General features: G+C 71.1%; 89 protein-coding genes, 1 other RNA gene and 3 pseudogenes. 40 read left to right on the forward strand and 53 right to left on the reverse strand.

What is annotated here, in order from left to right; genetic code table 11:
- Positions 1-1,097, forward strand: a 1,097-nt coding sequence (sucB, locus tag ACFHVL_RS15275; RefSeq protein ID WP_416628507.1) for a 2-oxoglutarate dehydrogenase, E2 component, dihydrolipoamide succinyltransferase, incomplete at its 5' end; no start/stop codon positions are given.
- A 178-nt stretch (positions 1,098-1,275) separates the two neighbouring features.
- On the forward strand, positions 1,276-2,178 hold the full coding sequence (locus ACFHVL_RS15280) for a TIGR01777 family oxidoreductase (RefSeq protein ID WP_416628509.1): 903 nt from the start codon (positions 1,276-1,278) through the stop codon (positions 2,176-2,178).
- Here ACFHVL_RS15280 and ACFHVL_RS15285 read toward each other — a convergent pair.
- From ACFHVL_RS15285 to ACFHVL_RS15295, 3 genes are read right to left on the reverse strand one after another with little or no spacing between them, the layout of a single operon-like run.
- Positions 2,140-3,210 (reverse strand): LLM class flavin-dependent oxidoreductase, encoded by a 1,071-nt coding sequence (locus ACFHVL_RS15285; protein WP_416628511.1) that lies wholly within the window; start codon positions 3,208-3,210, stop codon positions 2,140-2,142. The genes ACFHVL_RS15280 and ACFHVL_RS15285 overlap by 39 nt on opposite strands.
- Before the next feature lie 16 nt (positions 3,211-3,226).
- Positions 3,227-3,619 (reverse strand): SCO5389 family protein, encoded by a 393-nt coding sequence (locus ACFHVL_RS15290; protein WP_416628512.1) that lies wholly within the window; start codon positions 3,617-3,619, stop codon positions 3,227-3,229.
- Between the two features lie 21 nt (positions 3,620-3,640).
- Positions 3,641-4,621 (reverse strand): ATP-binding protein, encoded by a 981-nt coding sequence (locus ACFHVL_RS15295; protein ID WP_416628513.1) that lies wholly within the window; start codon positions 4,619-4,621, stop codon positions 3,641-3,643.
- Positions 4,622-4,874: 253 nt separating this feature from the next.
- Here ACFHVL_RS15295 and ACFHVL_RS15300 point away from each other — a divergent pair, with 253 nt between their 5' ends.
- The 6 genes from ACFHVL_RS15300 (at position 4,875) to ACFHVL_RS15325 (ending at position 11,071) form a co-directional block, all read left to right on the forward strand.
- On the forward strand, positions 4,875-6,680 hold the full coding sequence (locus ACFHVL_RS15300; RefSeq protein WP_416628617.1) for a DUF2079 domain-containing protein: 1,806 nt from the start codon (positions 4,875-4,877) through the stop codon (positions 6,678-6,680).
- A 51-nt stretch (positions 6,681-6,731) separates the two neighbouring features.
- On the forward strand, positions 6,732-7,373 hold the full coding sequence (gene lipB / locus ACFHVL_RS15305) for a lipoyl(octanoyl) transferase LipB (RefSeq protein WP_416628514.1): 642 nt from the start codon (positions 6,732-6,734) through the stop codon (positions 7,371-7,373).
- 129 nt (positions 7,374-7,502) lie between these two features.
- Positions 7,503-8,444 (forward strand): lipoyl synthase, encoded by a 942-nt coding sequence (gene lipA, locus ACFHVL_RS15310; protein ID WP_416628516.1) that lies wholly within the window; start codon positions 7,503-7,505, stop codon positions 8,442-8,444.
- A 65-nt stretch (positions 8,445-8,509) separates the two neighbouring features.
- Positions 8,510-9,199 carry a DUF4191 domain-containing protein gene (locus ACFHVL_RS15315; protein WP_416628517.1) on the forward strand — a complete coding sequence of 230 codons (690 nt, stop codon included), beginning with the start codon at positions 8,510-8,512 and terminating at the stop codon, positions 9,197-9,199.
- Between the two features lie 22 nt (positions 9,200-9,221).
- Positions 9,222-9,449: a potassium transporter TrkA gene (locus ACFHVL_RS15320; protein WP_416628518.1), complete on the forward strand. Its 228-nt coding sequence runs from the start codon at positions 9,222-9,224 to the stop codon at positions 9,447-9,449.
- Positions 9,450-9,553: 104 nt separating this feature from the next.
- Positions 9,554-11,071 (forward strand): cation:proton antiporter, encoded by a 1,518-nt coding sequence (locus tag ACFHVL_RS15325; RefSeq protein WP_416628519.1) that lies wholly within the window; start codon positions 9,554-9,556, stop codon positions 11,069-11,071.
- Between the two features lie 25 nt (positions 11,072-11,096).
- On the opposite strand, the gene ACFHVL_RS15330 is transcribed toward ACFHVL_RS15325, so the two are convergent.
- Positions 11,097-11,444 (reverse strand): RDD family protein, encoded by a 348-nt coding sequence (locus ACFHVL_RS15330; RefSeq protein ID WP_416628520.1) that lies wholly within the window; start codon positions 11,442-11,444, stop codon positions 11,097-11,099.
- 250 nt (positions 11,445-11,694) lie between these two features.
- Between ACFHVL_RS15330 and glnA (ACFHVL_RS15335) the strand changes: the two genes are divergently transcribed.
- Entirely contained in the window at positions 11,695-13,119 is a 1,425-nt protein-coding gene (gene glnA, locus ACFHVL_RS15335) for a type I glutamate--ammonia ligase (RefSeq protein ID WP_416628521.1), read from the forward strand.
- Between the two features lie 90 nt (positions 13,120-13,209).
- Here glnA (ACFHVL_RS15335) and mptB read toward each other — a convergent pair whose 3' ends face one another.
- From mptB to ACFHVL_RS15350, 3 genes are read right to left on the reverse strand one after another with little or no spacing between them, the layout of a single operon-like run.
- Positions 13,210-14,817, reverse strand: coding sequence for a polyprenol phosphomannose-dependent alpha 1,6 mannosyltransferase MptB (mptB, locus tag ACFHVL_RS15340; RefSeq protein WP_416628522.1), 1,608 nt, complete (start codon positions 14,815-14,817; stop codon positions 13,210-13,212).
- Complete coding sequence (locus ACFHVL_RS15345) at positions 14,810-17,854, reverse strand: bifunctional [glutamine synthetase] adenylyltransferase/[glutamine synthetase]-adenylyl-L-tyrosine phosphorylase (protein WP_416628523.1); 3,045 nt, start codon at positions 17,852-17,854, stop codon at positions 14,810-14,812. Before ACFHVL_RS15345 ends, mptB begins: the two co-directional genes overlap by 8 nt.
- A gap of 7 nt (positions 17,855-17,861) precedes the next feature.
- Positions 17,862-18,623: a type 1 glutamine amidotransferase gene (locus ACFHVL_RS15350; RefSeq protein WP_416628524.1), complete on the reverse strand. Its 762-nt coding sequence runs from the start codon at positions 18,621-18,623 to the stop codon at positions 17,862-17,864.
- Positions 18,624-18,739: 116 nt separating this feature from the next.
- Between ACFHVL_RS15350 and ACFHVL_RS15355 the strand changes: the two are divergent.
- The 3 genes and pseudogenes from ACFHVL_RS15355 to ACFHVL_RS15365 form a co-directional block, all read left to right on the forward strand.
- A pseudogene (locus tag ACFHVL_RS15355) lies at positions 18,740-18,850 on the forward strand (LD-carboxypeptidase); the annotation flags it as partial.
- A 236-nt stretch (positions 18,851-19,086) separates the two neighbouring features.
- Complete coding sequence (locus tag ACFHVL_RS15360) at positions 19,087-19,593, forward strand: hypothetical protein (protein WP_416628526.1); 507 nt, start codon at positions 19,087-19,089, stop codon at positions 19,591-19,593.
- A pseudogene (locus ACFHVL_RS15365) lies at positions 19,590-20,371 on the forward strand (S66 peptidase family protein). Before ACFHVL_RS15360 ends, ACFHVL_RS15365 begins: the two are co-directional and overlap by 4 nt.
- Positions 20,372-20,388: 17 nt before the next feature.
- Here the strand turns inward: ACFHVL_RS15365 and ACFHVL_RS15370 are convergent.
- The gene (locus ACFHVL_RS15370) at positions 20,389-20,814 is read right to left on the reverse strand and encodes a DUF350 domain-containing protein (RefSeq protein ID WP_416628527.1); all 426 of its coding nucleotides are present in this window, start codon (positions 20,812-20,814) and stop codon (positions 20,389-20,391) included.
- A 76-nt stretch (positions 20,815-20,890) separates the two neighbouring features.
- The gene (glnA, locus tag ACFHVL_RS15375; protein ID WP_416628529.1) at positions 20,891-22,243 is read right to left on the reverse strand and encodes a type I glutamate--ammonia ligase; all 1,353 of its coding nucleotides are present in this window, start codon (positions 22,241-22,243) and stop codon (positions 20,891-20,893) included.
- 371 nt (positions 22,244-22,614) lie between these two features.
- Between glnA (ACFHVL_RS15375) and ACFHVL_RS15380 the strand changes: the two genes are divergently transcribed.
- Positions 22,615-24,411: an NAD+ synthase gene (locus ACFHVL_RS15380; protein WP_416628530.1), complete on the forward strand. Its 1,797-nt coding sequence runs from the start codon at positions 22,615-22,617 to the stop codon at positions 24,409-24,411.
- Between the two features lie 144 nt (positions 24,412-24,555).
- Positions 24,556-25,422 (forward strand): 3-methyl-2-oxobutanoate hydroxymethyltransferase, encoded by an 867-nt coding sequence (gene panB / locus ACFHVL_RS15385; RefSeq protein ID WP_416628531.1) that lies wholly within the window; start codon positions 24,556-24,558, stop codon positions 25,420-25,422.
- Positions 25,423-25,426: 4 nt separating this feature from the next.
- Here the strand turns inward: panB and npdG are convergent, their stop codons facing one another.
- The 3 genes from npdG to ACFHVL_RS15400 all read right to left on the reverse strand — a co-directional run bounded on the left by npdG (position 25,427) and on the right by ACFHVL_RS15400 (position 27,876).
- The gene (gene npdG / locus ACFHVL_RS15390; protein WP_416628533.1) at positions 25,427-26,122 is read right to left on the reverse strand and encodes an NADPH-dependent F420 reductase; all 696 of its coding nucleotides are present in this window, start codon (positions 26,120-26,122) and stop codon (positions 25,427-25,429) included.
- A 70-nt stretch (positions 26,123-26,192) separates the two neighbouring features.
- Positions 26,193-27,644 (reverse strand): RNB domain-containing ribonuclease, encoded by a 1,452-nt coding sequence (locus tag ACFHVL_RS15395; protein ID WP_416628534.1) that lies wholly within the window; start codon positions 27,642-27,644, stop codon positions 26,193-26,195.
- A gap of 94 nt (positions 27,645-27,738) precedes the next feature.
- Entirely contained in the window at positions 27,739-27,876 is a 138-nt protein-coding gene (locus ACFHVL_RS15400; RefSeq protein WP_416628536.1) for a hypothetical protein, read from the reverse strand.
- On the opposite strand from ACFHVL_RS15400, the gene ACFHVL_RS15405 reads away from it, so the two are divergent.
- The gene (locus ACFHVL_RS15405; protein ID WP_416628537.1) at positions 27,863-28,576 is read left to right on the forward strand and encodes a hypothetical protein; all 714 of its coding nucleotides are present in this window, start codon (positions 27,863-27,865) and stop codon (positions 28,574-28,576) included. The two genes, ACFHVL_RS15400 and ACFHVL_RS15405, sit on opposite strands and share 14 nt — an antisense overlap.
- Here the strand turns inward: ACFHVL_RS15405 and ACFHVL_RS15410 are convergent.
- Positions 28,573-28,776 carry an SPOR domain-containing protein gene (locus ACFHVL_RS15410; RefSeq protein ID WP_416628539.1) on the reverse strand — a complete coding sequence of 68 codons (204 nt, stop codon included), beginning with the start codon at positions 28,774-28,776 and terminating at the stop codon, positions 28,573-28,575. The two genes, ACFHVL_RS15405 and ACFHVL_RS15410, sit on opposite strands and share 4 nt — an antisense overlap.
- A gap of 373 nt (positions 28,777-29,149) precedes the next feature.
- Positions 29,150-29,899 (reverse strand): HAD family hydrolase, encoded by a 750-nt coding sequence (locus tag ACFHVL_RS15415; RefSeq protein ID WP_416628618.1) that lies wholly within the window; start codon positions 29,897-29,899, stop codon positions 29,150-29,152.
- Between the two features lie 192 nt (positions 29,900-30,091).
- On the opposite strand from ACFHVL_RS15415, the gene ACFHVL_RS15420 reads away from it, so the two are divergent.
- Positions 30,092-31,189, forward strand: coding sequence for a LacI family DNA-binding transcriptional regulator (locus ACFHVL_RS15420; RefSeq protein WP_416628540.1), 1,098 nt, complete (start codon positions 30,092-30,094; stop codon positions 31,187-31,189).
- Here the strand turns inward: ACFHVL_RS15420 and ACFHVL_RS15425 are convergent.
- The 5 genes from ACFHVL_RS15425 to ACFHVL_RS15445 all read right to left on the reverse strand — a co-directional run bounded on the left by ACFHVL_RS15425 (position 31,182) and on the right by ACFHVL_RS15445 (position 39,025).
- Positions 31,182-33,203: a beta-galactosidase gene (locus ACFHVL_RS15425; RefSeq protein WP_416628541.1), complete on the reverse strand. Its 2,022-nt coding sequence runs from the start codon at positions 33,201-33,203 to the stop codon at positions 31,182-31,184. The genes ACFHVL_RS15420 and ACFHVL_RS15425 overlap by 8 nt on opposite strands.
- Positions 33,204-33,300: 97 nt before the next feature.
- Positions 33,301-34,635: an ABC transporter substrate-binding protein gene (locus ACFHVL_RS15430; protein WP_416628542.1), complete on the reverse strand. Its 1,335-nt coding sequence runs from the start codon at positions 34,633-34,635 to the stop codon at positions 33,301-33,303.
- Positions 34,636-34,664: 29 nt separating this feature from the next.
- Entirely contained in the window at positions 34,665-35,567 is a 903-nt protein-coding gene (locus tag ACFHVL_RS15435; protein WP_416628544.1) for a carbohydrate ABC transporter permease, read from the reverse strand.
- On the reverse strand, positions 35,567-36,496 hold the full coding sequence (locus tag ACFHVL_RS15440; protein ID WP_416628546.1) for a carbohydrate ABC transporter permease: 930 nt from the start codon (positions 36,494-36,496) through the stop codon (positions 35,567-35,569). The genes ACFHVL_RS15435 and ACFHVL_RS15440 overlap by 1 nt, the downstream gene beginning before the upstream one ends.
- Before the next feature lie 96 nt (positions 36,497-36,592).
- The gene (locus ACFHVL_RS15445; RefSeq protein ID WP_416628547.1) at positions 36,593-39,025 is read right to left on the reverse strand and encodes an ATP-binding protein; all 2,433 of its coding nucleotides are present in this window, start codon (positions 39,023-39,025) and stop codon (positions 36,593-36,595) included.
- A 367-nt stretch (positions 39,026-39,392) separates the two neighbouring features.
- Between ACFHVL_RS15445 and ACFHVL_RS15450 the strand changes: the two genes are divergently transcribed.
- A complete protein-coding gene (locus ACFHVL_RS15450; RefSeq protein ID WP_416628549.1) occupies positions 39,393-41,243 on the forward strand; it encodes a heavy metal translocating P-type ATPase in 1,851 nt (616 codons plus the stop codon).
- Positions 41,244-41,407: 164 nt separating this feature from the next.
- Positions 41,408-41,656, forward strand: a pseudogene (locus ACFHVL_RS15455) (transcriptional regulator); the annotation flags it as partial.
- A 295-nt stretch (positions 41,657-41,951) separates the two neighbouring features.
- Here the strand turns inward: ACFHVL_RS15455 and ACFHVL_RS15460 are convergent.
- The 3 genes from ACFHVL_RS15460 to ACFHVL_RS15470 are packed head-to-tail and all read right to left on the reverse strand — an operon-like array spanning position 41,952 to position 42,557.
- On the reverse strand, positions 41,952-42,200 hold the full coding sequence (locus ACFHVL_RS15460) for a hypothetical protein (RefSeq protein WP_416628622.1): 249 nt from the start codon (positions 42,198-42,200) through the stop codon (positions 41,952-41,954).
- Complete coding sequence (locus ACFHVL_RS15465; protein WP_416628623.1) at positions 42,172-42,417, reverse strand: hypothetical protein; 246 nt, start codon at positions 42,415-42,417, stop codon at positions 42,172-42,174. Before ACFHVL_RS15465 ends, ACFHVL_RS15460 begins: the two co-directional genes overlap by 29 nt.
- Entirely contained in the window at positions 42,414-42,557 is a 144-nt protein-coding gene (locus ACFHVL_RS15470) for a hypothetical protein (RefSeq protein WP_416628625.1), read from the reverse strand. Before ACFHVL_RS15470 ends, ACFHVL_RS15465 begins: the two co-directional genes overlap by 4 nt.
- Positions 42,558-42,837: 280 nt before the next feature.
- Between ACFHVL_RS15470 and ACFHVL_RS15475 the strand changes: the two genes are divergently transcribed.
- The 4 genes from ACFHVL_RS15475 (at position 42,838) to ACFHVL_RS15490 (ending at position 45,117) form a co-directional block, all read left to right on the forward strand.
- Positions 42,838-43,719 carry a helix-turn-helix domain-containing protein gene (locus ACFHVL_RS15475; RefSeq protein WP_416628550.1) on the forward strand — a complete coding sequence of 294 codons (882 nt, stop codon included), beginning with the start codon at positions 42,838-42,840 and terminating at the stop codon, positions 43,717-43,719.
- Positions 43,716-43,916, forward strand: coding sequence for a DUF397 domain-containing protein (locus ACFHVL_RS15480; RefSeq protein WP_416628552.1), 201 nt, complete (start codon positions 43,716-43,718; stop codon positions 43,914-43,916). The genes ACFHVL_RS15475 and ACFHVL_RS15480 overlap by 4 nt, the downstream gene beginning before the upstream one ends.
- A gap of 140 nt (positions 43,917-44,056) precedes the next feature.
- Positions 44,057-44,254: a DUF397 domain-containing protein gene (locus ACFHVL_RS15485; protein ID WP_416628553.1), complete on the forward strand. Its 198-nt coding sequence runs from the start codon at positions 44,057-44,059 to the stop codon at positions 44,252-44,254.
- Positions 44,255-44,400: 146 nt separating this feature from the next.
- A complete protein-coding gene (locus ACFHVL_RS15490; RefSeq protein ID WP_416628555.1) occupies positions 44,401-45,117 on the forward strand; it encodes an HAD family hydrolase in 717 nt (238 codons plus the stop codon).
- On the opposite strand, the gene ACFHVL_RS15495 is transcribed toward ACFHVL_RS15490, so the two are convergent.
- Positions 45,068-45,508, reverse strand: coding sequence for a GNAT family N-acetyltransferase (locus ACFHVL_RS15495; protein ID WP_416628557.1), 441 nt, complete (start codon positions 45,506-45,508; stop codon positions 45,068-45,070). The two genes, ACFHVL_RS15490 and ACFHVL_RS15495, sit on opposite strands and share 50 nt — an antisense overlap.
- A gap of 63 nt (positions 45,509-45,571) precedes the next feature.
- Complete coding sequence (locus tag ACFHVL_RS15500) at positions 45,572-46,909, reverse strand: helix-turn-helix domain-containing protein (RefSeq protein WP_416628559.1); 1,338 nt, start codon at positions 46,907-46,909, stop codon at positions 45,572-45,574.
- Between the two features lie 179 nt (positions 46,910-47,088).
- On the opposite strand from ACFHVL_RS15500, the gene ACFHVL_RS15505 reads away from it, so the two are divergent.
- Positions 47,089-47,874: a DapH/DapD/GlmU-related protein gene (locus ACFHVL_RS15505; protein WP_416628561.1), complete on the forward strand. Its 786-nt coding sequence runs from the start codon at positions 47,089-47,091 to the stop codon at positions 47,872-47,874.
- Entirely contained in the window at positions 47,871-49,052 is a 1,182-nt protein-coding gene (locus ACFHVL_RS15510; RefSeq protein WP_416628562.1) for an acyl-CoA dehydrogenase family protein, read from the forward strand. Before ACFHVL_RS15505 ends, ACFHVL_RS15510 begins: the two co-directional genes overlap by 4 nt.
- Here ACFHVL_RS15510 and ACFHVL_RS15515 read toward each other — a convergent pair.
- On the reverse strand, positions 49,016-49,504 hold the full coding sequence (locus ACFHVL_RS15515) for an NUDIX domain-containing protein (protein WP_416628563.1): 489 nt from the start codon (positions 49,502-49,504) through the stop codon (positions 49,016-49,018). The genes ACFHVL_RS15510 and ACFHVL_RS15515 overlap by 37 nt on opposite strands.
- 160 nt (positions 49,505-49,664) lie before the next feature.
- On the opposite strand from ACFHVL_RS15515, the gene ACFHVL_RS15520 reads away from it, so the two are divergent.
- Together ACFHVL_RS15520 and ACFHVL_RS15525 are read left to right on the forward strand one after the other, a co-directional pair.
- Complete coding sequence (locus tag ACFHVL_RS15520; RefSeq protein ID WP_416628564.1) at positions 49,665-50,111, forward strand: DUF1801 domain-containing protein; 447 nt, start codon at positions 49,665-49,667, stop codon at positions 50,109-50,111.
- Positions 50,112-50,298: 187 nt separating this feature from the next.
- On the forward strand, positions 50,299-51,003 hold the full coding sequence (locus ACFHVL_RS15525) for a dienelactone hydrolase family protein (protein WP_416628565.1): 705 nt from the start codon (positions 50,299-50,301) through the stop codon (positions 51,001-51,003).
- Positions 51,004-51,044: 41 nt separating this feature from the next.
- Here ACFHVL_RS15525 and ACFHVL_RS15530 read toward each other — a convergent pair whose 3' ends face one another.
- From ACFHVL_RS15530 to ACFHVL_RS15585, 12 genes are all read right to left on the reverse strand, one after another.
- Positions 51,045-51,431, reverse strand: coding sequence for an NUDIX domain-containing protein (locus ACFHVL_RS15530; RefSeq protein ID WP_416628566.1), 387 nt, complete (start codon positions 51,429-51,431; stop codon positions 51,045-51,047).
- A 108-nt stretch (positions 51,432-51,539) separates the two neighbouring features.
- Positions 51,540-52,952, reverse strand: coding sequence for a cellulose binding domain-containing protein (locus tag ACFHVL_RS15535; RefSeq protein WP_416628567.1), 1,413 nt, complete (start codon positions 52,950-52,952; stop codon positions 51,540-51,542).
- Positions 52,953-53,394: 442 nt separating this feature from the next.
- On the reverse strand, positions 53,395-53,550 hold the full coding sequence (locus ACFHVL_RS15540; RefSeq protein ID WP_416556353.1) for a hypothetical protein: 156 nt from the start codon (positions 53,548-53,550) through the stop codon (positions 53,395-53,397).
- A gap of 176 nt (positions 53,551-53,726) precedes the next feature.
- Positions 53,727-54,986 (reverse strand): tyrosine-type recombinase/integrase, encoded by a 1,260-nt coding sequence (locus ACFHVL_RS15545; protein ID WP_416628568.1) that lies wholly within the window; start codon positions 54,984-54,986, stop codon positions 53,727-53,729.
- 2 nt (positions 54,987-54,988) lie between these two features.
- Positions 54,989-55,189: a helix-turn-helix domain-containing protein gene (locus ACFHVL_RS15550; RefSeq protein ID WP_416628569.1), complete on the reverse strand. Its 201-nt coding sequence runs from the start codon at positions 55,187-55,189 to the stop codon at positions 54,989-54,991.
- On the reverse strand, positions 55,189-56,955 hold the full coding sequence (locus ACFHVL_RS15555; protein ID WP_416628570.1) for a replication initiator: 1,767 nt from the start codon (positions 56,953-56,955) through the stop codon (positions 55,189-55,191). Before ACFHVL_RS15555 ends, ACFHVL_RS15550 begins: the two co-directional genes overlap by 1 nt.
- Positions 56,952-57,557 (reverse strand): DUF2637 domain-containing protein, encoded by a 606-nt coding sequence (locus tag ACFHVL_RS15560; RefSeq protein WP_416628571.1) that lies wholly within the window; start codon positions 57,555-57,557, stop codon positions 56,952-56,954. Before ACFHVL_RS15560 ends, ACFHVL_RS15555 begins: the two co-directional genes overlap by 4 nt.
- Positions 57,554-57,766 carry a hypothetical protein gene (locus tag ACFHVL_RS15565; RefSeq protein ID WP_416628573.1) on the reverse strand — a complete coding sequence of 71 codons (213 nt, stop codon included), beginning with the start codon at positions 57,764-57,766 and terminating at the stop codon, positions 57,554-57,556. The genes ACFHVL_RS15560 and ACFHVL_RS15565 overlap by 4 nt, the downstream gene beginning before the upstream one ends.
- A gap of 6 nt (positions 57,767-57,772) precedes the next feature.
- Complete coding sequence (locus ACFHVL_RS15570) at positions 57,773-58,048, reverse strand: hypothetical protein (protein WP_416628574.1); 276 nt, start codon at positions 58,046-58,048, stop codon at positions 57,773-57,775.
- Positions 58,045-59,709: an FtsK/SpoIIIE domain-containing protein gene (locus ACFHVL_RS15575; protein ID WP_416628575.1), complete on the reverse strand. Its 1,665-nt coding sequence runs from the start codon at positions 59,707-59,709 to the stop codon at positions 58,045-58,047. Before ACFHVL_RS15575 ends, ACFHVL_RS15570 begins: the two co-directional genes overlap by 4 nt.
- Positions 59,709-59,948, reverse strand: a complete 240-nt coding sequence (locus tag ACFHVL_RS15580; protein ID WP_416628577.1) for a hypothetical protein — start codon at positions 59,946-59,948, stop codon at positions 59,709-59,711. Before ACFHVL_RS15580 ends, ACFHVL_RS15575 begins: the two co-directional genes overlap by 1 nt.
- Before the next feature lie 101 nt (positions 59,949-60,049).
- On the reverse strand, positions 60,050-60,469 hold the full coding sequence (locus ACFHVL_RS15585; RefSeq protein WP_416628578.1) for a transcriptional regulator: 420 nt from the start codon (positions 60,467-60,469) through the stop codon (positions 60,050-60,052).
- A 138-nt stretch (positions 60,470-60,607) separates the two neighbouring features.
- Between ACFHVL_RS15585 and ACFHVL_RS15590 the strand changes: the two genes are divergently transcribed.
- The gene (locus ACFHVL_RS15590) at positions 60,608-61,450 is read left to right on the forward strand and encodes a GntR family transcriptional regulator (protein ID WP_416628579.1); all 843 of its coding nucleotides are present in this window, start codon (positions 60,608-60,610) and stop codon (positions 61,448-61,450) included.
- Entirely contained in the window at positions 61,447-62,133 is a 687-nt protein-coding gene (locus ACFHVL_RS15595; protein ID WP_416628580.1) for an HAD family hydrolase, read from the forward strand. The genes ACFHVL_RS15590 and ACFHVL_RS15595 overlap by 4 nt, the downstream gene beginning before the upstream one ends.
- A gap of 81 nt (positions 62,134-62,214) precedes the next feature.
- Here ACFHVL_RS15595 and ACFHVL_RS15600 read toward each other — a convergent pair whose 3' ends face one another.
- Positions 62,215-62,826, reverse strand: a complete 612-nt coding sequence (locus tag ACFHVL_RS15600; RefSeq protein ID WP_416628581.1) for an XRE family transcriptional regulator — start codon at positions 62,824-62,826, stop codon at positions 62,215-62,217.
- A gap of 427 nt (positions 62,827-63,253) precedes the next feature.
- On the opposite strand from ACFHVL_RS15600, the gene ACFHVL_RS15605 reads away from it, so the two are divergent.
- Positions 63,254-63,598, forward strand: a complete 345-nt coding sequence (locus tag ACFHVL_RS15605; protein WP_416628582.1) for a hypothetical protein — start codon at positions 63,254-63,256, stop codon at positions 63,596-63,598.
- A 272-nt stretch (positions 63,599-63,870) separates the two neighbouring features.
- Here ACFHVL_RS15605 and ACFHVL_RS15610 read toward each other — a convergent pair whose 3' ends face one another.
- From ACFHVL_RS15610 to ACFHVL_RS15620, 3 genes are all read right to left on the reverse strand, one after another.
- Positions 63,871-66,192: a tetratricopeptide repeat protein gene (locus ACFHVL_RS15610; protein WP_416628584.1), complete on the reverse strand. Its 2,322-nt coding sequence runs from the start codon at positions 66,190-66,192 to the stop codon at positions 63,871-63,873.
- 631 nt (positions 66,193-66,823) lie between these two features.
- An RNA gene (rnpB, locus tag ACFHVL_RS15615) (RNase P RNA component class A) lies at positions 66,824-67,241 on the reverse strand.
- A 33-nt stretch (positions 67,242-67,274) separates the two neighbouring features.
- Positions 67,275-67,883, reverse strand: a complete 609-nt coding sequence (locus ACFHVL_RS15620) for a histidine phosphatase family protein (RefSeq protein WP_416628586.1) — start codon at positions 67,881-67,883, stop codon at positions 67,275-67,277.
- Between the two features lie 100 nt (positions 67,884-67,983).
- Between ACFHVL_RS15620 and ACFHVL_RS15625 the strand changes: the two genes are divergently transcribed.
- Entirely contained in the window at positions 67,984-68,175 is a 192-nt protein-coding gene (locus ACFHVL_RS15625) for a hypothetical protein (RefSeq protein ID WP_416628588.1), read from the forward strand.
- A gap of 63 nt (positions 68,176-68,238) precedes the next feature.
- Entirely contained in the window at positions 68,239-69,021 is a 783-nt protein-coding gene (locus ACFHVL_RS15630) for a phosphotransferase (protein ID WP_416628589.1), read from the forward strand.
- A 133-nt stretch (positions 69,022-69,154) separates the two neighbouring features.
- Here the strand turns inward: ACFHVL_RS15630 and ACFHVL_RS15635 are convergent, their stop codons facing one another.
- The 6 genes from ACFHVL_RS15635 to ACFHVL_RS15660 all read right to left on the reverse strand — a co-directional run bounded on the left by ACFHVL_RS15635 (position 69,155) and on the right by ACFHVL_RS15660 (position 74,781).
- Positions 69,155-69,916, reverse strand: a complete 762-nt coding sequence (locus tag ACFHVL_RS15635) for a sulfite exporter TauE/SafE family protein (RefSeq protein ID WP_416628590.1) — start codon at positions 69,914-69,916, stop codon at positions 69,155-69,157.
- Between the two features lie 113 nt (positions 69,917-70,029).
- A complete protein-coding gene (locus ACFHVL_RS15640; RefSeq protein WP_416628591.1) occupies positions 70,030-71,235 on the reverse strand; it encodes a bifunctional RNase H/acid phosphatase in 1,206 nt (401 codons plus the stop codon).
- The gene (locus ACFHVL_RS15645) at positions 71,232-71,972 is read right to left on the reverse strand and encodes a zinc ribbon domain-containing protein (RefSeq protein WP_416628592.1); all 741 of its coding nucleotides are present in this window, start codon (positions 71,970-71,972) and stop codon (positions 71,232-71,234) included. Before ACFHVL_RS15645 ends, ACFHVL_RS15640 begins: the two co-directional genes overlap by 4 nt.
- The gene (locus ACFHVL_RS15650; protein WP_416628594.1) at positions 71,969-72,919 is read right to left on the reverse strand and encodes a Nif3-like dinuclear metal center hexameric protein; all 951 of its coding nucleotides are present in this window, start codon (positions 72,917-72,919) and stop codon (positions 71,969-71,971) included. The genes ACFHVL_RS15645 and ACFHVL_RS15650 overlap by 4 nt, the downstream gene beginning before the upstream one ends.
- Before the next feature lie 43 nt (positions 72,920-72,962).
- Positions 72,963-73,517, reverse strand: a complete 555-nt coding sequence (locus ACFHVL_RS15655) for a flavoprotein (RefSeq protein ID WP_416628596.1) — start codon at positions 73,515-73,517, stop codon at positions 72,963-72,965.
- A 31-nt stretch (positions 73,518-73,548) separates the two neighbouring features.
- Positions 73,549-74,781: a helix-turn-helix domain-containing protein gene (locus ACFHVL_RS15660; RefSeq protein WP_416628598.1), complete on the reverse strand. Its 1,233-nt coding sequence runs from the start codon at positions 74,779-74,781 to the stop codon at positions 73,549-73,551.
- Positions 74,782-75,067: 286 nt separating this feature from the next.
- Here ACFHVL_RS15660 and ACFHVL_RS15665 point away from each other — a divergent pair, with 286 nt between their 5' ends.
- Positions 75,068-75,913 carry a bifunctional DNA primase/polymerase gene (locus ACFHVL_RS15665; protein ID WP_416628599.1) on the forward strand — a complete coding sequence of 282 codons (846 nt, stop codon included), beginning with the start codon at positions 75,068-75,070 and terminating at the stop codon, positions 75,911-75,913.
- A gap of 419 nt (positions 75,914-76,332) precedes the next feature.
- On the forward strand, positions 76,333-76,584 hold the full coding sequence (locus ACFHVL_RS15670) for a DUF3040 domain-containing protein (protein WP_416628600.1): 252 nt from the start codon (positions 76,333-76,335) through the stop codon (positions 76,582-76,584).
- A gap of 1 nt (position 76,585) precedes the next feature.
- On the opposite strand, the gene ACFHVL_RS15675 is transcribed toward ACFHVL_RS15670, so the two are convergent.
- The 5 genes from ACFHVL_RS15675 to ACFHVL_RS15695 all read right to left on the reverse strand — a co-directional run bounded on the left by ACFHVL_RS15675 (position 76,586) and on the right by ACFHVL_RS15695 (position 85,401).
- Positions 76,586-77,515: a hypothetical protein gene (locus ACFHVL_RS15675; RefSeq protein WP_416628601.1), complete on the reverse strand. Its 930-nt coding sequence runs from the start codon at positions 77,513-77,515 to the stop codon at positions 76,586-76,588.
- The gene (locus tag ACFHVL_RS15680) at positions 77,512-80,715 is read right to left on the reverse strand and encodes a DEAD/DEAH box helicase (protein WP_416628603.1); all 3,204 of its coding nucleotides are present in this window, start codon (positions 80,713-80,715) and stop codon (positions 77,512-77,514) included. The genes ACFHVL_RS15675 and ACFHVL_RS15680 overlap by 4 nt, the downstream gene beginning before the upstream one ends.
- Before the next feature lie 105 nt (positions 80,716-80,820).
- Entirely contained in the window at positions 80,821-82,602 is a 1,782-nt protein-coding gene (locus ACFHVL_RS15685) for an ABC transporter ATP-binding protein (protein WP_416628604.1), read from the reverse strand.
- Entirely contained in the window at positions 82,599-84,344 is a 1,746-nt protein-coding gene (locus ACFHVL_RS15690) for an ABC transporter ATP-binding protein (RefSeq protein WP_416628619.1), read from the reverse strand. The genes ACFHVL_RS15685 and ACFHVL_RS15690 overlap by 4 nt, the downstream gene beginning before the upstream one ends.
- A 58-nt stretch (positions 84,345-84,402) precedes the next feature.
- The gene (locus tag ACFHVL_RS15695) at positions 84,403-85,401 is read right to left on the reverse strand and encodes a pyridoxamine 5'-phosphate oxidase family protein (RefSeq protein WP_416628605.1); all 999 of its coding nucleotides are present in this window, start codon (positions 85,399-85,401) and stop codon (positions 84,403-84,405) included.
- Between the two features lie 185 nt (positions 85,402-85,586).
- Here ACFHVL_RS15695 and ACFHVL_RS15700 point away from each other — a divergent pair, with 185 nt between their 5' ends.
- The 5 genes from ACFHVL_RS15700 (at position 85,587) to ACFHVL_RS15720 (ending at position 87,821) form a co-directional block, all read left to right on the forward strand.
- The gene (locus ACFHVL_RS15700) at positions 85,587-85,775 is read left to right on the forward strand and encodes a DUF6403 family protein (RefSeq protein ID WP_416628621.1); all 189 of its coding nucleotides are present in this window, start codon (positions 85,587-85,589) and stop codon (positions 85,773-85,775) included.
- Positions 85,772-86,176, forward strand: a complete 405-nt coding sequence (locus tag ACFHVL_RS15705) for a hypothetical protein (RefSeq protein ID WP_416628607.1) — start codon at positions 85,772-85,774, stop codon at positions 86,174-86,176. The genes ACFHVL_RS15700 and ACFHVL_RS15705 overlap by 4 nt, the downstream gene beginning before the upstream one ends.
- Before the next feature lie 131 nt (positions 86,177-86,307).
- Positions 86,308-86,466: a hypothetical protein gene (locus ACFHVL_RS15710; protein ID WP_416628608.1), complete on the forward strand. Its 159-nt coding sequence runs from the start codon at positions 86,308-86,310 to the stop codon at positions 86,464-86,466.
- Positions 86,418-87,089: a hypothetical protein gene (locus ACFHVL_RS15715; RefSeq protein ID WP_416628609.1), complete on the forward strand. Its 672-nt coding sequence runs from the start codon at positions 86,418-86,420 to the stop codon at positions 87,087-87,089. The genes ACFHVL_RS15710 and ACFHVL_RS15715 overlap by 49 nt, the downstream gene beginning before the upstream one ends.
- 69 nt (positions 87,090-87,158) lie before the next feature.
- Entirely contained in the window at positions 87,159-87,821 is a 663-nt protein-coding gene (locus ACFHVL_RS15720) for an acVLRF1 family peptidyl-tRNA hydrolase (protein ID WP_416628610.1), read from the forward strand.
- Between the two features lie 10 nt (positions 87,822-87,831).
- Here ACFHVL_RS15720 and ACFHVL_RS15725 read toward each other — a convergent pair whose 3' ends face one another.
- Entirely contained in the window at positions 87,832-89,097 is a 1,266-nt protein-coding gene (locus ACFHVL_RS15725; protein WP_416628612.1) for a hypothetical protein, read from the reverse strand.
- Positions 89,098-89,256: 159 nt separating this feature from the next.
- Between ACFHVL_RS15725 and ACFHVL_RS15730 the strand changes: the two genes are divergently transcribed.
- Both ACFHVL_RS15730 and ACFHVL_RS15735 read left to right on the forward strand, forming a co-directional pair.
- Positions 89,257-90,456, forward strand: coding sequence for a sensor histidine kinase (locus tag ACFHVL_RS15730; protein WP_416628614.1), 1,200 nt, complete (start codon positions 89,257-89,259; stop codon positions 90,454-90,456).
- Entirely contained in the window at positions 90,444-90,665 is a 222-nt protein-coding gene (locus ACFHVL_RS15735) for a hypothetical protein (protein ID WP_416628616.1), read from the forward strand. The genes ACFHVL_RS15730 and ACFHVL_RS15735 overlap by 13 nt, the downstream gene beginning before the upstream one ends.
- Positions 90,666-90,684: the final 19 nt, after the last annotated feature.

Consider the following 90,684-nt stretch of genomic DNA (forward strand, 5'->3'; position numbering starts at 1 on the left):
CGGCGCAGCCCGAGCCAGCCGCGGCCCCGGAGCAGCCCGAGCCAGCCGCGGCCCCGGCCGGTGCCTCGTACGCCAGCCCGGCCCCGGCCACCGAGACCGCCGCCGCGCCGGCCCAGGCGGAGCGTGCGGCGCAGCCCGCCGCCGCCACGGCGGCCAGCGCGAACGGCGACGGCGGCTACGTCACCCCGCTGGTGCGCAAACTCGCCGCCGAGCAGGGCGTCAGCCTGAGCGAGGTGCGGGGTACCGGCGTCGGCGGCCGGATCCGCAAGCAGGACGTACTGTCCGTGGCCGAAGCCGCCCGGGCCGCCGCCGAGCGGGCCAAGTCGGCACCGACCGCCGCCGCGCCAGCGGCGAAACCGCAGCCGAGCCCGCTGCGGGGGCGTACCGAGAAGATGACCCGGACCCGGACCGTCATCGCCAAGCGGATGTTCGAGTCGTTGCAGAGCTCGGCCCAGCTGACCACGGTGGTCGAGGTCGACGTGACCAAGATCGCCCGGTTGCGGGCCAAGGTGAAGGGCGACTTCCTGGCCAAGCACGGCGTCAAGCTGTCGTTCCTGCCGTTCTTCGCGCTGGCCGCGGTGGAGGCGCTGCGCACCTACCCAGTGGTCAACGCCTCGATCGACATGCAGGGCGGCACCATCACCTACCCCGACGGCGAACACCTCGGCATCGCGGTGGACACCGACCGGGGCCTGCTGGTCCCGGTGATCAGCGACGCCGGTGACCTCAACCTGGGCGGGCTGGCCCGACGGATCGCCGACGTGGCGGAGCGGACCCGGACCAACAAGATCGGTCCGGACGAGCTCTCCGGCGCGACCTTCACGCTGACCAACACCGGCAGCCGGGGCGCGCTGTTCGACACGCCGATCGTCCCCTCGCCGCAGGCGGCGATCCTGGGCACCGGCGCGGTGGTCAAACGGGCCGCGGTGGTAACCGATCCCGAGCTGGGTGAGGTGATCGCACCTCGGTCGATGGTCTTCCTGGCGCTGTCCTACGATCACCGGCTGGTCGACGGTGCCGATGCCGCCCGGTTCCTCACCGCGGTGAAGGACCGGCTGGAGGCCGGCGCGTTCGAGGGCGAGCTCGGCCTGTCCTGATCCGGTGACCGACACCGACGGCGCGAAGGGCGCCGGCCGTTCATCCGGCCGGCGCCCTTCGCCTGCGCCCACCGGAACGTACTCCGGCGTCCACCCAGGCTCGGGCACCGACGCCGATCGGTGAACCGGATCGGGACTCCCCGCATCTGCCGGCGCGCCCGTCGGCGAAGATGTCGGTATGCGCATCCTTCTGGCCGGCGCGTCCGGCTTCCTCGGCACCCGGCTCGTGGCCCGACTCCGCGCTGACGGGCACGACACCGTCCGACTGGTCCGACGACCGGCGCCGGGCCCGGGCGAGTTCACCTGGTCGCCGTCGGCCGGGCAGCTCGATCCGGCGGTACTCGCCGGCGTCTCGGCAGTGATCAATCTCGCCGGCGCCGGGGTGGGCGACAAGCGCTGGACCGACAGCTACAAGGCGCTGATCCGGTCCAGCCGGGTGGACAGCACCAGCACCCTCGCCACCGCGATCGCGGCACTGCCGGCCGCCGACCGGCCGTCGGTGCTGCTCAACTCCTCCGCCGTCGGCTGGTACGGCGACACCGGTGACCAGCCTGTCGAGGAGAACGCCCCGGCCGGCGAGGGGTTCCTGTCCGACGTCGCCCGGGTCTGGGAGGCCGCGACCGGTCCGGCCGAGGACGCCGGGGTACGGGTGGTCCGGCTGCGCACCGGTCTGCCGTTGCACCGCGACGGGGGCCTGCTCAAGCCGCAGTTGCTGCCGTTCCGGCTGGGGCTGGGCGGCAAGCTCGGCAGCGGTCGGCAGTGGGTGCCGTGGATCGCTCTGGCGGACTGGCTGGCCGCGGTGTCGTTCCTGCTGGAACGCGAGGACATCGCCGGGCCGGTCAACGTGGTGGGGCCGACGCCGGTGACCAACGCGGCGTTCGGCAAGGCGCTCGGGGCGGCGGTGCACCGGCCGGCCATCATGCCGATCCCGGCGCTCGCGCTGCAGGTGGCGCTCGGCGAGTTCGCCGTCGAGGCGCTACGCAGCGCCCGGGTGCTGCCCGGGGTGCTCAACCAGGCCGGGTTCGACTTCCAGTACCCGGATCTACCGCAAGCGCTGCAGGCCGCCCTGCACGACAGCTGAGCCGCTGCCGGGCAACTGGCCGCCGGTCTGGTGGGTGCCGGCCAACGCGGGGAGCAGCTCCGCGCCGACGGCCGCGATCTGCTCGTCGACGGCTGCCGGGCCGACGCCTTCGACCATCAACAACTGCCGGTGCACCCCGGTGACGGCGGCGCTCGCCGCCAGGTGCGCCGCGCACTCCTGCGCGCTGCCCAGTGGATGTGATCGCAGCAGGTGCTCGACGTACGCGGCGAGGTCTCGGTGCACCGGGGGCGTGCCGTCGATGCGGACGTACTCCCTGGTGGTGGCGAGCCAGGGTGGCAGCGTCCGACGCAGCTGACGCAGCGCGGCGGCCCGGTCGTCGGCGAGTCCGATCAGGTGGACCGAGGCGTGCGGTACCGCCGCCGGGTCGTGGCCGTGCTCCGCCGCGATGTCGGCGTAGCGCGCCAGCATGGCAGCCTTCGCCGCGTCGTCGTCGTGCACGCCGAGCAGCAGCGGCAGCGCTCGGCTGGCGGCCAGGGCGACAGTGGCCGGCGACGTCGCCGCCGCCCAGATCGGGATCGGCCGGGCCGGCCTGGGCACCACCGGCACGTCCTGGAAGGTGAAGAACTCGCCGTCGGCGTCGACCGTCGCGGCACCGGAGAGCCAGCGGCGCAGCAGATCGAGTGCTTCGGCGAAGCCCTGCTGGTAGCGGTCCAGGCCGGTGCCGAAGACCGTCAGGTCGACCCAGGGGCCCCCGCGGGCGACGCCGAGCCGGAAGCGCCCGCCGGAGACGGTGTCCAGCAGGATCGTCTCCTCGGCCAACGCGACCGGGTGCCGGTTGGACAGCACGGCAGCGGCGGTCCCGACGGCGATCCGGCTGGTCGCACCGAGCAGGTAGCCGGCCAGGGTGGTGGCCGACGGGCACTGCCCGTACGAGATGAAGTGGTGTTCGGCCAGCCACACGCCGCCGAGGCCGGCTGCCTCGGCGGCGCGGGCATACCCGACGGTGGCCGGCAGTCCGTGCGCCGCCAGCAGGAACAGATCCACTTCCGGCTGGTCACGGTCGCCGGCCACCGCCGGTACGGTCGGATCAGCAGTCACGCAGCTCGGGCGACTGGTTGCGCAGCTGGGCGACCGGGGAGATGAACCGTTGGTAGGTCTCGCCGCCGACGGCGGCGAGCTTGAAGGCGGCTACCCGGTGGCAGTTCTGGAAGGCCAGCTTCACGCCGAAGTGACGCTCCAGGCCGCCCCGGATCGCGTCGCTGGCCAGGGCCCGCAGTAGTTGGCCGCGCTCGGCCTCGCTCGGCGGCGGCACCGCGTGGTCGGCGAACTCGGCCGTGGTGCCCTGGGCCTGGGCGGCCACCTCGGACACCACCGACCAGGCGTACGGCAGGGACTGGCGTACGCAGTCGACGAACTCGGCGTCGTCGACCTGGCCGGCTTCGGCCCGCTCCAGCAGAGCGGCGGGTACGTCGAGGGACATGCTTTCTCCTCACGCAGATGGTCAGCGAACCAGGAGATCTGGTCCGAGGACGAACTCCGGATCGACCTGGTCGGCGAGGTTCTCACCGACCCGGTCGTTGGCCCAGGCGGCGGCGTTGCGTAGGTGGAACTCCACCGCCTGCCGGGTGTAGCTGGCCCAGTCCTGCACACAAGCATCGACGGTTGTACGCATCGTGTCCAGTGCGTCACGATTAGCTGGCTCCATCGCGGTGATCGGTTGGTGCTGGCCCCGTTCGGCCGCCTTGACGAAGCCAGAGCGACCGATCCAGGTCAACAGGTCGTCGCCGACGTGTTCGCGCAGGAAGTCCACGTCGGACTCATCGTCGATCTTGTTGCCGACCACGTGCACCCGCACCCCGTGGTCCCGGGCGTACCCGACGTACTGCCGGTAGACGCCGACGCTGCGTACCGTCGGCTCGCAGACCAGGAAGGTCGCGTCGAAGCGGGTGAACAACCCGGAGGCGAACGAGTCGGCGCCGGCGGTCATGTCGACGACGACGTATTCACCGGGGCCGTCGACGAGGTGGTTCAGCAGCAACTCCACCGCGCCGACCTTGGAGTGGTAGCAGGCGACACCGAGGTCGTCGGTGGCGAACGGGCCGGTGACCGCCAACCGGATGCCGGCGACCTCGCGGACCAACGCGTCGTAGACCGGGTTGGCACCGGCCACGGTGAGCAGCCGGGAACCGCGACCCGGCGGCGTCGTCTTGACCATCACGGCGGCCGAACTGATCCGCGGGTTGTCACCGCGCAGATACTCCTTGATGTCGACCATGTGGTCGCCGAGCGCCGGCAGCAGGACCGCCTCGTCGTCACTGGCACCGAGGGCGGCGGCGAGGTGCTGGTTGATGTCGGCGTCGATGGCCAGCAACGGGGCCGGGCGGGCGTCGGGGCCGGTGGTCGTGGCCGCCAGGTGGCGGGCGAACAGCGCGGCGAGGGTGGTCTTGCCACTGCCGCCCTTGCCGACAAAACAGATCTTCACCGCAGGTCTCCCCAAACAACTCAACAGGTACGGTTACATTGGAAGTCATTTCCAATAACTTCGTCAAGCTTAGGTACGTCACGGGCGTGTCGGGCGAAATTGGTAATCTCCGCCGGTGCCAGCCGCCGTGTCCCCACTGCCCGACGCCGACGCCCACCCCGACGACGAGTCGTCCGGCGACGGCGCGCCCACCCGGGCCGACCAGGGGCAGCCGGCCGCGGTCCGCCGCCGCGGGCGACGCGCCGACCTCACCGTGGCCACGGTCGCGCTGGCCCTCGCCGGTTGGGTCACCAGCGGCCTGTGGGTCGGCCCGAACAGCCGGGCGATCACCGTCAACTCCAGCGACCAGGCGCTGTTCGAGTGGCTGCTGTCCTACGGCGCGTACGCGCTGACCCACGGCGAGAACCCGCTGTTCACGTACCTGCTCAACGCGCCGGACGGGGTCAACCTCGCGGTCAACACCTCGATCACCGTCTACGCGGTGATCTTCGCACCGCTGACGTTCCTGATCGGACCGCCGGCCACCTTCCTGGTGATCCTCACACTCAACCTGGCCGGCACCGGCTTCGCCTGGTACTGGCTGCTGTCCCGGCTGCGCCCGGGTACCCCCGGCGGCACCGGCTCGGTCGGCGAACCGTTCGTGTCGTCCCGGCTCGCCGCCGCCGTCGGCGGACTGTTCTGCGGCTTCGCGCCGGCCATGGTCTCGCACGCCAACGCCCACCTCAACTGGACCGCCGGCTGGCTGGTGCCGGTTGTCGTCTGGTGGGTGCTGGCACTGCGCGGACGACCCGGGGCACGACCGCTGGCCGCCGGCGGCTGGGCCCGCAACGGACTGATCCTCGGCGCGCTCGTCGCCGGCTCCTTCTCCATCGCCGCCGAGGGCCTGTTCTTCACCGCCCTAGCCTGCGGAGTCTTCCTCGGCGTCTGGGCGGCGGACCGCAGCCGCCGCGCCGAGGTACGCGACGCGCTCCCCCGGCTGCTGCGCGGCCTGGCGGTCACCGCCGCGGTGGCCACCACGTTGCTGGCGTACCCGCTGTGGTTGCACTTCTTCGGGCCGCAGGTGTTCCACGGCACCGGGTTCGACGCTCGGGTGCACAGCGAGGACCTCCTCGCCTACGGCGCGTTCCCGCAGCGGTCGCTGGCCGGCGTCGCCGGGCTCGGCACCGGGCTGGCACCGAACGAGACCGAGGAGAACAGCTTCTTCGGCGTACCGCTGCTGGTGTTGACCCTCGCCTGTCTGGTGCTGCTCTGGCGCGCGGCGTCGCCCGGTCGGCGGGCCACCCTGCGGGCGCTCGCCGTCACCGGAGCCGTGTTCACCGTGCTCTCCTGGGGGCCGCGGCTGAAGTTCGACGGCACCATCACCGACATCGGGCTGCCGTACGCCCCACTGGCCGGTGCCCCGATCTTCAACGCCGCGCTACCGGCACGGCTGGCGATGGTCGTCACCCCGATCATCGGCATCCTGCTCGCCCTCGCCGTCGACCACCTGCTCCGCAGCGCGGCACCCCGCCGGATGCTGTGGGCGGGTGCGTTCGCCGTGGCGCTGCTGCCGCTGATCCCGGTCAGCCTGCTCACCGTCGAACGGGAGCCGATCCCCACCTTCATCACCTCCGGTGCCTGGCGCGAGCACGTCAGCCAGGGCGGGGTGCTCGCCCCGGTGCCGTTCACCCTCGACGTGCTACCCGACGGGCAGCGCTGGCAGGCCCACGCCTTCGCCCACCGGCAGGGCGAGTTCGCCATCCCGTCCGGCTTCTTCCTCGGCCCGGGCGGTCCGGACGGTCGGGGCCGGATCGGACCGGTCCCGCGCGCCACCGACGGGCTGCTGCACGAGGTGGCCCGGACCGGGGTGGTGCCACCGATCGACGACACCGACCGGGCGGCCGCCCGCGCCGACCTGAACCACTGGGGTGCCGAGGCCGTCGTGCTGGCCGACCAGGTGCACGGGGCCAAGTTCCCGGTCGACGCCGAGGCGCTGCTGACGGCCACCACCGAACTGCTCGGACCGCCGCAGCGGGTCGTCGACGTCTGGCTCTGGCCCGCCCCGGCCGGCGGCTGGTGATCGCCGCCACGGATCGGCCGGACCGGCCGGTGACGCATTACCCTGGTCGGTGTGACCAGCACCGTTTCGCGTCTGCGTAGTGTCCGCGCCGGAGTCGTCGAGTACCAGAGCGCCTGGCAGGAGCAGCGTCGGCTGCACGCCGCCGTCGTGGCCGGCGAGGAGCCGGACACGGTGCTGCTGCTGGAACACCCGGCGGTCTACACCGCCGGCAAACGTACCGAGGCGTGGGACCGCCCGATGGACGGCACCCCGGTGGTCGATGTCGACCGGGGCGGCAAGATCACCTGGCACGGCCCCGGGCAGCTGGTCGGCTATCCGATCGTGCGCCTGCCCGAGCCGATCGACGTGGTCGCCTACGTACGCCGGGTCGAACAGCTGCTGATCGACGTGTGTGCCGAGCTCGGGTTGGCCACCACCCGGCTGCAGGGGCCGAACCACAGTGGAGTGTGGGTGCCCGAGGACGACCGTGGCCCGGCCCGAAAGGTGGCGGCGATCGGCATCCGGGTGGCCCGGGGGGTCACCCAGCACGGCTTCGCCATCAACTGCGACCCCGACCTGACGGCGTACGACCGGATCGTGCCCTGCGGCCTGCGCGACGTCGGGGTGACGTCCCTCGCCGCCGAGCTGGGCCGGCCGGTCACCGTCGCCGAGGTGCTGCCCGTCGTCGAGCGGCACCTGCCGACGCTCGGCTGACGGCGCCGATCTGTGGGCCGCGCAGGCCGATGTGTCGCGCGGGCCGGGTGAGCGAACTCACCCGGCCCGGCCCCGTGGGTGGGTCGGCTGATCCCCCGGCGGGACACCGGTCGGCGTAGGCTGACAAGGGTGACTATTGCTCCCGAGGGACGACGCCTACTGCGCCTGGAGGCCCGAAACGCCGAGACCCCGATCGAGCGGAAACCCCCGTGGATCAAGGTCAAGGCCAAAATGGGGCCGGAGTTCACCCAGTTGCGTGGGTTGGTGCAGCGCGAAGGGCTGCACACCGTCTGTCAGGAGGCCGGCTGCCCCAACATCTACGAATGTTGGGAAGACCGCGAGGCCACCTTCCTGATCGGCGGCGACCAGTGCACCCGGCGCTGTGACTTCTGCCAGATCGACACCGGCCGGCCCGCCGAGTTCGACGCCGACGAGCCCCGCCGCGTCGGCGAGTCGGTCGCCACCATGGGGTTGCGGTACGCGACCGTCACCGGCGTCGCCCGTGACGACCTGCCCGACGGCGGTGCCTGGCTGTACGCCGAGACCGTCCGGCAGATCCACGCGCTGCAGCCCGGCTGCGGGGTGGAGCTGCTGATCCCGGACTTCAACGGCGACGCCGGCCAGCTCGGTGCGGTCTTCGCCGCCCGGCCAGAGGTGCTCGCCCACAACGTCGAGACGGTGCCCCGGATCTTCAAGCGGATCCGGCCCGCCTTCCGGTACGACCGCTCGCTCGGCGTACTCACCCGGGCCCGGGCCGACGGCCTGGTCACCAAGTCCAACCTCATCCTCGGCCTCGGCGAGGAACGCGCCGAGGTGTCGCAGGCGTTGCGGGACCTGCACGACGCCGGCTGTGAGCTGATCACCATCACCCAGTACCTGCGGCCGACCCCACGCCACCACCCGGTGGAACGGTGGGTCAAGCCGGAGGAGTTCGTCGAGTTGCGCGACGAGGCCGAGCAGATCGGATTCGCCGGAGTGATGAGCGGCCCGCTGGTGCGTTCGTCGTACCGCGCCGGGCGCCTCTACCAGCAGGCGTTGCGACACCGCGAGGCCGCGCCGGCCGTCGGCTGAGCCCCGCGCCGGCGGTCGGTCACCTGCGGGCTGCGGGCTCGCCTGCGGCAACTAGACTGCCTCGCATGGCGAAACCCCAGGAGAAGGTGTCGTTCGGCCAGCGGCTGAAGCAGATCGGCATGGTGTTCTCGTTCACCGCCAAGCGCGACAAGTGGTTCGTGCCGCTGGCGGTGGCCGCCGTCGTGCTTCCGCTGGCGATCACCGTGCCGGTCGTCATGGCCTGGGGTTGGTTGTGGCTGCCGATCGGCATCCTGCTGGCGCTGCTGGCGGTGCTGATCGTGCTCAACCTGCGATCGAACACGGCGATGATGAACGTCGCCGAGGGGCAGCCCGGTGCGGCGGCCTCGCTGCTGGAGAACATGCGCGGTGACTGGCGGGTCACGCCGGCGGTCAGCTCCACCACCCAGATGGACATGATCCACCTGGTGATCGGCCGCCCCGGGGTGATCCTGCTCGCCGAGGGCAACCCGCAGCGGGTACGCAGCCTGCTCGGTCAGGAGAAGCGCCGGCTGGCGAAGGTCATCGGCACCGCCCCGCTGTACGACTACGTGATCGGCACCGACGAAGGCGAGTTGTCCATCCGCAAGATGCGGATGACCCTGACCCGGCTGCCGCGCAATCTCACCGGCAAGGACGTCAACGCGTTGGACAGGCGACTGACCGCGCTGACCGCACGGCCGCAACTGCCCAAGGGCGCCATCCCGAAGAACATGCGCCCGGCCAAGGGCGCCTTCCGGCAGTCCCGCGGGCGCTGATCACCGACTCAGGGGAGGGCCGATGGGCCAGGGTGTGCACATGCAGGAGCTACCGGGCATCGGCAAGCGTTACGACGTCGATCTGGGCTCGCCCAGTCAGCGGGTGTCCGTGGTGGTACGCCGGGACGGCATCCGTGACCTGTACGTCTTCACCAGCCGCTCGGACGAGCCGACAGCGGTGCTGGAGCTGACCGAGGAGCAGTCCCGCAAGCTGGGGGCACTACTCGCCGGCACCTTCTTCGAAGCGTGAGCCGGGTCCGCGCCGGGCATCCCCGACGTCCGTGACGAGCGTGAGCCGCACCGCAGTCCCGACCGGGGCTGTCGGCGTAGCGCCGCCGCCTGGTTGGATACGGCATGCACGCTGACCTGATCGGTCTGGGCGCCCTGGTGCTCGTCGCCGGGCTGCTCGCTCGTGGCGGACGCCGGCTCGGCCTGCCCACTGTCCCGTTCTTCATGCTCACCGGCATCCTGCTGGGGCCGGCGACCCCGGGTCCGGTGCTGGTCGAACACCCCGAGGACCTCGCCATCCTGGCCGCGCTCGGGCTGGTGCTGCTGCTGTTCAGCCTCGGGGTGGAATTCCCGGTCGAGCAGGTGCTGGCCAGCGGACGCCGGCTGTTCATCGCCGCCGGCAGCTACATCGCGATGAACGTCAGCGCCGGCCTGGGACTCGGCTTCGCCCTCGGCTGGGGCACACCAGAGGCGCTGGTGATCGGCGGCGCGTTGGGCATCTCCTCGTCGGCGATCGCCACCAAGCTGCTGATCGAGTTGCGCCGGCTGACCAACGCCGAGACGCCGGTGATCCTGGGCATCATCGTGATCGAGGATCTGTTCCTCGCCTTCTACCTGGCGATGCTCACCCCGGTCCTGTCGCCGTCCGGCTCGGCCGGGCAACTGGTGCTGGACATCGCGATCAGTTTCGGCTTCCTGTTGCTGCTGTTCGCCGTGGCCCGCTTCGGTGCCCGCGCGGTCGGCCGGCTGATCGGCAGCCACGAGGACGAGATCCTGGTGATCCTGGTCGTCGGGCTGGTGCTGCTGGTCGCCGGGATCTCCGCCGACGTCGGGGTCTCCGACGCCATCGGCGCGCTGATGATCGGTCTGGTGATCTCGCGGACCACGGTCCGGGAGCGGGTCGAACGGCTGACCATGCCGTTGCGGGACCTGTTCGCCGCCGTCTTCTTCGTCGCGTTCGGGCTCAGCATCGACGTCGGCGAACTCGGTGCGGTGGCGGTCCCGGTCCTGATGGCGGTGTTGCTCACGTTGACGGTGAACGTCGCGGCCGGGCTGGTGACGGCGGCGTTGTTCGGGTTCAACCACCGGGGCGCGGCCAATGTCGGGCTCACGGTGCTGGGCCGGGGCGAGTTCTCGCTGATCCTGGCCACGCTGGCGTTGGCCGCAGGTCTGGACGCCCGGATCGGACCGTTTGTCGCCCTGTACGTCCTGATCCTCGCGGTACTCAGCCCGATGTTGGCGACGCATTCGCGCTATCTGGCCCGGGTCATCCCGGACTGGCTGCTGCGGTCCCGCTGGCGGTACGTGCGGGAGGAGACGATGAGTACCGCCTGCACCCACCTCGCGCTGGTGACCGTGACCGAGACGGACACCCGCGAGTGTGCGTACTGCGCCGAGACCGGCGACGACTGGGTGGAGTTGCGGATGTGTCTGACCTGCGGGGCGGTGCGCTGCTGTGACGACTCGGTGAACAAGCACGCGACGGCGCACTTCGCCGAGACCGGGCATCCGCTGATGCGTTCGCTGCAGCCGGGTGAGGACTGGTGGTACTGCTTCGAGGACCGGACTCTGGTCCGACAGCCGATGGGCAGCCACCCGACCGGGGGCACACCGACGGACAGCAAACCGACGTCGGCGACGTGAGGCGGGCCGGCCGTGCGCAGCCCGGTCAGCTGTTCGGGACGGGCAGGACGATCGATCCGGCGACGCGGTCGTGTGCGCCGCGCCGCCGCTCGTCCATCAGGAGCGGCGGAACCACGAGGGCGAGCAGCAGTCCGCGGAGAAACGCGCGGAAAACGCCGATCCGACCGCCATCGGCCGCCGAGACGCACCGGATCCGAGTCAGCCACATTCCCGGGGTTTGGGCGAACAGACCGATGAAGAACGCGTACTCGAGGATCAGCACGACGACCGGCGGCCAGCCGGACCGGACCGGATCGGCGAAGAAACCCGCGATGAGCACGCAAAGTAACCAGTCAATCACGATGGCAGCGGTTCGGCGGAGGAGGCTGGGCACCTCGGCACCCGACCAACCGGAGCCCTGGGGCGTCCCGTTTGCGCCTGCTGCCACACCCGCACCTCTCCCGATACCCACGAACGGCCAGAGTAGCCCGAGCCATCTGCCGTATCCTGCGGGGGACGATTGGTCGGGATCACGCTCCGCACGGGACGTAACACGGCAGAAACATTAGAGACACCGTGGGGCAACCCCCCGGCCATAGCGTCGCGACCAGCATAGCCATCAGTGCGACGTGCCAGGAGGACGTGTGTTCGCCAATCCCGAGGAACTACTGCGGTACCTCAAAGACGAGGGCGTGAAATTCGTCGACGTACGCTTCTGTGACCTGCCCGGCGTGATGCAGCACTTCAACCTGCCGGTTGAGTCCGTCGATGAGGACATTTTCACCACCGGCCTCGCCTTCGACGGGTCTTCGATCCGTGGTTTCCAGGCGATCCACGAGTCGGACATGCTGCTGTTGCCGGATGTCGCCACCGCTTTCATCGACCCGTTCCGGATCGAGAAGACGCTGGCGCTCAACTTCTTCATCCACGACCCGTTCACCCGCGAGGCCTACTCCCGGGATCCCCGCAACGTGGCCAAGAAGGCCGAGGCGTACCTGGCGGCCAGTGGTATCGCCGACACCGCCTACTTCGGCCCCGAGGCGGAGTTCTACATCTTCGACTCGATCCGCCACGAGACCGCGGCGAACCAGGCCTTCTACTACATCGACTCGATCGAGGGCGCCTGGAACACCGGTCGCGAGGAAGAGGGCGGCAACCGCGGTTACAAGACCGCGTACAAGGGTGGCTACTTCCCGGTGCCGCCGGTCGACCACTACGCCGACCTGCGCGACCAGATCGTACGCAAGCTGATCGACACCGGCTTCACCGTTGAGCGCTCGCACCACGAGGTCGGCACCGCCGGCCAGGCCGAGATCAACTACAAGTTCTCCACCCTGCTGCACGCGGGTGACCAGCTGCAGCTGTTCAAGTACATCGTGAAGAACACCGCCTGGTCCGCCGGCAAGACCGCGACCTTCATGCCGAAGCCGCTGTTCGGCGACAACGGCTCCGGCATGCACACCCACCAGAGCCTCTGGCTCAACGGTGAGCCGCTGTTCTACGACGAGACCGGCTACGCCGGGCTGTCGGACATGGCCCGCTGGTACATCGGCGGTCTGCTGCACCACGCGCCGTCGCTGCTGGCCTTCACCAACCCGACGGTGAACTCCTACCGCCGGCTCGTGGCAGGCTTCGAGGCACCGGTCAACCTGGTGTACTCGCAGCGCAACCGGTCCGCCTGCACGCGTATCCCGGTCACCGGCAGCAACGCCAAGGCCAAGCGGGTCGAGTTCCGGGTGCCAGACCCGTCGGCCAACGTCTACCTGGCCTTCTCGGCCATGTTGATGGCCGGCCTGGACGGCATCAAGAGCAAGATCGAGCCGCCGACGCCGATCGACAAGGACCTGTACGACCTGCCGCCGGAGGAGTGGGGCGACGTCAAGCAGGTGCCGGGCTCGCTGCCGGCGGTGCTCGACTCGTTGGAGGCCGACCACGACTTCCTGCTGGAGGGCGGCGTTTTCACGCCGGACCTCATCTCCACCTGGGTCGACTGGAAGCGGGCCAACGAGGTCGACCCGGTCCGTCTGCGGCCGACCCCGCACGAGTTCGCGATGTACTACGACTGCTGATCCACCCAACGGCGGCGGGGCCGGGTGCGAGCGTGACGCTCGCACCCGGCCCCGCCGCCGTTCCCGGCGACCTTCCCGGCGATCTTGCACTTATCGACGGACAATGCCGACAAATCTTCTCGATAACCGCAAGATCGCCGGGAGGATCGTCGGGGATCGGGTGGCGGTGCGGACGACGAGGACGGCGATCAGACCGCACATGGCGAACGTGCCGGGTGCCTTGGTCATCGCAGCGATCCCCGAGCCGTCCGGCAGGACGAGGAAACAGCAGACCGCAACCGGCAGCAGAAACCATTGGGTGCGGTACGCGGCCGCCGCCAGCAACGCCAACGGCCACACCAGATACCACGGGTAGAAGACCGGCGCCGCCACCAACGTCGCGGCGAGGGCGGTCCCCGCTCCGTACACCGCCAGTCCGCAGTCCTGGGTCGACGTCGCGCCGGACGACTCCGGCACCGGGACCGCCCGCCCATCGTTGCTGCGCCAGGCCGCGAGCGGGCCACCGCCCCGCCACACCCACCACCACGACACCACCAGGAATCCGGCGAGCAGCGCCAACGCCACGACCCGGGCCACCCCGACCGCCGACAGCTGCACACCGACCGCCCGACCGAGGTACTCGGCCAACAGCCCGACGGCGGTCGGTGGGGACGTCCACTGCCGGGAGTCGCCACTGCGGGCCAGCCCGGCCACCCAACCCAGCCCCAGCCCCGACCCGGCCGAGGCCGCCGCGACCGCCGCCGCCGCGCCGAGCAGCACCGGCGCACCAGCCCGGACCAGTGCCGCCGGGCGGCGCGGACCGCTGACCGCGAGCACCGCCGCGAACGGCAGCACCACCAACGCCGTCGCCTTCACCCCCACCGCCAGACCGAGCAGCAGACCACCGGCGAACCGGGTGAACAGCGGCCCACCTGCGAACCGGGTGAACAGCGGCCCGCCGCCGAACCGGCCGGGCGGTGCCGCACCGGAGACCGGGGCCGCGCCCGCGACGATCGTCCACAGCCCGGCCACCAGCAGGCCGACCATCAGCGCGTCGTTGTGCCCGCCGGAGACCAGGTGCACCAGCACCACCGGGCAGGCCAGCGTCAGCCACAGCGCCCGGCCGGCCGGCAGCCCGCACCGCCGGGCCAACCCCGGCAGGGTGAGGGCGATCAGCAGCAACCCGGCCACGGCGAACAGCCGCAGCACCAGCACCGTGCCGGTCAGGCCGGCGCCGACGGTGACGGCGAGCCCGGCGAGCCACACGAAGACCGGACCGTACGGGGCCGGGCTGTCTCGCCACAGCGGGGCGACCGCGTCGATCCAGGGGCAGCCCTGGCCCGCGACACCGCCGTACGGATCCCCGCCGGCACGGTAGACCCAGCCCTGGCAGGCGTACGAGTAGATGTCCCGGCTGGCCAGCGGTGGCGCCACCAGCAGCGGCAGCGCCCACAGCCCGACGGTGACCAGCGCCCACCGTACCGACGGCACCCCGTGCCGCGCCGACCACCACGCCCAGACCAGCGCCGCCGTGCCGGCCAGCCAGGCGAGCACGCTCAACGCGCCCCGTCCGCTGGTGAACACGGCCCAGCCGGCCGCTGGCGGGTCGGGCAGCGCGCCGCCGAGGAACCCGGCGATCGCGAGTGCGACCGCGCCGGACAGTCCGGTCCAGCGGATCAGGTGGTGTCGCGCGCCGGTGGTCCCGGTGCGCTCAGGCACCGAGGACCCGCTCCGCCGCGGCTCGGCAGCGACGCGCGGTCCGCAGGTAGTAGTCGAGGAACTCGCCGGCGTCGTCACCGCCGAGCAGCCGCACGACGCCGGCGAGTTCGGTGCCGTGCCGGGGCAGCTGGTCGCTGGCCCGGCCACGGACCAGCATCAACGCGTTGCGTACCCGGGAGGCGAGGGTCCAGCCGGCCCGCAGCGCGGTGGCGTCGGCCGGGCCGATCAGCCCGGCGTCGCGGGCCGCCGCCAACGCGGCCAGGGTACGGGTGTCCCGCAGCGCCGGCACCGTGTGCGCGTGCCGCAGCTGGGTCAGCTGCACCGCCCACTCCACGTCGGCGAGACCGCCCCGGCCCAGCTTGGTGTGGGTGGCGGGGTCCGCTCCCCGAGGCAGCCGCTCGCTCTCCACCCTGACCTTGATCCGGCGGATCTCGACGATCTGGTCGCGGCTCAGCCCGCCGGCCGGGTAGCGGACCGGATCGGCGACCGCGACGAACTCCTCCCCCAGCGACCGGTCGCCGCAGACGAACCGGGCCCGCAGCAGGGCCTGCGCCTCCCACACCTTGGACCAGCGGGCGTAGTACTGCGCGTACGCGGCGAGGCTGCGTACCAGCGGTCCCTGCCGTCCTTCCGGCCGCAGGTCCGCGTCCACCCCGAGCGGCGGGTCCGGAGCGGGCATCCCGAGCAGCCGGCGCAGCTCCTCGGCGATCAGCCGGGCGGCGGCGCTGGCCTCGGAGTCGGCCAGCCCGGCCGGCGGGTCGTAGACGAACAGCACGTCCGCGTCGGACGAGTAGCCCATCTCGTATCCGCCGAGGCGGCCCATGCCGATGATGGCGAACCGTAGGCCGGTCGGCGGCGCCACGGTGGCGACGGCGACCCGCAAGGCGGCGGCCAGGGTCGCGTCGGTGACCGCCGACAGACCCGCGCCGACCCCGGTGACGTCCAGCCGACCCACCGTGTCGGCTGCCGGGGCCAGGGCACCTGCCCGGCTGAGCGCGTCGGCGCAGGCCAACCGGAGCAGCTCCCGGCGTCGCAGCGCCCGCACCGCCCGGACGGCCTGGGCCGCCTGCGCCGCCTCGGGCCGCTCGGCGCCGCCGGTGCCGAGGTGCCGGGCGGCGGCGGCATCGAAGCCGGCGGACAACACGGCCGCGTCCCGCGGGGCCAGCTCCGCGTCGGCGGCGAGCATCCGCAACGCCTCCGGCTCGCGGGCGAGCAGGTCGGCGGCGTAGCGGGACAACCCGAGGGTACGGGCGAGCCGGCCGGCGACCGGACCTTCGTCGCGCAACAGCCGCAGATACCAGGGGGTGCTGCCGAGCTTGTCGGACACCTGCCGGTAGCTGAGCAGACCCCGATCGGGTTCGGGGGCGTCGGCGAACTCCTGCAGCAGCACCGGCAGCAGGGTGCGTTGGATCGCGGCGGTCCGTGACACCCCGCCGGTGAGCGCCTCGAGATGCCGCAGCGCCCCGCCCGGGTCGGCGAACCCGAGCACTTCGAGGCGGCGGCGGGCGGCCTGCGGGGTCATCCGCAGCGATTCGGCCGGCACCCGGGCCACCGATTCGAGCAGCGGCCGGTAGAGCAGTTTGGCGTGCAGGCGGCGTACCTCGGTGGCGTGGCTGACCCACTCGGCCCGGAACGTCTCGACGGCGCTGGCGCTGGGCGTCGCGGTGTAGCCCAGGGCGTGGGCCAGCCAGCGCAGCGCGACCGGGTCGGCCGGCACCGTATGGGTGCGGCGCAGCCCTTGCAGTTGCAGCCGGTGCTCGACGCCGCGCAGGAAGCGGTAGCCGCGCAGCAGGGCTTCGCCGTCGGCCCGGCCGACGTAGCCGCCGGCGACCAACGCGCGCAGCGCCGGCAGGGTGCCGGGGGTACGCAGCGTCTCGTCGACCCGACCGTGCACCAGCTGCAGCAACTGGACGGCGAACTCGATGTCGCGCAGCCCGCCGGGGCCGCGTTTGATTTCGCGCTCCAGCTCCCGGGGTGGGACGTTCTCGATGATCCGGCGGCGCATGGCCCGGACGTCCTCGACCGCCTCGGGGCGCTCGGCGGCGTGCCACACCAGCGGGGAGAGCAGCTGCAGCCACTCGTGGGCCAGGTCGCGGTCACCGGCCGCCGGGCGGGCCTTGAGCAACGCCTGGAACTCCCAGGTGCGCGCCCAGCGCTGGTAGTAGGCGAGGTGGCTGCCCAGGGTACGGACCAGGGGTCCACGGCTGCCTTCGGGCCGCAGGGCGGCGTCCACCGGCCAGGCCACCAGGCCACAGATGTGGATCAGCCGGGTGGCCACCGTGGTGGCGGCAGTCAGGTCGGCGTCATCGGCGGCGACGAAGATGACGTCCACATCGGAGACGTAGTTGAGCTCGTCGCCACCGCATTTGCCCATCGCGACCACTGCCAGCCGGGGCGGGGGCGTGCCGTCGGGCAGTTCGGCGACCGCGATGTCGTAGGCGGCGCCGAGCGTGGCGTCGGCCAGGGCGGACAGCGCCGCCATCGTCTGCTCCAGGCATCGGCCCCCGGTCAGGTCTGCGGCGGCGATCCGCAGCAGGGCCAGCCGGTACGCCCGGCGCAGCGCGGCGATCGCCGGCCCGCCAGCGCGCACCTCGGGCGTCGCCGATCCCGGGTCGAGGCTGCCGTCGGCGGTGGGGGCGACCCCGTTCCGGCCGGTAGCGAGCACCTGCCACTGGTCGGGGTTGGCGACCAGATGGTCACCGAGGCTCGACGAGGCACCGAGGACGGCGACCAGCCGGCGGCGCAGCCCGGCGTCGGCGTACACGGCGTCGATCACCGGCGGACCGGTGTCGGCGCGGTCTCGCCGCTGCGCCTCGGCGAGCCGGTGCAGTTGCCGCAGCGCCAGGTCGGGATCGGCGGCCCGGGACAGCGCGGTCAGCAGCTCGGCGGCCGGTTCGTCGACCGGCTGCTGTGCCTGCGCGTCCCACAGCCCGAGCCCGTCCGGGCCGAGCAGCTCGGCGGCCCGGACGGTGTCCGTGCCGCTGACGTCGAAGCCGTAGCGGGCGAGGCGACCGGTGGCGCTGGTCGGTCTGGTCATCGGAGGCCTAACCGCCGAGCAGGGGGAGGGTCCGGCGGAAGTCGTCCGAGCCGGGCAGTTGGCCGAGGGCGAGGGCGGCGAACCGGGCGGCGAACGGCTGCCAAACGTCCTCGATTTCGCCGAGCACCTCGACGCAGGCGTCGACGACGACGTCGGCCGGCAGTCGCAGCTCGGCCAGGATGGTGCTTCCGGCCGCCCAGGTGCTGATCATGTCGCGGTCGCATTCGATGTGGAACTGCAGCCCCCAGGCCCGGTCCCCGAGCCGGAACGCCTGGTGCGGGTAGTGGGTCGAGGCCGCCAGCAGCACGGCACCGTGCGGCAACTCGGTGATCTCGTCGACGTGCCACTGCAGCACGTCCGGGGCGAGCGGCACGTAGCGGAACAGCGGGTCGGTGCCGGCGGCGTCCCGCTTGCCGACCAGGGCCGGGCCGATCTCGGGTCCGGCGGCGCTGCGTTCGACGGTGCCGGCGTGGGCGGTGGCGAGCAGTTGGGCACCCAGCCCGATGGCGAGGGTCGGAATCCGCTGCCGGACTGCCTTGCGCAGCAGCCCTTCGACAGCAGGCAACCAGCCAGCGCCCGGTTCTGGCCCAACGGCGGACGGACGGCCACCGAGGACGATCACCGCGGCGTGTCCGCCCGGGTCGGCGGGCACTGGGTCGTCTGCGTACGGGCGGTGCACCTGGGTCGGCAGGCCGGCCTCGGCGAGCCACTCCCCCAGCCGTCGCAGGTCGTCGGTCGGGTCGTTCTCGATCACCAGAGCGCTGCCCACGTGTCGAGGCTATCCAATCGGTCGCGGCGGTGACCGTAGGTGGTGCCTGCGTGCTCACGGTTGCGTACTCGTAAAATCTGCTCGCTCGGACCGGAACCTCCCATGATCTCGCGTCGGTGGTAGACCTGCTGGACATGGCGGCAGTACGCCGGGATCCGCTGGTGGTGTACGGCTACCGCGACATCACCGCGCTGCACCTGGCGCTGTGGCGGGGTGTCCGGTTGGCGACGGTAGGAGATCGGTGACGGTGCTGGAGGATTGGCACCTGCGCGGCCGCCGCGACGAGGCATAGCCGCCGACGCGCGGATACCGACGCGGTGGACTCGGCGGGCCCGCGCAGGGCCGCCTCGAGCTGGCCGGATTCCCAGTTCGTTGACAGCTTCGGCAGGGGTTGCGTTCAGTGCGGCCGGGCACCATCGGTCAGGTCACCGCACCACATCGAGACGACATTCGGAGGTTCGACTTGTCTAGAAGGCTCACGAAAAGGCGGGCGCTCGCGGGTCTGGCTGCGGCGGGTGTGCTCACCGTCGGGATCGCGGCGCCGACCATCGCCTCCGCTCAGGAGGGCGCCGAACCGAGCGCTAGCGCCAGTGCCGACGAATCGACCGGCGCTGAGCGTCAGGCGGCGAAGATGACCGAAATGGCCGAGGCGCTGGCCGCGGAACTCGGCGTCTCCGCCGACGACGTCACCGCTGCCCTGGAGAACATCCGTGAGGAGAGGGCCGGTGACCGGCCTGAACGCGGAGAGCGGCCGGAGGGGACGGCTGGCCGGCAGGCGGCACTGCAGAAGCGGCTCGACGCCGCAGTCGCCGACGGAAAGCTCACCCAGGCCGAGGCCGACGCGGTGCTCAAGGCGTACGACGAAGGGGTGCTCGCCGGCTCCGGACGCGGCGGCGGTCCGGGCCGTGGCGGCCTGATGGGCGGTGCGGACGACAAGCCGGAAGCTGCCCAGTCGCCGGACGGCACCTGACCCCCCGGAAGGTCCTGGCGCCGGAGCGCCCCTCGTGGGTTGCTCCGGTGCCAGGATCGTCTTCGCGCCGGCCGCGTCGCCCGGCCGCTGACATGGCCGTGCTGGCCGGCTGGGGGCTGCGGCCCCGGTTGGGCCGGCACGCACTGGGCCGGCACGGCTACCTGGCCGGCACCGACCGGCAGCGGGCCACCGATCTCGCCGAGGCGTTCGCCGACCCGGCGGTACGCGGCATTGTCTGCGCCCGGGGCGGCTACGGCACCCAGCGGGTGGTGGACCTGCTGGACATGGCGGCAGTACGCCGGGATCCGAAGGTGATGTGCGGCTACTCCGACATCACCGCGCTGCACCTGGCGCTGTGGCGAGGTGCCTGGTTGGCGACCGTACACGGGCCGACGGCACCCTGCTCGGCGGCAACCTGACCGTGCTCGCGGCCTCGGTGGGCACCGCCGACCTGCCGGACCTGACCGGAGCGATCCTGCTGATCGAGGAGATCGGTGAGCCGCCGTACCGGGTGGACCGGCTGCTCACCGAATTGCGCCGGGCCGGCGTGCTGGAGCACCTGGCCGGGGTCGCAGTCGGCCAGTTCACCGACTGCGCCGACTGGCACGGGGTGGACGTCGCCGCTGTACTCGCCGACCGGCTGGGGGACCTCGGCGTACCGGTGCTGGGCGGGCTGCCGCTCGGGCACGGCAGGTCGCCACGCAGCGTCGGCCTGGGTGTGCCGGCCGCGTTGGACCCGGCGGCCGGCACTCTGACGGTGTGGCCGGCGGTGCGCTGACCGCCGGCCGCACCGGCTCAGGAGATGCAGGCGCAGACGATCAGGGCGGCACCGAAGTGCGACGCGGCGCTGACCCGGGCGGCGGGGTGCGGCTCGTCGGAGCAGATCACCGCGCCGAGCCGGCCGGGGGTCAACCAGTCGAGAACCGCGAAGGCCAACGCCATGATGCCGAGCCCGATAATTCCGAAGAGGATCGTCGAGGCGAGTCCTTTGGAGAACGACGGGTAGCTCGTCAGGATCGCGGTGAAGACGATGCCGGCGACGCCGAGCTGGTTGGCGGCGAGTAGCAGCGCCGCGTTGCCGTTGCGCTGCACCCAGATCAGCTCACGCAGCTTTCCAGGGGTGAGCCAGTCGACCACCATGAAGCCGGCCGCCATCAGAGCGACGCCGACCGCTCCGAAGATGATGCTCTGCCAAGCTCCGGTGAGCAGATCCTCCAGCACGCACGTTCCTCCCGATCGGGTCGCCGCGGGGGCGGCGAGCGTCGGAAGGGACGATAGCGTGGCGGAGCCAGCCCGATCAGAGCGCGCCGAGGTAGCGGCGACGTTCGTACGGGGTGACCTCGCGGCGGTACTGCTCCCATTCGGAGCGCTTGTTGCGCAGGAAGAAGTCGAAGACGTGCTCGCCGAGCACCTCGGCGATCAGCTCCGAACTCGCCATCACCTCGATGGCCTCGGAGAGGTTCTCCGGCAACGATTCGTACCCCATCGCCTTGCGTTCGGCGGAGGACAACGCCGAGACGTCGTCCTCGGAACCGGGCGGTAGCTCGTAGCCCTCCTCGATGCCCTTGAGTCCGGCGCCGAGCATCACCGCGAAGGCCAGGTACGGGTTGGTCGCCGAGTCCAGCGAGCGGACCTCGACGCGGGCCGAGTTCGGCTTGCCGTACGCGGGGACCCGCACCAGCGCGGACCGGTTGAGGTGGCCCCAGCACACGTACGCCGGGGATTCGGTGATCCGGTCCGGCAGCGCCTGCGGGAACAGCCGCTTGTAGGAGTTGACCCACTGGTTGGTCACCGCGGTGTACTCGCGGGCGTGCACCAGCAGCCCGGCGATGAAGGCCTTGGCGACCTTGGAGATCTTCATCGGGTCGCTGGCGTCGTGGAAGGCGTTGCGTTCGCCCTCGAACAGCGACAGGTGGGTGTGCATGCCGCTGCCGGGCTGGTCGGTGAAGGGCTTGGGCATGAAGGTCGCGGCGACGCCGTGCGACAGGGCGACCTCCTTGACCACGTGCCGGAAGGTCATGATGTTGTCGGCGGTGGTCAGCGCGTCGGCGTAGCGCAGGTCGATCTCCTGCTGGCCGGGGGCCACCTCGTGGTGGCTGAACTCGACCGAGATGCCGATACGTTCCAGGGCGAGGACCGCCTGGCGGCGGAAGTCGCGGGCCACCGCGTGGGTGGTGTGATCGAAGTAGCCGCCGGAGTCGACCGGCGCCGGGGTGGAGCCGTCGGTGGGGCTGCTTTCCAGGAGGAAAAACTCGATCTCGGGGTGGGTGTAGAAGGTGAAGCCTTTTTCCGCCGCGCGCGACAGCGCGCGGCGCAGCACGTGCCGCGGGTCGGCCCAGGACGGGGTGCCGTCGGGGAGCAGGATGTCGCAGAACATCCGGGCGCTTTCCCCGCTGACGCCGCCCTCGAAAGGAAACACCTGGAATGTGGTGGGATCGGGCATAGCCACCATATCGGATTCGAAGACCCGGGCGAAGCCCTCGATCGCCGATCCGTCGAAGCCGATGCCTTCTTCGAATGCTGCCTCAAGCTCAGCCGGCGCGACCGAGACGCTCTTGAGCGTGCCGAGCACGTCGGTGAACCACAACCGAACGAAACGGATGTCGCGCTCCTCCAAGGTGCGGAGCACGAACTCCTGCTGACGGTCCACGTCTACCCCTCGTGACACTGGTCTGCCCGGACCGGTTCCATTCTCCGCGCTGGTGCCCTCCAACGCAGGACCAGGTGCTGTCGGCTCCCACCTGAGCTGCCCAGTCTTTCCCGACCTCGTTACACCGACGTTACGGGACCGCTCCGGTCACCCACCTCGCGGGGCCAGGGCGCAACCCACCCTCTTCCGGCGCGCTAGCACCAAGCGGCATGAAAGGGGACAATAATGCATCGTGACCGGGTCGCACCAGCAGTTGGCCGTACGGTGATCAGCTGGTCAGCAGTGACCCGGCCGAGCTGTGACCCCACCGCGTAAGTGACTCCGGTCGCGTACCGCGATTGGTCGCGACCCGGCTCGGGCAAGATAGGCCAATGCCAACGCTGCGCATCGCTCTCGCCCAGGTCAATCCCATCGTTGGCGACCTGCCGGGCAACGCCCGGATGGTTCGTGACTTCACCCGCGCCGCGGTGGACGCCGGCGGCCAACTGATCGTCTTCCCGGAGATGATGCTGACCGGCTATCCGGTGGAGGACCTGGTGTTCCGGGAGTCCTTCGTCGTAGCCGCCCGCGCCGGGATACGCCGGCTCGCCGCCGAGCTGGCCGCCGACGGTTTCGGTGAGGTGCCGGTGCTGGTCGGCTACCTCGACGCGGACGGACCGGCCGCGATCAGCTCCGAAGCCGACCCGGGCCGCGGGCCGCGCAACGCCCTGGCGGTGCTGCACGGCGGTGCCGTGGTGGCCACGTACTTCAAGCACCACCTGCCCAACTACGGCGTCTTCGACGAGGACCGCTACTTCGTGCCGGGCACCGCGCTGACCGTCGTCCGGGTCGGCGGGGTGGACGTTGCGTTGACCATCTGTGAGGACATGTGGCAGGCCGGCGGCCCGTTCACCGCCGCCCGCCGGGCCGGCGTCGGCCTGGTCGTCACGGTCAACGGGTCGCCGTACGAGCTGGACAAGGACGACGCCCGGCTGCCGCTGGTCCGCCGCCGGGCCGCCGAGGCTGGCGCCACCGTGGCGTACGTCAATCTGGTCGGCGGCCAGGACGAGCTGGTCTTCGACGGCGACTCGATGATCGTCGCCGCCGACGGCACGCTGTTGGCCCGCGCGCCGCAGTTCGTCGAGCATCTGCTGCTGCACGACCTGGAGCTGCCCGCCGCCGACTCGCCGGTCCAGGACGTCACGGCCGGCCCGCAGGCCACCGCCGGCACCGACGTCACCGACGAGATGGGCGTCGACCGGGTGGTGGTGAGCGATTCGCCGTCGGCCGCCCCGGCCGATGCGCTGGCCACCGGCGGGCTCGCCGAGCCGCTGAGCACCGAGGCGGAGATCTGGTCCGCGCTGGTGCTGGGGCTCCGCGACTACGTACGCAAGAACGGCTTCTCCTCGGTGGTGCTGGGTCTGTCCGGTGGCATCGACTCGTCGGTCGTCGCGGCGATCGCGGTCGACGCGCTCGGCGCCGACCAGGTCGTCGGGGTCTCCCTGCCCAGCCAGTTCTCCTCCGAGCATTCCCGGTCCGACGCCGCCGAGTTGGCCAAGCGGACCGGGTTGGACTACCGGGTGGAACCGATCCAGCCGATGGTCGACCCGTTCCTGGCCAACATCTCGCTCTCCGGGTTGGCGGTGGAGAATCTGCAGGCCCGGGTGCGTGGGGTGATCCTGATGGCGTTGTCCAACCAGGAGGGCCATCTGGTGCTGACCACCGGCAACAAGAGCGAACTCGCGGTCGGTTACTCCACCCTGTACGGCGACTCGGTCGGCGGTTTCAACCCGATCAAGGACGTGTGGAAGTCGTTGGCCTGGCGACTCGCCGAGTGGCGCAACTCCGACGCGGCCCGGCGCGGCGAGGAGCCACCGATCCCGGAGAACTCGATTGCCAAACCGCCGAGCGCGGAGCTACGCCCGGGACAGTTGGACACCGACTCGCTGCCCGACTACGCGATCCTCGACGAGGTGCTCACCGGATACATCGACGGCGACGCCGGCCGTGACGACCTGATCGCCGCCGGGCACGAGCCCGAACTCGTCGACCGGGTGCTGCGAATGGTCGACCTCGCCGAGTACAAGCGGCGCCAGTCCGCGCCCGGCACCAAGATCTCCATCAAGGCGTTCGGTCGGGACCGGCGGCTGCCGATCACCAACCGGTGGCGCGAGCCCGGCGACCGATGACCGGTCGGCGCGATCCCGGCAGCCGCCATGGGCGAGGTGTGAATTCCTGCACTGAAGCCTCTCCGCGGCGGTGCCGCCGATGGCACCATCGGTGACGTACCCCGGGGACCGCGACCGCGGCCTCGAGGGTGAGAGGAGACGACGATGTCCCAGTCGATGCCGGGTGCCGACCACGCCCAGCCCGCCGAGTCGGTCGCGTTGTACGGCGGACCGGTGAGTCGCCGGGTCCGCACCCGCGACCTGATCGCCGCCAAGGAACGCGGCGAACGGTGGGCGATGCTCACCTCGTACGACCAGTACACCGCCGCGATCTTCGACCAGGCAGGGATCCCGGTGCTGCTGGTCGGCGACTCGGCGGCGAACAACGTCTTCGGACACGAGACGACCGTGCCGATCACCGTCGACGAGTTGCTGCCGCTGGTGCGGGCCGTGGTGCGGGCCACCCGGGGCGCGCTGGTCGTCGCGGACCTGCCGTTCGGCTCGTACGAGGAAGGGCCGACCCAGGCCCTGCGGACCGCGGTGCGGTTCATGAAGGAAGGCGGCTGCGGCGCGGTCAAGCTGGAGGGCGGCCGGCGGGTCGCCGACCAGATCGCCGCGCTGACCGGTGCCGGCATCCCGGTGATGGCGCACATCGGGTTCACTCCGCAGCGGGAGCACACCATCGGCGGCTACCGGGTGCAGGGCCGGGGCGACGCCGCCGACGAGGTGCTCGCCGACGCGCACGCGGTCACCGAGGCGGGCGCGTTCGCGGTGGTGCTGGAGATGGTGCCGGGGGTGGTCGCCAAGCGGATCACCCATGACCTGCCGGTGCCGACCGTCGGGATCGGCGCCGGACCGGAGACCGACGCGCAGGTGCTGGTCTGGCAGGACATGGCCGGGATGCGGTCCGGCCCGATGCAGCGTTTCGTCAAGACGTACGCCGACCTGGCCGGGGTGCTCGCCGACGCGACCCGCCGGTACGCCGACGACGTCCGCGACGGCCGGTTCCCGTCGACCGAGCACACCTTCTGAGCCGTCACACCTCGGTGACCCGTACCCCGGAGTGCGTCTTGTACCGCCGGTTGATCGCGATCAGGTTGGCGGTGAACGCCTCCACCTGATGCGCGTTGCGCAGCCGGCCGGCGTAGATGCCGCGCATTCCGGAGATCCGGGCGGCCAGGGCGGCCACCACCGTGGCGGCGTCGCGGTCCTCGGCGCAGATCAGCACGTCCAGGTCGATCCGCTCGATCGCCGGGTCGGCCAGCAACGGCGCGCTGACGTGGTTGAACGCCGCGCAGACCCGGGATTCGGGTAGCAGCGCGGCGGCCTGCTGCGCGGCGCTGCCCTGCGCCACCGGCAACGCGTACGGGCCCTGCTTGTCGAAGCCGATCGGGTTGACGCAGTCGACCACGATCTTGCCGGTGAGGGGGGCGCGCAGGGCGGCGACGGTCGCCTCGTGCCCCTCCCAGGGCACCGCGACGATCACCACGTCGGAGCCGGCGGCCACCTCGTCGTTGGCACCACCGCTGATCCCGCCGGCGGGTACCCCGGGCAGGGCGGCGATCTCGGCGGCGGCGGTGGCCGCGCGGGTCCCGTCGCGCGAGCCGATGCGTACCGGCTGGCCGGCGAGGGCGAACCGGTACGCCAGGCCCCGCCCCTGGTCGCCGGTGCCACCGATGATGCCGACCGTCAGGCCGGTGACGTCGGGCAGTGTGCTGGCGTCGTATCCCATCGGTTCATCCTCGCCTACGCGCGGGCGGTACGGGCCGGTCCGTGACGCGGACCACCACATTCACCAGCGACTACTGCTCCTGGCCCGGGTCGGTCGCCGGGTAGCGGAACAGCACCCGGCGGCTCGCCGGGTCGGCGGTGACCAGTCGGACCCGGACCCGTTCCCCGACCGGCGGTGCCCCGGAGCACCGGGCGATCACCGCCGGGTCGTCGAGCGCGACGGTGCCCCGTGGCGCCCGTTTCGCGGTGCCCGGGTCTGCGTCGAGCACGGCGACGTCGAACTCCTCGCCGACCCGGTCACGCAGCAGCACCGCCTCGGTCAGGTCGATCGCGGATCGCCTCGCCGCCGAGGCGATCCGGTCGGTGCCGGCCATCACCTCGGGCAGCCGGGGCAGCGCCTGAGCCACCGATGCCGGCACCGCGTGCCCGGCCACCGCCGCCAGGCAGACCTCGGTCGCGTACCGGTCGGCCAACCGCCGCAGCGGCGCGGTGACATGGGCGTACGGCGCGCCGACGCCGCCGTGTCCGGACTCGGCGGGTGCCGCGCCGGAGAAGGCGGTGTAGCGGGCACCGCGCAGCAGTTCGGCGGCGTGGTCGAGGAACGCCGCGCCGCGCGGTTGCGCCGCGTCGACCCCGCCGGTGACGTCGCCGACGGCCGCGCCCGGCGGCCACCAGATCCCGAGGGCGTGCGCGGCCGAGCGCAGCCGGGCCACCGCCGATGGTTGCGGCGCCGGCATGGTACGCAGCAGGCCGACGCCGGTGCGGAGCATGATGTCGGCGGCGGCCATCCCGGTGAGCAGCGAGATCTGCGCGTTGTGTTCCTCGATCGGCAGCTGTGGACGCAGGATCAGCCGCCAGCCGCCGTCGTGCGGCTCGACGTCCTGTTCCGGCAGCGGCAGGGCGACCGCACCGCGACCGGCTGCCCGGCCGGCCAGCAGCGCGCCGATCTCCGGCAGCAGCGCGATCGGTTCGGCGAGTTCGGCGAGCCGCCCGGCGGTCAACGCGGCGTGCGCCGTCGGATAGTCGAGTTGGGCGCGGCTGCGGACACGGGCGCGCTGCAGTCGGGTATCGGTGAGCGCGCCGTCGGCGGCCAGGTCGAGAGTCCACACGACGGCGGGCCGTACGGCGTCGGGCAGCAGGCTCGCCGCGCCTTCGCTCAGGCTACGCGGGTGCAGCGGGATGTTGCCGTCGGGCAGGTAGATGGTCTGACCACGGCGCCACGTCTCGGCGTGCAGCGGGCCGTCGTCGGGGACGAACCGGGCCACGTCTGCGATGGCGTACCGCACCTGGTAGCCGCCGCCGGATCGGCGGGTCAGGCACATCGCCTGGTCCAGGTCACGCGACCCGGGCGGGTCGAGAGTCACGAACGGGACGTCGGTGAGGTCGGTGTCCGGCAGCGGGCCGCCGGACACGGCGTCGTCCGCCACGCGCTGCGCCGCGGGCGGGAACCGGGTGGGCAGTTCCAGGTCGCGGCGCAGCGCGCCGAAGTCGATACGGGGCGCTTTCAGGCGTGGGACCGGCACAGACCATTCCTAGCAGCTTGCGGCCAGGGACCGCCCAACCCACCTCGGCGGTACGCCGGCGGCCGCCCCGATCGGCGTCGGTTTCCGGGCCGGGTCAGCGGCCGGCCTTGCGGGCGGTCTGCGTACCCGCCTTCTTGGTGGTCTTCTTCGCGGTCGTCTTGCTGGCCGCCGCCTTCTTGCCGGTGCCCCGCTGCGCGGGCGTCGTGTTCTTCGGTGAGGTGGCCTTCAACATCCGACCGCCCGTACGTTTCACCGCCGATGCGATCTTCTTGTCGGCCCGCCCGGTGGTGCCCTTCGCCGGGGTGGACTTCGCCGAGTTCTTCGCGGCGGCCGTCCGCTTGCCGGCTGTGCTTGTCGCGGTGGTCTTCCTGGCCGTCGTGGACTTCGTCGTGGACTTCGCGGTGGTCCGTTTGGTGGCCGGCGCCGTGGCGGTCGCCTTCTTCGCTGGTGCGGTCTTACGGGCCGTCGTGGTCTTGCGGGCCGGACTGGTCTTCTTCGCCGCCGCCGTCGTGGTCTTGCGGGCCGAACTGGTCTTTTTCCCGACGGTCGACTTCTTGGTCGCGGTCGACTTCTTCGCGGCGGCCGTGTTCTTCGCCGCCGAGGTCGTCTTCTTCGTGGCCGGGCTGGCCTTCTTCGCGGCGCTGGCCTTCTTCGCGACGCTGGCCTTCTTCGTGGCCGGGCTGGCCTTCTTCGCGGCGGCCGTGTTCTTCGCCGCCGTGGTCGAGGTGCGTTTAGCCGCGCCGGTCGACCGCGCGGATGTCGCTCTCGACGAAGTGCCGGTGCTCGACGCCCGCCGGGTGGCAGGGCGGGTCGTGGCGCTTGTGCCAACAACCATGTCTTTCTCCTCCTTGCGGACTTTCCGTGGATTTGTCTCCTTCGGAGACAGCGGAGTCTCCGGGATCCAGCTCAAGGTGCGGGCCGGACCGGCCTAGCTCTCCTCCCCAGTCCAGCGGGCGTCCTCGGCTTTCCACTCCTCGTTGCGCTCCGACACCCGCTGCAGCGCCTGCTCAGCTTCGGCCTTCGAGTTGTAGGGACCGAGCCGGTACTTGGCGGCACACAGGTCCGCCCCGGACTCCACGCGCTGATGGCGAAGGCACCAGAAGTACCCGCCATCAGGTCCGCTGTCGCTCATGAGAACACTGTGCACGGAAAATTACCCAAGCGCCACCGTTTCGCCCAAAAAGATTGCAAGACTTCCACAATAGAGTTGTTCCGTTGTAGCAGGTCAAAGTTCTCATCCAGAAGGACACACGAAGCAAAAGGCTTATCCCGCAATGGATTTACCACGGTAAAGGCCCGCCATCACCGGCCCACACCGCCGTTGAGCAGCAGGAACAAACTTTGAAGACGACACACCGCAGTGCCGCGTGTCGAGGTCGACGCCATCGGCCCGGACAGCGGTAGGCCACCGAGGTGGCCGGCGGGATCCCGGTCCCCTCGCCCGTACCGGCGCACACCGGTCGGTCGCTGATCGGAACCCTCCCGGCCGTGGAGACCGCCGTCGACTACATCGACCGTTCGAGCAGCCGGCGCAGCCCGTGTCCGTCGTCGACAGTCGCGTCCGGCGTTCCGTCCGGTAGCCCCGGCTCCCGGTCGGTGCGCGCAGAGACCATCAGTACGGCCGCACCGGCACCGGCCCGTCGGGCACACGGGATGTCCCGAGCCCGACTGTCACCGACGAACCAGCACTGACCGACCGGCACCCCGACCGCCTCGGCCGCCAGCCAGGCCACCTCCGGATTGGGTTTACGCACGCCGGCCTCGTCGCTGTAGATCTGCACGGCGAACCGGTCACCGAGACCCACCTCGGCGAGAAAGTCACGGTGCGCGGCGCCGCACAGTGTGTTGCTGACGATCGCCAACGGCAGTCCGGCGTCGGCGGCTGTGGTCAGCGCCTCGGGGACGCCGGGGCGTACCGCCCAGTCCGGTCGCCGGGTCCACTCGTAACTCAGCGAGGTCGCCTCGGCCAGCACCGCGTCACGGGCGGCCTCCGGCCAGTCCCTGGTGATGAACTCCTGCCAGACCTGCAGGTGGCTGTACTCCCGGGGGCGAGGCTGCTCGCCGACGCGGTCACGCCAGGCGGCGTACTCGCGCTGTCCGTCGGTCAGCGCCCGGGTGATCCGTTCGGCGGGCAACGCCCCGCCGGTCAGGTCCCGTAGCCGGCCGACCAGCCTGGTCAGCTGTGATGACAGGGAGGGGGCGTCGACGAGGACGCCGCCGAAGTCGAGCAGCAACGCGCGGGGTGCGGACAACAGCATGCCGCCATCATCGCCGCCCCGGCCGGTCCGGGTCGAGTGTGGAAGTCCATCGCGGATGTTTACGTAAACATGATTGGCGCTGATAGTGTCGTTCCGGCTACCGGCGCGGCCAGCCCCAGGCGAGACCATCGCCTGGCCGGACCATCGACACCACCGCGTGGCCGGACCATCAGGAAGGAGCCGACGCCGATGAGCCCGATCCGGCCCGAGCCGGCCCGAGACGCGACGGAGCCGCTGCAGGCGGCCGAGCCGGCGGTGCCCGGGTCCGACCGCCCCCGGGCGCACCGCCGCCGGGTCTCGATGGCCGACGTGGCCAGGTTGGCCGGCGTCTCCGCACAGACGGTGTCCCGGGTCTCCACCGGTCATCCCGGTGTCGTCGCCACCACCCGCGACCAGGTGATCGCCGCGATGCGGGAGCTCGGCTACCGGCCCAACAGCGCCGCCCGCGCCCTGAAGTACGGCGAGTTCCGCACCATCGGCGTCATCACCTTCACGCTGTCCACCACCGGCAACAGCCGTACCGTCGAGGCGATCGCCACCCACGCGGCCCGCGAGGGCTACGTGATCACGCTGATCCCGGTCGCCGCCCCCACCCACGACCGGGTGCTCGGCGCCTTCACCCGGCTGGGCGAACTGGCGGTCGACGCCGTCATCGTGATCATGGAAGTGCATCTGCTGGACGCCAGCACCGTGCTGCTGCCACCCGACGTGCACGTGGTGGTGGTCGACTCCGACGCCGGCGAGCGATACCGCGTCGTCGACACCAACCAGGCCGACGGCACCCGGCAGGCCGTACGGCACCTGCTCGACCTGGGCCACCGTACGGTGTGGCACGTCGCCGGGCCGCAGGAGTCCTACGCCGGCGAACGGCGCTCCGCCGCCTGGCGGGCCGCGTTGGTCGACGCCGGTCGGGAGGTGCCGCCGCTGCGCCGGGGCGACTGGTCGGCCGAGGCCGGCCATCGGATCGGCCTCGACCTGGCCGACGAGCCAGACTGCACCGCGGTGTTCGTCGCCAACGACCAGATGGCGCTCGGGGTGCTGCGGGCCATGCACGAACGGGGCAGGGTGGTGCCCCGCGACATCAGCGTCGTCGGCTTCGACGACATCGCCGAGGCCGGCTCCTTCATCCCGCCGCTGACCACCGTCCACCAGGACTTCGCCGAGGTCGGCCGCCGCTGCGTCGAAGCGGCGCTGCAGCAGGTCCGCACCGGCACCGCACAGACCGGCACCACCCTGGTGCCGACCCGGCTGGTGGTACGCGACAGCACCGCCCCGCCGGTCAGGTAGCCGCAGCGGGCACGACCCGGACCGTCACCGCACGGGCCGGCAACGACTGCGCCGAGCCGATCAGCGGCGTGCCGGGCACCTCGGCCAGCGACACCTCGTCGTCGGTCCGGTTGATCAGGAACCAGTGCTCGTCACGGACGGCCAACTCGACCCGACCGCGCAGCGGCTCAGGTAGTTCGCTGGTCACCCCGGCCGCCTCGGCGAACCGCGCCAGCACATCGACCAGCCCGGTCGGGCCGAGCCGGGTCGAGACGTACCCGGCCGAACCGGCACCGACGGTCCGGCGGGTGATCGCCGGGCGGCCGGCGTACTCACCGGCGCGGTAGGTGGCCAGCACGGTGACGTCCGGGTCGGTCACCGTGATCCGGTCGGTCCACAGCTCACCGGTGGCACCGGAGTCCAGCAGCACCCGTTCCCCGTCGGGCAGCGGGCCGAACTCCTCGATCCGGATGCCGAGCAGGTCCCGCAACGCACCCGGGTAGCCGCCCAGCCAGATGTGGTCGTGCTGGTCGACGATCCCGGAGAAGTAGGTGGCGACCAGGTGCCCGCCGCCGGCGACGTAGGCGCGCAGCCGGTCGGCGAGCGCCGCCGGCACCAGGTGCAGGATCGGGGCGACCACCAGGTCGTAGCCGGCCAGGTCGGTGCCGACCGGCACCACGTCCACCCGGATGCCGAGCGCGAGGAACGCCGAGTACCAGTCGAGCGCCTCCTGCCGGTAGCGTAGCCGCGACGTCGGGTGGGAGTCCTGCTCGCAGGCCCACCACGACTCCCAGTCGAACAGGATCGCCGCCCGCGCCGGGGTACGCGCGGTGCCGGCGACACCGGCCAGGTCGGTCAGCGTCGCCCCGAGCGCGGCGACGGAGCGGAACAGGTCGCTGTCGGAGCCGGCGTGCGGCAGCATCGCCGAGTGGTACTTCTCCGCACCGGCGGCGGACTGGCGCCACTGGAAGAAGCACACCGCGTCAGCACCGTGCGCGACGTGGGTCAACGAGTCGCGCGCCAGTTCACCGGCGCGCTTGGCCAGGTTGATCGGCTGCCAGTTGACCGCGCTGGTGGAGTGTTCCATCAGGAACCAGGGGCGCCCGCCGGCCAGGTTGCCGGTCAGGTTCGCGGAGAACGACAGTTCGTCGAGCGCCTGCGGGCCCGGGTGCACGTAGTGGTCGTTGGCGACGAAGTCCACCTCGGCCGCCCAGTCGGCGTAGTTCATCGCGGCGCTCTCCCCCATCACCATGAAGTTGGTGGTGACCGGCACATCCGGGGTCGCCTCGCGCAGGATGTCGCGTTCGGCCCGCAGGTAGTCGCGCAGCGCGTCGGAGGAGAACCGTTTGAAGTCCAGCTGCTGGGTCGGGTTCGGGTACGACGCGGCCTGCCTGGGCGGCAGTACCTGGGCGAAGTCGGTGTACCGCTGGGACCAGAACGCGGTGCCCCAGGCATGGTTGAGCATGTCGACGTCGCCGTAGCGGGCCCGCAGCCAGGCCCGGAACGCCTCGGCGGCGTCGTCGGAGAAGTCGTACACGTTGTGGCAGCCGAGTTCGTTGGAGACGTGCCAGGCGGTCAACGCCGGGTGGTCGCGGTAGCGGTCCGCGATCGCCCGGACCAGGCGCAACGCGTACCCGCGGAAGACCGGCGAGGTGGGCCGCCAGTGCTGCCGGCCGCCGGGCCAGAGGGTCGCGCCGTGCCGGTCGACCGGCAGGATCTCCGGGTGTGCGGTGGTCAGCCACGGCGGCGGTGACGCGGTCGCGGTGGCCAGGTCGACGGCGATCCCGTTGCGGTGCAGCAGGTCCATGATGTCGTCGAGCCAGTCGAAGTCGAACTCGCCGGGGCCGGGCTGCAGTCGTGCCCAGGAGAAGATGGCCAGCGAGACGATGTTCACCCCGGCGGCGCGCATCGCCGCCACGTCGTCGTCCCAGACCTGCCGGGGCCACTGCTCGGGGTTGTAGTCGGCACCGAAGCCGATCCGGGGACCGGCGTTGCCCGGCCAGCGCAACCAGCGGTAGTCGACGCCGAATGCCACTTCTGTTTCTCCTCGAGTGTCAGGGTGTCAGGCAAAGGGTGGAACACCCGGCGGCCCGGTTCCGCCGACATCGGCGGAACCGGGTCGTCGTGTGTCGTCAGCTGACGGTGAAACCCTGGTCGGTGCCGTACGTGGCGCAGGTGTCCCGCCATGAGGCCAGCGCGTCGGCCAGCGGCGTGTCCGACACGTACGCCTGCCCGACGGTGTCGTTGAACACGCTGTTGGCGTACACCTGGAACGGCAGGTAGGACCAGCCGTCGACGACGTTGCCGGCCGATTCGGCGAAGATCTGGTTGGCCTGCTGCCCGGCGAAGTACGGGAACTCGGTGGCCAGGAACTCCGGGGACTGCAGTTCGGCGGTGGTGGCCGGGAAGGCGCCGCCGTCGACCCGGATCTTGACGCCGTCACCGGCGTTGGCGTAGCTCATGAACCCGTACGCCAGCGCCTTGTTGGCGGCCTTCGCCGGGATGGCCAGCGAACTGCCGCCGTTCTCCGCGCTGGCGTTGCTGCCGGCCTCCCACTGCGGCAGCGGGGCGACCTGCCATTTGCCGGTGCCGTCGGCGACCCCGGACATCAGGTTGGCCGGCATCCAGGCGCCGGTGGCGAGGCTGGCGATGGTGCCGTTGGCCAGGCCCTGGTACCACTGGTCACTCCAGGAGCTGACCGGGGCCAGCAGGTCCTCGCTGATCAGCTGCTGCCAGGTGTCGGCGAAGCGGGCCGAGCCGTCGTCGGTGAAGTCGATCGCCACCGAGGTGCCGTCGACCTGGAACGGCTGGCCGCCGGACTGCCAAATGAGGCTGGTGGTGAAGCCGGCGTCACCGACGTCGTTGGTGATGTACACCTGCGGGTCGGCCGCGTGCAGCGTGCGGGCGGCCTCGACGTACTCGTCCCAGGTGGCCGGCACCTCGACGCCGTGGCGGTCGAAGACCTCCTTGTTGTAGAACAGCGCCATCGGGCCGGAGTCCATCGGCAGGCCGTGGATGCCGCCGCCGGTGTTCACCGACGACCACGGGCCGGGGGTGAAGGTGTCGGCGAGGTCGGCGGCGCCGTACCCGGTCAGGTCGGCGACCGACTCGGCGAGGGCGAACTGCGGCAGCGCGTAGTACTCGATCTGTGCGACGTCTGGCAGACCGTCGCCGGCGGCGATGGCGTTCTGCAGGGCGGTGTACTGGTCGTTGCCGGTGCCGGCGTTGACCAGGTTCACCTTGACGTTCGGGTAGGCGGCCTCGAAGGCGGTGACGACCTCGGTCAGCGTCGGTTCCCACGCCCAGACGGTCAGTTCGCCGCCGGCGTCTAGGGCGGCCTGCACGTCGGCGGCGGAACCCTGCTCGCCGCCGGCCGCCGAGTCGGAGTCGTCGCCGGAGCCACAACCGGTCAGGGCGAGGGCGGCTGCCGCAGCGACAGCGACGGCCCGCAGTGGGGTGCCTTTCATGATGTCCCTTTCACAGGTGATGGGTGCGGTTACTCCTTGACGCTGCCGGCGGCCAGACCCGACTGCCAGTAGCGCTGCAGGAGCAGGAATGCCGCCAGCAGCGGCAGGATGGTCAGTAGCGACCCGGTGATGACGAGGTGGAACACCGGCTGGCCGCCGGCCGTCGCGGCCTGGGCGTTCCAGGCGTTGAGGCCCAGCGTCAGCGGGTACCAGTCCGGGTCCTTGAGCATGATCAGCGGCAGGAAGTAGTTGTTCCAGGTGGCGACCATGCTGAACAGCAGCACCGTGACGATGCCGGGGGCGAGCAGCGGCAGGCAGATCTGGAACAGGGTGCGGAACTCCCCCGCGCCGTCGCAGCGGGCGGCTTCCAGCAACTCGTCCGGGATCGCCTCGGCGGCGAAGGTCCACATCAGGTAGAGCCCGAACGGGGTGATCAGCGACGGAATGATCACCGCCCACGGGGTGTTGGTCAGGCCGAGCTGGCTGAACATCAGGAAGGTCGGCACGGCCAGCGCGGTGCCGGGCACGGCGACCGCGCCGATGACGATCGCGAAGACCGCCTTGCGGCCGACGAAGTCGAACTTGGCCAGCCCGTACCCGCCGAGGGTGGCGAGCAGGGTGGCGCCGCCGGCACCGGCCACCACGTACAGCAGGGTGTTGCCGAGCCAACGAAGGAAGATCCCGCCGTCGTAGGTGAGCGTGTCGACGACGTTGTCCCACAGGGCGAAGTCGTCGGCGAACCACAGACCGAACGAGGAGAACAGGCCCTGCTGCGACTTGGTGGCGTTGATCAGCAGCCACGCGAGCGGGATCAGGCTGTAGATCAGCACGATGCCGGTCAGCGTGGTCAGGGCGAGACTACGACGGGGCCGGCGGATCTGGTTGCCGGCCGACCGACGGGCCCGGTTGGTGCTCGACGCGGTGTCGGACATCAGCGTCCTTCCCGCATGCCGCGCAGTTGGACGACGTACGCGATCGCCATGGTGATCAGGCCCATCACGATGGCCACCGTGGCCGAGTAGTTGTACTGCTGGCCGGAGAAGCTCAGCGAGTACGCGTACAGGTTGGGGGTGAAGTACGTGGTGATCGCGTTCGGTGCCAGGTGCTGCAGGATGCTCGGTTCGTTGAACAGCTGGAAGCTGCCGATGATCGAGAAGATGGTGGCGATGACCAGGGCGCCCCGGATGGCCGGCAGTTTGATCGACCGGATGACCCGCACCTGGCCGGCGCCGTCGACCTCGGCGGCCTCGTAGAGCGAGGTGGGCACGACCCGTAGCGCCGAGTAGAAGATGACCATGTTGTAGCCGACGAACTCCCAGGTCACGATGTTGCCGATGGACAGCAGCACCAGGTCGGGGCTGAGCGGGTCGGGCAGCGACACCCCGAACGCGTCGTTGATGTTGCCGACCAGGCCGAACCGGTTGCCGTACATGAAGCCCCACATCAGGGTGGCGACGACGGCCGGGACGGCGTACGGCAGGAAGATGGCGACCCGGAAGAAGCTGCGGCCGTGCAGCCGGCCGCTGTCGATGGCCAGCGCGACCAGCAGCGCGATGAACAGCATGATCGGCACCTGGACGGCGAGGAAGGTCGCCACCCGACCGAAGGCGGACCAGAACTGGGCGTCGCCCAGCGCCCGCTGGTAGTTGTCCAGCCCGACGAAGGAGTTGCCGCCGATGAGCTGCCGCCGGTAGAGACTGAGATAGATCGAGTATCCGATCGGCGCGATGAACACGACCGCGAAGACCAGCATGAACGGCCCGACGAACTGCCACCCGGTCAGCGATCTGCGCCCGGTAGCCCGGCGGGCTCGCCGACGGGCCGTGGTGACCGTCGGGGGCGGTGTCTGAGGTGCTGCCATGCGTTCGGCCTCTGGTCGGGAACTGAATGTTTGCGCAAACATCGAGGGTCTGATGCTCGCACCGAGCCTCACCGCCGTCAACCCCGCAGCTGAACCTCAACCAGCTCGGCCAGCCTCATCGACCCGCAGCTGTGCCAGCCTGGCCCGGATCGGCTCCACGTCCGGATGCCGAAGGCTGTCCAGGATGTCGACCGCCGCCTGCCAGCAGGTCCGCGCACCGGCCAGGTCGCCGACGGCCCGAGCGACCTCGCCGAGGTCCTGCAGCACCAGCGCCTGCAGATGCCGGTCACCGAAATCCCGGAACAGGTCCAACGCCTGCTGGTAGCAGGCGGCGGCCTCGTCGAGGTCACCGAGATGCTGATACCCGTACCCCAGGCTGTGCCAGGTGGTCGCCTGCCCCGATCGGTCACCGAGCTCCCGCAACAGCTCCAACGAACGACCGCACCAGGAAAGTGTCTCGTCGTACTCGCCGAGCTGGGCATACTGCCAGCCCACCACGTTGAGCGCCTTGCCCTGCCCGGCCAGGTCCCCCGCCTCGGCATACAGGTCATACGCCGACCGCCCGTGCTCCAACGCGTCCCGGTGCCGACCCTGCCGCTCCCGCAGCAGCGACAGGTTGAGCTCGGTGAGCCCTTCGCGGGCCCGGTCGCCCCGGTCACGCTCCAGCTCCAGCGCCAGACCGAGCTGCGTCTCGGCGTCGGTGTACCGGTTCGTGCGGGTGCACGCGCGGGCGATGGCGCGATGCGCGACCGCCTCGGCGGCCGGGTCGCCGAGGCGCCGGGCCAGTTCGAGTGCCGTCCGTTGCATCGCGAGCAGGTCCGGCCAGTACCCCTGCCGGTCGAGATAGGTGTACATCACCTGGGAAAGGTGCAGCGCCGTGGCGTCCAGCCCGGCGGCGACCGCGCCCTCGAACACCGCCACCAGCACCGGATGTTCGACGTTGAACCAGGCCAAGGCCGCCTCGGCGGTGCCGAGGGACTCGGCGACGACACCGGGTGCGGCCGGCGCGGGCGCGGCCGGCTGCGGATGCGGCTCCAGCAGGAGGTTCCCCTGGTACGCGGTGTGCGTGTAGTGGTCGGCCAGCCGGTGCACCGCGGCATCGAACGCCTCGCCGGTCTCCTGGCGCCGAGCCTGTTCCGCCGCGTACACCCGCAGCAGGTCGTGCAGCCCGTAGCGGCCGCCCGGATGCTCGGCGAGCAGATGCGAGCGGACCAGTTCGGCAAGCACCGGCCGCAGCCGCGCCGCCGGCAGACCGGCCAGGCTCGCCGCCGCCGGGGCCGAGACCGTCGGGCCCGGGTGGATTCCGAGCAGCCGGAACAGCTGCGCGGCCGCCGGACTCAACGCCCGGTACGACCAGGAGAAGACCGACCGTACGCCGAGCTGCGGATCGTCGGCCGCCAACGCGTCGAGCCGCTCGTGGGCGGTACGCAGTTCGGCCGCGAGCGCCGCCAGCGGCATCCGCGGCGAAGTCGTAGCCCGGGCGGCGACCACCGCCAGCGCCAGCGGAAGCCCCGCGCACCGCAGGGCGATCTCGTCGATGGCCGCTGGTTCCGCCCGGCAGCGCCCCTCGCCGATCCGGTGCCGCAGCAGCTCGGTCGCCTCGCCCGACGGCAGCAGACCGAGGGTGACCAGGTGCGCGCCGTGCGCCGCGACCAGCCCGGTCAGCTGGTTGCGGCTGGTCACCACCACCAGGCACTGTGGCGCGCCGGGCAGCAACGCCCGCACGTGCGGACTGTCCCGGGCGTTGTCCAGCACGATGAGCATCCGCCGGTCGGCGAGCATCGTCCGCAGCAGCGCGGTCTGCGCGTCCAACTCGGCCGGCAACCGGGCCGGTGGGGAACCGAGCGCGTCGAGCAGCAACCGCAGCGCGGTCGCCGGCTCGGTCACCGCACCGTCCGGGTCGAAACCGCGCAGGTTGACGTAGAGCTGCCCGTCGGGGAAACGGTCGGCCGCCCGGTGCGCCCAGTGCACCGCGAGGGTGGTCTTGCCGACCCCGGCCGTGCCGGTGACCGCCACCACCCGCACGGCCCCGGTGTGCGGGAGGCCGCCCGGGTCGACGACCCGATCCAGTTGGGCAAGCTCCGCCCGCCGACCGCTGAAGTTCCCCAGGGCCGGTGGCAACTGCCGGGGTATCACCCGATGCTCGACGACCGGCGCGGCCGTAGTACCGGCGGCGGCCCCGCCACCCGACGCCCGCTGCTCGTCGACCCGGTCACGGGCGCTGGCCAGCATGCCCCGTTCGATCGGGCTGGCGCCCAGCAGGCCGACCAGCACGTCGAAACGGTCGGTCGGCGGCAACGTCTTGCCGGTCAGATACTCGGCCACCGCCGTGTGCGACCAACCGGCGCGGGCGGCCAGCAACCGGTAGGACAAGACCCGGTGGCCTTCGCGGCGGGCGTGCCGGCGTCGCAAGGCGCGCAGCAGACTGGCAAGTTCGTCGACGGTACGCACGTCACCGGCGTCGCGTAGCAGCCGGTCGGGGGGTCGCGCCTCCACACCATGCACCATCGCGACCCGCACCAGCCTCACCGGCCATCCGTCACAGCGGATGCCTCGGGTGACCCCGCTCCACAGCGGATGTTAGTCGATGTACGGCGTTGTACGGAGATGAACGAGATCACCACCACACCGCGGGTCCAGGCAGCATCCTGGTGTCTGGCCAGGGTCCGCACCGTGCAGAAGGGAATACACCATGTCACAGTCGTCCGCTCCAGCACGGAAGGACTGACCCATGTACTGGTCCAGGCATTCGAACAGGTGACCCGGCGGTTGCGGACACTGGCTACGGTCGGGCGGCGGGTGACCGGACGGGGCCCCGGTCACCCGTCCCTGACCGTCCATCCGGTTCGTTGACAAACTGGATAGGCAGCCTCCGACAGCACAGGTGGAACCGACGATGGGCCGACGGTGGGCACAGTGGCGCCAGTGGACACCACTGGCCGCGCTGACCGTCGCGGTGCTCGCTGGCGGCGGGCTGTGGGTCGCTGGCGCACAGACCGCGGCTGACTGGGTGTGGGCGGCAGCGACGGTGGCCGCCCTGCTGCCGGCACTGCGCTGGATGGGTCACTCGCTGCGACAGCGCCGCGTCGGCGTGGACGTGATCGCCGTACTGGCGCTGATCGGCGCGCTGGTGGCCGGCGAGTACCTCGCCGGCGCGGTGGTGGCGCTGATGCTGGCCACCGGTCACACCCTGGAGACGTACGCACAGCGACGCGCCACCCGCGACCTGCAAGCGCTGGTCGCGCACGCACCACGTACCGCCCGGCGACGCGCCGACGACGGCACCATCGACCCGGTCGACGTGGACGAGATCGCCCCCGGCGACCGGCTACTCGTCGGACCCGGTGACGTCGTGCCGGTCGACGGCGTCGCCGAGGATCCGGCCACGCTCGACGAATCGGTGGTCACCGGGGAGTCGCAGCCGGTCGACCGGGCCGCCGGCGACCGGATCGCCAGCGGCGTGGTCAACGCGGGGGCGGCGTTCGGGCTGCGGGCGGCGGTGACGGCGCAGCAGAGCACGTACGCCAGCATCGTGCGGCTGGCCGCGCAGGCCGGTGCCGGCAAGGCCCCGACGGTACGCCTCGCCGACCGGTACGCCGCCGCGTTCGTGCCGTTCACCCTCGCGCTGGCCGGCGTCGGTTGGATCGTCTCCGATGAGTTCGTCCGGGCGGTCGCCGTGCTGGTCGTCGCCACCCCGTGCCCGCTGCTGCTGGCCACCCCGATCGCAATCGTCGCCGGGCTGTCCCGCGCCGCCCGCGCCGGGGTGCTGATCCGCGAGGGCAGCGCGTTGGAGCAGCTCGGTCTGGCTCGCACGCTGCTGGTCGACAAGACCGGCACGCTGACCACCGGCCGGTCCGAGATCACCGGCATCGCCACCGCCGACGGCCAGTACCCGGACGAACTGCTACGGCTCGCCGCATCGGTCGAGCAACTCTCCCCGCACATACTGGCCGGTGCGATCGTCCGGGCGGCGCACGACCGTGGCCTGCGGCTGACCGGCCCGACAGAAGTAACCGAGGAGCCCGGCCGAGCGGTGACCGGCCGGGTCGACGGCCGGGTCGTCCGGGTCGGCCAGCCCGACGCCGAGTTGCCGGACTGGGCGATGCGCGAGCGGGACCGCGCCGAGGCGGACGGACTGTCGACGGTCTGGGTGAGCGTGGACCGCGTACCGGCGGGTGTGATCCTGCTGCGCGATCCGGTGCGGCCCGACGCGGCCGCCACGGTGCGGCGGCTGCGGCAGGCCGGCTTCACCCGGCTGGTGATGCTCACCGGCGACCGGCGCGAGGTCGCCGACCAGGTCGCCGACCAGGTCGGCGTCGACGACATCGTGGCGCGCTGCTCACCACAGGAGAAGACCGCCCGGGTACGCGAGGAGTCCGGCCGCGCTATCACGGTGATGGTCGGCGACGGTGTCAACGACGCCCCGGCGCTGGCCGCCGCCGACGTCGGGGTGGCGATCGGGGCCGCCGGGGCGGGCGCGGCGGCGGGCGTCGCCGACGCGGTGCTCACCGTCGACCGGCTGGACCGGCTCGCCGACGCCGTCGACATCGCCCACCGGTCGCGGCGGATCGCGGTGCAGAGCGCCTCGGTCGGGATGGGGTTGGCGCTGGTCGCGATGGTCGCCGCCGCGTTCGGTCTGCTGCCGCCGGTGGCCGGTGCGTTCACTCAGGAGGGTATCGACGTCGCGGTGATCGTCAACGCGCTGCGCGCCCTGCGCCCCGGCCGCCGCCGGGCCGGCCCATCGTGACCCGACACGCCGTGACCGGAGTCGGGCGGTGACCCGGGTCAGGCCGCCAGCAGATCCGACAGCGCCGCCGTGTGCGGCACATGATGGAGCAGCCGGGGCCGCCGGTCGCCACCGAGCTGGATCCGGGCGAGTCGGCGTTCGCCTGGCCGGACAACCTCGTGCGGATGACGTTCCTCGACCCGGCCGGCGGCACCTTCTTCGTCGACTGGCGACGGGGTGCCGAGACGTGCGTGGCGAATCTGCGGCTCGCGCTCGGTCACGACCCGCACGACCGGCGGGCCCGAGAACTGGTCGATGAGGTGGGCGCGGCCAGCCCGGAGTTCCGCCGGCTGTGGCAGCGCAACGACGTACGGGGCAAGACCCACGAGGCGAAGACGTTCCGGCACAGCGTGGTGGGCGAGTTGACGTTGACGTACCACGCCTTCGATGTCCGTGGAGCAACTGGTCAGCAGCTGATCGTGTACCGGGCCGAGCTCCCTCCCGTCGTCCACCCGAACGCGGTCGCCTGGGAGGGACACTGTTTCGAGTGTGATCCCGTTGGGGGATCAAAATCCCCCAACGGGATCACGCTAAAACAGAAGTCGGTTCCTGGCCGGCCGCCGTCAGAGGACCACAAGTCCCAGTTTCACCCGTACTCCGGCCGCGCCGACGGAACGGGTGGGCCGACCGGCCCGACCCACCCGCCGCTGCCACCGACGTCGCTGATGCTCACCGCTGTCTCCGACGGATCTGCCTTAGCCCGTCGCGTTGCACGAAGATCTCCCTCCGTTCGACGGCCGCGCCGCCGCGGTCCAGCACGTAGCCGCCCAACCAGACCCAGCCGACGTAGGTCCACCGTGTGTCGGCGGCGACGACCCGGAACCGGAAACCCCGGTCACCGGCGAACTGCACGCTGGCGGCGGCCCCGATCATCAGCACGTCACCCGGCTCAGGTGCCGGGGTCGATGTCGAGTTCACCGACGTACGGCAGCCGGGCCTGGTCGCTCTGCCAGTCCCGCAGCGCCTGCTTGAGCAGCGACAGTTCGTCGGCCATCCGGGCGATGCTCTGGTCGCGGCGACGCAGCTCTGCGGCGACCTGCTCGGCGCTCAGCGTCACCGGCGCGACGTCCCCCTCGTACGTCTCGCCGTTGACGCTGACCATCGGCGGCCGGTGCCGGCCGGACGACCTGGTCACAGCATCTCTCCGTCCGGCGGCGGCGGGCCGGGCCAGGTCAACCGGCCGCACCACGGACACCATCTGACTTTCACTTTGAAGGCGAACAGTCCGGCCAGGAATCCCAGCAGGACCGCGCCGACCAGCGCACCGATTTCCACGAGGACCTTCCCCCTCTTCAGGTCGGGACGCCGGCCGGCCTCCTTGCCGCGACGCCGGCCGGCGCCCAGGTGGGTGGGGATGTGCGTCCCTCCAGCCCTGCTCGGATCTCCAGAGCACTGGCTGCAGGTCGGTAGATCGACACTCCATGATGCGACCATCTAGTGTCATACTGCCTCAGCATCGATCGCATATGCAAGACTTGCTTTCGAGAGTCTTGAGGATGCCCTGATGTTGTCCCGCCGACACGGGACCCGCACACTGAGAGGGAGTGAGGGGAGCATGGACGTGGCCACGCGCAAGCATTTGCCGACTGTTCGCCTGCGCCGCCTGGCATACCAGCTGCGCGGGATGCGCAGCGACGCAGGACTCACCCGCGAGGACGCCGCCGAGAAGACCCACATGAACAGCGCGACCCTGTGGCGGATCGAAACCGGCAAGGTCCGGCCACAGAAGCGGACCGTCCTCGCCCTGCTCGACCTCTACGGCATCAGCGACGAGCAACAGCGCACAGAGATGCTGGACCTACTCAAGGACTCCACCCAGCTTGGCTGGCTCCAGGCGTACGAAGAGGTCCTGTCGGACGAGTACAGCGCCTACATCAGCTTCGAAGCCGAGGCTCGCAGCGTCCGCAACTACGAGCCGCTGTTCGTGCCGGGCCTGCTCCAGACCGAGGAGTACGCCCGAGCCGTGACCGCAGGCGTACTGCCCGAGTGCAGCGAATCCGACGTGGCGCACCGCGTCGAGGCCCGGATGAAACGCCAGGAGTCGATCACAAAGGACACGCCGCTGAAGCTCTGGGCGATCATCGACGAAGGCGTGATCCACCGCCAGGTCGGCGGCGTCGACGTCATACGCGGCCAGCTACGCCACCTCGCTGACATGGCCAAGCAACCCCACATCACCCTCCAGGTTCTGCCGTACGAGGTTGGCGCACACGCTGGCATGCACGGCGCGTTCGCCCTGATGGACTTCCCCGACCCGTACGACCCGGAGCTCGTCTACATCGAGAACCGGGTCAACGCGATGTTCCTGGAGAGTCCGTCCGAGATCGCCAGCTACAGCTCGCTGTTCGAGTACCTTCGCGCAGCGGCGGTCGACCCGGCAGGGTCGGTCAGGATGATCAAGAAGTCCATCGACCGCATGGACGAGAAGGGAAGATGACGATGAAGAACCGGCAACTGGAGAACGCCGAGTGGCGCACGAGCAGCCGCTCCGGCGGCAACGGCAACTGCGTCGAGGTCGCCGACAACCTGGCGGCCGTCGTCGCGGTCCGGGACAGCAAGGACCGTTCCGGCCCCGTGCTCGCGTTCTCCCCTACCGCTTGGGCGGCCTTCACCACGTCGCTCCGGAGCGAGTGAGACCAGCCCGAATTGCGGATGTGTGACCGCGCCAGGTATCCGGCGCGGTCACGCCAACGCCAGCCATGGGCCACTGCCCCGTACGCCACAGCGACCTTTGCCGCCGTCAAAGTTTGCCGCAGATTCGAAGGAGGGGCGCGATGGATCTCACCCGCGCCGTGTGGCTCAAGAGCAGCCGCAGCGACTCGAACAGCCAGTGCGTCGAGGTCGCCCGCAACCTGCCGGGAGCCGTCGCCGCCCGCGACAGCAAGGACCCCACCGGCCCGGCGCTGACCTTCGCCCCCTCCGCCTGGACCACTTTCACCACCGCGCTCAAGTCGTCCCAGCTCTCCGCGTGACCGCCAGCGGCGTGGGTGTCTTTCACCACGTCGCTGGCGGAAGTTTCGAACCAGAGGTAGCGGAACAGTGACCGCATTGCGATGCGTTGCGGTCACGCCAGCTGGTTCGACAGCAAGTTGACCGCCATCGCCAGCGAGCGCACCTCGTGAACACCGGACTTGCCGCCGTCATCGGCCGTGCCCGGTTCCTGCTGGTCGACTTCGACGGCCCCGTCTGCAAGGTCTTCGCCAACCACCCCGCGCCCCAGGTCGCCGCCACCCTGCGCCGATTGCTCGTTGACCAGGGCGTCACCGTCCCTCCCGACCTGCTCGATGAACCCGATCCGCTCGCCGTGCTCCGCTGGTCAGCCACCTTGAACCGGCCAGCCATCGTGCGCCAAGTCGACGACGCCCTACGCACCGCCGAACTGGACGCCGTCACCGTCGCCGAACCCACCCCGTACGCGCGAGAAGTCATCGTGGCCGCCCACCACGCCCAGCGCGGCATCACGATCGTGTCCAACAACAGCGCCGACGCCGTCAACCGGTACCTGATCGCGCAACAGCTGGACGCCTACATCAACCCCGTCATCGGCCGACCCCACGCCGACCCCGCCGGAATGAAACCGAACCCCGCCCCGGTGATCGCCGCCATCTGCGAACTGCGCGCCCACCCCGAGGACTGCGTGCTCATTGGCGACTCACCTACCGATATCGAAGCCGCCCAGGCGGTCGGCGTACCCGCCATCGGCTACGCCAACAAACCCCGCAAATACCACAGCCTCAGCAGATCAGACGCCATCATCAGCAGCATGGCCGAAGTCGTCGCCGCCCTCAGCGATCGCCGGGTGCAAGGCGGTAGACCCGCGAGTCACGGAGACTGAAGCCGAGTCGTTCGTAGAGCCGGTTCGCGGCAGCACGAGACGGGCGCGACGTGAGGTCAACGGTCCGAGCGCCAGCCTCCCGAGCCAGCCTGACGGCCTCCTGGGTTAGCGCCGCCCCGACCCCGAGGCCGCGCGCCGACTCGTCGACCACCACATCCTCGATCCACGCCCGCCTACCGGTCGGGATCGGAAACATCACCAGGGTCAGCGCGCCGACGATCTCGCCCTCGCGGCGAGCGATGAGCAAAGTGCTTGCGTCCGACGCCACCAACTCGTCCAGCGCCGTCAGATCGAGTGGCTTGGCGGAACGGGAGAGCTGCGGGAGGAGCCGGCCGAACGCTTTCACGACCTCGTCGGTGGCGACTCGGACGGCTTCGATCTCGACGCTCATGCTCGCGACTCTAGCGGCCGGACACGCCACGCGAGCGAGTACGTGGCCGGCAGGTCAAGCCACCTATCCAGCAGCGCCGATACGGGTGGCGAACTCTCTGATGCCCGGCAGGGTGTTGCGTGTGTCGGTGGTGAGCAGGTCGTGGGTGAGGCTCTGTGCCCAAGGCCGGTAGCGGACCTCCTGCGGAGTGTCGGCTTCCGCCGCGAGGAGTGCCTGGTACGCGGCTGCGGGTCGACCTCGGCCTTGCAGGGCGAGTGCGGCGTCCTGCCAGTAGCGGGCGCGGCGCTCCAGCGAGGTGATGTGGGCGGGGTTGACATGCCTGGCGTACTCGACGGCGGTGCCGTAGTCACCGAGCACCCGCGCGACGCTGATCTTGTATACGGCAAGGTCGAGCGAGCTGATAGGGCTACCTTCGGCGGTCCCTGCCCGGCCAAGGGCGTCGTCCGCTTCCGCCAGCAGATTCCACGCGGCCTCACGGTCTTCCCGCATGGCGGCGGTGTAGGCGGCAACGGCAAGGAGCTGCCCGTACATGGCGGCGTGGCGGCCGTCGGTCAGACCGGTGTCAGTGTCGAGTTGTTGAGCGGCGTTCAGGACAAGGCGTTGGGCACCGTCGCGGTGGCGGCTGCGGCGGAGCACCGTCGCGGCGAGTCGCGTTGCTTCCGCGATGACCAGCGGATCTCCGCTGGCGCGCGCCGCCTGCACCGCTCGATCCGACGTGGACCCAGCCATGCCGTCATCGTGCAACTTGATCAGCAGCTGTGTGGCGACGCCGTAGGCCTGGGCTACCCAGCTCGATGCCTGCGCGGCCTGGCCGACTGGGGCCTGGTCGCGTACCGCCGTGGCTTGGGCGAGCAGGCGCGGCAACCGTCGGGCGAGTTGGCTGTAGCGGCAGGCCCGGAAATCCGCTGCCGCGGCGGCAAGCTGTGCACGGAGCTGGTGTTCGAGGATCGCTGGAGCGGTGACCCGCCCGAAGATCACGTCTTCGACGGTGGCGGTGACAGCGAGGGCCGACGTCGGCAGCAGGGCGGCACCTGTACTCAGGCCGAGCGTGCCTGCGAACAAGTCACGTCGACGCATTGAATCACCACCACCGTCGTCGGGGTCCTCGACCACACTAACTGCGCCGCTCCCTGTTGGCGCGGATGACGCGGCCAGCCCGAACAGACGCGGCGGAATTCCGTACACCTGTGCCAGCCGGCGCAGTTCGGCGACGCTCCACTCTCTCCTCCGGCCGTTCTCCCAACGTGACATGGTGGCTGCGGAGCAGCCTGCGCGCCGCCCAGCTTCCTCAAGGGTGAGCCCGGCCGCTGTCCGTGCGATGCGCAGCAGCTTGCCCACGTCGCCAGCTGCGATGGCAGCGTCGGCTGTCGGCATCGCTGTCCAGGCCGGCTCGGTCGGCACAGCTGCCTCCTCGCACCGATGAAGTTATTCGAGCGTGACCGATGCTTCGCGGATCACGCAAGACGGTTGCAACTAATGCGTCACGGTCTCGGACTACGCGCTTCCTCCCGATGCACTGGGACACACGACCCGTCCTGTTCGGGCGATGGTCAAACCCGCTACCTGCAGGAGTGAAGCTGATGCATGCAATTTCCACAATCGGAGCGACCGCCACCGCGACAGACCTGATTCGAGCTGGGCTCTTGGAGGTCGGTGACGGCTGCCAGATCCACCCGACCGCAGTGTTCCTGCCGGCTGACCTGCTCGGCACGCTGCGCCCTATCGTTCTCGGTGCCAGGGTCACGATTGGCGCGTTCGCCGTGGTCCACGGCGGCACCCGCGTTGGCGCCGACGCCCGCCTCGGCCATAGGGCGATCGTCGGCGAGCCGGAGCACGGCTACGCGATGCGGCAGGTCTATCGGGGATCCGGCGGCACTACCGAGATCAGCTCCGGGGTGGTCCTGCGAGCCGGTGCGATCCTCTACGCGGGTGTCCGGGTCGGAGAGGGCAGCACCATCGGCCACCACGCCCTGCTCCGCACCAACGTTGTCGTCGGCTCCGGCAGCCAGCTGGCGGCCAACCTGACCGTCGAGCGCGGTGCCCGGATCGGCGACAGAGTGCGCTGCTCGCCGGGCTCGCATCTGACGGCCGACACGGTCGTTGCCGACCGCGTGTTCATCGGCGCGGGCGTACGCACGATCAACGACAAGCGGCTGACCTGGCGCGACCCGGACAACGAGCAGCCGCTCGACCCGCCAGTGTTCGAGTACGGGTGCAAGGTCGGCTCTGGGGTATGCGTAATGGCGGGAATCACCATCGGCGCTCACGCGCTCATCGGCAGCGGCTCGGTGGTCACCCGCGACGTATCGGCCAACACCATCGCGTACGGCGTCCCCGCCCGATCGCGCGGACAGGTGACACCATGACTCCGGCTCTGGCCTGGCTGGAGCCACTGCGCTGCAGCATTCCGGAGATCGACGGGAAGGCCTGGGACGACCTCGAAGTCCTCTCCGACGTACTCGCCCGGCGGGTGCCCGCCGCGCCGCCCTCCGGCGACCCGGCCCGCGCCCAGTGGCTGCTGGACCTTCGTCGCGACCTGGCCTGCGACGATCGCCAGGATCCCCCTGCTCCCGGCGGGCTGGTGCGGCAGGCACTCGCGCAGTTCTGCGCCGGCTCGTACGACCTGGATCTGCGCGATGTGACCGGCGCCGGCCATGGGGCGATGATCCTTGCTGACGCCGCCGCAGAGCTCCGGGACACCTGGCGGACCCGGCTCGGCCGAGGCGACCTGGTGGGAATCGCCGCGACCGAGCGGCACGGCGGCTCCCGCATCCAGGAGATCACCACCCAGGCGAGGCCGGACAGCGACGGTCGCTGGCACATCAGCGGAGAGAAGTGCTGGGTGTCCCGGATCGTCGAGTCGGCCGGCTTCGTGGTCTTCTTCCGGGACCCGAACGACCGAATCACCGCTGCGGTCATCGACACCGCAGCGCACGGTCTGGTGAGTGAGACGCTGAAGCCGTCCGGTCTGGGTGGCTGGTCGTGGGGAGTGCTGCGGCTGCACGACGTGTCGATTGATCCTGCTACGGACCTGCTCGGGCCGGCAGGAAGTGGCATGGAGGTGTTTCGCAGGCACTTCGCCCGGTTCCGGCCGCTTGTCACCGCGACCGCACTGGGGACCGCAGCCGGTGTCCACACCGTCGTCGCTGAAGCGCTCGCCGCTCGGCGGAAGATAGGTGTGCTGCCACGGGTCCGCGACAACGCGCTGATCACCCTCGGGCGCACCCACGCCGAGATTGTCGCCGCGCTGCTCGCCGCCATCACCACCATCAGGCTTGCCGCGTCTGGCCACCCGCACGCGGACCTCTTCGCACGCGTCGGCAAGGCGGCCGGAGTCGACACCGCCTACCGGGCGGTTAGCGATCTCGCTCCGCTGCTCGGGGCGTACGGATTCCAACAGTCCAGCCCTGTCACGAAAGCGCGAGCCGACCTCACCGGCATGCTCTACGCCGACGGCGTACATGACAGCCTCTACCGATCGGGCGGCGCGACGTTGCTCCGCGCGCCCTACGATCCCCCCACCTGGTTCCCGCCCTCAAGGTAGACAGTCCCGCTGGCCGTCGCCGCTGTCAGCGCGGCGGCGGCCCTCAGGGCCAGCAGCGGCGAAAGCCGCTGCTGCGCCTGCGGCAAGGTCGACCACGCCCAGCTTCGCAACTCCTGCGGCGGCAGCCGGATCGCGTCGGTCTGCGACTCGTCCAGGACACCGCCGTCGTACACGAACATGACCCCTTCGGTGCGGCCGGTGCGAGGCGGCACCCAGTCGACCACCAGCAGCCGGCCGGGAGCGACCGCCAGGCCGAGTTCTTCGGCCAGCTCACGGACCGCCGCGTCGTACGGCGACTCGTCGGCCTCCACCACCCCACCTGGCAGCTCCCAGTAGTCCTTGTACGTCGGCTCGACGAGCAGGATCCGTCCGTCACGGTCGCGCAGCAGCACAGCCGAACCCATCCGCTTGCGCGGCAACGTCGCGGTGTAATCGTCAGGCGGGGAGCTCACCACCGGAGGTTAACCGCCTGAATGTCCAGTTGACGGCAACTTCCGCCGGTCAGGGCCCGTGGCGCCGGGCCGCCTCTACCGATCAGGAATCGAGAAGCACCGGCAGCTGCGGCACGGCTAGCGTGACCCTCGGTCACATCTGACAACGACCAGGAGCGACATGGTGAGCAAGGCAGACACGGACGGCTTCTCCGAGGGCGAGCGCGCCGCCATGAAGGAACGCGCCGCAGAGCTCAAGAAGGAGACAACCCGCAGTCGTGGTAGCAAAGCAGCCGCCGAGGAGCTCGACGTGCTGTCGAAGATCGCCCAGATGGCACCGTCGGACCGCGCACTGGCCGAACGCGTCCACGCCATCGTCACCGCCAACGCCCCCGACCTGTCCCCGAAGCTCTGGTACGGCCAGCCGGCGTACGCGAGAAAGGGCAAGGTCGTGTGCTTCTTCCGGAGCGGACACGCGGACAAGGAGCCCTACTCCACCTTTTGCTTCACCGCTACGGCCAGCCTCGCCGACGACAGCGGCCTGTGGCCGACGTCCTTCGCCGTGACCCAGCTCAGCGAGCAGGCCGCAGAGCACATCGCCGCCCTTGTCAAGAAGGCTGTGAGCTGACGTGCTTGTACGCCTTCGGTCGAAGTCGGGCGCCGATAGCGGGGTGGGTTGCGCTACGATCGCTGCGCCGTGCATGACTGCTGCGAAGAGGAGGTGAGTCCAATCAACGCTGCGACAGGTCGGGACTCCCTCCCCCGCATGGTCTAGGGAGCGCCCGCACAGGGACTCTCGAAAGGCGCGCACGCGCATGCACACCATCCAGGAAGAACACTTCGCCGTCGATGGCGTACCCGCTGTGCTCTGGACCTCAGCCGGCAGCGGCGCCGACCGCCCGCCGCTGATCGTCATCGGCCACGGCGGCGGCCAGCACAAGACCGCTCCCGGCGTCCTGCACCGCGCCCACCGCTTCGTGTCCAGCGGCTTCGCGGCCGTCTGCATGGACGTGCCGAACCACGGCGACCGGCCGACCGACGAGCGCTACCAGCGCATCTCCACCGACATTCAGGCCGCTGCCAGCTCCGGTGGTGACCTGGCCGCACTGCTCGCCGACTTCTTCGCCCTAGTCGCCGAGCAGACCGTGCCGGAGTGGCAGGCCGTCCTCGACCACCTCGGCGGCGGACCGATCGGCTACTGGGGCATCTCGCTGGGCTGCGGGCTCGGCGTACCGTTCGTCGCCGCCGAACCGCGCGTGCGCGCGGCGGTCCTCGGCCTCGGCGGTGCCGCCGCCCCATCCACACTGGCGGCTGCGACTCGCATCGCCGTGCCGGTCGAGTTCCTGGTCCAGTGGGACGACGAACGGGTGCCCCGGGAGCAGAGCCTGGCCCTGTTCGACGCGTTCGGTTCGACCGAGAAGACGTTGCACGCCAACCCGGGCCGGCACGCCGACCGGCTCCCGGAGCACGAGCTGGACAGCACAGTCCGGTTCTTCACCCATCACCTCATGCCGCACTGACCAACGCTGCCGGCTCTGGCATCCGTCGAATCCGCTCAAGGTCAGCAGACCCGGCTGCCGTCCTCAAGATAGACGGTCCCGCCGCCCGTCGCCGCCTCGACAGCGGCGGCGGCCCGGCGGGCCAGCAACGGCGACAGCCGCCACTGCGCCTGGGCCACGGTCGACCACGCCCAGCTGCGCAGCTCCTGCGGTGGCAGCCGAATCGCGTCGGTTTGCACCGTGTCCAGGACTCCGCCGTCGTAGACGAACATGACACCTTCGGTGCGACCGGTGCGCGGCGGCACCCAGTCCACGACCAGCAACCGTCCGGGAGTGATAGTCAGGCCGAGCTCTTCCGCCAGCTCACGAACCACCGCGTCGTACGGCGACTCGTCGCCTTCCACCATCCCACCCGGTGAAGCGCCGCCCAGCAGAACGGCGGGCGGCACGGATCCTGCGCTGCTGGGCCAGGGCCGCGGACCGCAATACGGCCGAGGTCACCTAGCCCAGCAACACTGCATACCGTCGAGGATGTGGTATTCCTGCCGATGCCGCCGCTACGGGCTCGAGCAGGTGAGGGACGGCGAGGACGGCGAACCGGAGCCGAGGAACCCGAATGTCGTGGTCCCACCGGCCGGAAGTGCGCCGTTGTAGTCCACGTTGCGTACGGTGACACTGGTGCCGCTGGTGCTGAGATTACCGTTCCACAGCTGACTGATGCTCTGCCCGCCGCTGAGGGTCCAACGGACAGTCCAGCCGTTGATTGCCGCGCTGCCCGCTCGCACGACCACCTCGCCCTGGAAGCCACCTGGCCACGAACTGGTGGTCTGGTAGGAGGCGCTGCAGGCGCCGGTGGGCGGAGGCGCGGTAGTCGGAGGCGCAGTAGTCGGAGGCGCAGTAGTCGGAGGCGCAGTAGTCGGAGGCGCAGTAGTCGGAGGCGGCATCGTCCCGGACAGTCTCGGGCCTGCGCAGGCACTGACGATGCCAGGTACGTCGTTGGCGGCATCGAGCGAATAGCTGTACGGCGGGTTGGTGAACGGAGTAACGCCACTGCCCTGGGAACCCGTGTCCCGCCGTCCGCTGGTGTTGTCGTAGACGTTTCCCCGCGCGGTAATATAAGTGGGGTTGGAGTCCTGGAACCGGTGAGGGTCCCGTATGTCCTTGAAGTAGTTGTTCTCGACGAGGACGGAGGCGTACGACCCAGTGCCGATGGCGTACGCGTTCCCGGGGGAATTGTAGTAGCTGTTGTAGACGTGGCCCTTGCCGAATAGCATCCGTGGTCCACGCTGGTCAACCAGATCAGCGAACCAGTTGTGGTGATAGGTGGCGTTCAACTTTCCGCTGTCGGTGTCGCCGTGGTTCGAGCCTCCACCCACCAGGCTGGCCAGCCTGTGCGAGTGGGAACTGTTGGTGTACCAGAACTTGACCCAGGACACCGTCATGTAGTCGACGCCTCGGGTCAGGTCCAGCAACCCGTCGCTGGCGTCCCACAGGTTCAGGTGGTCGAACCATAGGTGGTGGGCGCCGCGTGCGGCGATCGTGTCGGCCGGGCTGCTGCCCTGGCCGCCACCCTGCACGTTCAAGTTGCGGATGATGATGTTGCTACCGCCGTTGATGTTGATGCCGCCACGGATCGTCGCGTTCGCGTCTGCGCCGATCAGGGTCTTGTTGCTGCCGACCTCCACGGCCGCCGACCCAGTGCTGATCGTGCCGGAGATCCGCAGGACGCGTGGGGTCGAGTCGTTGGCGTACCGCCGTAGGTCGCTAAGCGATGTGACCGTCTGCGGGGCGGCGTTGCCGCCGCCGGTCGTCGTGGCGACACCGTTCGCCGACACTGACGCCCAGCCGAACAGCCGGTCATCGCAACTTGCCAACATTGATGCCGCAGGCTCGTCGGCCGCAGCCTGAACAGCGGCAGCCGACATGCCGGACACGGCGAGTGCCCCGACAGCGGCGAGGGTGACAGCCACACCAAGCACGGTTGTTGTACCTGGTGAACGTCCTGTTGTGAAAACGCTGGTCCCAACGTTCTTCACGAAGTGCCTCCTGATTTCTCCTGCGGTGGACGCGGCCAGAAGTCAGCGGAATCCGACTCAGGTGAACCCAGTTCCCGGGGTACGCAGACCCGTCGGCAGTGCCCATGCCGTTCGGACGCGCTGGCGATCCCGGCCCTGTGGCACCGAAAGTCAGCCGGAAGCGGTCGGCCGCACACCGTTCCGTTAGCGCTGAACACACGGCCGTGAACCGTCGGAACGGCGGCCCGGTCACCGGCCGACGGATGCCCTCAACGAAGCACAGATTCCACAGTGCATAGATATTCAGCTATGAACGAGATTAACTGGGGCGGCGTCGAGCGTCAAGCAGCTCCAGCCACTCGGGCAACAGCCCGGCCGACCGATCCACCTCTCGGAGCTACCGCCGGTCACCTGACCGCCGCCGGTCGGCGTCTCGGATGGCGTGCCGGACAGCAAGGCGGATGACCCAGTAGAGGACGACGAACCCGACCGCGTAGACGACGAGGGCACCAACGGGGACGGCGAGGGAGCCGATCTGCAGGATGTCGGACACGGCACCGACGATAGAACCTTGGCGCGAACGTCGATGCCCGCCCTGTTGACGCAGCCGGCGGTACGCGCGTGGCTGTGAGCTGGGGTGGGACGGACGAGTCGACCTGTACGCCGGATTCTCGCACCCACACCCCCATTGAGCTGCACGAACATCCCCTACAAGGCCTCTCAGGGCGTCTACAGGGCGTCCGGGTCATCCGAGACGTCCCCGCCGTCGTTGTCATCCCCGCCGTCGCCCTTCCCTGCGTCGTCACCGAACAGTGCGTCAATCGCCCGCCGGGTCCGCTCCTCGCCGGCCGGCATCAGGTGCGTGTACACCCGCAGCGTGAAGCCGGGGTCAGCGTGGCCCAGGTACGTCGCGAGCGTCTTGACGCTCTCCCCCGCGTCGAGCAGAACCGAGGCGTAGAAGTGCCGTAGCGCGTGCATCCCCGTCGCCCTGGTCGGCACGATGCCCGCCGCTTCGACCGCCGGCTGCCAGCTCTTGCCATCGAACGTCGCCCGGTTCAGCGCGTTGCCCCGCGTCGTGGTGAACACCAGCGGCACCCTCACCGGGTCGCCCTTGAACGGGTCTTCCCACGGCAAGGTGATCGTGACCGGCTTGAAGACGGCCAGGTGCTCCCGCAGCACCCGGACGGCCGAGGACGACAGCGGCACCCGACGATCCCGGTCGTTCTTCGGAAGGCCGAACACCAGCCGGGACCGGACCCGCTTGACCTGGCGTACGACATGCACCCAGCCGGCATCCAGGTCGAGATCATCGACGCCGATGCCGAAGATCTCGCCCTGCCGCAGCCCACACCCGGCACCGAGGTTGACCATCGGCCGGTAACGCGGCGCGAGACCGGACCGGATCGCCGAAACCTGGTCGGCGGTCCACGGAACCACCCGCCGCTCAGCGGGCCGAGGTGCCTTGACCGAGCGCGCCGAGCACGGATTCTTGGCGATCCGCTCGTCGTCCACCGCCGCGCCGAGGATGGTACGCAGGTGCGCGAAGACGACCGCCCTGGTCGTGACCGCGATCTTGCCGACCAGGCTGGCATCCCAGGCCCGCACGTGCCCCGGCATGATCGACGCCAACGACCGGTGCCCGAAGTACGGCAAGATGTGCTTGCGCACCCGGATCTCAGTGCTCTCCCGCGTCGACTCGTCAAACGATCGCGTCCGCAACCACTCCTCGGCGTACTCCCGGAACGTGATCCGACCGGCGGACGGATCGACGTACGCCCCGCGCAGCTTGTCCGATTCGGTCGAGACCAGGAACGCCTCAGCTTCGCGCTTCGCCCGGTCGGGAAACGACTTCTTGCGCTCCCGCCCGTCCGGGCCGACGTAGCGGACGCGGTACCTCAGCCCCTTGCCGAACAGTTTCGACTTGACCCGCTCGGTACGGCCACCGGGATGCTTGATCGTCATGTGCCAGCGATCTTCGATGTGCGCCACGGCTACGCCGCCGCCTGCGAGCGGAACCACTCGCGTACGTCCGCCGGGTCGTACCGCAGATGCCGGCCGATCCGGGCAGCCGGCGGACCGCACTTGTGCTTACGCCACCGGTACAAGGTCTCCACCGGCACCCGCAGGAACGCCGAGACGTCCTCGACCGACCACAGTTCCCCGTGCTTCGCCACCCTGTGCCCCTCCCCCATCACACCGCCGTCCCCGTTGCCGAAAGGTCGTGCCTCGTCTCCTGAGCCGCCCGGTCCTTCGCGGCGAGGAGTTGGGAGCGCCAGCGCGCCCGTTCGGAGATGGAGCGCAGGAGCCGGTGCCCGAGTGGGGTGACGTCCGGGTCGTCGGGCCGGGCCAGTTCCCACGCGTGCCGCACCGAGCCCGCGCCGTCGGTGCCGGTGGGCTGGTCGACGCCGGCTAGGTCGGTCGTTGCGCCGAGTAGTGCCCGGACCCATGCGCGTGCGTCGTGTTTGTGGTCGGACAGGGTTTTGCCCGACCAGTCGCGGGAGATGAGGATGCGTCGGCCGCCGATGCCGAGGGTGGCCCGTTGGTGGACCTTGCCCCGGCAGCGTCCCGGCCGCAGCTTCGCTGAGGCGTTCTTCGGTTGGACGCCGTAGATGAGCCAGTTCGCACACCGGTCGGTGCACGGGGTGACCTGCAGCTGTCGCCAGAACCGTTCGAGATGCTGGCGTTGCCGGCCGCTGGTGGTGGTGTGGCAGTCGGCGGCGTGTTTGGTGATGTACTTCGTGATGTAGCGGATGGTGCGTTCCGCGTCGGTGGTGCCGGGCATGACGCCGCGTGCGTCGACCTGGCTGCCGAAGCGGACCACGTGGACCGGGTCGGCGTCCGGGTCGGCGTCGACCGCGTCGAGTGCGTCCGCCCAGCCGGTCAGCGGCTCGCGGGTGTGCGGGTCGACCCACGCCGCCTGGTCGACGTCCCAGACGGGCAGGTGCTCGCCGCCGTAGTGCTGGACGTCGACCGATGGCCACCACACCTGGTGATAGGTGGCCGCCGCCACCGTCCGCAGCGTCTGCCGGGGGATGGTGCCGCGGATCGCGAAGTGCGCGTGAGGCGCGAGACGTCGTTGCGGCTCGACGCATCCGGCGTACTGGACGTTCCAGCCTTCACAGCGGCGCAGGTTCTGCCAGAACCGGTCGAGGAGTCGGGGGAAGTGGACCGCGTCCCAGGCCGCCCGGCGGTAGTCGTAGCGGTCGGGGTTGACCGGGGTGCCGTCCGGTCGTACGGGTCCGTAGGAGTCGAGGGTGAGCGTGAGCCACATCGACGGCCGGTAGGTGTTGCCGTCGGGTGCGGTGTACGTCTTGCCGACGGTGCGCGCCTCCACCGGTCGGCGGGGTAGCTCCGGTGCGTCCTGGCGCCGCCTGGTCGACCGCTTCCGACGTTGCCCCGCCGATGTGTCGCCCTGGTCGGCACCGTCCCCGTCGGTGGTGTGGGGTGGTGCGACGCGTCCGCGTAGTCCTTCGGCGGTGATGGCGTCTTCAACTTCGGTGATGGCGTCGTCGAGGTCGGTGACCTGTCGCCAGTCGGCTTCCCGCACGGCCGCGTCTCGTTCGAACTCGAAGTGCGCCCGCAGCACGATCAGCGCTTTCTGCTCTTCCGACGCCGGTTCGGGTGGCGGCAACGGCTCGTCGTCGCGGTGCCAGCCGTCACGGATCTGCGCCTGCCGCAGTCGGCGGTTCCGCTTCGCACACGGCGGGCACTTGTCTTCACGGGTTGCCCCGCAGGGCAGGTCGATGACCTCGGTACGACCGGTGTCGAGATCGGTCCGCCGCATCGCGAGCGGACGGATACACACCCCGTATTCGGTGGCGACGTCGCGCAGGACATCGACCGAGCGGGGTAGGCCCATCCGCGCGGCACGGGAGCCCGGTCGAGGCTGTGGCTCGACAGTCGCCGGCCGATCCGTCGCGGATGCTTCCAGGCCAGGGAGGGTGGTGGGTACGGTCACCGGCCGACCACCATCCCGTTAGCCCGTCGCGGCTGGACGACCCCGAGCGGAGGCAGCACCGACGCGTGACCGGCGACGCGCACGGGTTCGACGACCGCAGGCCGCTCGACGTGATCCGGTTCCGGGTCGGTGTCGTCGGTCGGGACCTGGTCGACGGCGTCCGCCTGGTCGACGCGCATCCGATCAGCCGTGTTGGCTGCCGTCGTCGACGCCGCCGGACCAGCCGGGACAGCGGGTGCGCTGGACAGCACGACTTTGACCAGGGCCAGGAACGCCAGCGACGGGACAGCCGCCACGATCCAGCCCCACACGGACGGTTCCGCTTCGGCGACCTGCGCGGCCAACGACAGCAGTGCGAAGCCGACGAGGAGGACGGCGACGAACCCGACCGGTCGACCCGCCCGACGCCGAGCCCGGATCTCCAGACCGAGGTAGATAGCCATGAGTTCGACGGCGACGGCGTTGGCCCAGCCGATCCAGTGGGGTTGGCCGTGGGCGACGGACAGGTCATGGACGTGGGTGAACGCCGCCGCGCCGGCCATCGAGCCGATGGCGAGCAGGATCACCAGCCGCAGCACGGTTTCCGCACGCTGCCAGCTCATGCGTGGTCCTTGTCGTCGGTGATGGTCAGATCGATGCGGACCCGCATGCCTGGCCGGCCACGAAGGTTGAGGTACGTGCGGAGCCCGGAGAGGAGCGCGGCGAGTTGATCGGCGGGGCCGGTCGCGGTGATGCGGATCGGCCGGTGCAGGAGTCGGGCCAGCCACGGCAGCCGCAGCAGGAGCCAGGAGGATCGGTTGAGGGATGGCATCGGGGGTTACCTCCCGGTCGGGTGGATGGTGGTGCGGATGTGGTCGGGTGGGTCGCCGAGGGAGGCGACCGCTTCGGACAGGCAGCGCCACAGCGCCCACGCCTCACCGGGAGTCAGGTAGACCCGGCGTCGGCCGCCACCGATGGCGACATACAGCGGGTAGGGGTCGGGGCGGTCGGTATCCACGCGGACGGAGACGGCTGTTCCGCGTCCGCCGTCGGGGGTGGGGGTCCGTAGCCGGTAGAAGCGCCGCCCCGACGTCAACGTCTGCGTTTCGCTCACCGGGAACCACCCCCGCCGGTGGTGTCGGTGTCGCCCTGGTCGTGCCGGAGGATGTTGAGGAGCGAGTCAGGCAGAAGCGGCCCGGAGGGCTTACGCGGCAACGGAACCCGCCGAGGCGTCGCCGGGGACGGCTCCGGTTCGGGGGCGGTTTCCCGGCCGACCTGGGCGAGGATGTCCGCAGCGGCCACCGGAGCCGCGTACTCGGCCGCCATGGTCTGAATGTCGGTGTCGGTGAGGTAGGAGAACCGGACCCGGACCAGGTCGGGGGTGCCATCGAGGAGGACGTAGCCGACGCCCTTGGCCCAGGACGGCATCTGATCCGCCAACGCGCCCCGGTTGCGTGCGCCGTCACCCAACACCATGTCGACCTGCGACGCCTCGGTCAGACCGAGCGCGATCCGAGTGGGGAACAGGTCCCGGAACGGCAGCACCTCCTTACGCGGGTCCTGCAACGCCGCCACGACCAGCACGCCGACGCCGGCACCCTGCGACAGCAGCAGCCCCAACGAGGAGGCGATGCGCTTACGCAGGTCGACGTCCTGCAGATACGCGGTCAGCGCCGCCATCTCGTCGATCACCACCACGACCAGCGGGTCATCGACGGTGGGTGTATGGACCCGGACCGAGCCGGCAAGGCGTGCCTGCCGCTCCCGCAGCACCGCGACCGCTTCGTCCAACAGGTCGGCCATGGCGTCGAAGGAGGTGGAGGCGAACCGGGCGAACATCGGCCGACCGAACGCGAATTCCATCCCGCCCTTGGGGTCGATCACCCACAACCGCACCAGCCCCGACGCCACCCCACCCGCCAACGACCGGACCAACGACCAGAGGACGGAGCCCTTCCCGCGCCGGGTCGCCCCACCGATCAGCACATGCGTCGCCAACAAGTGGAGGTGCCAGGTCCGCAGGTCTTCCCACGCGGCCAGCGGGAGCGCGGTGAAGTCCGGCACCGTCGGCACCGGGAACGGCGGAACCGTCCTACGCAATGCATCGGTGCGGACCAGGACCACGTAGACGACGTCGGGCCGGTCACGGAACCGGTAGGCATCGACCCGGCGCAGCAGCCACCCCACCCAGCCGCCGTCACGGGTCGGCAACTCATCGGGGCGTTCGGTGTAGACGCGGGCATGCCGGCGGCCGAACGCGTACGCCAGCTGCTCGGTCGCGCGTTGGAAGTCGGCGGGGGTCTGCCCGCGCAGCATCCGCACCGACAGCACGTCCAACGCCTGGTCACAGTGCACGCCAAGGAGCTGCGGTAACACGGTCTGGTGTTGGTAGACCCGGGACAGGTCGCACAGGGTCATTGCTTCCCGCCACACCCGCCGATAGACGACGGTGTGCCGCCACCGGCCGAGCAGCGGGCCGCCGCACCACGCCCACCAGGACGGTTCGTGCCGCCACCGCCACACCGCCGACCCCAACCCCGCCAGGACAACCGGGGTCACCAGCCCGGCAATGCCGTAGTCGAGGTACACGGCGACCGTGATCACCGAGATGGTGAGGATGCGCGGGTGCTTGAGGCACCACCACAGTCCCCGACCCGTCCAGCGGGCCAGCAGCCCGAGGAGGACCGCCCACCAGGGCAGCCGCAGCCGACGGGGACGGACCACGAGCAGGTCACCGGAGACGGTGGTGACGACCTCACCACGAGGACGCCCCATCACCGGCCACCCCCAACGACCGGGAGGAAACGGCCGCGAGCGTCGCGCAACCTTGGGAACGGCAACACCAGCTGACCGGCGCACAGCCCACACCGGGCCGCATCCCCGCCAACCGTCGCGGCGCTGGTGGCGTCGTCGGTGTCGCCCTGGACCACGTCGGCCGGGGCGGGGGTGAACATGTTCTTGCAGTCGGCACAGCGGATCCGCGCCCGATCCTGGACGCGCTTAACCTGGGACACGTCGGAACCTCACCGAATCTGAGAAGAAGAGGAAGAGGGGAAGACACCAGGGGTGGGGCTGCCGTCCGCCAAGACCAGACAGCCCCACCCCGAACCAGGAACTACGAACCCGTAGCCGCCCGCGCCTTACCGGTGCCGTTGGAGGCGACGCCGGCCGGGGCGCGCATCCCCGACGCCCGCAGCGAGTACGCCATCCGCCCGTTGCTGGCCACGTACGGCGTGACCGTCATGTCGTCGAACTCCACCGCCTCGAACGGAACACCCGTCGGCGGAACCGGCTGGTAGTCCGCCGAGATCTTCACCGTCGTCTCCCGCGACCGCTTGCCCAACTCCGGGTCCAGGTCCATCACCCGGACCTGCCACACCCGCTGACCCGTCAGCTTGTCCTTCGCCGGCGACCGCCGACCCGTCTTCTCGTCGTAGTCCTCGACCTCACCCAACGACTCGGGCACCAACGCGCACCCCGCCGGGAACACGTCCGAACACCGGACCGAGAACCTCGTTCCGCCTCGCAGAGCCACCGCTCTACCTCCACTCGTAGACCTGGCCGGCTTGACTAGCCAGGTGCCGTGGATCAAAGGTAGGCCGACTTGGCTAGCCATGTCAACACTTGGACACAGGATATCTAGCCTGGCTAGTCAACAGGTATGGTCCGGGGCATGGCACTAGACCCCGACGACCCACGCACCCCGTCACAGCAGATCGCCGCCGCCCTGCGCGCGGAGATCAAGACCGGCAAGTTCGCCCCCGGCGAGAAACTGCCCAGCCAAAACGACCTGGTCGACCGCTTCTCCGTGGCCCGCGAGACGATCAAAGCCGCCCTGCGCAAGCTCCAGGACGAGCGGCTGATCGTCACCCGTCAGGGCAGCGGCACGTTCGTGCGCGCCAACACCGAACGCCCCGTGGGTCTACGCCCGCACATCGAACGCGCCTTCGAGGCCACCCACGTGGCCATCGACTTCGCCGGCTTCTCCGGTGAAACCCTCTACAACGCCATCCAGGAGACGTTGGACAAGGTCCGCATCGGCCGGCTCACCCCGGAGTCGATCCGCATCCGCATCCTGATCTCCGACATGAACGCCCCGATGGCGATCCCGTGCCGGGCCGAGGACCGCGCCGACGACCCCCGCATCCGCGCCCGGTCCGCCCGCATCACGAACCGGTCGATCCACGCCATCGTTGACGCCGTCCAGGAGCTGGCCGATCTCGACCTGGTCAAGGTCGCCACCACCGAGGTACGCGTCCACGGCGCGGCACCGCTGTTCAAGCTGTTCGTCATCAACGACGAGGAAGCGTTCTTCGGCTTCTACCCCGTCGTTGAGCACACCGTCAGCGTCGACGGCCAGCCCCTGGCCATCTACGACGCCATGGGTAAGGACGCGATCCTGTTCCCGTTCACCCCCAGCGACGACGACGCATCCCACGACGGCCTGTACGTGCAGCAGGCCGGAGCCTGGTTCAACAGCATGTGGACCACCATCGCCCGCGAGTACACGTCATGAACGCCGAACTCGCCGCCGTCATCGACCGCGCCCGGTTCCTGCTGCTCGACTTCGACGGACCCGTCTGCAAGGTCTTCGCCAACCACCCCGCGCCTCAGGTGGCCGCAACTCTGCGCCGGCTGCTCGTCGACCAGGGCGTCACCATCCCTCCGGACCTGCTCGACGAACCCGATCCACTCGCCGTGCTGCGCTGGACAGCCGCCCTGAACCGGCCCGCCATCGTCCGCCGGGTCGACGACGCGCTACGGGCCGCCGAGGTGGACGCCGTCGCCGTCGCCGAACCCACGCCGTACGCACGGGAAGTCATCGTGGCCGCCCACCACGCCCGACGCGGCATCGCGATCGTGTCCAACAACAGCGCCGACGCCGTCACTCAGTACCTGATTGCACGACGCCTCGCCGCCTACATCCACCCCGTCATCGGCCGCCCCCACGCCGACCCCGCCGGCATGAAACCGAACCCGGCACCGGTGCTTGCCGCCATCCGCGAACTTCACACCCACCCCGAGGAATGCGTACTCATTGGCGACTCACCCACCGACATCGAAGCCGCCCAAGCCGTCGGCGTGGCCACCATCGGCTACGCCAACAAACCCCGCAAGTACCACAGCCTCACCAAAGCCGACGCCATCATCGGCAGCATGGCCGAAATCGTCACCGCCCTCCACCCCGACGAACTCTAGCCACCAACAACCCGGCACACCGACGCCCCGGACCGCACTACGCGGAAACCGGGGCGTCACTCATTCCATGCCGCTACGAGATCAGCCGACCTCACCCGACCACGGCGACGCCGAATCCCACACCCGATCAAACCCCGCCACATAGTGGTCGAACAGGTTCCCGCCCTGCACCCGGCGGAAATGAAACGTCGGACTCGCGTTCCCCGACTCCCCGAACACGTGCGGGGTCACCACCACCTCATCATCGAACCGCAGCACACTCACGTGATGCGTCACCGCATGCAACCGCACCTCGCAGCCCTCCACCCCGACCAGGCCCCGGTAGTGCGTCAACGAGCTACGGACGATCGCACCCAACGTCCCTACCAGGCAATCCTCACGATCCCGCACCGCCACCGCCGCACCGGACGGGTCAGCGAAACACAACCGCACCCGCACACCCGCACCCGCCCGGTCCGCCAACACCCGCCCGATACGCGGCTGCACCTGCGACAGAAAAGCGCCCGCCAACACCAGCACGTCAACCCGTTCCCGTGCCTCACCCAACAGCCGTAACCACACATCACGAGGCACCGACGCCCGATCCGGAAACACCTCGATCAACTCCGCCCGCGACGCCTCCGGACGACGATCATTCGCTTCCGCGATCTGTGGCCACAGATACGCCTCCTCCGCACCCAACCGACGCGCCACGACCCACCGATGCCGTCGATGCGGAACACGTCCCGAACTGATCCACCGCTCCACCGTCTTCGGATCCACCTCACACTCAGCCGCAAGATCCTCCACCGGAACACCACGACGAACCATCACCGTCCGGAGACGTTCATTCATACCCACTATTAGACGGACAACCAGCAGGACGTTTCAACCCCGTCCCCCGACGTTTCGCAGAATACGAAGACGTCCCCCACCAGTCCAACCCCGTGGATGCGACGACACACCAATCCCTATTCACTACCCCAGTCGCGCGAAAACCCCTGCCGGCGTGCAGCCCGTCATAGCCGCGCCGGCAGGTGAGCACGACACCACACCGGTCGGGGACCGGGGACAGGACCCCCCGCCCAACCCGGCCCCGACCGGCCCTCTCCACACCCGCGCCCACCGGAGGTTCCCGACCATGACCAACGGCCAGCACCCCACCGACCTACCATCAGCCGACTACTTCACCCCCGTACCCCCACCCCGACCAACCACCCTCGCCGACACCGACGAACACCCCCGCTACGTCATCCACATCCCCATCCACGCACGCGACCTCACCGCCGCCATCGAGATGGCCCACACCATCGCCGTCACCCTCGCCGACTTCCGCACCTACCTACGCGGACTCGACTACCCCGAAACCACCGTCACCATCGAGGGCGACCAGGAGCAGCACCACCGCGTCATCTGCAACCTCCAACGCCCCGACGGCACCCGCTGCGAACAACTCAACGCCCACGAAGCACCCTGCGCCAGGTAGCAGAGTCCTGGACAGACGGAGGCGGCAGCTCACACGCCCAGCCCTCGCCCAGCCCTCGCGAGTTGCCGAATAGTTCTGTATTGGATCAAGACGCCGCGCCCAGCGCGGCGCGCGGGCGGAACACCGCCCGGCGGCAAGCCGCCCCGGACCGCTACGCGGCCGGGGCGGAAGTCCACCGTCACGCCGGCCAGCCGCCCGCCGCGCCGCGCCCATTTAGTTGAAGCCTCCCGCGAGCGCTCCGACTCAAGGACGGGTGGCGCGGTTGGGGCGACTCAGCCGACGCTGCTCTGTCGTCGCCAGTGGGCGAGGTTGCTACGGGTGGCCAGAGTGTCGGGGTGGTCGGGTCCCAGCACCCGCAGCACATCGGCGAGCAGCTCCTCGAACGCGGTGACCGCGCCGGCCGGGTCACCAGCTCCACCCCGCCAGCCGGCAAGGTCGCTACGGGTGATCAGAGTGTGGGGGTGGTCGGGTCCCAGCACCCGCAGCCGATCGGTAAGCAGCTCCTCGAACGCGGTGACCGCGCCGGCCGGGTCACCAGCTTCGCCCCGCCAACGGGCGAGGTTGTTGCGGATGGTCAGAGTGTCGGGGTGGTCGGGTCCCAGCACCCGCAGCACATCGGTAAGCAGCTCCTCGAACGCGGTGGCCGCGCCGGCCGGGTCACCAGCTTCACCCCGCCAGCCGGCAAGGTTGTTGCGGGTGGCCAGAGTGTCGGGGTGGTCGGGTCCCAGCACCCGCAGCCGATCGGTAAGCAGCTCCTCGAACGCGGTGGCCGCGCCGGCCGGGTCACCAGCTTCACCCCGCCAGGAGGCGAGGTTGCTGCGGGTGGCCAGAGTGTGGGGGTGGTCGGGTCCCTGCACTCGCAGCCGATCGGTAAGCAGCTCCTCGAGGGCGGTGGCCGCGCCGGCCGGGTCACCAGCTTCACCCCGCCAGTGGGCGAGGTTGTTGCGGGTGGTCAGAGTGTCGGGGTGGTCGGGTCCCTGCACCCGCAGCGCATCGGCGAGCAGCTCCTCGAGGGCGGTGGCCGCGCCGGCCGGGTCACCAGCTTCACCCCGCCAGTGGGCGAGGTTGCTGCGGGCGGTCAGAGTGTCGGGGTGGTCGGGTCCCAGCACCCGCCGCACATCGGCGAGCAACTCCTCGAGGGCGGTAGCCGCAGCCCCGACTTGTCCGGTTTCCCCGAGGCTGCGGAGGCTGCGAAACAGCAACGCATGAGCATCGGGCTGCAGGAGTGCATCACCGCTGGCCGTCCGTAGAGCGACGGCGTTGGCCCGCAAGGTCTGAGTCGTGTCGTGGTCACGGTCGATGGTCGGCCAGATAGCCAGAAGAGCGTCAGCGGCGGTCCGGGCAACGGCGGCGAGGTGGACCGGGTGGAGGGGGTCGAGGGTGACCCGCTGCACCAGGGCGTGGACACGGACCAAACCGGATTGCGGGTCGTGAGTGAACAAACTCAACCGGTGTAGGTTGCGCAGCGCGTCCCGCACCTCGTCCACGGCCACTTCCCGTCCGCTGCGGTCCGCGAGATACACGACGGCCGCACCGGTGGTGAATACGGCCTCGGGGATGCCGTTAGGGTCCAGCACGGCGGCGAGATTCAGCACATACCTGGCCAGCCCGGCCGGCGGATGACCGTCCGCCACGTCGATCGACAACGACCAGGTGACGGCGACCGTCGCCCGGTGCCCATCCGGTAGAGCGTCATCAGGCGGGACAAGATCAGCCAACTTCTTCCGCCGGTCAGCGAGTCGTGTCCGGTAGCCGGCAGGATCGATACCCCGGTCTCGGATGAACGCGGCCGCTTGCGCCAACGCCAACGGCAGACACCCCAACTCAGCGGCCAACGCCGTCAGATCGTCATCCCGGTCATTACCGGCACCGATCGCATCACGTAGGTAGGCGACAGCGTCCCCCAAACTGAACACGTCAACGTCGACCAAGACGCGGCCGTCCGTATCCAGCACCGGATCACGGCGACGGGTCGTCACCACCGTCCGACCATTGCGATTGTTCGGCGGCCACCAGTCCGCCGCATCACCGGGGCTGTCAAGGTTGTCCAATACAACCAGCCACCGCTTCGAGGTGCGCTCCAACCACGACACGAACCGGCTAGCGGCCGCCTCATCGTCCCCATCCCCGGCCAGAGCGGCACCCACTGCGCGGGCAGCTTCGGCATAGCGGGCGACGATCGCGTCACGACTCGACGCCGTAACCCACACCACCACATCCACCTCCCGACCCCGCTCCAACCGGCGCGCGAACTCCGCCGCCAACTGGGTCTTTCCCACCCCACCCATCCCTGACAACACCTGCGTCAACACCGCCGTCCGGCCCGCTTTCGCCGCACGCGCCAGAACCACGCCCACGGGCCGGTCCTGAAACCACGCCGCCCGCTCCGGGACCCGCCCGACACGCTCCGCCGCGCCCACCAGCACCGACGGTGGACCGGGCTTGGCGCGCCGCGCCATGAACCCGTCAACCAAGGTCATCAACGACAGCACGCCGCTGGCAATCCCCGCGATCCAGCCAGCCTGTTCCGTACCCGCCCAGCCGAACCGGGGCAGCCCCCACCCCCACGGGTTCCACCAAGCAAACACTGCCACCAGGCCACAGGCGACAGCCAAGGACGCGAACACCACCGTTCGCCGCCGCCACCGACGAGGAAACACCCGAGCCACGCCACCATCATCGACGACAAGCACAATCACCGAACTCACCGAGTCGGGATCACGTCGTCGCTGTCGGGGCCAGTCCAACAGCGGCAGGCCGACCTACGAAGATCAACTACGACAACGCCAGTACAAACGAGAGCCGAAGCGGCTGCGAGAGGCCGGCCGCAGGTCAGCGCGCCGACGTGCGCGGTTCGACCCGATCCGCAGCCCAGACGCGGGTTAGGGGTTCGAGTCCCCGCCTTCGGCGTGGTCGACGGCGGCAGGGCGGTCCGGAAGCCGGCGGGGTTGGCCGCCGTCGTGGTCGGGGCTTCCGGCTGCCGCGCCAGTCCACAACCCGGACTGGCTTGCCACCGACACCGATCGCGCCGAGTCCGTACCGCGCGGGGGATGCGTCCCCGGCCGCCGCCGGCACCGCCCGGACTGTCCAAGATCAGGGCGTCTCCAGGGCGTCAGGGCGTCTCCAGGGCGTCAGATGACGACCAAAGTTGACCATGAACGACCATCGACGACGGGGAGTCCGCGCAGCTCAGCGCCTTGATCGGCGTACTGATCTGGGGTGGGACGGACGAGTCGACCTGTACGCCGGATTCTGTCCCGTACGCGCCGGTTGCCCGGATGCGCAGCGGGGGCGGCCATCCATCTCGGCCTACCGTTGCCGGCAGGCTCCAGCGGCCTACCCGCAGGCTCGGGCGGGCAGCCCTCGAACGCCTGCGCAGGTCGGTGTCTCGCGACACCTACCCTTTTGGCCTTGCTCCGGGTGGGGTTTACCGAGCCATCCCGGTCACCCGGGATGCTGGTGGGCTCTTACCCCACCGTTTCACCCTTACCGGGCGTGTCACCGCCCGGCGGTCTGTTTTCTGTGGCACTTTCCCGCGGGTCACCCCGGGTTGCCGTTAACAACCACCCCGCCCTGTGGAGTCCGGACGTTCCTCGGCAACAGGGGACGTATCCCCCGCTGACGCGGCCGCCCGGTCGACTCGTCCGTCCGAGTACCAATCGTACGCAGCCCTCGATCACCGCCGAGCGACAGGCTGGCCGCGATCGTCCAGCGGCAGGTGGCCGATGTCGTTGAAGCTCACCAAGGTCGGCGCAGCATCGGCACGCCACTGCACGATGGTCAACCCGCAGTTGAGCTGGTTGAGCCCGAGCCATCGCCAGAACGGCGCGTCCAGCGCATGGCGAACGAACCAGCCGATCACGAAGTTGTGCGTCACCACCAGCTCGTACCGGTCGACGTCGCCGACCCGCCCCCAGTGGTTCACCGCTGCCTGGACCCGTACCGCCCCCGGGTCGCGCTCCAGTTCCGGGACCGCGTCGAGGAAATCGGCGTACCGCTGCGGCACCGCCTGGTCGGCACGCCCGGGAGTTGGTACCGGCGTCACGTCGGCGGCGAACCGACACTCGTGCACCGGGACCCCCGGCAGAAAGGCGGAGACCTCCTCGGCGGTCTGCGCCGCACGCGCCGCCGGTCCGTGGTGGACGGCGTCGAACGGCACCGCACGCAACCGGGCACCGAGTCGGCGCGCCTGCCGCCGGCCCAGCTCCGACAGACCTGCGTCCGGACCATGCCGGTCGTCGCGCTGCTCGCCGTGCCGCACCAGGTACACCACTGTTCGCGCCATCCGACCATCATCCAGGTCACCACCTACCAGCTCCCGGTCGAGCAGCCGTACGCCGGAAAATGGCGTGTCCCGCCCGGCAAACCGCCGCTACCATCACGCGGTGCTGACCGCAGACGAGTCGATCATCGACGGCAACAACTGGACGGACCCGGTCTGGCGCGACGGCGTACGGCGGTGGATCGGCGAGCAGCTCGCCGCAGGTGGCACGCCGGTCGTCGGCCCGGTCGAGCAGCAACGGGTACGCCCCTGGTCAGTGACCTACCGCGCGCCCAGCACCGCCGGATGGCACTGATTCAAGGCGAACACGTTCGGCTGCCGTTACGAGGCTCCGCTCGCCGTCGGCCTCGCCGGCTGGGTGCCGGACGCGGTCCTCTGCCCGCTGGCCACGCATCCCGTACGCGGCTGGCTGCTCACCGCCGACGCGGGTGCCACCCTGCGTGACGCCCTCGAGCAGCGGCGGGGCGGCGCGGATGCGCCACGCGACGCCGACGCCGAGCTGCCGCACTGGGTCGCGCTGCTGGAGCAGTACGCCGACCTGCAGCGTGCCCTGGCACCGCGAGCCGAGGAGATGGTGGCGCTCGGCGTACCGGATCAGCGGCCGGACCGGCTGCCGACGCTGCTGGCCGACCTGCTCGACGATCCGTCGGTACGGACCGGCCTCGGCCCCGACCGGGTGGCCGCGGTCACCGCGACGACGCCGGACGTGGCCCGTTGGTGTGCCGAGTTGGCCGCCGATGGGATGCCCGTATCGCTGCAGCACGACGACCTGCACGACGGCAATGTCTTCGTGACCGGTGACGACGCGACCGCGCCGTACCGCTTCTTCGACTGGGGTGACGCGAGCGTCGCGCACCCGTTCGGGACGCTGCTGGTGACGTTGTCGTCGGCGTCGTACGGGTTCGGGCTGGCGCCTGGTGACCCGTGGCTGTCGCGGCTGCGTGACGCGTACCTGTCGGGTTGGCCGGGCGACGGCGCGGCGCTGCGCCGCAGCGCGACCCTGGCCTGCCGGGTGACCCGGATCAGCCGGGCGCTGTCGTGGCGGCGGGCGCTGGACCGCGCGGCGTCGCCGCTCGACGACGACGTGCGCGACGCGCCCGCCGAGTGGCTGGCCGAGCTGACCGAGCCCGACGTCGGCTGAGCGCGCCGCCGCCCCGGGATCGCTTCCGATGCCCTCGCTGGTTGCCACAGCGACGGCGGCCGTCCGGGCTCGACAGGATGGTGGCCTTCGTGGCCGCAGAGCAGAAGCGTCCCGACCGGTGGGGTCGACCCACTCAGCGCAGGGCGCGCACGAGCAGCAGTACGCCGATGCCGACGCCGAAGATGACGATCCCGAAGCGCAGCACGGTCGGCGGGAGTCGGCGCACCACCCGTGCGCCGACGTAGCCGCCGACGATGGTGGCCGGGGCGACGACGGCGGCCGCGGCCCAGTTGACCGGGCCGAAGATGGCGAACACGGCGACCGTGGTCACCCCGACCGCCGCCGAGAGCAGGTTCTTCAGCGCGACGACCCCGTTGAGGGCTTCGTCGAGCACCAGGGCCAGGCCGGCGACCAGCATCACCCCCAGCGCCGCGCCGAAGTAGCCGCCGTACGCGGAGCAGAAGAAGGTCATCGCCTGCACGGACCATTGTTCGCGGCGCGGTGGCAGGTCGCGGGGTTCGCCGACGATGCGCCGCAGCTGGTTCTGGAAGCCGAGCACGGCCGCCGCGCTGATCACCAGGAACGGCACGATCAGCTCGAAGGCCCGGGGTGGGGTGACCAGCAGCAGGACGCAGCCGAGGACCGCTCCGACGATGGCGGTCGGCACGAGGCGCCAGATTCGGCGCCGGCGGGGCAGGTCGTCCCGGCTGCCGACGGTGCTCGCCAGGTAGCCGGGGCAGACTGCGATCGCGTTGGTGACGTTCGCGGTGACCGGTGGCAGTCCGATGGCGATCAGGGCCGGAAAGGTGATCAGCGATCCACCGCCGGCGGCGGCGTTGACGGTGCCCGCCGCCAGCCCTGCCGCGACGAGCAGGCCCAGCTCGGGGATGTCCACCCGTCGGAGCCTAGCGCCAAGATCGCGGCGATCTTGCGCTTATCGAGGGACAATTTGGACGAATGCTCTCGATAATCGCAAGATCGTCGCGGATAGAGGGGGTGCAGGAGGGGTCAGGGGGTGGCGATGCCGGCGAGGTGGGCGGTGTCGTTCACGGTCCGCACCGCGACCCCGCCGTCCGGCCAGGTGTCGATCACCGAGATGCCGGTCGGATCCAGGTAGAGCCGGTGCAGCAGCGTGTCCCCGGCGCCCAACGCGTCCCGCAGCATGATCTTCAGCGGGGAGACGTGCGAGACCACCACCACCGTCTTCCCCCGGTACGCGGTGAGCAGCCCCCGCACCGAGCGACGGACCCGCCCCGCCACCTGGGCGAACGACTCCCCGCCCGGTGGAGCCAGCTCGGTCGAGCCCAGCCATGCGGTCAACTCGGCCGGCCAACGCTCCCGCACCTCGGCGAAGGTTCGCCCCTCCCACTCACCGAAGTCGCACTCGATCAGGTCGCCGTCGGGTCGGACCGGCGGGTCGCCGGCCTGCGCGGCGATCGCCTGCGCGGTGGCGACGCAGCGCGCCAACGGCGAGCAGACGATCACGTCGACGGTGGCCCCGATGCCCGCGATCCGGGCGGCGGCGGCAACGGCCTGCTCCGCACCCTGCTCGGACATCGGCACGTCGCCCCGGCCGGAGTAGCGGCTCTGCTTGTTCATCCCGGTCTCGCCGTGGCGGACCAGGATCAGCCGGGTCGCGGTGGCGGTGGTCGGCGGCTCCCAGGAGGCGGCCGGCGCGGCGCCGACCGCGCCGGTGTCGAACATGGACGGAAGTGGGCCGGGCGCTGGCGAGACCGGGCCGGCGGCCGGCGAAACCGGAGCGACGGCCCGGGTCGCCGCAGCACTCGTGGCCGGTTTGCCGGCGGCCCGGTCCATCGCCTGGTTGGCCAGCGCGTCGGCGCGTTTGTTCTTCTCCCGGGGGATCCAGCCGAAGCTGACCGTGTCGAATTCGCGGACCAGCTTGGCGGCCTGCGCGGCGAGCGGCCGCAGCCCCGGGTTCTTGATCTGCCAGCGGCCGGTCATCTGCTCGACGACCAGTTTCGAATCCATCCGTACGTCGACCGCGGTGGCGCCGATCTCGCTGGCGGCGCGCAGCCCGGCGATCAGGCCCTGGTACTCGGCGACGTTGTTGGTGGCGACACCGATCGACTCAGCCCGCTCGGCGAGCACCGCCCCGGTGCCGGCGTCGAGCACCACCGCCCCGTACCCGGCCGGACCGGGGTTGCCCCGGGCGCCACCGTCGGCTTCGACGATGACCTTCTTCGCGGCGCTCACAGGCCCGACTCGGCGGTGCGCACCATGATCCGGCGGCACTCCTCGCAGCGGAGCACCTCGGCCGGGTCAGCGGCCTTGATCCGGTTGCGTTCGGTCGCGGAGAAGTCGATGCGGCAGCCGCCACAGCGGCCGCCGCGCAGCAGGGCGGCGGCCAGCCCGCCGGAGTTCTCCCGGACCTTGTCGTAGAGCGCGATCAGGTCGGCGGGCAGGTCGTTGGCGAGCGGCGTACGGGCCGACGACTTGAACTTCTCCTCGCTGGCGATCTCGGCCAGCGTCTTCTCCCTGGCGGCTTCGACCTCGACGCGGCGCGCCCGGGTGCTCTCGATCCGGCCGGTCACCTCGTCGAGGGTGCTCTGAGCGGTCTCCCGCTGCTCCATCAGCTCCAACTCGGCGTCTTCCAGGTCGGTCTGCCGGCGGGTCAACGACGTCATCTCGTGCTGCAGCGCCTCCAGTTCACGGGCCGGGCCGGAGCCGGCGGTGAGCCGGGCCTGGTCCTTGTCCTTGCGGGCCCGGACCTGCTCGATGTCGCGTTCCAGCCGGGCGATGTCCCGGTCCAGGTCGTCGACGGCGACCTGGGCGCGGACCCGCTCGTCCTCCAGCGCAGACAACTCCCGGGCCAACGTGTCCAGCTGGGCGTGCTCGGGCAGGGTGCGCCGGCGGTGGGCGAGTTGGGCGAGCGTGGTGTCGATCGCCTGCAGGTCGAGCAGGCGACGCTGGGCCTGCGGGTCTGCCTTCACGGGCGGTGCTCCTCATGGGTGGGTGCGGCGTACGTCGGCGCAGTGGGTGCTGCGGTGGACGCGGGGTGGGTGACGGCGGCGTGCGCGGGCACGATCGGGCGGCCGGTGGACGGCACGTGCAGCGTCCAGGGATCAGTATCGAGGTCCGAGGCGGTGGCCTCCACCGCCAGTTCGGTGGTGAGGAACCCGGCGAGGTCGTCGAGCCAGGGCCGTTCGGTGGCCCAGTGGGCGGCGTCGATGAGCGCCGGGCCGGAGCCGGCGGCCTGCTCGCTGACCGGGTGGTGGCGCAGGTCGGACGTGAGGTAGGCGTCGACCCCGGCGGCGGTGGCGACGTCGAGGAACGAGTCGCCGGCACCGCCGCAGACCGCCACGGTGCTGATGGCGCGTTTGGGGTCACCGGCGGCCCGCACCCCCCATGCGGTGGCGGGCAGTACCCCGGCGAGGTGCCGGGTCAACTCGGCGAGGGTCAGTGGCTGCGGTAGGGTGCCGATCCGGCCGGAACCCTGGCCGGCGACCGCGGCCGCCGGGGTGCCGGGCAGGGCCGGCACCAGGGGGCGCAGGTCGGTGAGCCCGAGCCGGGCGGCGAGCGCATCGGAGACACCCGGGTTGGCCACGTCGGCGTTGGTGTGTGCCGCGTACAGCGCCACGCCTGCCCTGATCAGCTGGTGGACGATCCGCCCCTTGTACGTGGTCGGGGCGAGCGACGACACCCCGCGCATCAGCAACGGATGGTGCGCGATGATCATGTCGGCGCCGGCGTCGACCGCCTCGGTCGCCGTCTCGGGTACGACGTCGACCACGCACCACACCCGGCGTACGGACGCGTCCGGCTCGCCGAGGATCAGCCCGACCCGGTCCCACTGCTCGGCCCACGCGGGCGGGTAGCGACGCTCGACGGCGGCGATCACGTCGGCTACCCGTACCGGTGATGATGCAGTTGTGTCCACGGCGGCCCAGCTTACCCACCCGCCCGCCACACCTTTGCGAGGTTCAGCCGAGGACGGTCTCCTCGTCGAGCGCGTCGAGGGTGAGGTGCCAGGGGATCTGGTCGATGATCTGCTCGCCGCCGCCGGGCGGTTGCAGCGGCAGCACCTCGTCGCCGAACAGGACCCGTACGCCCCAACCGCGCAGCCGGGCGACGCTCTCCCGGAAGGCCGGATGCCCGGCGAGCGCGGTGTTGGTGAACGGCAGGGTGACGATCGGCAGGCCTTTGCCCTGCGCTTCGACGACCAGGCCGAGGGCGAGGGTGTCGGTGATGCCGGCCGCCCACTTGTTGATCGTGTTGGCGGTGGCCGGGGCGACGATCATCGCGTCGGCGGGGGGCAGCACGTCCGGGTCGCCGGGGTTCTTGTAGTCGGCCCGCACCGGGTGGCCGGTCTGCGCGGCCAGTCCCGGTACGTCGACGAACTTCCGTCCGTCCGGAGTGACCACCACGCAGACCGACCAGTGCCGTTGCTGGGCGAGCGTGACCAGCCTCCCGACGCGTCGGGAGGCTGGGCTGCCGCAGGCGATCACGTAGAGGATCCGGGCACCGGCCGGGTTCACACCGTCACCGCCGCGTCGTCAGGTCGTCTGGTCACGCGCTCACGCCCATGTGTTCGGCCAGTTCGGCGACCGGCGCCGAGGGGGTGCCCCTGGTCCGGCGCAGTACGTCGGACATGACCTCGTGGGCGATCGGCCGGCAGCGGATCTCCGCCGGTGCCAGCCGGTCGCCTTCCAGCAGCATCTCGGTGGCCTTGTCCAGTTCGCCGAGCTGGACGTAGCCCCGGGCGATGTCGAGCAGGTGGTGGGCCCGCCGCTCCGGCAGCAGCGCGTTGAAACTCGACTCTTCGATGATCACCCGGTGGACTTCCACCGCTGCCCGGCCGTCGCCCAGCTCAACCGCCGCGGCGGCACGGTGCAGCTGGACGTTGGTCGGACCGAAACAGGTCCAGTAGTGGTTACGGTCCTCGCCGATGGCCCGCGCCGCCTCCTCCGCGCCGTTGAGCAGGTCCCGTACGGTGGCGCTGTCGCCAATGCGGGCGGCGGCCATCGCCCCCTGCAGCAGCAGCAGCCCGTACACCGACAGCTGCTGTGGGGTGCTGCTCTGGTCGTCGCCCGGCGCCAACCGGTTGGCGATATTCACGTTCACTTCCAGGGCGGCGCGGGACCGGCCGAGGGCGAGCAGGGCGTTGCCGACCCGGCAGGTCGCGACCCCGGTCAGCAGGGGGTTCCCGGCGCGGTGTGACACCGCGATCGACCGGTCGGCGGCCAGCCAGGCGAGGTCGTGTTCGCCGAGCTTGCGCAGCGTCGACGAGGCGATCTGATAGAGCTGGCCGAGCAGGCTGGCGGCCTGCGGGGCCTCGTCGCCGGCCGAGTAGTGGGTGTCGGCGGCCTGCGCCTCGCGCAGCAACCGGGGCAGTGCCCGGGCCAACACCCCGTACTTGGCGTGTTGGAAGGTCAGCCAGGCATGGTTGGTGGCCTTGTGCATCTCGGCGAGCTGCGGCGGGTTTCCGATTGGCTGGAAGAACGTGCTGATCGAGTCGTAGCGTTCCAGCGCCGCCCGGATCTCCTCCACCTCCACCTGGTCGATGCAGGTGACGCTCTCCGGCCGACGCTCCGGATCCTTACCTAGCAGTAACTGCACGTCGATCCGCAGGACGTCGGCGATCTCGTGGATCACCGAGAACTTGTCGAGCCGCCGCACCCCCCGTTCGACCTTGTCCACCCAGCTCTTGGATTTTCCGAGCCGGTCGGCGAAGACCTGCTGCGACATTTTTCGGCGTCCGCGCCAGTAGGCGACCCGTCGGCCGATCGGTAACTCGTCCACGCTCGTGTTCCCCCTTCGCGGTGCCCGGCGCCCCCGGTGCCGGCATTTGTGCTGGTCAAAGCGGCATCCCCCCGAACGCCAGGACCACCGGCTGTACTCATCGCACAGCCAGTGCGTTAGGTCCATCACAGATGCTCGTAGTTTTCGATGCAAGTTGCAAAGGGTTGCCAGCCGAAAATTGCGGCGTGTCGCGGAGGGCGGGAGTCCCCGGCGCACGCCGATCGTGGCTGTACGCATCCCGCACATCCGATCGACGAGATCACGAACTTTGAGGGGAACTTCGATCATGCGGTGGACGGCCCAACCGCCACTAGGCCGCCTGCGGCTGCGCCGCGGCGCGCAACCGCTCTCGGAACGCCTGCGGCCACGCCACGGCGCGCTGCCGCCCCTGCTACGGCTCCGGCTACGCCGTGGTGCGCTGCGCTACGCCGAACACAGCTGGCCGGTGACGCCTGGGGCGTACCTGCTGCAGGGCCGGTTCCGGTGCGACCGACCCGGCTGCCCCACCATCAGCTGCCACCCGGCGCTGCAGGACTGGGAACGCGACGCGAGTGACCGGCTCGAGCAGGTCCAGCTCTGGTGGCGCCGGCAACCACACGCGGTCCTGCTGGCCACCGGGTACGCCTTCGACGTACTCGAGGTGCCGGCCCGCCTCGGCCTGCGGGCGCTGTGCACCCTGCGGCTGCGCGGCGCGGCGGCGGCACCCGGTGCGGGCCAGCTCCGCGGTCCGGTCGCGGTCACCCCCACCGGGCGTTGGATGTTCCTGGTACGCCCGGGCGACGCGCTGCGACCCGAGCTGGCCGACTCACTCGACGTGCTCCAGCACGGGCGCGGATCCTGGATCCCGGCCCCGCCGACGGTGCTGCCCGAAGGGCCGGTCCGCTGGGCGGTCAGCCCGGAGCAGATCCGCTGGCAACTGCCACACTCGTACGCCGTACAGCGGCTCATCCTCGACGCCCGGGAGGCCGCCGCCCCGGTACCCCGGCTGCCCCGGCCGCGCACGGCCCCGGCCGGCCCGACCCCGGGCACCGGCGTACCGGCCGCCCCCGCCGCGCCACCGCGCGTCCCGATCGTCGTGCCGGCCCCGGTGAGCGTCCCCCGCCAGGTCTCCACCCTGCGCCGGGCCCTGTGACCTCGTACGCGGTGACCCGTACGCGGTGACCCGTACGCGCGCCGGGTGACGCCGGTAGGTCACCACTTGTTCCGAACGCCATGATCACAGCTGGGTGAGCGCCGGCGGAGTGGGTGAACCTGCCCACCGCCGGCGCTCACCCATTCCGGCGTACCTGGGGCGGCGTACCCGCTGGACGCCCTGCCGACGAGGCGTCACCCGCCCCACCGCGGCTGCCCGGTTTGCCGTTTCAGGCGTCCGGCGAACGACCCGGCGGCGTGAGCCGCAGCCGATTGGGTAATGCGCCGATAGCCGTTCGCCACGCCCCGCCGGACCGCGGTCCGGCGACTGGCGGGTCGACGGCTGTGCACGAGGCGCTGACGAACAAGCTCCGCCAGCGCATCGACGGCCGCTGGGGACGCTCGGAAGGAAGGCACGCCATGCTCAGCAGGGAGGATCAGCGCCGGTTCGATCAGATCGCCCGCCATCTGCGGACGACCGATCCGGATTTCGTCGCCCGGCTGGGCGATCCGGCGGCCAACCGGCGCGACCGGGCCGCCATCATCGTCAGTGTGCTGCTCTGGGCGGTGGTGCCGCTGCTCGCCTTCTTCGGTGGCTGGATCGCCGCCGTCATCTGCACCGTCGCGCTCAGCGTCGCTGGTCTGCTGGCGTTGCGCGCCCGCCACTGGTAGCTCACGGTTCGAGCGGATCGCTGTCCGGATCGCTGTCCGGATCGGCGTCCGGATCGGCGTCGGAGCGGCCGGCGAACCGCTGGTACGCCCGGTCGAGCAGCGCCACCAAGCCGGGTCCGCCGATCGCCGGCGACGGTGCGCCGAGTTGGCGCAGCAGCAGGTCGACGCCGGCCGGCAGGACCGGCTCCCGATCCGGCAACGGCACCGGCGTACGCCAGAAGCCCGCGTCGGCCGGGACGACCGGCTCGGGCAGATCGGTCAACGTCCGGGCGGTCCCGGCCGGTGAGCCGGTGACCGGCGCGCTCGCCGCACTGGCCGCTGCCTCGGTGCCGGCCTCCACCGCCGTTGATCTGGCCCGTCGCAGGTGGTCCAGCAGTGTGTGCCGGTCCCGCCCCCGCCAGTGCAGGATCTGGAACGGATCGGTGTCGAACTCCTCGGCGAGCAGGTAGCAGGTGGCGGCCAGGTGCTTGCACGGCACCGCCGCGTCCGGGCAACTGCAGCGCATCGCCAACTCGTCGACGCCGGCCGGGAACAGTGGCGATCCGGCGGCGGCGAACACCTCCTCCAGCTCCGGCGGCAGGTCACCGGCGAGCAGCCGGGCGCTGTAGAGCGCCTGACCGGCCAGGGTCTGCTCGATGCGCCGCCACACCGGTTCCCGAAACGGCATCAGGCCGATCCGCACCCGGTACGGCCGGGCCTGGGAACCCTGCACCTGCGCGGTCACCGCCCCCGGGGTCACCACCAGGTCGAGCACCTGACCGGCCCGGGCGTACGAGCGGCCCCGGCTCAGCCGGGTGCCCAACGCGAACGACTCCAGCACGTCGACGAAGCGCCGCGACCACCAGGACTGGCCGATCGCGCCCCGGGTACTGCGTGCCCGTAGCCCGCCGTCGACCCGACGCGGCCGGCCGTAGTCGGCGAACCCGCTCATTCGACCACCGACCCGGCTTCGAGGGTGAGCAGTTCCCGCAGCTGCGCGGTGGAGAGCTCGGTCAGCCACTGCTCGCCGCTGCCGACGATCTTCGCGGCGAGACCACGCTTGTCCGCCACCATCGCCGAGATCTTCTCCTCCACCGTTCCGGCGCAGACGAGCTTGCGGACCTGCACCGCCCGCCGCTGGCCGATGCGGAACGCCCGGTCGGTGGCCTGATCCTCCACCGCCGGGTTCCACCACCGGTCCACATGCACCACGTGGTTGGCGGCGGTCAGGGTCAGTCCGGTGCCGCCGGCCTTGAGCGACAGGATGAAGATCGGCGGTCCGCCGCCGGCACCCGCGCCGTGGCCGCCCTCGCCCGCGTCGTGACCATCCTGGAACCGGGCCACCATCGCGTCACGCTGCGCCTTACCCAGACCGCCGTGCAGGAACAACACCTCCCGACCGCTGTACGCCGACAGATGGCCACGCAGCATCGCGCCGAAGTGGGCGTACTGGGTGAACAGCAACGCCTTCTCCCCCGCCGCCAGGACCTCGTCGAGGATCTCGGTGAGCCGGGCCAGTTTGCCGGAGCGGCCGGGCAGGTGCGAGCCGTCACGCAGGAACTGGGCCGGATGGTTGCAGATCTGCTTCAGCTTCGTCATGGTCGCCAGCACCAGGCCCTGCCGTTCGATGCCGTCGCTGGATTCGATCCGGCCCAACATGTCGTCGACCACCGCCTGATAGAGCGATGCCTGCTCGGCGGTGAGGTTGCACAACACCTCCATCTCCAGCTTCGCCGGCAGGTCGGAGATGATCGAGGTGTCGGTCTTCAGCCGGCGCAGCACGAACGGGCCGGTGATCCGGCGCAGCCGCCGCGCGGCGTCGGCGTCGCCGTGGCGTTCCACCGGTTCGGCGTAGCGACGGCGGAAGCTGGCCGCGCCGCCGAGCAGCCCCGGGTTGGCGAACTCCATGATGGACCAAAGGTCGGCGAGGCGGTTCTCCACCGGCGTACCGGTGACCGCCACCCGGTGTCGGGCGGGCAGCGACCGGACCGCGATGGCCTGCCGGGTCGCCGCGTTCTTGATCGCCTGCGCCTCGTCGACCATGATCCGGTGCCAGCTGATCTCGGCCAGTTCGGCGGCGTCGCGGGTGGCCACCGCGTAGGTGGTGATGACCAGACGGGCGCCGGTCACCGCCTCGGCGAACGCCGCGCCGCGTGGCCGGTCCGCGCCGTGGTGCACGTGCACCGTCAGATCCGGCACGAACTTCGCCGCCTCCCGGTGCCAGTTGCCGACCAGCGACATCGGACAGACCAGCAGCGTCGGACCGGTGCCGGGTTCGTCGGCGGCCAACAACGCCAACAGCTGTACGGTCTTACCGAGCCCCATGTCGTCGGCGAGCACCCCGCCGAGGCCGAGCGAGTGCAGGAACCGCAGCCAGGCCAACCCCCGCTGCTGGTACGGACGCAGCCGCCCCCGGAAACCGGCCGGCTCCGCCACCGGGGTGAGCCGAAGCTCCACCTCGCCGCTGAGCAGGTCACCGAGCGGGCCGTCGGCGTCGACGCCCAGCACCGGCAACGGCAGAGTGCTGTCGTCGTCACCGAGGGCGACCCGCAACAGGTCGACCACGGCGAGTTCGCCGCCGGCACGCAACAGCGTCAACCCGGCGGCGAGGCGCTTGGCGTCGACCTCCACCCACTGGCCGCGCAGCTGGACCAGTGGTGTCTTGGCCAACGCGAGGGACCGCAGCTCCTGCTCGGTCAACGGCTGGTCGCCGACGGCCACCTCCCACCGGTAGTCGACCAGCGCGGCCCTGCCGAAGTCATGGTCGACGGCGACGGTGCCCGGTGCGGTGCGGCTGACCGCGCGCAGCCGGGCACCGAGCCGGGCGGTGGGGCGCTGCCACCACGACGGCAGCAGCACCCCGAAGCCGGCGGCGTGCAGTGCCGGTGCGCCGTCGCGCAGGAACCGGTGCGCCGCCTCGACGTCAAGGTCGACGCCGGCCGGGGTGGCGGTACGCAGCGCGTCGTCGATCGCGGGCCACAGCCGGCTGGCCCGGCCGAGTTCGGCCAGGTACGTCTCCTGCGGGTCGGCGGCGTACCGGGTGAGTGGCCGCACGTCGGAGCCGCCGCGCCAGATCGTCGCGGCGTCGACCACCAGGCTCGGCTCGGCGGTGGCCTGCAGCGAGAACTCCAGCCGCCAGCGCTCGGCCGATGCCGCCGCATCCACCGGCCCGGCGGGCTCAGCCGGTGCCGCCGCATCCACCGGCCCGGCCGCATCCACCGGCCCGGCTGGCTCGCGCAGCCGGAAACAGGCCCGGACCGGTCCGCCGGCGGCGTCGCGTTGCCAGTGGTCGAGTTCGGCGACCAGGGTCGCCAGCGCCTTCGGCGCGGCGGTGAAGTCACGCCGGGGGCCGGTCAGCGCCGCCAGCCAGGCGTCGCGGGCGGCGACCGGCCCGGACCTGGCCCGGCCGGTGCTGAGCCGTACGCCGGCCAGCGCGGCCCGGGCGGCAGCGTCGGTCAGCGCGTCCAACGCCTCAGCGACCAGTTGGTGTCCGTCACCGGGCGGTCCGGCGGCCAACGCCGCCGGCGGGGTGGCCAGTGCCAGCGACCGGGCCCACCGCTGGTCCGCGCCGGTGAGCAGTGGCAGCCAGTGCGCGGTCGCCGTGCCCGCCGCCGCCCCGGCGGTACGCGCCGTTGGCAGCGTACGTCCGCGGGCAACCAGATCGGCGGCGAAGCCGGCGAGCAGTGCGAGGTGCCGCACCGTGGCGGAGACGACCAGCTCGTCGGGCAGCTCGGCGGCGGACCCGGCCACGACGTCGTGCAGTACGCAGAGCGCCACCAGTGCCTCGTCTGCCTCGAACTCCAATGTGGGCACCAGCCACTCGGCGAGGGTGCCCGCCCGCGCCGGCCGCGCCGGCGGCTCGTCAGGCCGGCCGTCGTCGGGCTGGGTGCGGACCAGCTCCGGCGATTGCGCCGGCGCGCCGCCGACAGTGGGCAGCCGCAGCTGGGCGGTGCTGGTCACCGCCTTGGCCGCGTCCGCTCCGAGGACCGCGGCCAGCGCACCTCCCAGGGTGTCGTGCCCGGCCGCGTACGGGTGGGGTCGTCGCCGGGGCCGGCGACCCGGCCGGCTGGGCGGCGCGGCCGGCAGGGTCGAGTCCTCGGCCCAGATGGCGAGCCGGCCGCCGGGGCCGAGCAGGCCCTGCACCACCAGCACGGGTCGTCTCCTCACAGTATTCGGCGATGTCGCGGTGATTCGTCGGCGTCGCGGTGATTCGTCGGCGTCGCGGCGTCGACCGCCGATGGTACGGGTGCCCCGGTCTCAGCCGTGCCAGGAGCGCCACAGCGCGGCGTACGCGCCGTCGGCGGCGATCAGTTCGTCGTGGCTGCCCAGCTCGGTGATCTCACCCCGGTCGAGGACCGCGACCCGGTCCGCGTCGTGTGCCGAGTTGAGCCGGTGCGCGATGGCGATGACGGTCCGCCCGGCCAGCACGGCGGCCAGTGCCTGCTCGGCACGGCGTGCGGTGGTCGGGTCGAGCGCGGCCGTCGCCTCGTCGAGGATCAGCACGTCCGGGTCGGCGAGCACCAGCCGGGCCAGCGCCACCTGTTGGGCGTGGGCCACCGGCAGGTCGCGCGCGCCGTCGCCGAGCGCAGTGTCGAGTCCGTCGGGCAGTCGGGCGTACCAGTCGGCGCCGACGGTGGCCAACGCGGCGCGTAGCTCCTCGTCGGTGGCTTCGGGGACCGCGAACACCAGGTTGTCGCGCAGCGACCCGATGAAGACGTGGTGTTCCTGGGTGACCAGGGCGATCCGGCGGCGCCGCTGCGCCGGGTCGAGGTCGGCGACCAGGCAGCCGCCGAGGCGTACCGTGCCGTCGCGGGGGCGGTCGATGCCGGCGATCAGCCTGGCCAGGGTGGACTTGCCGGCCCCGGACGGCCCGACGATCGCCAGCCGCTGACCGGCGGCGACGGTCAGGTCGATGCCGCGCAGGACGTCGACGCCGGTGCCGTAGGCGAAGGTGACACCCGACACCTGCAACTCTCGGTCGGCCGGCACGGCGGCCCGGCCACGTGGCTCCGGCGGCACCTGACCGACTCCGAGGACCCGGGCGTACGACGCCAGGCCGCGCTGGGCCTGCTCGATCCACTGCAGGATCGCGTTCAACGGATCGACGGCCTGCTGCAGGTATAGCGTGGCGGCGACGACCGCGCCGAGGGTCACCAGGTCCCGGTGCAACAGCACGCCGCCGGCTCCCAGCGCGACGGCGATCGGCAACGCGACGCTGGCCTCGGCGACCGGAAAGTACACCGACCGCAACGCCAGGGTGGCCCGCCGGGCCGCCCGCAGCCGGGCGATCCGGCCGGTGCCGGCCCGGATCCGTTCGTCGCCCAGCCGCAGTGCCTCCACGGTGCGGGTGCCTTCGGCGGTGGTGGTCAACGTGTCGGTCAGCGCCGCCAGCGCCGCGCCCTCGGCCAGGTAGGCGCGGCGGGCCCGGCGCAGGTACCAGCGGGTCACCACGACGATCGACGGCAGGCCGACCAGCCCGGCCAGGCCGAGCAGCGGGTGCAGCAGGAACACCGCGGCGAGGAGCAGGACCAGTTGCGCGGCGGAGATGACCACGGTCGGCACCACGTCACGGACCATGGTGCCGACCGTGGCGACGTCGGTCGAGCTGCGGGTGGCCAGGTCTCCGGTGCCGGCCCGTTCGACGACCGACACCGGCAGGCGCAGGGCGCGGTGCACGAAGTCCTCGCGTAGCCGGGCGACCGCCCGTTCGCCGAACCGCAGCCCGACGTAGCGGGCGTACCGGGTGAGCAGCCCCTGCACCAGGACGAAGCCGACCAGCGCCGCCGCCAGGGCGTCCACCGTGGCCGTCGTGGTGCCGACGGTGACCGCATCGACGATCCGGCCGAGCAACCACGGCCCGGCCAGCCCGGCCAGCGCGGCGCCGACGTGCAACGCCAGCACCCCGGCGACCACCCAGGGTTCCCGGCGCAGCAGTGCGCCAGCGTCGCGACGCACCGTACCCGGGTCGGCCACCGGCAGGCCGCCAGCGGGTCCGTCCGGCCCGTCGACCGGCCCGTCGACCGGCGGGGCGACCGTCATCGGGGCGCCCGCGACGGCGCGCCGGACGGGATCGCGTCGTCGGCCAGTTCGCCGTCGCCCCGGGCCACCAACGCCCGGTAGCCGGGGTCGTCGGCGAGCAGCGCGGCGTGCGTCCCGACGCCGACGACCTGCCCGCCGCGCAGGTGGGCGACGGTGTCGGCGGCGGCGAGCAGCAGCGGGGAGGTGCTGATCAGTACGGTCGTCCGCCCGGCCCGGGCCGCGTGCACCCGCGCGGCGATCCGGGCCTCGGTGTGTGCGTCGACGGCGGACGTCGGATCGATCAGGATCAGCACCTCCGGCTCCGCCAGCAGCGCCCGGGCCAGCCGGACCCGCTGCCGCTGGCCCCCGGACAAGGTGCGGGCCCGGCTGCCGATCGGGGTGGCCAGCCCGTCGGGCAGCGCGGTCACCACGTCGTCGGCCGAGGCGACCCCGACCGCGGCCCGAATCCGCCGCTCGACGGCGGCCGCCAAGGCCACGGAAGATGCCGGTGCCTGGCCCGACACCGGTGCCTGGAGGATCTCCCGCAGGGTACCGGCGAACAGGTACGCGTCGTGGTCGGCGACCAGGATCCGGGCCCGTACCTCGTCGAGCCTGACGGTGCGAAGCGGCACGCCGCCCCAGGTCACCTCGGACCGGCGGTACCGGCCCAGCCGGTCAGCGAGCGCCACCGCCGTCGTGGGGTCGTCGGCCGCCACGCCGACCATCCGCCCGACCGGCACGGTCAGTCCGCTGTCCGGGTCGGACAAATCGGCCGGGCCCGGTGGTCCAGCGCGGCCCTCGGCCGGGTCGTCGGTGACCGGGTCCGGGGTCAGCCGCAGCAGTTCGACGATCCGGCGGGCCGCCACCCGGCCGCGGATCAGCTGATAGCTGCCTTCCTGCAGGAACGAGACGGGTACGGTCAGCGCCGCCACGTACCCGTAGACGGCGACCAGTTCACCGATGCTGATCTCGCCGCCGACGGCCATCCGGGCGGAGAGCCAGACCACGGCGGCGAGGAACAGGCCGGGCGCGGTGACGGTGAGCGCCTCCAGCCAGCTGTTCACGGCGGCGACCCGGTAGCCGTGGGTGCGTAGCCGCTGAGAGTGGTCGACGTAGCGGCGGGAGAACAGGGCCCGCCCGCCGACCCCGGCCAGCACCCGCAGTCCGGCGACGATGTCGCCGGCCCGGGCGGTCAGTTGCCCCTGCTCCCGGCGGTAGGTCTGTTCGGCTCGGTCCAGCCGGCGCACCATCGGGCCGAGCAGCAGCGCGATCACCGGCACCCCGATCAGGATGCAGGCGGCCAGCGCAGGCGAGACCGTCCAGAGCAGGACGGCGACCACGCCGTACGCGATGATCGCGCCGACGCCCGGCCCGGTCAGCGTCAGCACATGGGAGGTGTGGCTGATGTCGGTGCCGCCGACGGTGGCCACCTCACCGGCGGCGAGCCGGCGCGGCAGCACCGCGCCGATCCGGGCCAGTTGGCTCAGCAGCACTGCCGCCGACCGGGCGACGGCGTCCTCCCGGACGAAGGTCATCGTGCGGTGCCGCAGCACGCCGACCACCGAGATCGCCACCCCGGCGACCACGATCGCCGCGACCCACCACAGGAGAACGTCCCAGCGCCCGGGGCGCAGTCCGTCGTCGATCGCACGAGCCACCAGGTAGGGGCGCCCGGCCAGGCCGGTCATCCACAGGGTGCTGAGCAGGCTGCCGCGCAGCACCCGCCACGGCTGGCTGCGGACCAGCCACCACAGGTACCGCATCGGTCCCCGGGTGTCCGCCGACCCCGGATCGGGGTGTCGGATCGACGGCGGCACGTGGTCAGGGTACCGGGACCGAGGCGGCGATCCGCTGAAACTCGCGCCACCGCACCGGGGGTGCGGTGAGTCCACGCCGGTCGAGGTAGCTGGCGGTGCGTCGGCGCGCACCACGCAGCGTGTTCACCGCCTCGCGAACGCTGCCCGTCGCGCCCGGGTCGACGAGCCGCTGCGGACGCAGCAGCCAGCCGTCGGCGGTCTCGGTCAGTTCGCCGCGCAGCCCGACGTTGCGCAGCCCGTCGAGCCGGTCGTCGTGCCGGTGGACCAGCAGGCTGGCCGGGCCGGGCACGATCCGGGGGCCGTCCGTTGCGGGCAGCGCCCAGCCGCCGTCGGCGGCGGTGGGCCGGACCCGGGTCAGCACCGGGACGCCGGCGTCGTCGCGGACGGCCAGCACGGCCGACGGGAACCGGTCGAAGATCCCGGCGCCCAGTAGCGACCCGGCGGCCGCCCCTGAGCCGGCCGCAGCCCCGGAATCGGCGGCGCCGGCGGCGCTGAGGCCGGCCCCGCCCACACCGACGGCGCTGGCCTCCGCCGCGCCCGCGTCGGCCGGGGCGGCTGCGGCCGTCGACACGTGCTGCGGCGTGATCGTGATCAACAGCCGGGTGTAGTACCAGCTCATCAGCCAGCGGGCTGGCGGCACCAGGTACTTGCGGCTGTGCGGCTGGCGGGCGAACAGCATCGCCCAGTACTCCTCGGCCCCGGCCGGGCTGGTGACGATCTCCTGCGGGCAGTCCGCCCGGCCCTGCACCAGGATCGCCGGCGCGTCGTCGGACAGCCGGCTCGCGGTGCGGTCGGAGAAGAGCAACGCCACCCGGGGATCCCGCCGGACGTTGAGTGCCTTCTGGGCGAACGCCAGCGAGGTGGTGACCAGCAGGGTGCCGTCGGGGCGGCGCAGCGCGGCGGTCGGCCAGGCGATCGGCGTACCGTCGCGGGTCAGGGTGGCGAACTCGCAGGTGCGGTACGCGTCCATTGTGTCGCCGAGTTCCTGATTGATGTCGATCACGGGCAGTGAGGGTAGTGCTGCGACGTTTCTACCGGTAGCTGACGCCGGGCGATCGCCGGTGACCCTGCTCACAGCGGGTCGGCGGCGCGCTCGGGCCGGGCTCGGCAGCGCTCGGGCAAAGCGCGCCCCGCGCTCGGGCCCACGACCACGGCCGGCGGCTGTCCTGGTCGACGGCGCGGGCCGCGATCGACGCCGCGTCGGTCAGCCGCGACGCCGCACCCCGGCCGGTCGCCGAGGCGGAACAGCTGCTCACCCGGGCCCAGGCGCTCGCCGCCGACCGGGGCGGCCGGGCGGCTGCCCGGTCGGCGACCGAGTACGCCCGCCGCGCCGACCAGTTGTGGCAGGCCAGCACCGGATCACCGGAGCACGGATGAGACGCCTGCCCACTGGGGTCCACGAGACGCTGCGGTGGAGCGCGCTGGCGCTGGCCGTCGCCATCCTCGCCCTGTCGGTGCGCTCGGTGCTGCGCGGGGCCAACCCGGCCGGTCAGCGGCGCAACACGCTCGGGCACAGCACCGTCCCGGCCCGCATCGCCGGGCTGACCGCGCTGGCGGTGGAGCTGTCCGCGCTGGCCGGCGGTCCCGGCAATGCCCCGCTGACCCGGGGGATCGGCAAACTGCAGGCGGCCCGTACGGCGCTGCACGACGAACTGCCGGACCGGCACGTACACACGCTGCTCAACGACGCGGAGGACGAGTTGGACGCCACCGCCCGGCTGGTGGGCATCAACGGCTACCGCCCGGACGTCTACCTGCGTAGCAGGATCGCGGCATGAGCCGGCTGCTGCGGTTCACCGGTACGCCGTTCGGCCTGACCACGCTGGCCTGTCTGGTGCTGGCCGGCTGGGCGCGGTGAACCGGCGGCGTCCTCGACGGGGCGATCGCCCGCGACGTACGGGTCTCGTCGGTGCACGCCGCCCCCGGTGTCGAGCTCGACGAACCGGCGGCGGAGCGGGTGATCGGCAACCGGCGGCTGGTGACGGTCTTCCTGGAGCCCGACGCCGACCTGCGGGAAGGTTGCCGGGCGACCCGACGCGCGGCGGACGGCACCCTGCGCTGGCCCTGAGCCGGGAGGTCGACGGCGACGGCTACGACACGTACGGCTGCGCCTGGTTGCCCGACCGCGACGACACCAACTTCGGCCGGGCCGCCGTCGCCGAGACGATCATCGCCCGGGGTGCCGACCAGTTCCCGGACGACCCGGTCGAGGCGCTCAAGGTGATCGTCGTCAACTACGACCTGCTGGTGCGGGCCGGCACCATCCCGGACGGGGCCCGCACGATCAGCCCGTCGCTGCCGCGTCTGCTGATCGCCGCCGCCGCCGTGCTCGCGGTCGGCGTCGGCGCGGCGAGCATCTGGCTGTTCGCCTGGCGGGCCGGCCGGGCCGCGGCCCGGCGGCAGGCCGATCGTCAGGAGCTGGCGGACAGCCGCAGCCGGCTGTCGGCCGCCGCCGCCGTGCTCGCCCAGCAACTCATCGACCTGGACCGGGAGTACCAGGCGGCCGGCGAGCGACGCAACTTCATCCAGCGGTACCGTCGGCTCACCATGGACTACGCCGAGTTGCTTCCCGACCTCGCCGCCGTCGACGGGACCGATGAGGCCGCCGTCGACCAGCTCATCGCACGCCTGGAGGCGTTGAGCGAGCGCGGCAACAAGCTGGCCTGCTCCCCTACCGCGACGGGCGGCTGAGCGGTGCCTGGGCGGCGGCCTCCGTCGCGGGCGGCGCAGGCGCGACCGGCAGCTGGCGGTGGCCGGTGGGTGGAGATCTCGCCGGAGCGGATCCGGGGCTGGCTGGACGGCTTCTACGGCCGCCACGACGGTGCCACCGAGAACGCTCTGACGCTGACCGGGGCGAGCAACGGTGACACCGCCACCCTGCACCCGCCGCCGGGGCTGGACGGGGTGAACGATGTCGACGGGCTGCTCACCGCGCTCGGCTCGCCGCCGCGCATCGGCCTGCTGCTGGTCCGCAAGGGCGCGGTGGCGGTCGGCGTCGTCGACGGCACCGCCGTCGTGACGTCCAAGGTCGACCGCAACTACATCCAGGGCCGCACCGCCGCCGGCGGGCAGTCACAGCAGCGGTACGCCCGTCGGCGCGACAACCAGACGACGGCGGCCACCGGCAAGGCGGCCGACATCGTCGCCCGGGTGTTGCTGCCCTACGTTCCCGGTTCCCCGGAGTCCGCCGGCTCGCTGCGATCCGCCGGCTCCGAGGTGGCCGTCGGTGCGAAGGAGCCGATCCACGCGCTGGTCTGCGGCGGGGACCGGCTGATGGTCGACGCGGTGCTCGCCGACCGGCGGTTGGCGCCGCTGCTGCCGCTGCGGCATCCGCACCTGCTGGAGTGCCCCGAGCCCCGGTTCGCCGTACTGGAGGAGGCCGCGGTGACCGCCCGGCGCGTCCGCATCCACCTCGTCCCCTGACCTCCTGCGGCTAGGAGACTACGTCGTACAGCATGCAGCAGACCGCGAGTAGCACGCCGATGACGACCAGGGCAGTCATGACCTCGGCGAGTGCGGACAATCCCCGCGTTGCCGGCTCCGGGGACCATGCCGACCCGACAGTGGCGGTCGCGCCCATCTCCGACAACATCTCGTCGATGACCTTGAGCATTCCTTCGTCGGTGGTCTGCGCCCGTACCATCCGCAGGACCTGCACCGCACGGGACGGCCCCTGCCCTCGCCGAATCTGATCGATCGTGGTCCGGAAGTCGCTAATCGCCCGTTCGTTCTCGACGAGGTTCCAGCGGTTGGTCTGGATGCGCTCCGTGGTGTCCGGGTCGGTCGCCAGCTTCTCCGCCTCCGCCAGCCAGCTCCGCGCCCTCTCCCGGTACTGCCCGGTCCGGTGGTAGTCGGCCATGGCGCAGTTGTTCAGAACCACCGCCGCCATGTTGTGGGCGGCCCTGGTACGGCGGTGCCGGCTCCCCGGTGCCATGCCCGCCATCCGGGCCAGTACGGGATTCGCCCGCTCGTGCAGGCTGTCGACGGTGCCGTCGACGTCACCGGTCTCCAGTGTCGTCTGCAGTTCGCCGACGATCCGGTCGAATTCCGCATACAGCGGCTCGGCCGCCTGCTCGACGAGCCGGTCCAGCTCGTGGGCCGGGACCGGCCAGCTACGCAGGCACTGGCGTAGCGGCGCCGGATAGGGCGCGTCTGCGATCAGCTGCAGCAACGGCTGGACCAGCACGATCGGCAGCTCGCGGCGCAGCGCGTCGACGATCGAGGCATCGAGTTGCCGGTCGTCGATCTGCTCGACCCGGTGGTGCAGATGGCGCCAGAACGCCGCCGACCGCAGCGTCTTGCTCCACGCCGCGGCCGCTCTCGGCCACGACTCGTTCACCTGGCCGGCCATCGCGTCGGCCAGCACCTCGGCCGGATCCACCGCGAGCGCAGCAGCGTGAGAACGCACCGCACGGTTGTGGTCGTCGTGAACGATTTGCAGACAGTCACACCCGGCCGGCGGGCCCCACCGCCCGAAGACCTCGTGGACCAGTCGGCGGCGGGGATCACCCAACATGACGTCGAAGGCCGCCTGGACCTCCTGCGGGTCGGCCGAAGCGGCCGGGCCGGCGATGTGGGCACCGACCCGCATCGCGGCGGTGAGCTCCTGTTTGCGACGCCGCGCGGTGCGTCGGTCGACATCGACCGGCAGCCCGGTGATCCAAAAGGCGTTTCGCCGGTAGAGATCGGACCCGGACATCTCCCGGAGACTGGCCGACAACACGTCACTCACGTCGATTCCCGTCCGACGACCATGGTGAATGGGGAACAACTCGAAGGTAGCCCCCTTAGTCACGTCCCTGCAGTCGGTTGCGGAGCCGACTACCGCATGTAGACGTGGTCTGCGATCGTCAAGGACGTGTACAGCCGAACGCCACGCCGACACAGCGGCAGTGAGGGCGTCGAACGGGTACTGGTCCAGGTGTTCGGCGTGCTCCGGATCACCCAGTACCTCGCTGCGGGAGTGGGAGCGATCGTCTCGGACAGCTCCGTCTACCTACGACCGGAACTCGTTCTCGGCCTGTACGCCGCGACGGTGCTCTGGTCGGTCCTTCTGTTCGGATCGGTACTTCGGGGCGGTCGGGTCACCACGCTGGCCATCGTCGCCGATGTCGTGATCATGGCGGTGGCATTGGTGGTGGTGGGTCGGCTGACCGCCCCCGGTGAGGCGATGGGCTGGGCGAACTGGACGGTAGCGCCGGCGAACGCCGCCGGCGTACTCGCCGTCGTCTTCGGTCGAATGACGCTGTCGGTGCCGGCGGTCGGCCTGCTCGCCGCGTGCTACCTGGTCGGGGTGTCGCGCGATCTCGCCGCCGAGCCGTCCGCCGTGGCCTCCGCCGCCGGCAACGTGGGGTCGCTCGTGCTGTTCACTGCCGCCGCCGGGTTCGGTGCGACGTGGATGCGCTCCTCCGCGCAGGCACTGGACCGGGCGCATCGGGCCGCGATCGAGGCAGACCGGTTGGCCGCCGACGCGGCCGCCAGGATGGCGTCGGTCGAGGCCCGGGACCGGGAGCGGATGCGGCAGTACCGCAACCTGCACGACACGGTGCTGACCACGCTGACCGTCGGCGCGCTGGGCAAGATCGACCTGAACACCGAGCAGTTCCGACAGCACTGCGACCGGGACGCCCGGTATCTCCGCTCGTTGATCACCGGCCCGGTCGACGCGGTGGCCACCGACCTCAGCACCGGGCTGGCGCGCGTCGTACGGGATCTGGAAGCGCTCGGGCTGCGGATCGAGCACAACTCGGTCGACCTGCCGACCAGGGTGCCGTCCCACGTCACCGACGCCCTGCTCGGCGCGACGCGGGAGGCGCTCAACAACGCGCGCAAGCACGCCGGCACCGGGCAGGCCTGGTTGACGACCAGAGGAGACGGCGCCGGCGGCGTGCGGATCGGCGTCGTCGACCGCGGTGCCGGCTTCGTCCCCTCCCGCGTGCACGGTGGGTACGGGCTGCTCGGCTCGATCCGGCACCGCGTCATCGAGGCACGTGGTCAGTGCGAAATCAGTAGTGCCCCCGGCGAAGGGACATCCGTGGAGATCTCATGGAAAACATGATCGAGATCGGCGCCATCGACGACGAGACGATGCTGTTGCAGTCCTTTGCGAACTGGTTCGCCAGCACTCCCGACATTCGTTTGACAGCGACCGCCGCGTCGGTCGACGAATACCTCGCCCGGCAGGGCGCACCGACAATCGTGCTACTCGATCTCGACCCACGGCCCCGGCGTTGTTCCTCTATGCCTGATTTGATCACGGTTTGTTAGATGCGGTAGACGGCGAAGG

Source organism: Micromonospora sp. LOL_023, from assembly GCF_048060115.1.
Classification (GTDB): domain Bacteria; phylum Actinomycetota; class Actinomycetes; order Mycobacteriales; family Micromonosporaceae; genus Micromonospora_E.

Excerpts from the sequence above, each read along its gene's own strand:
- ACFHVL_RS15280 (WP_416628509.1), top strand. The coding sequence starts at position 1,276 with ATGCGCATCCTTCTGGCCGGCGCGTCCGGCTTCCTCGGCACCCGGCTC.
- ACFHVL_RS15290 (WP_416628512.1), bottom strand. The coding sequence starts at position 3,619 with ATGTCCCTCGACGTACCCGCCGCTCTGCTGGAGCGGGCCGAAGCCGGC.
- ACFHVL_RS15315 (WP_416628517.1), top strand. The coding sequence starts at position 8,510 with ATGGCGAAACCCCAGGAGAAGGTGTCGTTCGGCCAGCGGCTGAAGCAG.
- ACFHVL_RS15320 (WP_416628518.1), top strand. The coding sequence starts at position 9,222 with ATGGGCCAGGGTGTGCACATGCAGGAGCTACCGGGCATCGGCAAGCGT.
- ACFHVL_RS15325 (WP_416628519.1), top strand. The coding sequence starts at position 9,554 with ATGCACGCTGACCTGATCGGTCTGGGCGCCCTGGTGCTCGTCGCCGGG.
- ACFHVL_RS15345 (WP_416628523.1), bottom strand. The coding sequence starts at position 17,854 with ATGACCAGACCGACCAGCGCCACCGGTCGCCTCGCCCGCTACGGCTTC.
- ACFHVL_RS15380 (WP_416628530.1), top strand. The coding sequence starts at position 22,615 with ATGCCAACGCTGCGCATCGCTCTCGCCCAGGTCAATCCCATCGTTGGC.
- panB (WP_416628531.1), top strand. The coding sequence starts at position 24,556 with ATGTCCCAGTCGATGCCGGGTGCCGACCACGCCCAGCCCGCCGAGTCG.
- npdG (WP_416628533.1), bottom strand. The coding sequence starts at position 26,122 with ATGGGATACGACGCCAGCACACTGCCCGACGTCACCGGCCTGACGGTC.
- ACFHVL_RS15400 (WP_416628536.1), bottom strand. The coding sequence starts at position 27,876 with ATGTTGAAGGCCACCTCACCGAAGAACACGACGCCCGCGCAGCGGGGC.
- ACFHVL_RS15410 (WP_416628539.1), bottom strand. The coding sequence starts at position 28,776 with ATGAGCGACAGCGGACCTGATGGCGGGTACTTCTGGTGCCTTCGCCAT.
- ACFHVL_RS15420 (WP_416628540.1), top strand. The coding sequence starts at position 30,092 with ATGAGCCCGATCCGGCCCGAGCCGGCCCGAGACGCGACGGAGCCGCTG.
- ACFHVL_RS15430 (WP_416628542.1), bottom strand. The coding sequence starts at position 34,635 with ATGAAAGGCACCCCACTGCGGGCCGTCGCTGTCGCTGCGGCAGCCGCC.
- ACFHVL_RS15435 (WP_416628544.1), bottom strand. The coding sequence starts at position 35,567 with ATGTCCGACACCGCGTCGAGCACCAACCGGGCCCGTCGGTCGGCCGGC.
- ACFHVL_RS15440 (WP_416628546.1), bottom strand. The coding sequence starts at position 36,496 with ATGGCAGCACCTCAGACACCGCCCCCGACGGTCACCACGGCCCGTCGG.
- ACFHVL_RS15450 (WP_416628549.1), top strand. The coding sequence starts at position 39,393 with ATGGGCCGACGGTGGGCACAGTGGCGCCAGTGGACACCACTGGCCGCG.
- ACFHVL_RS15475 (WP_416628550.1), top strand. The coding sequence starts at position 42,838 with ATGGACGTGGCCACGCGCAAGCATTTGCCGACTGTTCGCCTGCGCCGC.
- ACFHVL_RS15480 (WP_416628552.1), top strand. The coding sequence starts at position 43,716 with ATGACGATGAAGAACCGGCAACTGGAGAACGCCGAGTGGCGCACGAGC.
- ACFHVL_RS15485 (WP_416628553.1), top strand. The coding sequence starts at position 44,057 with ATGGATCTCACCCGCGCCGTGTGGCTCAAGAGCAGCCGCAGCGACTCG.
- ACFHVL_RS15495 (WP_416628557.1), bottom strand. The coding sequence starts at position 45,508 with ATGAGCGTCGAGATCGAAGCCGTCCGAGTCGCCACCGACGAGGTCGTG.
- ACFHVL_RS15505 (WP_416628561.1), top strand. The coding sequence starts at position 47,089 with ATGCATGCAATTTCCACAATCGGAGCGACCGCCACCGCGACAGACCTG.
- ACFHVL_RS15510 (WP_416628562.1), top strand. The coding sequence starts at position 47,871 with ATGACTCCGGCTCTGGCCTGGCTGGAGCCACTGCGCTGCAGCATTCCG.
- ACFHVL_RS15520 (WP_416628564.1), top strand. The coding sequence starts at position 49,665 with ATGGTGAGCAAGGCAGACACGGACGGCTTCTCCGAGGGCGAGCGCGCC.
- ACFHVL_RS15525 (WP_416628565.1), top strand. The coding sequence starts at position 50,299 with ATGCACACCATCCAGGAAGAACACTTCGCCGTCGATGGCGTACCCGCT.
- ACFHVL_RS15550 (WP_416628569.1), bottom strand. The coding sequence starts at position 55,189 with ATGGGGGAGGGGCACAGGGTGGCGAAGCACGGGGAACTGTGGTCGGTC.
- ACFHVL_RS15560 (WP_416628571.1), bottom strand. The coding sequence starts at position 57,557 with ATGAGCTGGCAGCGTGCGGAAACCGTGCTGCGGCTGGTGATCCTGCTC.
- ACFHVL_RS15565 (WP_416628573.1), bottom strand. The coding sequence starts at position 57,766 with ATGCCATCCCTCAACCGATCCTCCTGGCTCCTGCTGCGGCTGCCGTGG.
- ACFHVL_RS15575 (WP_416628575.1), bottom strand. The coding sequence starts at position 59,709 with ATGGGGCGTCCTCGTGGTGAGGTCGTCACCACCGTCTCCGGTGACCTG.
- ACFHVL_RS15590 (WP_416628579.1), top strand. The coding sequence starts at position 60,608 with ATGGCACTAGACCCCGACGACCCACGCACCCCGTCACAGCAGATCGCC.
- ACFHVL_RS15595 (WP_416628580.1), top strand. The coding sequence starts at position 61,447 with ATGAACGCCGAACTCGCCGCCGTCATCGACCGCGCCCGGTTCCTGCTG.
- ACFHVL_RS15605 (WP_416628582.1), top strand. The coding sequence starts at position 63,254 with ATGACCAACGGCCAGCACCCCACCGACCTACCATCAGCCGACTACTTC.
- ACFHVL_RS15620 (WP_416628586.1), bottom strand. The coding sequence starts at position 67,883 with ATGGCGCGAACAGTGGTGTACCTGGTGCGGCACGGCGAGCAGCGCGAC.
- ACFHVL_RS15665 (WP_416628599.1), top strand. The coding sequence starts at position 75,068 with ATGCGGTGGACGGCCCAACCGCCACTAGGCCGCCTGCGGCTGCGCCGC.
- ACFHVL_RS15670 (WP_416628600.1), top strand. The coding sequence starts at position 76,333 with ATGCTCAGCAGGGAGGATCAGCGCCGGTTCGATCAGATCGCCCGCCAT.
- ACFHVL_RS15675 (WP_416628601.1), bottom strand. The coding sequence starts at position 77,515 with ATGAGCGGGTTCGCCGACTACGGCCGGCCGCGTCGGGTCGACGGCGGG.
- ACFHVL_RS15685 (WP_416628604.1), bottom strand. The coding sequence starts at position 82,602 with ATGACGGTCGCCCCGCCGGTCGACGGGCCGGTCGACGGGCCGGACGGA.
- ACFHVL_RS15690 (WP_416628619.1), bottom strand. The coding sequence starts at position 84,344 with ATGCGGTACCTGTGGTGGCTGGTCCGCAGCCAGCCGTGGCGGGTGCTG.
- ACFHVL_RS15705 (WP_416628607.1), top strand. The coding sequence starts at position 85,772 with ATGAGACGCCTGCCCACTGGGGTCCACGAGACGCTGCGGTGGAGCGCG.
- ACFHVL_RS15725 (WP_416628612.1), bottom strand. The coding sequence starts at position 89,097 with ATGTCCGGGTCCGATCTCTACCGGCGAAACGCCTTTTGGATCACCGGG.
- ACFHVL_RS15735 (WP_416628616.1), top strand. The coding sequence starts at position 90,444 with ATGGAAAACATGATCGAGATCGGCGCCATCGACGACGAGACGATGCTG.